Origin of the sequence: Exiguobacterium sp. s138, assembly GCF_018618775.1 — a bacterium.
In the GTDB taxonomy this organism is placed as follows: Bacteria; Bacillota; Bacilli; order Exiguobacteriales; family Exiguobacteriaceae; genus Exiguobacterium_A; species Exiguobacterium_A artemiae.
In genome coordinates this window covers 287,619-402,961 of record NZ_JACSMW010000003.1, presented here as the reverse complement: position 1 = coordinate 402,961, position 115,343 = coordinate 287,619, and the positions used below count along the sequence as shown (strand labels likewise).

Sequence of the window (115,343 nt, the reverse complement as noted above, 5' to 3'; positions counted from 1 at the left end):
TTGGAAACTCTAATAATATATTTGAACAATCAGAAGATGTTACAAAAAAGATTTTATTTTACATGAACAATAAGGATGAAATGAACGCGGAGAAAAAATATAATCTTGAAAGAGTTAAGTCAGTTTATTCATTAAAAAATAATATAATCAAGCATCAAAATTTATACTCATGAAAAAGAATAGCAAAGAATTTGAGGTTGAAAAATGATCATCTTATTCATAATATTCAGTTGGTTTTTAGTTGTTTTTAACTTTTTTGTAAAAAAAGATTTTTTATATCCGGCTTTTTTGCAATCTATATTATGGTCAATTGTAATTACGATATACGGAATATTAGGGGGAGAATACAGAGAGTTACAATTTAAAACACTCTTAATAATATTATTGGGTAACATATCTTTTACAATTACTTCGTTTATAGTTATAAAAATCTTGGATTTTAAAAAAACTTCTGAAGATCTTTCTTTAAAAAGAAACCTTAATTTAAAAGTAATGTTTATTTTAACATTATTTAACTTGATATTTTTTCCTTCTTTTTTAATTAAATTATATAGTGTTTCTAGTTTTAGTAATCTAATAAGTTACAGTGATACTATAGGAGCTGCAAAATTAGATGGTGAATTATCAAGTTATGCAATATTTATGTGGGTGGCAATAGTAAGTTGTTTATTGTCTTTAAATAAAATTTTAAAAACAGAAAAGAAATTTGATAGAAAAAATCATTATTTTAAAGTTATTTTTGCTCTAAACTTGCTCATTTCTATGTCTTACGTTTTGTTATTTAGTGCAAGAAATTTTTTAATTGGTTTTTTGATCAGCCTAATTTTTTTATCAATATTGAATAAAAAAATTAGTTTTATTAAAGCAATTACTTTGAGTAGTGTTTTTTTTACTATTGTATTTATTGGTTACTCATTTATACAAGATTCAAATTACTTAGAATCAATAACATATCAGTCGAAAATAGAAACTATTTATAAAATGTTTCTTTTATACACTATTGGTTCTTTATCAGCCTTTGATTACGTTGTTAACACATCAGTCACCAATTATGAATTTGGTATAAATAGCTTTAGGATTATCTTGCTGAGGTTTAATGATATTGGTTTTAATTTTCCGATATCAAGTTTAGTTAAAGAATTCGTATTTGTACCCTATGCAACAAATGTATACACTTATTTGTTACCATACTATGAAGATTTTGGATGGATTGGAGTCGTAGTATTTAATTTTGTTTTAGGTGGATGTCACAGCATTGTTTACTATAGAGCTAGACAAGGAAGATTTTTTTCTCAAGTATTATATGTGTTGACGTTAGAAGCTTTATTCTATCAATTTTTTACAGATTTTTATTTTACTATTTTAACAAAATGGATTGTATATATCTTTATTTTATTTTCAATCAAATTATTAAGTAGAAGCGGTGAGAAAAATGTTGTTTAAAATATGCGCAGTAATAGTAACGTATAATCCAGATTTAGATGTGCTAAAAAAACTAACTGAAAGCATAGGAAAACAAGTTTCTAAAATAGTAATTGTCGATAATGGTACTAAAGAAGATATAAGAAAAGTAATTAAGAGTACTTCTAATTTGGAAATTTTGTTGATGAATAAAAATTTAGGTATCGCTGAAGCCCAAAATATAGCTGTAAAGAACAATTTTGATAATGAAATAACGCATTTTATCTTTTTTGATCAAGATAGTTTGCCTAATTCAAACCTAGTAAGTACTCTTATCAAGGATTCTAAAGTTTTAATTGAAAAAAACATAAACATAGGAGTTATTGGACCAAAGTTTGTTGATTCGAGGAATAATTTTACTTATTCAAAGTCAGATGTAATTGAAGAAAAAACACTAATAATTTCGTCAGGAAGCTTAATTTCTAAAGAAACATTTCGAAAAGTTGGCTTGATGAATAAAAGTTTCTTCATTTATCATGTTGACACAGAATGGTGTTTTAGAGCATTAAATAGTGGATTCCGAAACTTTATGTCTGGTAATGCATTAATGAAGCATACTATTGGTGAAAATTCTAAAAAAATTTGGTTTTTTAAATGGATTAATATTTCAATACATTCTCCTAAAAGTCATTATTACATTGTTAGAAATTCATTAGTAATGATGTCTTATAAAGAAATTCCATTTAAATGGAAAATTAAATATTTTTTGAAAAATATTTTTTTTGTCGGGTTTTATATTTTTCTGGGGGAAAATGTGAAGGAATATATTTTGGAAATGTATAAAGGATTTAATGATGGATTGAGAATAATTAAACAGGGGGGAGTTTGAACAGTGAATATTGGTGCACTCGTAGTAACTTATAATCCAACAGAAAAAATCTTGAATGGATTGATAGGAAAATTAAAAAATGATTGTGAAGAAATAATTATAATAGATAATAATTCTGAAAGTAAGGAAATAATAAAAGCTATAAGTAAAGACGTAAGAATTAAAGTTATCTTTAATAACGAAAATGTAGGGTTAGCTAAAGCACAAAATCAAGGAATAGAATTTTTAAAAAATAAACCTTTAGTTAAAAAGATAATTGTTTTTGATCAAGATAGTAATCCAGATTTGAATATGGTCAGAAATTTAAATAACGAATTTGAACAAATAAAAAAGATAGATAGTAATATAGCAGCTGTAGGACCTAGATTTATAGATACAAGGTCAAACAATTATTTTCCTTTTATTCAATATGGATTTTTTAGAACAAATAAAATTTTTAAAAATAAAAATCATAAAACAAATCACATCAAGGTAGACTTATTGATATCATCGGGTACTCTCTTGTCAATTGAATCTTTGGATAAAATTGGTTTGATGGATGAATCACTTTTTATTGACTGTATTGATACAGAATGGTGTATGAGAGCTATCAAAAAGGGATTCAATCTCTATGGTGTTTTTAATGCTGAAATGTTTCACACAATAGGAGATAATTTAAAAACTATAAAAATACCAATAATAGGGCAAAAAAATATTTTGATACATTCACCTATTCGAAAATATTATATGTACCGAAATAAAATACACTTAGTGAAGAAAAAACATATTTTCTTTAAATGGAAACTTCAGAGTATATTGAAAATAATCCCTTCTGTTGTTACATATATTGTATTTGTTGTTGATAGAAAGGAAAACAGTAAATACATTTTTAAGGGATTAATACATGGTTTAAAAGGTAAAATGCACAAGTTATGAGTTTAATAAATAATATTTTAAGAATACTTACCTCGAATATAGTTTTATTAATCGGTAATTTGATTGTAGCCTTTCATCTACCAGGTGTATTAGAGAAAAGTGATTATGGAACTTACAGACAAATAGTTTTAATATCAACATTTTTGGGGATGTTTCATTTTGGATATTTAGATGGGATTCTATTAAAATATGGACACAATATTCAAAAAATAAATGAAGAAGACAAAAATAATGTAAAAAATGATCATCTTAATTTTATATTATTACAATTTTCTATATTTTTAATTGGATTAATTATGTATATATATTCAAAGGAACTTATGTTCTTATATGGATCGTTTTTATTAATCCCTATAAATGTATCTTTTTTTCATAAAAACTTATATCAATCAATTGGTAACATGAAACTAATTTCAAGAGCTACGATTATTTATTCTATAACTAACACTTGCTTTATACTGTTCGGAACCTTTAATCAAATTATAGATGTATCATATTATGTTTGGACACTAATTGTTTCGAATTTGATAATGTTATGTGTGTTTGAAGTTATTTTTTATAAAAATTATGGCTTTAAAGTAAAATTTTATTTGGATCTCAAAGAAAATATTAATAAAGGCATCTCAATTCTTACAAGTAACTTATTGTATCTTTTTGTTACTTCGTTAACAGCTATATCTATACAAATTTTTTTCGGTATTCGGGAATTTGCAAATTTTTCAATAGCAACATCTTTGTTAAGCATGATTATGATTTTGGTGAGTGCAATTAGTTTACCGTTTTATAACTTTTTAAAAAATTCTAATCGAAAAGAAGATAAAAAAACAATCAAATCTATATTTTTAATTACAGGAGTTTTTTTTCAAGGAAGTTATTTTTTAATTGAAATACTGATTAACAAGATACTTCCAGAATATAAAGCGTCTATTGATTATTTATTTGTTATGTTAATGCTTCTTCCCTATTTAATGATTATAAATATTTTAATCATCAACTTATACAAAGTAAGTAATAAAGCATTTAAGATGATGAAAACAACATTTTTAATTTTGATATTTTCTATCACTTTACATTCTCTATTAAGCTTGATATTTGAAAATGTTCAATTTTTAGTTGTTGGAAATCTGATAGTGATCATCGTCTGGTATATTTATTCAACTGAAATTGAGTTTAAAGAATTAAAAAACAGCGCTAAAGATATGTTCTTTTTAACTGTATCGGTTATTTTTTATGTAACTTTATTTTACTTGGAATTAGGAAGTTTTTCGAAATTTTTAATTTATTACTTTTTTGTCGGAATACTAATAATTATTTCTTATAAAAAATTATTGGTATATATAATAAAAAAAATAAAAAAAAGGTAAGGTGAAAATTATGAAGGGTATTATTTTAGCAGGAGGAAGTGGAACGAGACTATATCCACTTACTAAATCAATTTCTAAACAATTATTACCAGTATATGATAAACCGATGATTTACTATCCGATGTCCACTTTGATGTTATCTGGAATTAAAGAGATATTAATTATTTCTACTCCAGAAGATACACCACGTTTTGAACAACTACTTGGTGATGGAAAAGAGCTTGGTCTTTCGTTATCTTACAAAGTCCAAGAGTCACCTGACGGCCTTGCCCAAGCCTTTATCATTGGGGAAGAATTTATTGGTAATGACTCAGTAGCTCTTGTTTTAGGTGATAACATTTACTATGGTCATGGGTTTACGGACTTGCTTCAAAAAGCAGCTTCATTGCAAGAAGGATCAACTGTTTTCGGATACCATGTTCACGATCCTGAACGTTTTGGTGTCGTTGAATTTGATGAGAATCAGAACGTGATTTCAATTGAAGAAAAACCTGAAATGGCTAAGAGTAATTACGCTATTACTGGACTTTATTTTTATGATAATCGAGTTGTGGATTTTGCTAAATCGTTAAAACCTTCTTCAAGAGGAGAACTTGAAATTACAGATTTAAATAAGTGTTACCTTGAAGACAATTCATTACGTGTCGAATTACTTGGTCGCGGATTTGCTTGGCTTGATACTGGGACACATGAGTCGTTATTAGAAGCATCAACTTTTATAGAAACAATTGAACGGCGTCAGAAACTAAAAATCGCTTGTCTTGAAGAAATCTCATATCGCATGGGGTACATTTCTAAAGGACAGTTGATTGAATTAGCGCAACCATTACAAAAAAATGCTTATGGTCAGTACCTACTTCATGTTGCGAAAACAGTGAAAGATACTTCTGAGAAGAAAGCAGGTCTTACTTTATGAAAGCAATAAAAAGTAAATTAGAAGGCGTTCTTTTACTAGAACCTAACGTTTTTGGCGATCATCGCGGTTTTTTTATGGAAAGTTACAACCAACAAAGTTTTCATGATTTAGGTATTACGAATGAGTTTATTCAGGATAATCATTCGCTTTCTAAAGAAGCAGGGGTATTACGCGGTATGCATTATCAGTTGGAACCAAAGGCACAAACAAAGCTCGTTCGAGTAGGATCAGGAGCAATCTATGATGTAGTGGTTGATATGCGAATTGGTTCACCGACCTACGGAGAATGGGAAGGATTCATTTTAAGTGAACATAATAAACGTCAGTTGCTTGTTCCAAAAGGCTTTGCGCATGGTTTTTGTACATTGACTGAGGATGTCAATGTTCTTTATAAAGTAGATGAATTGTATTCGGCTGAACATGATCGTGGTATTCAATGGGACGATCCTGAACTCAACATTAATTGGCCAGTATCAAACCCAATTTTATCAGAAAAAGATACAAAACACCCGATGTTGAAAGATGCGGAAAATAACTTTAAATGGAGTGAACAATAATGAATTTAATCGTTACTGGTGGTGCTGGATTTATTGGAAGTAACTTTGTCCGTCATATGCTTAATACATATCCTGACTATACAATCATCAACCTTGATTTATTAACCTATGCAGGAAATAAAGAGAGTTTGGCTGATTTAATGGATAATCCTAAACATGTTTTTGTGGAAGGAAACATCACAGATCGTGATTTGTTAGATCAACTGATTACAGATTATAAAGTAGAGGGCATCATTAACTTTGCTGCTGAGTCGCACGTGGATCGCAGTATCTTGAATCCAGAAGTCTTCGTCGAAACAAATATTCAAGGAACATTGGCACTGTTAGATGCTGCTCGTAAGCACAAGTTGAAGAAATATGTTCAAGTCTCAACAGATGAAGTGTACGGTTCGCTTGGAGCTGAAGGATACTTCACGGAAGATACACCGCTTGCACCAAACAGCCCATACTCAGCCTCTAAAGCTGGTGCAGATATGTTAGTCCGTTCATATTTTGAAACATACGGTATGGATGTCAATATTACGCGCTGTTCAAATAACTATGGACCGTATCATTTCCCGGAAAAATTAATTCCATTAATGATCACGAATGCAATGGATCAAAAGAATCTCCCGATTTATGGAGATGGTGAAAATATTCGTGACTGGCTTCATGTAACCGATCATTGTGCGGCAATTGATTTAGTTTTCCACAAAGGTAAATCCGGTGAAGTTTACAATGTAGGCGGACATAACGAAAGAACAAACAATCAAATCGTTGATTTAATTGTTGACCGCTTAGATGTTTCGAAAGACTTGGTAACATATGTTGAAGATCGTTTAGGGCACGATCGCCGTTATGCGATTGATCCAATCAAGTTAGAGACAGAACTAGGATGGAAACCAAAATATACGTTTGATACAGGTATTGTTGAAACAATTGACTGGTACTTAGCAAACGAAGCTTGGTGGCGTCCACTTAAAGAAAAAGCAGAACTCGTGAAATGAAAAAAACTATTTTAATTACAGGTGCCAATGGACAATTAGGTACGGATTTAGTTCATTTAGTCGACGCCTCATCATATGAAGTTGTAGCTTTTACGAAGCAGGGTTTAGATATTACGGATTATCCAGTTGTTGAAGAAACAATTCAACGAATTAAACCGGACTGGATTCTACATGCAGCTGCTTATACCAATGTTGAAGCAGCCGAAGATGAAGGGAAGGCAATGAATTGGCTTGTTAATGCGACAGGTACAGAAAATGTTGCAAAAGCAGCGAAGCAAGCTGGAGCAAAAATGATTTACGTCAGCACAGACTATGTATTCGATGGCACAAAAACAACCGAGTATGAAGTGACAGATCAAGTTAACCCGTTGAATGAGTACGGCAAAGCTAAGTTGGCTGGAGAACAAGCCGTACAAAATATTTTAAGTGAAGATGGATACGTTATCAGAACTTCGTGGGTGTTTGGAGTTCACGGTAATAACTTTGTTTATACAATGATGAAACTAGCTGAGACGCGCTCTGAATTAAATGTAGTTGCTGATCAATTTGGTCGACCGACATTTTCAGAAGACTTGGCACGGTTTATGTTATACCTTGTTGGAGATTTTAAAATTCCAGGTGGAGTTTATCATTTTTCTAATGACGAATCATGTTCATGGTATGAATTTGCAACGGAAATTTTAGCAGACACAACTACAACAGTTAATGCATGTAACTCGGATGCTTTTCCACAAAAAGCAAAACGACCGGTACAATCTATACTATCGTTATCTAGTTTAAAGAATACTGGTTTTACGATAGCAACTTGGAACGATGCGCTTAATCGATTTAAGAACATATCTAAAACTACACAAAGAAATTGAGTGATATGTAAATGAAAATTACAGTAGCAGGAACGGGATACGTTGGTCTTTCTATGGCAGTTTTGCTCGCCCAGCATAATGAAGTCACATCGATTGATATCATTAAAGAACGTGTCGAACTCGTTAATAATCGGAAATCACCGATTGTTGATGCTGAAATCGAAAACTTTTTACAAAACAAAGAATTGAATCTGCATGCGACAACCGATAATTTTGAAGCATACAAAGATGCTGAGTTCGTCATTATTGCGACTCCGACGGATTACGATCCAACACGAAACTATTTCAATACTCGGACCGTTGAAAGCGTCATCGCAACAGTCCTTGCCATCAATCCGGATGCGACGATGGTCATCAAATCGACAGTACCGGTTGGCTACACACAAGAGCTAAAAGAGAAATTCGATACACCGAATATTATCTTCTCACCGGAGTTCCTCCGCGAAGGTCAAGCTCTTCATGATAACCTGTATCCGTCACGTATCGTCGTCGGTGAACAGTCAGAACGGGCACAACAGTTTGCTGATCTCTTACTTCAAGGAGCCATTAAAAAAGATGTGCCGATTCTTTTGACAGATTCAACAGAAGCAGAAGCCATCAAATTGTTCTCGAATACGTATTTAGCGATGCGTGTCGCGTTCTTTAACGAACTCGATACGTATGCAGAAGTCCGTAATCTTGATACGAAGCAAATCATTGAAGGTGTTGGGCTCGATAGCCGAATCGGAAACCACTACAATAATCCATCTTTTGGATATGGTGGTTATTGTCTTCCGAAAGATACGAAGCAGCTGTTGGCGAACTATGATGAAGTACCGAATAACATCATCGGGGCAATCGTTGAAGCAAACCGGACACGGAAAGACTATATTGCGGATACAATCATCAAACAAAACCCAAAAGTCGTTGGGGTTTATCGTCTAACAATGAAGACTGATTCAGACAATTTCCGGGCATCGTCGATTCAAGGCATCATGAAACGGATCAAGGCAAAAGGAATCGAAGTGACAGTCTTCGAACCTGTATTGACGGAAGATACATTCTACAATTCTCGTGTCATTCGTGATCTTGAAGCGTTTAAGCAAGAATCGGATGTCATTCTTTCGAATCGGATGCATCCTGAGTTGAGCGATGTTGAAGATAAAGTATATACACGTGATTTGTATAGTCGTGACTAATTTAGGAAATATAAACTTAGAATTCTTTTAATGTGACTCAGTAATATTAAAATATTACTGAGTGTTTTATTGTATTTAAAAAAGTTAAAAGGAGAAAGGAGAGTAGAATTGAAAACCAGATACGAAGAACTCGATTCAATCAGAGGTATTGCTTCATTAATTGTTTTAATTCACCATTGTTTACTAGTAATTCCATCAATATATGCATCTCATCTTCACCGCGATAACTCAGATATGTTAATTAATATTATTTCATATTCTCCGGTGCATATTTTGTGGGCGGGACATGAGATGGTTATTTTGTTTTTTGTACTTAGTGGTTTTGTATTGTCATTACCTCAGATTGATGGGAGACCATTTCATTATAAAAATTACTTAATAAAACGGATTTGTAGAATATATATCCCGTACGTATCCATTTTAGTTTTGTCTTTTTTGATATATAAGGTCTACACGATTTTTTCCCTAATGGATGATAACTTTAAAGTTACGAGCATTTGGTTTAACTGGATGTGGTCAGAAGAAGTTAGTTTAAAATTATTTGTTTCTATGTTGCTTATGTCAGGACAAGGAATACATAATTTAAATACCGTTACTTGGAGTTTAATTCATGAAATGAGAATTTCTATAATTTTACCATTTATAATAATTTTTATTAATAGAATAAAATTGAATAAAACAATTTTATTTAGTATATTCTCTTTTCTTATATTCATATTTATTTGGATTTTTTGTGTGTGTTTATACTTATATTTGCCGCCTAGCAGCTTTTCATTATTCATAAACAACATCGGATATACATTTTATTATTCAATCTTTTTTCTCTTTGGAGTATTGTTAGCAAAATATAAGTTGTGTTTATCAAAAGTATTTGAAAAAATGACTATAAAATTTAGAGTATTTGTCGGATTAGTAACACTTTTAGGAATTACAAACGAATGGATTATTCCTAGAATTGGCTCAATGAAATATAGTAAAGAAATTAGTACAAGTTTATTTTTTAATTTTATAGTTGATTTTACTATAGCGTTTAGTGTTTTTTTGTTGTTTATTTTAGTACTAAGTTCAAAATATATAAAAGTTTTTTTAGGAAATCCTTTTTTACTATATCTAGGGAGAATTTCATTTAGTTTATATTTAGTTCATCCAATTGTATTAATGGCTTTTGTTAATATGTTACGTGGTACTGTGAAAATTGAACTTTTAATATTAATCGTAATTTTAAACTCAATCTTTTTTGCTCACTTTTTACAAAAATATTTAGAGATTCCTACAATTAATTTAGGTCTAAAAATAATTAAAATAGTGAATAGGCAAAGAAAAGTTGCTTAGTTTCTTCAAAAAAATAAATATTCAATAGTTTGATTTTTTTAGAAAAATGACTAAATAATTAGTCAGAATAAAACGATTAGCTTAAAAATAAAATGGGGATTTATATAGGACACTCTTTAAAGGAGGTTTGCTTAATGAATCACTTTATATACTTGAATTATTACTTGGGAAATGAAACTAATTACAGTAAATCGACAATCAAAGCTTATCGAAGTGATCTACGGCAGATGAAAAATTCTTGTGTGGGATGGTCGGTCAAGTCTCTTCAAGCATATTTTGATCAATTGATTCAACACTATAAACCAGCAACGGCGATGCGACGATACCATGCGTTGATGGCACTGGGAAATGAACTGGTCCGAGCAAAACGGATCAAAATAAATCCGATGAAACAAGTCCGTCCAATCGTTCATCAGCACGTCCAACAACGTGAGCATCATCCGCTTGAAGAGGCGATTCAAGCGATTCGTCAAATCAATCATCCGACCTACCGTCTCTTCTTCGAGTTAATCAGTCAAACGGGCCTCCGCTTCACGGAGGCCCGTTTGTTGTCGATCGAAGACATTCAATTTACGACGTTCACTTTACTCGTGCGACACGGGAAAGGACGACGCTTGCGGACGGTTCCGCTGGGAGAGAAACTTGCTCATAAGCTCCAAGCATTTTTAGGAGGACGGACGTCAGGACTCGTTTTTCGTTCCACTCGTGGTCAAGCAATCAATGAGCAACAAGCGCGTGATACGTTACGCAAACAGTCACTCGCTACCCGTGGACGACCGTTACATCCGCATGACTTACGTGTTTCCTTTGCCACATATCTCTATCAGACGGGAGATTGCAGGCTACTTGAGATTCAACGGTTACTTGGTCACGGTAGCTCTCGAACGACGGAAGGTTACATCCTCAGCCAGGAAACGAAGCTCCAGCACATCATCAATGCATTGTCGGCATGAGCCGATTGATCGAGGAGCGGGCGACTTCTGACGACGGCAGGATATACTGTTGCGTCGTCTTCGCGTCACTATGGCCGAGCAGGCGCATGACAGTCAGTAAATCAGCTCGATGTTCCCGATAAATCGTCGTCGCGAACGTGACCCGTAAATCGTGTGGTCGGAGTGTCCGTTTTAAGACATTTTGACTGGCAAGCCGGAGTTGTTTCCGGGTCTGATTCGGGTCCAGCAAACCTCCAGCAGTGTTTTGAAATAAGGGACCGTCATTCGGTTGAACATCGAGATAGCGCATCAGGGCAGTAACCAGCTCGTCGTGGAGCGGGACGTAGCGTGTTTTCTGTCCCTTGCCGTGACGGACAAACAGTTGGCGTTCGGTCAGGTCGAGATCGGTTTGGCGTAACTGTCGTGCTTCGTTGAACCGAAGACCTGTATGTAACAGTAGGAAGTAGAACGTATACATCGTTTCGTCTTGCAAGGTCTCGATGACGCGTCGCGCTTCAGTATAACTAAAGGCGGTCCGGTGTTTCGGAATCGGTCGCGATGGTTTCTTGATGCGGGATAACGGGTTCGCGGGGATTGATTTTTCAGCGACTAAGGCGTCAAATAGTGTGGCCAATGCATGAATCCGTCGGGAGACGGTCGTCGGGGCATAGGTTTGTTTTAAGAACGAGATATAGCGATGGAGGGAAGGGATATCAATTGTTTTAGCGTGGGCACAAAAATGCCGGACGTCGGCGCGATAGGCTTTTTTTGTCAGCGGACTGTAACGCGGTGACTGTTCGATGATTGTCAGTAACCGTTCCAAGTAAAACGTCATCATAGGAGAATCTCCTGGACCTTCCGTTTGAGTTCCGACTTGAGAGATCGGAGCCGGGCCGGCGAGTAACCGAGTGTCTCCTCGTTTCCGTGGAGCAGGGATTGGAGGATCGCGAATTCCTTGCGTGAGAGTTCCTGTTTCAGTTGGTCGAGTAAGTAGGTGAACGAGACTTGCTGCTGACGAGGGAGTTCCGGTAATGTCTCGACGGCGACTTCACCGGCGAGTGTCCGGTTGCGGGTTGCTAAGTAATCGAGCATTGCCCCTTTCGCCCGAATCCGGGCGAAAGTGACGGTCATGACCTTGCCTTCTTCGATTGATTTCCATAAACGGAGCAGGGCAGCCTGGCGGCATTCATCCTGTTCATTCGGATGAATCGAGAGACGGGAGAGAAGAGAATTGACGAGGGGCATCCACTGTTTTAACGCTTCATTCATTATAAAAGAATCCAATCTGAGATATGCATATCTATGTATTCCGCGGTAGTTTTAGTATAAGTAGAGTTATCCCCTCTTTTCAAATCACCTTTTTTGAATCATGCCAACGGTTTTCTCATCTTTTAAAATGCCAATTCCCTTCATTTTCTCCATTACACTCATCATTCTTCTTGAAAAACCGCCTGTTTCCGCCACTCGCTTCAGGATAACTCTACTTATCCAAGAAGATGTTCGAAAAGAAAAAAACTTATATTTACTTATATTCAAAAAAATAGAAAATATTCAAAGGTTTTGTTCGGTACACTACATGAAGAAACGAATTTTAGAAGTGGAGTGTATTTCAATTATGAAAAAAATACTAATAGGATTGACTACGGCTTTGACACTGAGTGCAGGAACGGTGAACGTACAAGCAATGGTCGATTTTCCAAGTACGACCTCTTTTGCAAGTACAGGATATCTTAAACTGATTGAAGGACAGAACTTGGCATGGACGAAGACGTCAGCAAATACGATTGCATTGGTTGATTTGGAGAGTGGAGAAAAGCTTCAAAGTATAACGTCCTCAACTTCGGATATCGGAAAACACTATGCAGTTTCCGATGATCAGAAACTGGTGGCCATCATTGAAAATACAAGCATTAAAATTTATGACGAGTTTGCAGAGATGGTCCAACAAATTGATTCCATTCCGAATAAAAACGAAACGTTATCTATTTTTTACTACCTTGAATTTTTACCGAACTCTCATACGTTAATCGGAATGTCGAATAAAGGAGCGGATGGCAAGCTGTTCGGCTATGACTTGGATCAGAAATCGATCACGTTTTCCAGAGGAACCAATCATTTCGGTAGAATTCTTACCTCAAATGATACAATAGCTGTCATCAATTCAAATGACGCCTACTTTTATGGACATGATGGAACATACAAAACGGTCATTCATCCTGAGGACGGAAAGATTGAAGTGTTTGATTTTAACCGTGACGGATTATTGGCCCTTGGGGAAAATGGAAGTCCGCAGTTGAAAGTATATGACGGAAAACAGGACTTCAAAAAACTACATACGTCCAATACATTTATGACGAATGCAAAATCTGATTTCGGCAAAATCGATTTCAAAGACATTGACATTGATGAATCCGGTCAGTTTATCGCGGCGACTTATTATAATTATTCAGAAAAGTTTTCCATGTTCGAACGGTCAGGCCGAACGATTCATACCTCATTGGACAGAAATTCAAAAGTAAACAGAAATTCGACCGTCAAACTAACGAACGGTGCTCAAAAAATTCTGTTGCGTTCAAATAATGGCAACATAAATGTATTTGATGGCCGCAACGTCATAAAACGTCCTGTCGCGATCAATATTTTAAAAGAACATCAGGAAGTGATGACAGGCACGTCGGAAGAACTTTCGATTGAACTGACACAAGCTGACGGGAAAAAAGTAAAGGTGAAAGACGGTGTGACCTGGGCGATTAATGCACCGACCAAAGCCTATCTAAAATCGAATCAACTGGTTGGGAAAAGTGTCGGGACATACACATTAAAAGCAACATATGAAGGGTTCACGACAAGCGTGACCGGAAAGGTCGTCGCTCCGCCAAAATTGTCTTCGTTGAAGGATGTTCCGTGGTTACAACGGCACCGCCAAAGCATTTTGACGAACAAAGCATTTGAAGGAACCGTTGCTCCGGAGTCCTCGTATAAAAAAATCAGCGGGGTAGCAGGAAAAATGTATATCCCCAAAACAAATGAGATGTGGAATGGAAAGTGGAGTGGCAATACGCTGTATGCACGGTCTGCTTCGTATGATGGAAATGGTGCGGATCAAATCGATCTCGTTGTCCTGTTGCCTGCACTAGAAAAACGAACGCTGACGAAGACAGAAATCAAAACCGCTTTTGGAAAAGCGACAAAAACATACAACTATCAAAAACCGTTTACGTATTATTTGGATAAATCAAAGAAAAACTTCGCTAAATATACCATCAGCAATGCATCGGTCTATCATGTGAACGGTCAGTATCTGTACATCGCATTTGATAAAAATGATTATGCACGTATTTTTGCACTCAGCTCATTAAACTAAAAAAACAGGTGGTTTCCTTTAACAGTCCCTTATTTCAAGCGAATAAGGGACTGTTTTTTATAGGAATATATGATGCAACATATTGCTATTGAAGTTCGAAAGGGATGAGTGAAAGGAAATGAGAGAGGAGTACAAATCAATCATAATCCCAATAAGTTAAAAAATTAGAAACATATTGACCTGAAATTAATTTGATGAAATGTTTTGTTTATATGGAAAAGATATACTTTTTAAGGTGGATACTAATAAAAGGGAGAATTGAGCAAATGAAGAAACTTATCTTATTATGCAGTTTTATTTTTGTTTGGTACGGTAGTTTAAATGTAAGTGCCAACAGTGGGCAAGAAGAGTTGGAAGAGGCAGAAGTCATTACCTTAAACGGATCAAAATCAGTAAAAGTAGAGTCGGAGCGTATAGATTACGAGGATGATGCGGCTGATTTTTACCAGTTAGATGTGACTAATGCAGGAAAAGTGACAATCAAACTAGACGAGATGCCTGTTGATGACTTTTCGGATGTGGATATTTCCATCATCGATAAAAACGAAACCGTACACGCTGACTTTGTTTCATTGGATCCCGAGTCCAATACGAACAGCATCCATGCTTATTTAAAAAAAGGTACTTATTTTATGAGATTAAACTTTGGTGATATTTACCCTGGTGATAAATATGAATTGACACTTTCGCTAGACAATGACGGCTTATATGAAGGGGAAGTGAATAACTCAAAGTCTACTGCCAATCTAATCGAATTGAATAACATCTATCAGGCCAGCTTAATGGCAGATGATCTTGCCAGTGAGTTTGTGGAGTATGATGATGAGAGTTTCGACAGAGATTTTTATCGTTTTGAGATTACTAAAGACGGACGGGTTCAATTAGACAGCGCAACTATGCCGGACAATCAGCTTGAATTCAGTCTATGGAATACGTCGGGGAAAAACATTTGGAGTGGAATTCGAACAAAAGGAGCCAACGATGGAAAAATGAGTGCTCAATTTGTTGAATATTTGAAAAAGGGAACGTATATCTTATGTATCCAACATGAGAATGTAGAACTAGATTACGAGGTACCTTATCGTTTTAAAATAACGCATTCTCCAGTCGCTTACTCCGAGATTAATGGAGCCAATTATTCGTTTGGTAAAGGATATGAAGGAACATTACTCGAAGAAAATACTAATACTGATCAAGACACATATACGCTAACAACTAAAGAAAAGCTCTATATTACAACAAAGGTTAAATTAAAAAGTACAGATTCTACTAAAGTAAGTGTAAAAATAAACGGTAGCAGCAGCGGGAAAGTGACGGTTTCCAACAAGTGGACTGAAATTTCAAAAGCTTATGTGGTCGCAGCAAAAGATGCTTATAAGATTCAGCTGTCTAAAGAAATCGGTTATTTGAATCCAGTGATTTCATACAACGTCAGCAGCATCGCCCATCCGTACTGGGGGAAATTCTACTATGCCCCTACCATGCTCGGGAAGATGAAGACGAAACTGACAAAAACGCAGTTTTATTGCGAAAAAGGCGGCAAAATCATCAAATCCGGTACACCTGTAAACAAAAACAAAGAGTATAAAGTCATTAAAAAAGGCAAAACCTTCTTTACGTTATCCGACAATCGATTGGTCAAAGTGAAAGACGTGACGTTTACCGCTGTACCAAACGAAGTGAAAAAGAAATATCAACTGTTGAATCAGATGAAATAAGATCAACATAAACAAACAGGCCAATCCGATCCACGCGGATCAAATTGGCCTGTTTTCGTTTCGATAGAGAACGTCTTACGATGGGGAAGGTTATTTTACCTGTTTTGTACGTTTGGCTTTTGGTGTCTTCGCCGGCTTTTTCGATGATTTTTTGACAGGAGTGGCAGCCGGTTTTTTAGACTGTGCCTGCTTGCGGATCTCTTCAAATGAATCAAACCATTCCGTATGATCAGCGAGTGCTTCGTGCGTATGCCACAAATGACTGAGCGGGAGCGATTTCAAGGCTTGTCTGTAATAAGTGACAGCCCGTGTTTTATCTTCTTCTGCCAGTAGCGCTGTCAAGTACTCAATGGCTCCGAATTCTTCCAGTTCGTAAGTCATCAAGAATACATGCATGTCATACAGCAACTGTTCGTTTTCCTCCTCGCGGAGGGCATCTTGCAGTACGCTGATTAAGTGCTTGCGTTTTTCAAAGAAGCTGTCAAGAAGGGCGATTTCTTTGAGCCATTGTAACACGGCAGTCCGGTCGAATCCGGATGGTGTATTGTGCGATTGATTGGAGAGTAACAGTTGTTGTAAATCCTGTTCAAGAGCCGTCAGGAACTTCTCTTCGATATGCTCGGTCGTTTCCTTGATGACGACCGGATCCGGTGTCACGATGACGGATTCATTACGCAGATTATAGTCTCCCCGATAGGATAACCAGTTAAGTGATCCGAGCAACAACGTCGTCTGGTCGATGACGATTTCCTTGTTGTGCTGATTACCGAACCAGCGGACGAACACGGCCGGCGTACCGTCCGGATGGGTGATGGCTTGCAATTGATCAAGTAAATCTTGATCCGGAGCCCGGTCTTCCCATTCCCGGCGTTTGGCGATTCCCCAGGCAATATATAACGTATTTCCGGCTTCCGCAAATTGGCGGAGGACGGAAAACATCTGTCCGTCGACGACGTTTTCGGAAATCCACGGAGATACCATTAACATCTTCCGTTTGGTTTCCTTAAACGAGTTGAGGAAACTGTTACGGATGTCGATCCCGCGCAGAACGGACAGTTTCGTCTGCTTTTTATTTGACGTTGTCTGTTTTTCGAGCAATGCGAAGTCTTGCTTTAATTGTTGATAGCGTTTCGTTAAATGAGGAGCCAGCTCGATTTCATAGTTATCCCGCCAACTGTCCTCTTCGTGCTGTGTGATTTCAGTTTGGAGGTCTTCATCCCATTTGCTGATAGCCCCGTTCCACACCTGACAGAAGACTTGATCCGTCAACACATCATACAGGTGACATTCCAAGACCTTTGCGTACTGTCGTTCTTTTGGAGTCAGCGGCTCGATGGAAGAAATGATTTTTTCTTTTCCACCCACTTCAAATACTTGTTTCGTCTCGTTTAAGAATTCTCGTAACCCTGTGCTGTCCAGTACTAGATTCTCGAGAGACAATTCAGTTGATTGATAGCGGTAACCGGGGAGCGACCAGTCATCCTTAATCCAGCGATTACCTGTGTCATCCGGTAAAACTTCTCCTTGAAGTGCATTATGATGAAAAGAAAAGTGTTCCGTTCTAGGAGAACTGAGTACGGTTCCTGCAGCCAGTTGTTTTTCCCCTAACGATGTTAAAGACAAGCTCCCGTCGTGCGCTTCTTCCAGTACATGAACGTTCAACATTTGACGTACGACGTCCTGAATAAAGACCTCATCGACATGCAAAAACTCAACAAGATTAAACGTAGTCATGTTTTCCCATCGTTGGACGAGTTTCATAATCATTTTTTTTAGGACATCGAGACGGGTTTTGGTAGCGGAAGTGACTTTCGTTTCATAAGTAATGATGGGCAACTGCCATTCTGTTACCTGTAATAACCGCCAGTGCGGTTTTTTTTCAAGAAGATTCTGGATGGTTGTCTGTTGCAATTCATCTTCCGTTTGTTCTGTTTCTAACGTCCATAACATTTCGCTTCACTTCTTTCTCCTGTCATTTATCCTAGAAATCGTCCGAGGTGATCACGCAGTCCATTTTGCTGCTGAACGGTGCGCATCAGTTCCTTGAACATCGCCGCATGCTTAGATTGTTTCATGAGGGTTGCAGAATTCCCTGTAATGAGCAATAACTCTTTAGCCCGTGAAAGCGCGACGTTGAGCCGGCGATAGTCTTTTAAGAAACCGATTGTCCCCTGGCGATTGTTCCGGACGAAACTAGCGATAATGATATCGCTTTCCATTCCTTGGAACCGGTCGACTGTTCCGATTCGGAATTTTAAGTGTGATGTTTCGATTTCGTCATCGACGAGTGCTTTCAAACGACGGATTTGTTCTCCGTAAAAGCTGATGATACCGACTTCTTTTTTGACATGCTTGTCCATCAGGCCTTCATCTTTTGCTTTTATGACGGCCTGTTCGATATCCAGAATCAATCCTTTGACGATTTTCAATTCTTCCAGATTGAAAATACTGTTATTACCGGCTTCCCTTTGTTCGAAAAACTCTTTTTCATTTGGTAAATCAAACCACATTAAATGTTGACCGCGCTGAACATACCGGCCGTCCAGCAAGTGATCGCGTTCTTCATCGGAATTTTGCAAGCCACACGTCAGACCGGATGCCCCCGGGACGTCATCTTTTTTATAAAAAGGTGTAATCGTCTGCATGATGGACTCATGCATCCGGTACTGGATGCGGAGTGTTTGTTTATTCTCGGACGGCAGCGTTTCAAACAGTCGTTCAAATAAAGACTCTTGCAACGTTTCTTTTGCCTCTTCCTGTTGGGAAAGGGGGAGAGCGGCGACTGCTTCTTCGATGGTTTCTTCACCGATCAGCGGAGGCAACTGCCGGTGATCTCCGACCAAAATGATTTTTTTTCCTTTGAGCATGGGAATTAAAAGTTCCGGCGGTGTTGCTTTTGAGACTTCATCAATAATGACGACATCGAAATCAGGATAGTCGTCGATGAAGTCACGTCGTGCTGACTGCAGACAGGTCGTCCCAATGACGTTGGCATGACGAATGTAGAGCTGACGGATTTCTTCTAAATCCTCATTTTCAGCTGTCTCCAGAAGGCCTTTCCAGACTTCTTTCATTCTGATAAACTCTTCCCGATCATTAATGGATTCGCTTAACGCAGCAATTTGCTCAGTTATTTCTATAATGCGTTGACGAAGCGTTGCAGCCGTAACCCTCCCGATCATTGTTGCCGCGGATTTAATTTCGGCGAGTTTCGTCTTATGCGTTTGAAGAGACGACGCATGCTGTTCTTTTAAATTTTTTATCTTACTGTTCACTTCGTTCATTTTTGCCAAAAGCACCGATTTTTCGTTTTCAGCTGAGATGATTTTTTGTTCAAGAGTGATCAGTTCTTTCTGACAACGCTCTTTCGTATGGGCAACATCGAGCAACAGTTGCTTATTCTTGTCATTTTGAAGTGATTTTCTTTGCAAGTCCTCGATGTTTGAGTTGGCCAGAACTAAAAGTGAATCTTTTTCATGAGAGGCTTTAAGGTTCGATAAAGCTTCTTGTGCGAAAAGAACCTTTTTTTCAGCAGAAGTGGCATCCTGGTTTTTGAACCGGATTACAGTATCAATCATCGCGCGAACATTCTGTTCCTGCTCGGTGCACATCAATTGGTAGTGTTGCTGTTGTTCGCTTTTCTTTTGTTGCGATTTTACCATCCGGTTCAAGGCCTTCAGGTGACTGCTGAGTTCATGATAATAAGTAATGGACTGCTGGATGGATGCAGGATATTTTTTAGTCAGTTTATATTGAACCTGTTCCAACCAATTCGGAGCTTTCCAATCAATCAGGTGAAAACGGATTCTTCTTAAAAAGACTTCATATTGTTGCCGGTTCCATTTGTCAGTAGCCGGCTCAATCAGATCAAAAGAACGATCCGGATACACTTCGAAAGGTTGAAGGGCCGGAAGAAGACGTTCTTGGAACATCCGAATGGTTGAAATCCACTCGTCGATTTGATTGGTCGGAAAACTTTCTTCATTCAGCAGGATGCGCAACTCTCTTATTTTACGTTCGGTCTCATACAATGAACTTGGAATCGAAATCGTGGATTCGTCCATGAATTCTGTCAACCGATTTAAAGACATGGAGGGATCCAGAGACTGCAGAATTGCCTGTTGTTTTTGGATTTCCTTAAGTTCATGTGAGGCATCATCCAATTGTTTCGCCAGCTTTTCGATGCGTGCTTTTGAGTCTCTGACACGCTTCAGTCGATCCATATCCTCAGCCAACGACCGTTCGATCCGGTCGTACTCCGCCAATTGCACCTGTCGCTTTTTTTCATCATTCAATTGATGCAATTGATCGCGCGTCGCTTCTCGCTGTTCAACTAATTGAAGCAACTGATGTTCCGTCACTTGTACTTTCTCCGAAAGAAGATGGAAGGTGCCTTGCTCGGTCTCCAATCTTTCAACGGTTGCGGCTAAGTCCTTTTTTAATGGAGCTTCTTCTTTTTTCATCAACGCCAATTCATCAATTTTTGCAAGCAACGCTTCCTTTTGTTTGACGTCTCGTTCTAAGGCTTCTATCTTATTGGTTTGCAGTTGAGCTTCTTCTTTAAACAGAATCAAATCGTTTTCGACTAATTGATACGTTTGATTTTTCCAGGTCCGGGCAATATTTTCCTCGATGTATTTTTTTCCTTCTTCCTCGATGCTATTCGTGCGTCCTTTGCGGAGAATCCGGATGGACGGATGTTGAAGGAGTTTGCTGAGTGCATTATCAACAGCCAGGTTGGATTGCGAAGCCACGAGCGTTCGTAGCCCGCGGGCGGCATTTTGATAGCAGATTTCTGCAATGACCGTTGTTTTTCCGGTACCGGGCGGACCTTGAATTAAAAACAGATCTTGTGCTTTGAGCGCACCGAGTACAGCATCTTGTTGAAAAGGGTTCAGGTTGTCACGCAATGTATCCTTAAATACAACTTCTTTGGTATGTAAAGAAGAGGGGGTAATCGGTTCTTCATCGAAAATCAGATACTCTAGATTCGGATTTTGTACATTCCCTCTTCGAAGGTCATGGAATCCTTTTCGAAGATTACGGGCTTGCGCCAAGTCTCCGAAATTGTTTAGTTTGATTTGTCCTATGACAGGGACCGCCCATTTGTTCATGCGGAGGAGTTCAACATAATCGTCCTCAAGCTCAATGACGAGCAGATTTTTTGAAGGAACTGCCCGCTTGATGGTCCCGACTTTTTCTTCTTCTGTTTGGCCAGTCTCCGTTACAGACAGTAACGTAGCGTTAAACCGTACGATTCGGCGTTGCTCGATATACTCTTTTAAGTACTGCACAGTCACGTGAAGCTCCCGGAAGTTTTTCGAAGGCTGAGCCGTTATATAATCTAACGTCAGTTCATTATCCAGAGCGTTCTTATTTAATAAATCTAAATAAATTTCCCAGCTTTTCAGGCGTTGTTGTACAATCTTGGATTGTTCACGAGCAACAGGAAGTTTTTGAATCTGGACGAAGATGTCCTCCTTGATAGGCAACTGTTTGGTACGATTTTGATAAAACAGAAGCTGAAGTTCCATTGGCAGACGACGACTGTTTGGTTGGGCAAACGAGCGGTCGACTTCTTGAATGGCGATAAGCAAAAAGCAGTCCGGTTTAATGACCGTTTTCAGCCGCAATGTCTTTTTCGGAAAGACGAGACGAAACGTAGGGTTGGCCTCTAATTCAAAATAAAAGTTAACGGTGGTCTCGCCTCTAGAATCATAATCTTTTTCGAGCTGCATCGAATACTGACGTTGCAGACGGAAGAAGTCCAGGGCAAGGGAACGTGGAGATCCGTAAATGGAAGACATGCTTAAAACAGCCATTAGATCATCAATGGCTTTTGTAGTTAATTCCATATGAATGGAAGTGGGGGATACAACAGATGAATGAATAATAAGAAACACCTCGCTTGAAAAAATAAGAAACGTAAAAGAACTTTATAAGAATAATCATAAATGGTTAAAAATAAAATAAAAACACTTTTATTCCATTTTTTGATTAAAAAATGGAATATTCATAAAAATAAGGATGGACAAAGAAACAGAAAAGCCCTTTACCTGTAAAAAAGTTGCTTTTTTGCAACTCTTTACAGGTGAAGAGAGGTATTAGACGAAGTTAATTCACAATGTTTAATGCCATTACAGCCTCTTGTGATTGTGACATCAATTCATTTGCCGGATCATCTAGTAAAACCGGCAAATCTTCCGAATCTTTTTCCTGCCGGGTTAAATCTTGATTGATTAATCTATGAAGGACGGCCACCAGCTTGATATTCGTATCAACGAGTAACCGTTCTTCATGAGTGTACGAATTAAAATCCGTGTTGTGAGCTACCAAAGTTTCCAGTTTGTACACTTGCTTACGGTAAATTTTATGAATCATATAGAGATGCAACTCCATTTTATGAGCAAGTATTTCAAGTCGTATTAAAAATTTAACGGACTTGTCGATGGAAGCAACAATTTGATCAACTTCATATTGCACTCTAAGTGCTTTGTCTAAATTGGAATTGTCTTTTAATTCTTTAAGCACGGATCCGAATGCTAAAGGTCCTCCTATAAAAGGAATCATCGTCATGGTAAGAAATTTTTTATGCATGTCAGTTTGAAATGTTTCGAATTTTTTAAAGTCATTAAAAGAGTATTCAGGCAGGGTGAAAGGATCTTTTGCTTTCTGTTCAAATTCCGGCAGACCTTTAATTTGTTCGAAGGCATGCGAAAAACGCTGAAAACTTTTAAAGATTTTAACCTCGAGTTTTTCCAGTGTAGCCAATTGTTCTGATGTTTCTTCTTCGGTGGATGAAAGTGAATGTTTAGATCGGTTGTACGTTTTTTCAGCCTCTTCAACGATATGTCGGGCTTGTTTCATTTTTTTTCTTGAACCAATACCTGCTGCTACTGCGATTCCGCCAACGATAAATGGAAGTGGCATGTTAAACGCATCTCCTTTTTTTAGTGTTCATCTGCTCAGATTGTGACGGAACGGCGTGATGCTGTCATTCATATTTACAAGGCAATCAAAGGAAAGCCGTGAAAAGAATCATAATTTAAATTGTAACGTGCTGGTCGGATTGTTCATAAAATCCGTTAATCCGTCGATCGTCCCGTCATAAGACAAATGAATCTTATATTTTTCAACAATTTCTGAAAGAATGCGGTTGATTTCTATGTCTGAATCCGCAGCATTCATTTGATGTGCAATTTCCTGAGTCATCTCAACTTGTTTTGAAAATTGATCTAGATCGATTTTTTCAAGTGTTGTGACATAAAGAAGCAAATCTTCATTTATTTTTTTAAAGTCATCGATTTTAGAATCGAGGGAAGACTTTGCTTGATTCAGCCAATCCATAATTTTTTTTACGTTTTTTGAATTCTCGATATAGTAAATCAAACTGATACTCATCAAACCTGTGACACTTGCGCCCACGAATGTTGTCAATACTTCTCCGACAACCGGAATATTAAGCGCCGGGATTTTTCTCATGGCTTCCATCACAACGGTTCCTAAGATGACGGAAGCACCGGTAGAAATAAGAACAGCGACAGACTTCATGACTTCTCCGGGAGGTAAGTTTTCAGGATTAAGAATCAGGACTTTTAGAGCTTCTACGACAGTCGATAAACTTTCCCTGATGATCTTTACGATATTTTTTGCAGATGTGACGAATATGTTGATTAAGGTTGTTACTAATGATGATAAAATTCCGGCTAATACACCGTCCTTGAACCCTCGAATGATATCTTTGTATTTTTGACAGACTCGTTTGAATGCGCGCTTCATGATGGCTGCCGTTTCATTGAAGAACAACTTCAAATCAAACGATGTTTTCATGCTTTTTACTAGAGCAGGCAGTTCTGCTTTTACTACTAATACGACCTCTGTCAAAATCACGCCGAGTGCCTGTCTTAACCCCATTTTGAAACCGAGTTTGCAACTGGACTTGATGGTGTCATTTAAAAATTTGGTACTCGTGTAATAGTTACGTTCCAATTGTTTATCATAGTGATCACGTGCTGTTTTTTCGGCGTTCTCCATTTTTTTGGCATCAACCGACTCCAGTTGAGTGAGTTTGTTCAATTCTTTTTTCTCACGGTCGTCAAGTACCGACTTGTTGGAAAGCTCCTGAATGCGTTTTTGTCTGTCAGGTCTCGTTTGATCCAATGAATCATTGAATTGTTTTGCGGTTTTGGCTCCTTTTGAACGATTGACGGAACGATTCGTATGCTTCAGATTGGTGGACTGGTTGGCGAGATCAACACCGTCTGAACCGGCTAAAATACGGCCCGCATCTCCTTGGATTTCTTTTGCGGAAACCACATGGTCCAAATCAATTTTTTCATTGCGTTCAAATCTTTTTCCGGTGTAAGCATCATCTAAGATGCCTTGGTCTTTCTGAACAGCTCCTTCTCTGTTGCGGTTGATGTAGTTTTTATGACTGTGATACTTGGCAGAGGTGGATTTATCGTACCCGCGTTGCGCGTCATAATCACGTTGATTGTTTTCGTTGGCGTATCCATCAAATCGAGAATCCCCATTTTGCATCGCCCTGACATTATGAATCGTATCTACATCTCCGCCGTGACGATCTTTTACGAACAGAAGATCCAGTCCGAAGGAAGTGATTAAACTTTTGATAATCACTTCCTGGTATTGATTTAAAAGATCCCGTACAGGAAATTTTTCGGACGTATTGACTGATTGAGTCGTCTTTAAATTTTGAACAAGACCGTATGTCTCTATTGTATTCACTGGAACACCCCATCATAATGTAAAAGTAGTTTTTTTAGAAATATATGTTAATTTTATAAAAGTGATCGGCTTCTTTCTGCAAGTTTTTTGTTGAAATAGTAAATGATTTTCTAGAAATCAGCTGACGTTAAATATTTTTTATAGGGTGACTCTTTAATAAACGAATTATTAAAGGATTTTAATTCGATGTGGAAGGAAAAAGGATGTATATACTGCTTCAGTACAATCTCCGTCAAGTGAAAGGATAATCGAAACTACCGGATTAATATCTATGTAAAATGAGGAAGAACCGGGATGTTACCTGACATACAGCGTAAAAGATCGTACGAGAGACAATGAAATACTTTAAGAATGGAAAGATGGTTTGGATAAACAAATCCGAGCCGCTTTTTTATTGAGTATGGAATCGACCGATATTAAAGATAGGACGGTCAAAAAATGTACAGCAGTGAAACATAAAGTACAAATTACCGGTGGGAAATCAAAACAATCTGTAAGAAAAAAATGAAGTCAGAAAAATATAGTAAATAAAATCCATTTTTAATAAAATGAGAGATAGGAAAGTTAAAAATAGAAGAAATTTACTAATTACAAGAGGAGAAACATAGTCTATGAAAAAATTAATCCATTCCATGATAGTCGTCAGTACGCTGTATGCGGTGGGCGAGTTAAATTATGATACCGTACAAGCCGGTTCCGTCCTTGACAGTGACAGTTCAAACGCTCGTTTGGAAGCAGGAATGACAGTGAAGGATACTACCGCCCCTGAAATCCTCTATGTCTATTCTTTAAAAGAAAATGAAACGTCAGTAAGCGGAGTAACAGAACCGTCCGTAATCATTACGGTGAAAGTAGGGACGGAAACGATTGGAACAACGACAGCGGATGAAAACGGAGAGTTCTCAGTCTCTATTCCTTCACAAAAACTGGGGATGAAACTGTCCGTCACTGCAACAGATCTTGCCGGAAACAGCAGTGAACCGTCAGAAATCATCGTCGAAGACGGCACACCGCCACCGCCGCCGCAAGTCAATGAGCTGAACGAGAGCTCGAGAACAGTAAGCGGAAGAACAGAGCCGTATGCAACGATTTTGGTGATGATACGATCAAGTATAGTGGCTCTCATTCAAGCCGACGGAGAAGGATTTTATGAAGTTGGCATCAACAATCAAGTGGCAAGGACACGAGTGACAGTCGCAGCACAAGATGCTGCCGGGAACCGGAGTCTAGATACGGATGTATTTGTAAAGGATATTATTCCACCGGGACCAGCCTGGGTGTTTGAAGTAACAGATAAGTCGACGGTAATTACCGGAAAAGCTGAAGCATATTGCGAGGTGATGGTGAGAGAGGGAACAAAGTATATCAGCGGATCACGCGTGAATTCAGACAGAAGTTATGAAATCTATATTTCACCCCAAAAAGGCGGAACAAAACTCAATGTTGTCGTCGTGGACAACGATGGAAACATGAGTGAACCGACTGAAATAGTTGTGAAAGATACGACTGCTCCTTCAGCACCACGAGTAAATAAAGTGACGGACCTCTCTGCGACGGTAAGCGGGATTTCAGAAGTAAATTCGAGAATTACCATCAAATCCGGTAAAAAAGTAATCGGTGAAGGCTTAACGGGGAAAAATGGTGCATTCAGCGTAAAAATTAAGAAACAAAAGGCGAATGCAGAGTTATTTGTATATGCCACTGATAAAGCCGGAAACATCAGTCGTTCGGCCAAAATAAAAGTGTTGGACAAAACGCCTCCTGCTGTTCCGAGCGTAACGGCTGTATCGGACCAATCGACCCTTATTAAAGGGAAAGCAGAAACAGATGCAAGAGTTTACCTGAAAATAAACGGGAAATTAAGCGGAGTATCAAAAGCTGAACAAGGTTTGTTTTACTTTAATGTGTCTAAACTGAAAGCAGGAACTCAAATTATCGTCTACGCCATTGATCAATCTGGTAACCGAAGCAACGATAAAAAACTTACGGTTTTGGACCGAACAGCTCCGAAGATGCCAACAGTCAACAAGGTGACCAGTACGAGTGGAGCGGTAAGTGGAAAAACAGAGCGTCATGCTCAAGTGATCATTTACAGCAACTCTAAAAAAATTGGTGAGGGTTTCGCTGATTCGAAAGGATCATTCCGAATTCAGATTAAGAAGCAAAAGCGTGGAACGGCTTTAAAAATTGTCATTCAAGATCAGGCAGGAAACAAGAGTCAGGAGAAGAGACTGACTGTCAACTAAACAACAGAACAAAAAGCATTGGTCGGGAACCGTCACTAGACCCGATTCAATGCTTTTTGTCTTGTTTCAAAAGAAACAGAGACACGGATGATGGGAAGACAAAAGAAAATATAGAGTTGTTTACTATTTAAATTATACACTTCATGTATGTTTTTTTATAAACAAGGGTAGCTTTAACTGTTAGAAAGGTTAACTCAAACTGACATTTACGGAGGCGGGACAATGAAGCAACTGGACGGATTTCCAACATCATATTGGCGTACTTCGATTGAACCTTCGACTTATCCGAAACTCGAGACGAATCGTGAAAGTGAGGTTGTCGTCATCGGGGCCGGGATTGCCGGGCTCGTCACGGCCGTTCAACTGGTGGAACAAGGATACAGCGTGACCGTAATTGAGGCGGACCGGATTGCAAGCGGAACGACCGGCTATACGACAGCAAAAGTCTCATCGCAACACGGTTTGATTTACGACGAACTGATTCAGACATTTGGCGAAGAGAAAGCGAAACTCTATTATGAAGCGAATGAAGAAGCGATTCGTTTCCTGCGGGATCAGACGACGCGTCTTGCGATTGAATGTGAGCTTGAAGAACAGGATGCGTATCTGTACGTGGCGTCGAGTGGACCGAAACACAAGCAACTGATCAAAGAAGCAGATGCCTACAAACGACTTGGTATTAATGGAGGGGACGCGACGGACGAGGTTAAAGCTAAGTTACCGTATCCTGTTGAACAGGCACTCGTTATCCGTCAGCAAGCCCAGTTCCATCCCGTCAAATACTTACTGGGTCTCGCGCAGTACTTCACGCAACAAGGCGGGCAGCTGTACGAACAGACGCGGGCGACGTCTGTCGAATCGAAACGAACACCGACGGTCCTGCTCGAATCGGGTCATCAGATTGAAGCGAAAAAGGTCATTGTCGCAACTCACTTCCCGTTCAATGATTTTAAAGGACTCTACTTCTCGAAACTGGAGGTCCACCGCTCGTATATCGTGTCGGGACTAGTCAGAGACGATTTCCCGGACGGCATGTTCATGAGTGCCGACAAACCGAGCCGGTCGCTCCGTCACGTGCATACGGCGGACGGGAAACGACTTGGACTGTTTGGTGGAGAAAATCATCTGTCGGGACATCAGACGGATACGAAAACCAACTATCAAGCATTGGCTCATTTTGCAGAAAGTGAATTTGATGTCGCCCAAATCGAGCAATTCTGGTCGGCCCAGGACTTGATTTCACTGGATAAAGTGCCGTACATCGGTCAGATGACGAGTGATGATCCAAACATCCTGGTCGCGACCGGATTCGCTAAATGGGGAATGACGAATGGGATTGCAGCAGGGTTGCTTTTATCTGATTTATTGACCGGCACGCCGAACCGGTTCCGGGGACTGTTTGATCCGAACCGGTCGAAGCTCAATAAACAGGATGCGAAACAGTTCGCGAAAAATAATGCGGATGTCGCAATTGAACTGCTGAAAGGAAAGGTCAGTCGTGCCGGTCGAGCAGCAGACGATCTTGAGCTTGATGAAGGTGGACTCGTCCGTCATGCTGGAAAGACAGTCGGCGGGTACCGTGATGAATCCGGTGAGTTGCATCTCGTCAAGACGACCTGTACGCATATGGGATGTGACGTCAAATGGAATAATGGCGAACGGTCGTGGGATTGTCCGTGTCACGGTTCGCGCTTTGATTACCTGGGAAATGTCTTGGAAGGACCGGCGGTGAAACCGTTGAAACAGATAAAAAAATGAGAAAGATACAAAAAGCCTCTTCAAGATGATTTCTGACATCTCTTGAAGGGGCTATTCTTATTTTTAAAGGCAGACTGATGTAATCAGAAAGTAATTCGCCCTTGCGGATCTAGGATAATCTGCAAAAACTCCGGATTGTCCAGTTGGTGTCTGTCACTGACATCTTCTCCGGTTCGATAGTGAACTTTACGATGTTTGTGCTGTCCGGCTCGCATGCATTCGATGAAAGAAACAGGATCCGTGACAGATTGATTTTTTACAATCGAATCAAGCAATTGATCAAGTGACTGAAGACGGTAAACGGAACGAAAAACGTGCTGGTCTTCCATGAAGAGGGCTCTTCGTAAGGTTTCGTTGTTTGCCATCGTCAGACGCGTGTAGTAGACGCCCGGTCCTTCATTGCTTAACAGGGTTACAGTTTCGGCACCGTCGACGAGTAACGAACAGACCAAAAGATGAAGGATCCGTTCACCGCAGTCTTGCGGGACGGAGCGAATTGCCGACTCCATCGCTTCTATCGTGGTCGATTGCTGTATTTGTTGTGAAAGGTCTGTATGCGTGCGAACGATTTCACGAGCCAAAAGACGAAATTGTGCGAAGGCTTGATGACGCGTCACTGCTCCGCGGTGGACAAAATCAAAGCATTCACGAAAGGTGATACAAAATAAATCAATGTGTTCCGACATGATTTGAAAGAACGGCTGATATAAAGTAGTATACCGTTCCGGAGTCATACCGCGATTCCCGGAGCTTTCTTCAAAAATAATGTCCGGAATCAATAAAACGGCATTATGCTGACGAAAGTGATTTATAAAAAAAGTAAAATAATCAGGAGCCTCGCGTGCTGCTTTCGATAACTGTGTCAAGAGCATGTTATCCAAAAGATAGATGGTCTGCCCGTCCTCGATGACAAAATTCAATTTAACGTATGGGCGGATGGCATCATACATCGGAGAATTCAAAGTGTCAGACATTTGATGCCCGTTTTTCCTTCAAACGTGCAAGCACTGTCTTGTACTGGTCGGTAAAACGTTCGTATTCATTACCGGTCAAACGTTCCTGCATCCGAGGACTGGATAGTAACGTCTTAAGATTATTCAGCTTGATGACAAGGCTCGGATGGAAAATCGATGTGTCAAAATCATCCGGCAGATGGTCAAGATAGTCATAATCAATCAAATCGAGTGCCGCAGACGGCGAAATCAGCCCGTCTTGCAGTAACTTGATGACAAGTACTTTGTAGGGAACTTCGAATATGGCAATCAAATGAATGACCTTCTCTTCGATGGGACGATCCGGGTAACTCTTACTGATTTGCGCGAACGATTCTTTTAAGACTCTTGTATCAACGAGCAGTTCAGAAGCAAACAGATTGGCATGGCGTTCCTGTGCATTTAAAACCGAGTCTTCAAAAAAAGTTTCGGTCTGCTTATCCTGGATCCGTTCTTTCTCATATCTATAATGATAGTATTCGTGAACCCAAACGAAGTTTTCATACGTCTTAGGTTGCGCTGTATTGATATGCAAGTAAAACCGCTGATTCCGATAAGTGAGGAGTCCGCCATAATGCGTATCGGGAGTAGGGAACAGGATGACACTCGTTTTCTGCATCAAGTAGTATTTAATGCTGTCGAGGGGTTTGTAACGAAACAGGAGACTTTGTTCCTTCGTATCGTCTACACGACTGGAAACAACGTCTAAAATTTCTTTGTTCTGCTCGATGACGTCGAGCAAATTGTCTCGTGTGATCATGCTTCCACCTCGTCAAACGAATGAAGAACGTCAAGCATGGTGATGATTTCTTCCAACGTTTCAAACGTCTCGTCCATAACAGGGGACGGTCCAAACGCATGATAATTTGCTGCTGCCTGTTGTTTTAAAGTGGCTGTATTTTGTAAATCATGAATAGACATCGGCACTTTAAAGTCCTGTTGATAAAAATAAGTGGGGTCTGAAATTCGGAAAACACGATTTAAGCGGGTGATACCGCCTTTGATGTCTCCTTTACCTTTTAATAGATTATAAAACGTCGGCTTTGACATACCTGCCCGCTCGTAGACCCACTTATGGGTTTTACCGATTGTTTCAAGATATACCTGAAGATTACGGGAGACAATTTCTTCAATAGACGTAATGGTTGATGGATTCATTTGTTTCACCTCAATTATATAGTATAACAAAGTGTTAATTTAAAATTAACTATAATTAAAAAATAAGCATATAAATCACTTTATTGAGACATTTATCGTTTTTGTGTATATAAATAGTTTACCCTTTTTGAACTTACCTACACTTCTTATTGATATATTTTAGAAAAAACTAAGTTAGTTTATGAAATCGAATTTTAAAAATTATACGATAATTAATCCTGTATTCTTTTTCTGTGTGCTATAATTACCTGGTAATAAAAATATTCAAGCGTTTAACTATATCGGTCGGGTCGATCTTCATGTGGATGTTACGAATTCACCGTCACGAACGCCGTTTACAGGTTTCATATCAAGTTCATTTCATTGTAGCGTCGTGAACGCTGTACGAATTCGAGGAGGAAGCAACACATGAGTAAAGAAAAAATCGCCCAGCTTCGCAAGACCGTTTCGCCTTTTGAGAAGGCAGACGTCAAATCAAGCGTCCGGCAAATGATCAATACGATCCTGCCGTTTCTCGTCGCCTGGTTCCTGGCCTATCAGGCCTTACAGATTTCCGTTTGGCTCGCGGTTCCGATTGCGATTGTCGCAGCCGGTTTTGTCGTCCGGATGTTCATCATCTTCCACGACTGTACGCACGGGTCATTCTTCAAAAACAAAAAGGCCAACGCCATCGTCGGAACGATTACAGGCATTCTGACCCTGTTCCCGTACGAAAAGTGGAAACGGGAACACTCGATTCACCACGCATCCAGCGGAAACCTGGATAAACGCGGTGTCGGTGACATTTGGGTAATGACCATTGAAGAATATATCGAGGCGTCAAAATGGACGCGTCTGAAATACCGTCTCTACCGTAATCCGCTCGTCATGTTTGGTCTTGGACCACTCCTGTTGATTTTAGTCGTCAGCCGCTTTAACCGAAAAGATGCCCGGAAGAAAGAACGCATCAATACACATGTCATCAATGCGTCACTGATCGTCTTATACGGCATCCTGATTTACTTCGTCGGATGGCAGGCGTTCCTGATCATCCAGGGAACGACGATGTTCACAGCCGGCGTCCTTGGGATTTGGTTGTTCTACGTCCAGCATACGTTTGAAGACTCGTATTTCGAGGATGAGAGCGAATGGGATTACGTCAAGGCTGCGATCGAAGGCAGCTCATATTACGAATTGCCGAAAGTCTTGCAGTGGGTGACGGGGAACATCGGTTTCCACCACGTCCACCACTTAAGTCCACGCGTACCGAACTATAACCTAGAAAAAGCGCATACGGCGACACCACCGCTTCAAAAAGCGACGACGATTGGATTGTTCTCAAGTCTGAAGTCGCTTCGCTATAAATTGTACGATGCGAAAAATAAAACATTCGTGACGTTCGGTGAAATCAAGCACCTCGTGCGTGAACCGAAAACGATGGCTTCATAAGAGGATATGCCTTGCTTCCGACCGGGAGCAAGGCATGTTTTTTTGTCGTGTCCTCCGTCTTTTGCCGTATGTCCCGTCTTAAAAGGCATGGTAAGATGGCAAGTATTGAAGGAGAGATGAAACATGCGCCGTATACCCGTAGCTTATCTTGCAACAGGAGCCATTTTACTTTTATTATTCGGATTCAGTTCGATGACGTATCAGCAACAATCACTGATTCCGTTTCTGACGAATCATCTTCCACTCGGATGGGTCAATCATTTCTCGTTCATCTCGTTTCATTATGAGGTGCCGATCAGCGTCGCATCCCTTGGACCAGCTGCTTTTCTCGAATTCTTCATCCGCAAAGGGATGCATGCCGGTCTGTTCTTCATTCTCGGGATCAGCGTTGTCCATGTCCTACGTCTGCGCGGATACCGTCCTGTTCCGGCCGCCTTTTTTGCCGCAACGACAGCGGTGACCGTCGGCGTCCTCGATGAATTTCATCAGCAACTGACCGGCGGACGGACACCGCTCGTCGGAGACGTCATCATCGACGGAAGTGGTGCCGTCTTCGGAATCGTCCTCTATACGGCTCTTCGCCTTTTCCTGAAAGCCGACCGGCTCGTCAAGTCGGAATACCAACAATCGAGCTGACCACAAAAATACCCGATCGTCTCAGCAAGCTTGAGGCGATCGGGTATTTCAACGATTAAAACCGTTGGACCCATTCGATTTTGTATTGTGTCCGACCAAATTGTTTGCGGAGCATCGTGTCTGCTTTTTTACGTGCAGCGGTGTGGTCACCGGCTTTAATGATTAGGCGGTCGGTGTCGACGACTTCTTCCTGTTCAAGGACGTGGTACTGAACGGTATATTCTTTGTTAAACATTCCGAGAAATCCCAAGAAATTCACTCCCATATTCTTCATTCTATTAGTTATTATATGGTATTAAAATGTGGAATGCAATTTAAATAAATGACTTTCGTCTCACCTGTGACAAAAAGAAATATGGTTCAAAAGAAGGATAGCGCTAATATTTCAAATGTTATAAAAATTGTTGGTATAACACGACAAAAATCAGAAAAATATAATATTTCTACGTGTAAGTTACATTAGGGGTAGGTCTTTAGACATCCCTTAAAAAGATTCATTTCCATCGCTAAAATATATTCGGGAAGAATGTTTTTATCCATTAACAAGAATTGCCTTGGAACTCTTATGGAATTATCGGTATGATAAGAGCAGTGAGAAAAAAGAGGTGAACCGATGAGTGAAGAAATGAAACAGGAAGTCCATTCGGGCAAATTACGAACAGGAAAACGTGAGCATGTTTTCTTTACGATGTTATTGATCAGTACCGTAGTAACGGTGTGCGGACTCATTGTTGCGTTGTTTACGCTCGGGATAATCGGGATTGTCCTATTGATTGCCGTTCTTGTTCTGCTCGGCATCATCTGGACGTGGCAGCTCGTCCGGGTGATGACGATTCGGACGGACGGGATTCTGCTGAGTGAACAGCAACAGCCGCTCATCTATGAACAGCTTCGACAGGATGCGGAACGATTAGGGTTTTGGAAAGTACCGGACGTCATCGTGACGCACCATAAGACCATCCAACGTCCCCGGACGATCGGTTTGTTTCAAAAATATATGCTCGTCTTACCGGCCGGTTATCCGGTCGATGCGACAACGCGCTTCGAACTGTTGCGTGAACTCGTCCATCTAAAACAAAATCACGAAGAGAAACAGATGCTGCTGTTACTCGGGAGCTGGGTGCCGTTCCTGAGAAGTGCTTACATACGGGCATGCGAGGAAACGGCAGATCGCCATGCGCTGGCTTGTCTTCCGGAAGAGGAACGTGTGCCGGCACTTGTCCGGTCCGTTGTCGGTCCTGTCTCTTGGCAGACACTGAATCTTCCGGTTTACATCGATCAAAAACGGGAATCGATGTCATTTGCCGCAACGCTCAGCGAACTGTTCCGAAACCAGTCATCGGTTTCCCGCCGATTGACGTTTGCCGGACTCGGCGCTCCACGAAACCAGTCGACCCGCATTGCCGGTGCCGTCCTTGTCAGTCTCAGCTGTCTGGCACTGGCCGGTCTGGTCTTCGTCGCGACAGAGTTCAAGTTGCCGCAGTGGATAACGGACAGTGTATCTTCCGTTGAGCAGCAGACGACGGCAAAAGAAGATCTTGGAGAATCAAAGCTGATGGCGGCGATTCAAAAGGGGACGCTCAAGGAAATCGAAGCCTTGATTCCAAAGAGTGACATGGAAGCAGTCGATGCGGACGGGGATACAGCTTTGCATTATCTCGGGTACCGGAAGTCAAGTGAGGGGCTCGAGACGGTCTTTAAAGCATTGCTCGCTGCAGGAAGTGATGTCGACGCCGTCAATGAGTTCGGCGAACGACCGTTCATCACCGCGGTCTACAGCAACAACAAGGAATTAGTGGAGCTGTACTTAAAACGAGGCGAAAAAATCAATCAGCAGGACGATGAGAAATATACACCGCTCCATCACGCCGTAGAGGGTGAAGGAAAAGAGACGGTCGAGCTTTTGCTTGAACAGGGCGCGGATCCGACCATCAAAAATGCCGACGGTTATACGCCGCTGATGATGGCACAGGAGTATGAGCTCGACGATATCATCGTTTTACTGAAACAAAATCAGACGCAGACGTTATGAACACAAAAACAGGAGGGGATCTCATCCACCTCCTGAAGACGCAAAAAAGACCGGCTGTTAAGCCCGGTCTTTTTTTGCGGAATTATTTTGTTTCTGCTTTTGTATCAACGATCCGGCCTTCGATCGAATACTTGACTTCGCCGAGTGATTTCGTGAAGTCGCGGAGGTTTTCCCAGTCCGAAAGACCAAGATCCGTCACGCGGCCATCTTTGTACGCAACTTCGAACGGTGTAAGACCATCGCCGCCCTTAGCTGTAAAGGCATTGGTCGCGATGACATACGTTTTCGTAAGATCGAGGGGCTCAAACGTGTCGCCGTTTTTAACTTCCATTTTCGTGACACGATCGCCTTTCGCGAGTTTGCTGCTGTACTCGAACTTCATACCGGAAACGTGGAGGAATCCGCCGTTTTCGATTGGAGCAACACCGACACTGATTTCAAGCAGGTCTTTGATTTCCTGACCTGTCAATTTCACTGTCGCAAGTGTGTTACCGAACGGAAGTGTCGTTAAGACTTCACCGACTGTGAGTGGTCCGGCATTGATCGCAGCACGGATACCACCACCGTTTTGCATGGCGATGACGGTATCTTTGTTGTATTCTTTCGCTTTTTGGAGCATACCGTCCGTGATCAGGTTACCGAGTGCCGTTTCGCTGTTCCGGACACTGACTTCACCACGCGGATTGACGAGCTCGTTGACGATGTTTGCGCCGACTTCTTCGTTTTTAAGTTCTGTAATCTGATCAGCGTATGGTTTGAGGATCGAAGCAGCCGTAGCATCTTCCGCTGCTTTCGAGACATCGATCAATGATCCTTTATACTCTGTCAATTTCCCTTTGTAATCGAACGTCAGGTTTAGGTTACCGAGGAAATCGCCATATTGGTAAGCTTGGGCGATGATCGTTGGTTCTGCTTTACCCGGTACGACCGTATCGTCCACGACGACTGGTGTTTCGAGTTTCGTATGCGAGTGACCACCGACGATGACGTCAATTCCGTCGACGTTACGTGCGAGCAACTGATCGTTGTCGACAGCCGGGTTGTCATCAAAACCGATGTGCGTCAACGCGACGATTTTGTTGACACCACGGTCCTGGAGTTTCTTGACGGCCGCTTTCGCGCTGTCGATGTAGTTGGCGAAGGCAACAGATCCCGGGCTCGAGATGTCAGCTGTTTCTTCCGTCGTCAAACCGAAGAAACCGATTTTTTGACCTTTGTATTCTTTGATGATTCCTTGATAGATTTTACCTTTTTCAGGACCGGCTGTGATCGTTTTCGATTGCAGACCACCGAGTAATTCGTTTTTGCTGAAATCGACGTTCGCTGTAATGAACGGGAATTTCGCTTTCTTGACGAATTCCTGTAATGCAAGATGGTTGTCCGCATCCCCAAGATCGAACTCGTGGTTACCGAACGTCATCATGTCGTATTTCATATAGTTTATGAGCTCGAGATCGGCTTGTCCTTTGAACTTGTTGAAGTAAAGGGAACCTGAGAAGACATCTCCAGCATCAAGTAATAGGGATGGTGTACCGTCTGCTTTATAGGAAGCGCGGAGTTCTTTAATGACGGTTGCGCGTTTTGGTGTTTTGTCGAGGTTTGCGTGCGTATCATTCGTGTGCATCAAAGCGATCGAGAAATCATCTTTATTGATATCAAGCACATTGATTTTAGCTTTGAGGGTAATCGTTTTGCCGAGACGTGTGTAACTTGCGACAGCGTATTTCACGCCGGCTTCGCTCGTATCGACTTTCGACCAGCGGACCGGTTTGTCATAGACACGGCCTGTCGCATAGAGGACAGCGAGTGTTTTCGGGAGTTCCGGTTTTTCACCGACATAGATCGTCTGTTCCTTGACACTTTCGACGAACTTCACGGCATAATTTTGAATGAGGATTTTAACTTCGATCGGTGATTTCTTCTTGCCATACGTTCCTTTGACCGTCTGATAACGGTTGAAGATATGACGATCATAACTTTTCCACGTGATTTTCTCGCCCTTGTATGTAGCAGGTAACTTGACCGGGGCACCTTTTGTGAAGACGAGTGACTTGAGTTTGACCGTTTTGACTTTGACATGCGTTGCTGCGGATACAGTAGTCTGTGCAACCGGCACGATTGCCGATGTCGTCAGGGCGACAGCGACGGCTGCCGCGTAAAGCGGTTTTGATTTATACATACGTAAAAATCCTCCTTCAAAGTGGGTGTATGAATACAAGGTCGAAATGCGATCGTTGACCTCTTCTTCTACTATAAGTTGTTCCGAGCAGATGATGCGATAAAACTTTTGTAAAATTCGTAAATTCTTAGGTCGGACGACATGACAACTAGCAGGAGACGTCCGTTTCAGTCCGTTTTTCTGGTTAATTTGACCTAAACACATAAAATGATAACGCTTTCATTATAATCTGTCTGAATGAAAAAAGAAACGGAAACATACATCAATTCGTCAAACATTTCCATTAATTGATAATCTATTGGTGGAGTTCAGTGTATGAATTCTGTATGATGGAGAAACGAGGAAAATGCGGGAGGAGAGCAACGAGAAGATGAAAGAGACGATTCAAGGCACGATGGTGCTGGTCATTTTATGTGTGATGAGCATTTTATTGATTTGGGGATTGTCATCCCCGCCGACGACAATTGAATTTCCACTTCTGTCCCATTCGCAACCAGTCAACAGCGACGTCCTTCATACCGCTGCCGACTGGTTTTTTTAGCGGTCAGAAAGCTACAGTTTGGTGTCGGTTTGTCCAATACATTGACATGAATTTTAACGATGGCTAGAATTGATTAAGTGTATGGCACCCGGTGCCTGCCTTTTTAATAGGAAAAGCGTGTTTGAAAAGGGAAGGAGGAATGGACAAACGTGCAGGCGAGCTGCCTGTCCGCGGTCGGTCGTTCGTTTGAATAATCGCGAACGGAGTCCGTTTTTTTATTTTGATGTGGATGCAACGGAACTAAAATACATGTACCTTTACAGATCGGAAGGAAATTAATTATGTGGAAAGAAATGAAAAGTATCATCCGCGAACAAGTGGAGAATTTTCCGCTGATTCGCCGTCTCGCCCGGTATGAGATTAAATCGGCGCACGCGGAGCAACGACTTGGACTTTTATGGGAGCTGCTCAATCCCGGTTTACAGATCTTTATTTATTGGTTCGTCTTTGGTGTCGGTCTGAAAGGGAACAGAAACGTCGAAGGCGATACGCCGTTCATCGTCTGGCTCCTGTGTGGGATCGTCGTCTGGTTCTTCATCAATGATGCCTTGTTGCGTGGATCGAACTCGATCAACAGCCGCCTGGCGATGGTGACGAAAATGCGATTCCCGATGAGTGCGATTCCTTCGTACGTCATCTTGTCCCGGATGTATCAGCACTTCGCGATGCTCCTGATTGTCTTCATCGTCATCATCCTGAACGGTATTCCGATCACCTGGAAGTTGCTTCAACTCCCGTATTATATGGTGGCGACGTACATTTTCGTCTACGCGTTCTCCCTTTGTTTCTCAACACTGATTACGCTCGTCAAAGACATTCAATTATTCCTGCAATCGATGATGCGGATGCTGTTTTATCTGACACCGATTCTGTGGAACATCGAACGGTTCCCGGACGTCCTGCACGGTGTGCTGCGTCTGAACCCGGTCTTTTACCTGGTGGAAGGATATCGTGCGAGCCTGCTCGGCGGTGCCTGGTTCTGGCAGGAATGGCCGACGGGACTTTATTTCTGGAGCGTGACATTGCTCTTGTTCACAGCCGGAACGTTTTTACACATTAAGTTCCGTAAATCATTCACCGAGCTCGTTTAAGGAAGGAAATCGCCATGTCTATGATAAAACTCGACCATGTCACGAAACGGTTTGATATGGTCACGACGACAAAAGAAAAATTTAAGTTACTGTTTAAGAATCAAAGTAAAAACGTCAAGACGTTCACGGCGCTCCGGGATGTCTCACTCGAAATCGGATCCGGTGAAGTCGTTGGTCTTGTCGGAATCAACGGTTCCGGGAAATCGACGTTATCGAACTTGATTTCCGGCATCATTTACGCCAACGAAGGTGACGTCGAAATCAACGGGGAAGTGGCGATCATCGCCGTGTCCCAAGGATTGAAAAACGTCTTGACCGGTCGTGAGAACATTCACCTGAAATGTCTGATGCTCGGGATGGACGATGCGGAAATCGAACGCCGGATGCCGGGAATCATCGATTTCGCGGACATCGGGGATTTCATCGATCAACCGATTAAAAAATATTCAAGCGGGATGAAGTCACGACTCGGCTTTGCGATCGCCGTCAATGTCGATGCCGATATCCTGATCGTCGATGAAGCCTTGTCGGTCGGTGACCAGACGTTTTACAACCGGTGTATCGACAAGATGAACGAGTTCAAGAACGAAGGCAAGACCATCATCTTCGTCAGTCACTCGCTGAACCAGATCCGAAGCTTCTGTGAGCGGGTCATCTGGCTCGAATACGGACAGGTCAAACTCGACGGGACGACGAAGGAAGTCGTACCGGAATACAAGAAGTTCCTGACTGAATACAAGAAGCTGACGAAAGAAGAACAGCACCAGTACCGGCGGGATCGTCTAAAGGAGCAAGGCGCCCAGGCAAAACCGGGCAAGAAAAACACGGATGCGGAAGACACGGTCAAACATCCGGGCTGGATTTTGTCAGGCATCAGCTTACTCGTACTTGCGGCCGGCAGTCTGATGGTCATCGATGAGACACCGTCATTCGCGACATTCACGGAAGCCTTAACCAAATTATTCTGAGTGACAGACCAGGGACACATGTCTCTGGTCTTTTTTTGACTCAAACAGGGAACAAGAGATTAGAAAGAGAATGTTTATCTATAACCGATCCAGTGCGGAGGAGGAATAGACGTGTCGAAAGTCAGAAAAGCCATTATCCCGGCAGCCGGTCTCGGGACCCGGTTTTTACCGGCGACCAAAGCGATGCCAAAAGAAATGTTGCCGATTTTAACGAAACCGACCATCCAGTACATCGTTGAAGAGGCGGTGGCGTCCGGAATCGAACAGATCATCATCGTCTCTGGGCGGAGCAAACGGGCAATCGAAGATCATTTTGACCACGCACCGGAACTCGAGAATATCCTGCGGCAAAAAGGAAAACTTGATCTGTTGAAAGAGGTCGATGCTTCGACGACGATGGCGGAGATACATTATATCCGTCAAAAGGAACCGAAAGGACTGGGACATGCGATTTGGAGTGCCCGGCATTTCATCGGTGACGAACCGTTTGCCGTTCTGCTCGGGGACGATATCATCGTCTCGGAAGAACCAGGTCTGAAACAATTGATGGATCAGTACGAAGAACTCGATGCGTCGGTCGTCGGTGTCCGGCAGGTCCCGAAGGAAGATACGCACCGGTACGGGATCATTGATCCGTTGAACCAGACGGGACGCCGTTACCAGGTCCGGCAGTTTGTCGAAAAACCGGTTCAGGGAACGGCACCGTCGAATATGGCGATCATCGGACGGTATATCCTGACGCCGGCGATTTTTGAATACTTGGCGACGCAGGAGGCGGGGTCAGGCGGGGAGATTCAGCTGACCGATGCAATCGAACGGCTGAATGGACAAGAAGACGTCTACGGATATGAATTGAAAGGGAAACGATTTGATGTCGGGGAGAAGATGGGATATGTCGAGACGACGTTAGCGTTTGCGCTTGAAGACGCAGAGATTCAGGCAGATGTCCGAAACTTACTTCGGCGTTATGTCGAGGGTTGGGAGCAGGAATGAACAATAGGAGTGACGGGATGAAAATCCGCCACTCCTGTTGAAAGAAGAGTGCTGAACGTTATGTTTGTTTCGTGTTCATGTATGTCTTGACATGCGGCGCATGATACGTCCGGAATCGTTCGAGCAACCGTTCCGGATCCGATTCTACAATCAGCATCGCCGCGTGTTCCGGAATCAGGAAACCTTGTGTCTCCATCTGCTGAAACAAGGCAACGAGCGGGTCATAGTAGCCGTCAATGTTTAAGATGCCACACGGCTTTTCGTGAAGACCAAGCTGTGCCCACGTAAAAACTTCAAAAAACTCTTCCATCGTTCCCGGACCACCGGGCAAGATGATGAAGCCGTCCGCAAGCTCGGCCATCTTCGCTTTCCGGTCGTGCATCGATTCGACGAGGTGAAGTTCGGTCAGGTTCGGATGGGCGATCTCTTTTTCCTGCAGGAAATGTGGCAGCACGCCGACTGCCTGTCCGTTGGCTGCGAGAACAGCATCGGCGACGGCACCCATCGTTCCGACACGTGAACCGCCATAGACAAGTCCGATTTGATGCGCTGCGAGCGTCGTCCCGAGTGTTGCTGCGGCTTGCCGGAAAATGGGTGTTGCTCCGTCTTTAGAACCACAAAATATTGCTAGCTTTTTCATCCATAGGTCCCCTTTTTAAAAATCGTCTTCTGTCACCATATCATATCAGTAAGTTTTGAATAAGAGGAGTCTTGTAAGGTTTTGACGAAGAAAAACAAATCAGGAAACGTCAAAGTAAAGGAGGAAGTAATGAGACCTAAAACCATCGTCTGGCTGGTCCTGCTGATTGCGGCAATCAATCTTGCAATCGGTCTTTGGATCCCGGAATCATCTGTCCGAACGACGGTTAGCAGCATTTTGCTCGGGCTGGTCGTCTTACTTGGAGTAGGGTATTTCATTGCACTGCGCCGTTCGTCAAAATAAATTAAACCCGTTTCATTTGCGTGCAGCAGACGGAACGGGTTTTTGTATGCAGCACAATCATAAAGTAGAGGGTGATTGAATATTCTAAAAAATCTATTTTCATACACTTTATCGACACAATGATGGATAAAATGTAAATAATATGCACATTTCGGGACGTATGACCCAAGTCAAAAGATACGGTTAGTGTAAATAATGTGCAAAATACACTAAATATTCGTATTCGAATATCCGAGGGGGGTCTAAGGTTATATGATGTTGTTACAGAGCTAGACAAAAAAATTAGGAGGTTATTCATTATGAACTTAAAAAAGAAGTTTTTAATTTTAGTTGGACTCATAACTATTAGTTTACCGATTTCAGGTATAACTCATTCTGAAACAAATAACAAATTAGCAAAGAATGATTTACCTTATGAGTATTCAATAAAACAGTTAGCAAAAAATGATTTACCCTATGAATATTCGGTGAAGCAGTTGGCGAAGAATGATTTACCTTATGAATATTCAGTGAAACAGTTGGCGAAGAATGACTTGCCATACGAATACATTGTTATCGGTAAAACTAAAGCTTGATTATCTTAAAAAGTGAGCTTTATTCTTTAAAATAATTTGCTTATACTCTTCCATGTTTAAAAGCTCAAAAAATACGTTGGCTTTGAAATAAGATTGTTTGATTGTTTCGTAGTCATAATTCAAATTTTCTAAACAAAATCCTTGTTGATAATAAAGTTGTCCTAATAGTGACATATCTTTAAACTTTAAGCTTTGTTGAATAGCTTCTTCAACAATCTCTAAAGCAGTAAGTGAATCTTGAAGGTGTAAAAGCGTTTTAGAAAAGTTGTAAAGAATCCTGATTCGATCGAGCAATAATTCTTCACTTTCAAAATCTAGAGCGATTAATTCTTCATACACCTTTCTGCTGTGGGTATAACTTTTATTTTCAGAGTATAGATTTGCAATAGCAGACTTAATTCGAATTATCATACTAGGTGAATAAAAAGTGGAAGAATATTTTTCAGAAAGTTGTCTTAAAACGACAATACAAGTTCTATAATCCGTTTTTTTTAATCGATGAGCAGAAATACTGTTATAAAAATTTAACAGAAGTGAAATTTCTTCATCATGATACTGTTTTAACCTTAATTTAGTTTCTTCATAAACAGTTTCAAATTCTCGATTTCTAAATTTAATTAATAATTCTTCATCAAGATGAAAAAATGAATCTCTATAATTAGCATGATCAAAAAAAGAAGAAAACGGTACTTGTAACTTTTTTGATAATGCAAAAAGCAAATCAACCGTCGGAGAATGTGTCCCACTTTCAATTTTACTGATTTCCGCCTGGCTGCAAATTCCGTTCGCCAAATCCTTCTGCGTCAGATTATGCTTCTTGCGAAGGCGGCGAAGGGCCAGACCAATCTGCGGTGACGTGAATTGATCCATCGGGTTCTGTCCTTTCTGTCCAGTGGATTTGAGAAAACGATACCCTTTTCCATTATAAGAGGGAACGGGATCCGATACCAAACTTTTAGTTCAAAAAGTCGTCAACGTGTTGTCTGCCATTTTAAACGAAAGAAAGGGGTAACTCCTATGAATCTCACCTTTAAAGAATCGCGCCGGACGATGACATCTTACGGCTGGTGTTTAAATGCTGCTGCTGTCTCGGTCGCACCCTTGGCAAGTCGGGAAATGGACCGGATCAAACCGCCGGCGAAACGAGAACTCAAAACTTCATGATAACGTCTCTTGTTGACGTGGCTTCATTCCGTCACAGGTTTGAAGCCTTTTTTAATACGGATTACTGAAAGGAGCATGGATATGATCGGACTAACGGTTCTTTCTGAAAGCGAAGGCTGGTTACACCAACTCGACCCGACTGATGCCCTCACGACTTTTTGTGAGCAGCACCGGTTCTCAATGGATCGTTATGATTACGATCAACATACGTTTTTGGATTTACTCGACTATATGGAATTTCAGGAATTCGAACATTATTTGTTTGTCCTGCGAGGACCGGGGAAGCGGACCTTGCGACTGGTCGCGTATTTACAACAGCGGATGTTACATGTTCAGTTTCATCTGATTAATGAGCGGGGCGACGTCTTGTTCGGAGACCCCTATTTCTTGGATAGGACGATTCCGTTAGAAGGGACGACAGAATATACGCAACCGATTGAATTACAAGATGCCTTGATGTCGTTGTTCACCGGTGTCTATCCGGACACCGCGTCGCGTCAGCCGCAACCGTTGCGTCACGTCTACATGGAAACGACGGATTTGCTCGACTCGATTACACCGACTTTGTTTGATCAAATGACAATCAACAGTTTGTTATACATCGATCAGTCGACCCGTCATGACTTACCGGTCATCGAATTGATGAGCCGGACACCGGTCCTGCTGGCGTTTTCCGATACGTTATCCTTTAGTGTCAGAGACCGGTTGGCGACGTTTGAGCGCAGTAATCTGGATGCTGCCATCAAACAGTGGCATGAGACAAGTGTCGTCTCCAATCCGGAACAGCGGATCGGGATTCTTGATTATGCGACGCTCACCGGCATGCCGTCCTCCCATCGTCTGTTCATTCACAGAGACGGAATCTATGCAGATTATGGAAAGCGGCTATTGCTCAGCGAGGCGTTCGACTTAAATATCTGTCAGTTACGTCAAAATCAGTTGGCGACATGGGAAGCGCTCGCTCCGATTACTCAACTCGCCTTATATCCGATTCTGTTTCAACTGGCTTCAGCGTTTCAAGGAACAAGTCAGTTCGTGACGCCTTACAGCGTGTTCGAGCTGCCGCGGACGGAAGGAAAGCTTGGTCCGCTGACGATGATCGGGATTCAAAATAAAGAAGGCTGTTTTGCCTTCGAACTGTTGACAAATCAATTGTTTGAGACGGATGAAGTCTTTCTCGCGATTCTCGAAGCCGATCAAAAGGAACGGTTCGATGTGTTGCCGAAGCGGCTTGGGAATGATTATGAAGCGGCGGTTCAGATGTATAAGGAGTTGATTTATCATGGATGACACACCATTATTCGGTCCATTTGCGCGAAAAGGAAGTTATTCACGTGTTCAAGTTCTCGATCATCTGTTTGCAGATGACCGGTTCACGGCACTGTATCAAGAAACGTCCTCCTTACCGGAAGTCGACGAATTGATGTTATACCGGCGCTACCTTCAAAAAGAAGATCGTGTGCTGGTACATGGGAACTTTTCAGCAAAGTTATTCAATACGTTATGTGCGGAAGGATACGATCTGTATCTCATCGAGTCGGAGTTAAACCGAATTGCCGGTATCTCCGAGCAATACCTGAACCGCGTCTACGGACTCAGCAATGAGGTGGTCGATGTCATGGGAAGCCATGCGTTTCATAAAATCGTCTTGCCGGGTACGACGATTGCCCGGTATTCACGAGGAGAACTGTTATTGTTCTTCCGGAATATCCGTCACTTACTGGCAACGGACGGTCAATTACTGATCAGTATCCATAACGCGGATTATCTAAGACAAAACGTCCAACCGATTGCCTCGCGACGTATGGAGGACTGTACCTTGTTTTACGGTCAAAAGGTCGACCGCGACCGGTTGATTTTTAATACGTATCTGAAATCGGCTTCTGATGAGAAGGTTGGTTATGTAGTGGAACATCTGTATGAAACAGACACGTTGTTTGAGTTTGCTAAACTGTCCCGGTATCGGGGACGGACATTGTACGCCGGGAAAAGCATCAGTATTTTGGAGTTCGATAAAATCGGATGATTTCAGAATCCTTCTTATACCATCAAAAGGGACAGATTTTTTATGATCTGTCCCTTTTTGCTATCATAAAAAAATTAAAGAAGGTAGCTTGTTTGAAGATAATTAATTCCTTAAATTGGATATAAATATTTTTAATACTAGTTTAACTAGGTCTAAAGGTGGGGTAATAAACAAAAGCAGTACTTATCAATCAGTTTGATGATGCCATGCTAAAATCGGAGGATAGGTAAACGTTATGGATGAGAAGGTAGTTAAACTGAAAGCCAGTTGTTTATCCTTTATTGAGACGTTATTTCCGGAAGAGCATTTTGAGTTTGTGGAGCATACCATTCTTCCAGATGCCTTTGGCAAGAGCGGTACACATCTGACGTTTAAATCAGATGAACGCGAGCTCAAACTCAGTTTTGTCAATCAAGCACATAGTCGCTTCGAACGTGTTTTCCTAGCCGAAAAGACGCCGGAGTCCCCGTTCTTCAGTCGGATGATGGAAGCGACATATGAAGACGGTCAATTGTACATTCACCATGTCTTAAAATCTGATTGAAACGGCAAGTAAAAACACGATGAGATGTGCACAGGAAACATCCTGTCCGCTTCTCATCGTGTTTTTAGGTCAAATCTCAATCGATTGTAAGCCTTGTTGAAGTGCTTGATTGATGGTTGTCGCCATGCGATCACGGACTTCTTGCGTCAGGAGACGGCCATTGAAGTAGACTTCCGGCGAAAGTGTCAAGTGGACGAGAATATCTTCCAGGACAAGTTTAAAGTCGAGCGGTTGTGTCGGTTCGAGGGATTGAGCCATAAACTCCTGCAGCGAAGGATGTTGGACATATTGGGGATCAATCAGATCGATCACAGTCGTATTCAAAGCAAGAGCAAGCCGTTCTAATGTTTGAGTATTCGGCATCCGTTGACCACGCTCATAAGCTGAAATCGAAGTGACCGTTTCGCCGCAGCGTTCAGCCAGGTGTTTTTGGGTGTACTGGTGTTGTTTACGCAACTGCATGATTTTTTTTCCGAGCGCACGTTTCACAGGGCTCAACTCCTATTCTTGCATCCTTGCCTAATAGTACTAAATAACCACTTTCATTATATCGCAAACCTTTGAAATGTAAAAAAAAGTGTCTTGAAAAAAATAATTGCATGATTATGTATGTAATGGGTTGAAAATTCAGAATATCGTAGGTTATTTGAAAATCTTAGGAAGGATCAGAAAAGAGAACATGCTATTCTATTAGTTAGTGAGAAGAGGAGGTCCTATATGTTGAGAAAAATACCATGGTCGGGTTATGTGACCTTGTTGATTTTGGTCGTCTTGTTTATAGCGAGTTCGATGCCGTACGAAGAACAGTCCTTAAAACCGGGTTTGTCGCGGTACTTTGATTTAGGTTTCGTCGAGCAGCTCCGGTTCATTTCGTTCGATTATCACGGGGAAGTCAGCGTCGCAGCGCTTGGTGCTTCAGGCTTCGTCGAGTTTTTCATTCGAAAGGCAGCCCATCTGTCGATCTTCATCGTTCTCGGAATCGCTTTAGTGGATTTAACATATCGCTTAATCCGTCCGTATGCCTTGGCAGGTTTGTTTGCGTATACTGTCGCGATTACGGTTGCCGTCTTTGATGAGTTTCATCAAATTTTGACTGGAGGACGGACCGGGCTGATTCAGGATGTCCTGCTGGACGGGACGGGTGCTTTGATCGGGATTCTAGTGTATCGCTTGTTTTGGAAAAAAAGACCAAGTGAACAGTGGATGCGACAGTGAGTCTTCGGTCCTGGTTTTTTTTTACGGAAAAGCAGGGTTTTAATGACAGAAGTCGAAAAAAAGATTAATCTCATTAACAACTAAGAGGAGTGAATCGGATGCAGAAACCTCATCTATTGATTACGAGCGCCGGTCGCCGGGCCAAGCTCGTCGAGTATTTTGTCAAAGAGTTTAAGACGGGACGTGTCAGCACAGCAGATTGTAGTCCATTGGCATCGGCGTTATATATGGCAGACCAGCACTACATCGTACCAAAGATAGATGAGGTCGAGTACATCGATCATTTACTTACGCTTTGTCAGGACGAGGGAGTGACAGCTCTGATGACGCTAATCGATCCGGAACTTAGTTTGCTGGCACAAGCGACGGAACGATTTCAAGCCGTTGGCGTGACGGTAATCGTCTCACCGTATGTCGCCTGTGAGCTGTGTTTCGATAAATACACGATGTATGAGTATTGTCTGAGTCAAGGGATTGCACATGCAAGAACGTATGCGTCGATGACGTCATTTGAAGAAGCACTCTCTCTAGGGGAAGTAAAGCTACCGGTTTTCGTCAAACCACGCAGCGGCAGTGCCAGCATCGAAGTACGACGGGTCGAAACCGTCGAAGAAGTGGAGCAGTTGTTCTCAAAGAACACCGATTTAATCGTCCAGGAACTACTCGTTGGTCAAGAGCTCGGGGTCGATGCATACGTCGACTTAATTTCCGGAAAAGTGACGTCAATCTTCATCAAGGAAAAATTAACGATGCGGGCGGGAGAGACCGATAAAAGCCGTTCTGTTCTCCGGGACGATGTCTTCGAACTGGTCGAACATGTCCTCGACGGATCAGGGCTGGTCGGACCTCTTGATTTTGATTTGTTTGATGTCGCCGGTACATTGTATCTGTCGGAAATCAATCCGCGTTTTGGCGGGGGATATCCCCATGCCTATGAATGTGGTGTCAATTTTCCGGCGCAACTGTATCGGAATCTGATGCATGAGATCAACGTTCCGCAAATCGGACAATACCTCGATGATATCTACATGCTGAAGCATGATACCGTCACCTTGATTTCAGCTGCTGAACTGCAGCGGATTAAACGATGAAAAAAGTAAGATGATATAAAAAGGAATCACTCGTTCTTTCACGCCCTTTCCTCAGGCGAGACACAAGCCAGATTTCCTGCCTAACCGAGGCAGAAAATCGGGTCTTGTTTGTCTCTGACAGCGCAAGCAACCTTGCGCTTTTTCCTGTAGGAGTTGCGTGAGCGAGTGATTCTTTTTTTTACAAGATAAGGATTGGCAGAATTGTAATCTGCCAACCCTTATCTTTATTGAGACCGACTTTCGAGTCAGCTCTTATTAATCTTTTGACAGGAAGACTTGTCTGTCTGATGATTTCTTGAAGTAGTAAGTAAAGAGGCGGACGTTTTTCGTCCGCCCCTCATTGAGCATGTCAATCAAGAAATCGAAACACGCGACCGTTTGAGGCACTGTACGGCAGACGTCCAGCTTCCGAAGAGCGCATTGATGGTCGACGTACTCGGAACCGAACGTCCTTCCGCCCATTTCCGGTAATGGATGATGCTGAGCGATGGCAGTTCACGTTGGGCTTGTCGTAAAGCATCGAGGACATCTTCTTCGACCCATTTCCGGCGGGGTGGAGCGATATCGAGACACGTAAGGGCATCGACCCATGAACCATACTTTCGGGCAATCGTCGCGACCGTCGGATGTCCGTTTTCCTGTGCCCAGATTGAATACGTTTGGGTCGTCAGGCGGGGAAGGACGTCCGATGCTTCGAGGAGCGCATTGATGATCCGTTCTTCCGTCATACAGATCGAACGTGTCATCTCAATGTGAGCTTCCTCAAGGGCCCGTGACCATGACCCGAATCGTAAGTTGATCAACGTCAAGGAAGGTCCGTGTTTCGCCTTGGCCCATTCCCGGTAGCTGTTGCTGTGGAAAGGATGGAGCCGTTCCGAAGCTTCTTTGATGAACGCAAGAATTTCCTGATCGGAGTAGTACGGACGGATGGAAGACAGACCGGCCGCGTGCAAGGCTTCGCGCCAAGAACCGAACACATTGATGATCGTCGTGATTGAAGGAATCTCTTTTCCGGTCGACCAACGGGCATACGTTTTGGCGTCCAACTCAGGATAGGCGATGCTCGCCTCGATTAAGCTGTCGATGACTTGTTGTTCTGTCCATTTCTTCATGATGTCATACCCCTTTCGTGTAGGTGTTCGTCTAGGTGTGGGTACTTTCTTGTGAGGTCGTCTGACGCCGGGTCGCATAAATCAAAAGACTGAGCCAGATGAAATAAAATCCGCTCGGCCGGATCAAAACACTTTCCGTGAACTGAAGCAACAGTAACCAAAGACTAAGCAACAACAAGCTGATCGATAACGGATCGTCGTGACGGTAATCCTGAATGAACCGGATGAGGATCAACAGAAAAGATCCGGCATATAGCAACAGTCCGAAAAATCCCAGTTCATACAGATAGACGATCGGTGTACTGTGAAACGTATACAGTGTACTCGGCCCGAGTTGTTGTTCGAGCCCGATGGCAGCGGAACCGAGCCCGTGTCCGAACCAAAACCGATCGAGTGAAGCGGTCAGGCCCGCTTGCCATAAGTCGCTCCGACCGTTAAGACTGATCAACTTGGCGAATAACGTGTGGTTCAGGGACAATGAGCCGATGAGAATCGCGGCACCGATCAGATAAAGTCCCGTCACCTGATAACGCAACCGGTTGGTCGGGATCAATAAAATCGTCGTCAGCAACGCAAGCAGACAAAACGAGTAGAGACCGGTCTGTGAGGCACTGAGCACGAGCCCGATTAAAATCACGGCGAGAATTATTCCGAAAAGCACGCATGACCGGACATTTCGACGGTTGAAGGCTTGTAAGACAGACATCCAGGCGATGAGACTACCGGGGACGAGCCATGCCGCCAATGTATTCGGATTGTTGGTCAGACTGGCTGACCGGAGAAAGCTGCCTTGTTCACCGACATACAGTTGCGATAGAGATACGGGACCGAGTTTCAACGACTGGATGTTCTCGATCGGCACGTACTGTTTTCCAAATGAGACGATCAGGGCATAAACAGCGAGACAGAAGGCTTGATACAGAAGAATGAGGTTCATCAGCTGAAACCAGCGGATGTAAGGCTGAACTGAAAGTGACAGTACGATGAGGACGAAAAGTCCTGTCGTAAACAGATGAAGTAGGACAAGCGAAGAATCGACCGCTGGACGAAAGAAGAAAATAATAGCATGAAACGTAAGATAAAGTAAAAACGAAGTGACAAGTCGTTGAGTCAAGGCGCGTGGCGGAAAGTACAAGGGACGGGTAACAAGATAAAGACCAGTAAACAGGATCAGATAGATAAGAGCGATCCAGATGTTCCAATGACTCGGCAGGACTTCGTCGGTGAAGGAGAGCGGACGCGTCCATAAATCGATCAGGACCCAGAAGGTCAGGAGGAATAAGCCAATCGATTCAGGTATATTGTCTGATTTTAACATCATTACTAGTATCTATCCACCCTTCATATAGGACTTATTACCGAATTTTCAGACTTTTAATCATCAAATTGGTATTTACCCTTTATTTCTTAAAAATCATGCAGTTTTTGTGGATGATTTTGAAAAAGCGGCGATCATTTTTTTGTGAATCGTCTTTTTTTTGTGAATCAATCTTTTTCGATGAACTAACGATACGCAAACATGATGACTCCTCAAAAAAATATAATCATTTCCACCAAGCTCTAATTGTTTTGGCAGTCGTTTGGAAATAAGGTGTAAGCATAACCAGTGTCCATCCAACCTGTCAGGTAGCGAGAAAGAGGTGAACCATGTGAATTCCATCCATCAAAAAAAGACATTCGGTGACCATCTGATGACATTAAAGAAAGGGTGGTGGGTACTCTGCTTACTGACACTGCTCTTAGCGGGTGCCGGATATGCCGTCAGCACCTATGTGATTCCACCGACGTATGAAGCGACTGCCTATATCCTGGTTGTCCCGCAACAAAATGCGGAAACGACTTCAACGACGACGCTTGTCAGTACCTACCAAGATATTTTAAGAAGCCCGGAAGTCATCGATCAGGTTGCTCAAAAAATGGACGTCACGGATAAGCGGATTTTCGATTTGACGAATCGTCTGACCGTCGCCAGTAATCTCGATTCGCAAGTTATCGCCTTGTCGGTCACAGATCGGTCGGCGGAGCAGGCAGCGATCCAGGCGAATACGATGACGGAAGTCTTCCAGGATTATGTTCCGCAACTGATCAAAACGAGCAGCACCGAAGTATTCTCGACAGCCCGGATTCCGACAGAACCGGTCTCGCCGAACATTCTGATGAATACCGCAATCGGCGGCATCCTCGGACTTCTCTTCGGCTTACTGATCGTCTACTCCCGGGCACTCGGAAAAAAGTCAGTCGCTGAAGAAACGAAAGAAACCTCTTACCCGCAAGCTGTCAGTCATCCCAGTCGTTCTTGATTTGAGAAAGGAGGAGCCGCTCATGCAAGCCCCGCCATTCCAGCAATATCGCCGGCATATGAAGATCGGTCTATTGCGACTGATCGATGCCTCGATCATCATTGCTGCGACGGTCGTGACCTTTTACTTTTTTAATCCGCTGAACCTCACGGCCAACTTTGAACTGATGGATGCTATCGAAATCGCTTTGATTCAATGGGTCGCCTTGACACTCGTCGCCCACTGGATGCGTTTTTACCAAATCATCTGGCGGTATGCCAGCCTGCGTGATTTAGGCGTACTGCTCGTCGTCGTTGTTGCGAGCAGCTTCGTTCTTCTCGGACTCGAGTACGCTCTGTTCGATTTTGCCGTCGAGCGTGCCGTCTTCCTTCAGACCGGTTTAGTCCTGAATGGCATCTTGTTCGTCCGACTGTTGATCCGCGGACGAAGTCTCGAGCTGAAACGGGAAAACCGGACGCTCGGGAAACGGACGTTAATCATCGGTGCCGGTGCCTCGGGGCAGATGATCACAAAAGAGTTGAAACAGAAAAAAGCCCATATTCTGAACGTCGTCGGGTTGCTCGATGACTTGACGGAACTGAAAGGAATGATGATTCACGGTGTCCCCGTCATCGGAACGATTGATCAACTCGAATGTATCATTGAAGAACATAAAATTGAAGCTGTCGTCCTGGCGATTCCGTCACTTGCCTATCCGGACCGGGTTGCTTTACTGAACCGGATCAAACAGACGAAAGTCGAAGCCCATACATTACCGATGCTTGTTGAATTGGCGTCCGGCAAGGTATCCGTCAATCAGATGCGCGAAGTATCGATTGCCGATCTGCTCGGCCGGGAACCGGTTGAACTGGATATCACGGAGATTGAAAAGAGTGTCAGTCAAGCAACGGTGCTCGTCACCGGAGCCGGCGGATCAATCGGCTCCGAGATTTGCCGACAGCTGATTAAGTTCAAACCGGATCATCTGATTTTACTCGGTCACGGCGAAAACAGCATTTATCTGATCCGCCGTGAACTGGAAGCCGTCACAGAAGGAATCACGCTCCATTCCGTCATCGCAGATGTCCAGGATGCGGACCGGATGATGGATGTGATGGAACGGTTTAAACCGGATCTCGTCTACCACGCGGCAGCACACAAACATGTGCCGTTGATGGAAGACAATCCAAGCGAAGCAGTGAAAAACAACATCTACGGGACGCGGAATGTCGCTCTTGCGGCAGAAGCGGCCGGAGTCAACCGATTCGTCATGATTTCAACCGATAAGGCGGTCAATCCGACCAGTGTGATGGGAGCGACGAAACGAATTGCCGAGATGGTCATCCAGCAGATTGCCCGCAACAGTGAGACGACGTTCGCGGTCGTCCGGTTCGGCAACGTGCTCGGGAGCCGGGGTTCCGTCATTCCGCTCTTTAAAGACCAGATTGCGAAAGGCGGTCCAATCACCGTGACGGATCCGGCGATGACCCGGTACTTCATGACGATTCCGGAAGCCAGCCGGCTCGTCATTCAAGCGAGCGTCCTCGCGGAAGGCGGGGAAGTCTTTGTCCTCGACATGGGTGAACCCGTCAACATCACGACGCTCGCCCGGAACCTGATCCACCTGAGCGGTTTTACCGAACAGCAGATTCCGATCGTCTACAGCGGCATCCGAAAAGGTGAAAAGTTATATGAAGAATTACTCGCAACGGAAGAAGTACATGAAGAGCGGGTCTTTGACAAGATTCTCGTCGGGAAAACCCGACCGTTCGGATCAATTGATCCGTATTTACGGAATATCGCCTTGACGCTCGATGATGAACAAGCGTTACGGACGTATCTACTCGAAGCAACGAACCGGACCGACATGATGCCGGAGACGATTCCACCGGCGATTCGGATTGCCCGGGAATGAGGGGGAGACGAGATGAAACCTGTTCGGCAACTGTCACGATTTAATCTGATTTTCATTGCAGATACGGCCTATTCCCTGCATCAGTGGATGATTTTGACGCTGCTGATCAAATGGAGCACACCACTCAACATCGGTTACTTCAATTACGCACTCGCTTTGACGGCACCGATCGTCATGTTTTGTTGGTTAAATGCCAGCACGATCCTGACGGCAGAACGGTCGGGCTTAAAAAACTTCAACCTGTTCATCAAGACCCGCTTTTCCTTATTATCGGTCGGGGTCTTCGTCCTTCTCGGTGTCTATTATTTCTTCGGTGAAGCCGATATCCTCTGGCTGACATTACTCGTGTACCTGAACAAGTATATGGAATCCTTTGCCGATCTCGCGTACGGCTTCCTCCAAGGACACATGGCATTCAAGGAAGTCGCCTTATCGAAGATTTTCCGCAGTCTCGTCAACGTCTCCGGAGCGGCCTTGATTCTTTTTACGACCCACTCGATTCACGGCTTCGTCCTGGCACTCGTCGCCGGTAACCTGATCATGCTGATTGTTTACGATTTACCGACCGTTCGGCGTGTCGGTCACGGATTCGAAAACCAGCAGATGAGTCAACGTTATCAAACCGGACGGCAATTATTCTTCAAAGCCGTCCCGCTCGGATTCGTCGCCTTATTGATTGCGCTTAACGCCAACATTCCCCGCCTGTTCGTCGGACATGCGATCGGAACGGAAGAGCTCGGTTATTATGCGAGCATCGCCTATCTGCTCGTGCTTGGCAGTTTGTTCATCCATTCCCTTGTCGCCGTCCTGCTGCCAAACTTCTCTTCCGACAGCGGAGAACGGCAAAGCTTACCGGAATTACGGAAGCTGACCCGGTCAATGCTGCTCATGACGAATGCAGTCGGCATCCTGTTGATCATCGGTTCGATCTTCTTCGGCAAGTGGGGGTTAACGATTTTCTACAATGCGTCGTTTGTCCAGTACCATACGATTTTCGTCCTGATGATGGTCGCCTCGCTGTTCTTCTATAATTCGACCGTCATTCAAGCGTTGTTGACCGGATTCCAGCAATTCCGGGTTCAAACGATTGCCATCTTCGGCAGTGTCGTCGTCAACATCGTCGCCTGCAGCATTCTGATTCCGATGTACGGTTTGTACGGCGCAACGACCGCTTACGGATTATGTGCCGTCACCCAGATCGGATTATTGATTCCGGCACTTTACCGTTGTCTCTACCCACGAAAAATGGCACTAGCGATTGAACAAAGTAGCTAAAGGAGGAAAAAGCATGCGGCCGATCCTGATTGTCGTCGTTCTCGAAGCCTTGCTCAGCCAATTGGTCCGACCGCTCTTTTTGACTTCCGAAGGTTACGTCGCAACCGTCCTTGCCATCAACTCGGTTTTGCTGATGTTTTATCTTCTCCGGCAAGCCGATACGACCCCGTTGTTCCTGATTTTCGTGACGGCATTCCTGATCCGGCTGACCTTGATGCTGGTCGATCTCGAACTGTTCCGGCTCCCGCCGCACAGCGGGGACGATACGGAAGCGTTTCATCTCGAAGGATTGCTGATATATACCGATCCGACGATGTTCAATGAAGTCGTCCGGGGAAGTTACTCCAAATTTTTAGGTATCTTTTATCTCGCATTTGGTCCGGAACGGATGCTCGCCCAGTACTTCAACGTCATTCTCGGCGTCGTCTCGATCGTCATCCTGTCGAAAACGCTGCTGCTCCTGAAACTGCCGATGCATTACGTGTTGATTGCGACCGGTGTGTTTGCTTTCTTCGCTCAAGGATTACTGCTTTCGCCAATCCTTCTGCGCGATCAGCTCGTCGCACTCGGCATCGTCTACACCTTGTATTATATGGTGCGCTGGACGCTTGATAAGTCGGCGGCGAGTCTGACCTTTGCCTATCTCGGTTACTTCATCAGCACCGTCTTTCACTCGGGACTCGCGATTGGGATTCTGGTCCTGCTCGTCTACTTCTCCTTTTATAATCACGAGACGCAACGGATGGACTTTGAAGCATCGAAAGTCCAGCGGTTGATTGTTCAGGTCGTCATCGTCGGGTTCATCGTCTACAGCTTCCAGGACGTGTTGTTCGCAAAGTTCACCCACGTCTCGGAAAATGGTCAGCTGTTCAGCGGAATGAGTTATGACCGCGGAGGATCGGCTTACTTGAACGGGCTGTCGGTGACCGGACCGTCGGATATGGTCCTGTACGCGCCGCTGCGGATGGTTTACTTCCTGTTCTCGCCGTTTCCGTGGCAGTGGTCCAGTGTCATGAATATCGCGATTTTCTTCGCCGATGCGGCTTTTTATCTCCTGTTAGCCGTCTTGACCCTGATGCATCTGAAGTATTTAAAACAACATTCGCTCGGAAGTGTGCTGCTGTTCATGCTGATTCTCTTCATCGTCAACGCCGTCATCTTCGGTCTCGGGACAGGGAATGTCGGAACAGCGATCCGCCACCGGTATAAACTGTTTCCGATGCTGCTGATTGCTTATACATCAATTCATTACATCCGCTATCAAGTGCTCCACCACTTCGAGGAGGTTGAGAAACGTGCAGAATAAGACGATTTTAATTACCGGGATTGCAGGATTCATTGGATTTCATGCGGCACGTCGCTTTATGGCGGAAGGGTACCGGGTCATCGGGCTGGATGAAGTCAACGATTATTATGATCCGACATTAAAAGAAGCCCGCTTGATGGAACTGGATCCGAAGCGCTATACATTTTACCGGGTGTCACTTGAAGATGCGACAGCAATCAACCGGATTTTCGAGACGGAACAGATTGACCTGGTGCTCCATTTAGCCGCCCAAGCCGGCGTCCGTTACAGCATCGATCGTCCCGATGTCTACATCACATCGAACATCGTCGGATTCTTGTCCATCCTCGAAGCCTGCCGGCATCATCCGGTCGAACAATTGATTTACGCATCTTCAAGTTCCGTCTACGGATCGAATACGAAGATGCCGTTCGCGACGACGGACGCCGTCGACCATCCGCTCAGCCTCTACGCCGCTTCGAAAAAAGCGAATGAGCTGATGGCGCATACGTACAGCAGCCTGTACGGCATCAAGACGACCGGTCTCCGGTTCTTCAGTGTCTATGGACCGTGGGGACGACCGGATATGGCCTTGTTCAAGTTCACGGAAGCAATCGCAAACGGACAGCCGATTGATCTTTACAACTACGGAGAGATGGGGCGGGACTTCACTTACGTCGACGACATCATCGAAAGCATTTACCGGCTGATGCAGACAGAACCCGCCGCCGACCCGGCATTTGATCAGGAAAATCCGTTGCCCGACCGGAGTAATGTTCCATACCGTGTCTTTAACATCGGCAGTCACAGTCCGATCCGGCTGAACGAATTCGTCTCCCTGATTGAAGAGCGGCTTGGTAAAAAAGCGATCAAACATGAAATGCCGCTGCAAGCGGGAGACGTTCCTGAAAGTTTTGCTGATGTTGAATCGTTGTTCGAGACGATTGGTTACCGACCGCAAACGACCATTGAAGCAGGTGTCCATGCATTCATCGACTGGTACGAACAGCATTACCGGCTGAAGGAGGAAGTCCAGGATGGCGCTTAAAGAAGAGATTTACTACAACTCCCCGATATTTATTCAGAATATTTTGACATCGATGTATGGAAAAAAGCTGATGCAGGAACGGTACGGTCCGGGATATGAGAAAAAACTTCAGGAGTTACGGGTCAAAGACCGGACCGTCGATTACCGGATCGAACAGCTCGAACGGTTGAATACGTTTCTCCTGTTTATCCAGGAACACACACCATATTACCGGAAGCTGTTTCAGGAGCACGACATCCGTCTTCCTTTTACGTCACTCGACCAGCTACAGACGATTCCGATCCTTGAAAAAGAAACGTTACGGCAACAAAACGAAGCCTTCATGTCAGAAGTCGATGCGCCGGTACGCGGCCGGACCGGCGGGACGAGTGGGAAATCGCTCCAAGTCGCCTTCATGCGGGAAGACGTCCAGGAACGGATGGCGCATCTTGATTACTTTAAAGAGTTGCACGGGTTTCGTTCCGGGATGCGGCGCGCCAGTTTCACCGGACGAACGTTGACGGCAATCGATCAAAAGAAGCCGATCTTTTGGCGGATGAACCGACCGCTTAATCAACTGTTGTTATCTATTTTTCATATGAAAGAAGAAAATTTTCCGGCTTATCTCGAAGAGTTGAACCGGTTCCGACCGGCAGCACTCGACGGGACACCGACCGCGATGCTCGAGATTGCCTTATATCTGCTGAAACATGATTTGCGGCTCGACTTCTCACTCGTTGCGATTTTTCCGACATCGGAAACGGTGACGCCGGAGATGCGGCGCTTACTTGAAGAAGCATTTCAAGCACCGGTCTTTGATCAATACGGCTCATCGGAAGGGGCACCGATCATTTCGGAATGCCGGGAACGTAAACTCCATCTCCATCACGAAACCGGCATCATCGAACCGTATGGAGACCTGGGAGAAGTCGTCGTCACGTGTTTTACGACCCGCGGCACACCGCTCGTCCGTTACCGGATCGGCGACCGGATGACACTCGGACGGGAAGCCTGCACCTGCGGACTGAACGGACCGGTCATCGAGTCGATTGACGGACGGGGAACGAGTTTCATCGTCAGTGAAAAGCGCGGCAAGGTCTTTGAAGGCGACATCACGACGATTGCCCGGGAACTGCCGAACTCGGTTCTACGCCTGCAGGTCGAACAACATGAGCTGAATCATGTAACACTGCGCTACATTCCCGACGAGCAACGATTCGTACCGAAACATGAAAAAATCCTCTTGCGGGAGATGCAGAAACTCCTTGGATCCTCGATGAAAGTCACGCTCGAGCCGGTCCAGCAGATGAAGCAGGAGCCGAATGGAAAAACGCTGATCGTCAAACAGTCGATGAAATAGGAGGAATCCATCATGAACAAGGCAGTCAAACACATCGTAGATACGACAGCAGCCCAAACACGATCACTCCCCATCGCCAACCGTTCGATTGCCGTCGTCGGTCTCGGATATGTCGGGCTTCCCGTCGCTGTCGCCTTTGGTGAAAAAACGGAAGTCGTCGGCTTTGACATCAAAGAACAGCGGGTTGCCGAACTGAAAGAGGGCATCGATGCGACGCTTGAACTTAGTCCATTCGTTCTTAAGAATGCCGACGTCGAATACGTCACCGACGCAGCGGCACTCGGAGCAAGCGACTTCATCATCATCGCTGTTCCGACACCGATCAATGCGCAAAATCAGCCGGATTTGACGCCGCTCCTCCGTGCGTCGCAACTCGTCGGACGCCAGTTAAACAAAGGGGATATCGTCGTCTACGAGTCGACGGTCTACCCGGGAGCGACGGAGGAAGATTGTATCCCGGTCCTTGAAGAAGCATCCGGTCTGAAGGCCGGGGTCGACTTCTTCGTCGGCTACTCGCCGGAACGGATCAATCCCGGCGATCATGAGCATACGTTCAAGACGATCAAAAAAATCGTTTCGGCCCAAAACGAAGAAACACTCGATATCGTCGCTGAAGTCTATGAAGCGGTCGTCGAAGCCGGCGTCCACCGGGCCTCATCGATCAAAGTCGCGGAAGCCGCAAAAATCATCGAGAATACGCAACGCGACTTGAACATCGCGCTGATGAACGAACTGGCCATCATCTTCGACCGGATGAACATCGATACGCTTGAGGTCCTCGAGGCCGCCGGAACGAAGTGGAACTTCTTACCGTTCCGTCCGGGACTCGTCGGTGGTCATTGCATCGGTGTCGACCCGTTCTACTTGACGATGAAGGCAGAATCACTCGGTTATCATCCGGAAGTCATCCTCGCCGGACGGCGGATCAACGACACGATGGGACGGTTCATCGCCACGTCGCTCGTCAAGAATCTGATTAAACAAAACATGCCGGTTCTTGGTGCACGAGTGACGGTGCTTGGTCTGTCATTCAAGGAAAACGTCAGCGATATCCGGAACTCGAAAGTTGCGAACCTCGTCAAGGAAATCGAAGAGTTCGGAATTGAAGTCCAGGTAACGGATCGTCTCGTCGAAAAAGGGGACGCGAAACGCGAGTACGGCATCGATTTAGTCGATTTAGCAGACTTAAAACCAGCCGATGTCGTCATCTTCGCCGTCTCGCATGAAGAGTACGTCGAAGGCAACTGGCTGCTTGCGCAACACCTGCTCAAAGTCGGTCGCGGCATCGTCATCGATATCAAAGGGATGCTGACGCCGTCAGAAAAACCGGAAGGGGTGCATTTATGGCGACTTTAAAAATCCTTCAGGTCTGCGCCCTCGATACGACGGCCGAGACGATGTTGAAACCGTTGCTGCTAGCCTTGCAAAATGCCGGACACGAAGTCGGGATTGCCTGTGCCGACACCGGGGCGGCATCGAAACTCGCTGCGCAAGGATTTACGATGCATGACATTCCGATCGAACGGAAAATCGACTGGACGAGTAACTGGAAGACGATTCGCTCGATCGTCCAGATTTTAAAAGACGAACAGTATGATGCCGTGCATGTGCACACACCGGTCGCGGCGGCCCTTGGCCGGGTCGCGGCGAAGCGGGCGGGAACGAAACACATCGTCTATACGGCACACGGTTTTTATTTTCACGAAAAGATGGGACGTGTCACGTACCAGCTGACGTATTCCGTTGAGAAATGGCTGGCACGGTTCGCGACGGATTATCTGTTGCTCCAAAGTCAGGAAGACTACGAACTGGCGAACCGGAAACGATTTAAAAATACGACCCGTCTGATGCATCTCGGGAACGGGATCGACTTGACCCGGTTCTATCCCCGACCTCGCCAAACGACCGGACCATTCACGTTTTTATTCATCGGCCGGATTGTTGAAGAGAAAGGAATTCTCGAACTGCTGACCGCTTTCGAGCAGGTCGTCTCGGTCCAACCGGACGTCCGGCTGATGATTGCCGGTGAGATGATGGAAAGCGAACGCGATCAGACGACGAAGCATACGTTCAGGAAACGGATCCGGGAAATCCCGAACATCGATTATCTCGGTTTCGTCGAAGATGTACCGGAACTGTTGCATCAAGTCGATGCGTTCGTGTTACCGTCGCACCGCGAAGGTGTTCCCCGCTCGATCATCGAAGCGATGGCGACGGCGAAACCGGTCATTGCGACAAACATCCGCGGCTGTCGGGAAGAAGTAGTCGACGGCAAAACCGGTTATCTGGTCGAGGTACAGGATGAAACACAACTGGCCCGGCGGATGCTGAATCTGGTCGAACAGCCGGACGTCGCGTCTGAAATGGGACGGGCCGGATTCGAACGGGCGATGAAACACTTTAACGAAGCAGATGTCATCAAGCGGCAACTCAATCTCTTTTCGAATTTATGAGAAGGAGGACGTTATCATGAAACGGACATTCGATTTCACTGTCAGTCTAATCGCCATCCTCGTCCTGTTGCCGGTCTATGCCTTTGTCGCCGTATTCATCTATACGAAGCTCGGACGACCGATCTTCTTTAATCAAGTCCGTCCGGGGTACAAAGGCGAACTGTTCAAGATTTATAAGTTCCGGACGATGTCGAACGAAACCGATGCGGACGGCAAGCTGTTACCGGATGCCGACCGGATTCCAAAATCGGTCGAATGGATCCGGCGCCTGAGTCTTGACGAGATCCCCCAGTTCTTTAACATTCTGCGGGGACAGATGAGTTTTGTCGGACCCCGTCCGCTGCTCGTCAGCTATTTGAATCATTACTCAAAAGAACAGATGACACGGCATGATGTCCTGCCGGGCTTGACCGGATGGGCACAAATCCACGGTCGAAACGCGACGACCTGGCAGGAACGGTTGGAACAGGATCAATGGTATGCAGCGAACCATACGTTCCGACTCGATTTATACATCTTGTGGAAAAGCGTGAAGATTGTCATTTCTTCAGAAGGGAATTCGACCGATCACCAGACGGGGATGGGTGAGTTCAAGGGACTCGACGGGGGTGTCCATCATGATGTCGCTAAGCAATGAACGTCTGATTCATGATCCTTTGGAATGGGATGCGCTCGTCGCCCGGTACGGACTCGATTGTTATTATGAGTACGCTTACTTTAAACTGGCCCAAGAACCGGAAGCCGTGCCGGAGATGTACGTTCATCCTTCGGAGTTCGGGATTCTGATTTATCCGTACTTGAAACGCCGGATCACCGGGACACCGTTTCAAGACTTAACGACGCCATACGGATACGGCGGACCGATCTTCGTCGGACTTTGGTCGAGCGATCAAATCGAGGACATCCGGCAGCACTTTCTCGAGTATTGTCAGGCGGAACGGATTGTCAGCGAAACGATCCGGTTTCATCCGCTCCTCGAAAATGATGAGCTCGGACGAAGCTGGTGTGAAACGACGACCGTCCTGCAACAGACGGTGACGGTCGATTTGACCGAACCGTTCGAGACGATTGAAAGTCAGTTCTCTTCGATGACGCGGCGCAACATTAAAAAAGCCGCCCGGGAAGACGTGACGGTCCGGGTCGCCGGACAAAACGAGTATGCCAAGTTCATCCAACTTTACCGGCTGACGATGGACAAACATCAGGCCGATGCCCGTTATTACTTCACTGACCAGTACTTTCACCAGTTTCAGGACGGGCGGTTGCCGGCCGAGTTACTGGTCGCCGAACGGGAAGGAAAGATCATTGCCGGTTGTATCGTTCTCTACGGTCACCAGTTTGCGCATTATCATCTCGGTGCATCTGATCCGGCGGAACTAAGTGCCCGTCCGAACCATCTGCTGTTCGCTGAAATGATCCGCCGTGCCAAGGCACTCGGAAAAACAGCCCTTCATCTCGGGGGCGGGACGACGCGGAACGCGGATGACAGCCTGCTCGCCTATAAACGTTCCTTCAGCCATCGCCAGACGCCGTTTACGCTTGGAAAATCTGTGCTCCATCCTTTACTGTACCGTCAGTTATCCGAACAGCATCTCACACACAACGTCCTGTCGTCACAGGACTGGTTTCCGGCCTACCGGACACCTGTCCGCCAACTGTCACCAAGGGAGGAGCAGTCATCATGAAACACATCCCGTTATCGATCCCACATCTCAGTGGTCAGGAAATGCGTTATGTCACGGAAGCCTTGGAAACGAACTGGGTTGCGCCGCTCGGTCCGAATGTCGAAGCCTTCGAAGCAGCAATGAAAACATACAGCGGTTCCGCTGCGACACTCGCGACGAGCAGCGGGACAGCCGCCATCCATTTGGCACTGGCGACACTCGGCGTGACGGCCGGAGATGATGTCTTCTGTCAGTCGTTGACTTTCATCGCTTCGACAAATCCGATCCGTTATGTCGGTGCACGGCCGGTTTTGATTGATTCCGAACCGGAGACGTGGAACATGTCACCGGCAGCACTGCGACGGGCGATGATTCAAGCCGCGACCCGGGGACGCCTGCCGAAAGCCGTCATCGTCGTCCATCTGTACGGCGTTGTCGCGAAGATCGAAGAGATTGCCGTCATCTGTGAGGAGTATGATGTACCGCTGGTCGAGGACGCGGCAGAATCACTCGGATCGACGATCAACGGTCGGATGACAGGCACGTTCGGAACATTCGGTATCTATTCGTTTAACGGCAATAAAATCATCACGACGTCGGGCGGGGGTATGTTGGTCTCAAATGACACCCGCTTGATCGAACGGGCCTTTTATCTCGCGACACAAGCCCGTCAGCCCGTCTTACATTATGAGCATACGGAAGTCGGCTTCAATTACCGGATGAGCAATGTCTCTGCCGGAATCGGACGCGGCCAGCTGGAAGTGATTGAAGAGCGGGTCGAAGCACGGCGGACCATTTTCGAACGGTATGTCCGGGCCTTTGAGACGGTCGACGCGTCACATTACCAGCAGGAAATCGAAGGAAGCCGGGCAAACCGCTGGCTGACGGCACTGACATTACCGGGCGGCATGCAGCAACGGGATGCGTTGATTCAGCAGTTGCAGCAAAAAAACATCGAGGCGCGTCCGGCCTGGAAACCGATGCACTTGCAACCTGTTTACCGGGATGTACCTTACATCACGGCGAATGAAGAGGATGTCAGCCGCCGTCTATTCGAGGAAGGGATCTGTTTACCGTCCGCTTCACAAATGAGCTTTACGGATCAAGCATTGGTCATTCGTTTTGTTCGCCAAGGACTCGTTGAAGATGTTCGACGAAATGTTCAGTTATGAATGTGTGGGAGGGAGACATCGTGATGAGCGATTTGGAGGAAGCGATTGAAGCACTCCGTCTCGCTGCGAACGGGAAAAATGAACTGACGGCAAATACCTACTTTCGCTGGCAACTGAATACCCAGTATCCAAGCGTCGCGGAAATCCTGATTTTATTCGGATCATGGCAGATCGCTCTCGAACGGGCCGGTATCGGTAACGTCCGGGTAGCCTTCACCAAGTCGGATATCATCGAGGCCTTACGGGCCGCAAAGGAGGAACTGGAACCCTTCACGAGTGCGACATACCGTGAATGGGCTCAGCAACATCAGGCGCCGAGCTTGACCGATATCGTCCATCAATTCAACTCGTGGCAGCAGGCATTATCGGAAGCAGAGATCTTAAAGGAACGGGTGCAGGAGATGGAGCGCCGGATCATCGAATCGTTACTCGAAGCACAAGAGACGTTATCCGTCCTGACGAGCCAGACTTATACGAAGTGGGCAGCGGGCAAAAACCGGCCGACGGTGGCGACGATTGCGAGACGTTACGGATCGTGGAGCAATGCCCTGGAAATCATCGGGATTGAACAACCACGCAAACGCTGGACAGAAGAAGAGGTTTTACGCATTTTACGGGAAGCGGCAGCTGAAATGGATGGCTTGACGATTGCTCATTATCAGCGATTCAGTGAGGGACGGGAGGCACCGAGCATCGGTGTCATCACAGCCTTGTTCGGCAGTTGGAGCAATGCGGTGATGATCGTCTCCGACGAGCAATCGTAAATCGACTTGATCCGAAAGAAAGGGGGATATCGTGATGAAAAAATGGACGTGGCTAATCATAACAGTGGTTGGTATCGGGTTACTCGTTTTTTTCGGATCAGGTGGGTACATCCAACAGGCGGATCACCAGACGGGCAAGCAGGCGGAGGTGACGGATCCGGCACATGTCGAGGCGACGCCGCCGTCCCAACCGGCAAAAACCTCGAAGAGCAAACCGGCCAATCAGCAAAAGGCATTGTCGTTTTTATTACTCGGTGTCGATCAGCGGGGGAACGAAGCCGGGCGGAGTGATACGATCATCGTCGTCACGGTTAATCCGGCAACCGGAGAAAGCAAGATGCTCAGCATTCCCCGCGACTTGAAGACGGAGATCATCGGCGTCGGTTCGAACGACAAAATCAATCATGCCTATGCTTTCGGAGGTCCGGAAATGGCACGGGATACGGTCGAGCATTTATTGGACCTGAATATCGACTACTTCGCCGAAATCAATCTGAAAGGGTTCACCGATTTAGTCAATGCCGTCGACGGGGTGACGGTTGAAAATGATATTGATTTCTCTTACTACGAGATGCAGTTCCCGAAAGGTCAAGTCTCGTTGAACGGGAAGGAAGCGCTGGCCTACGCCCGGATGCGTCATGACGATCCGCGGGGCGACTTCGGACGGCAAATCCGGCAACGGCAGGTCGTCCAGGCCGTCGTGGATAAACTGACGGATGATTTTTCTTTGACACGCTTTAACGATGTGTTGACGGCACTCGGTCAAAACGTCAAAACCGATATCCCGTTTCCTGTCGTGCGGAAGCTTGCGACCGATTACCGGGACAGTCTGAAACAGGTCAAGACCTTGTCTCTTGAAGGAAGTGGCGGCATCGAATCGGATCACATCTACTACTGGCATCCGACAGCGGCTTCGCTGAAACAGGTCCAGACCGAGTTGAAAAAGGAACTGAAGTGATGGTTCAGCAACTGAGAAAAGCGTAATTCTTGTTAGGCGAGAAAAGGAGCTGACTCAAAAAAGAAACACTCATTCTTTCACGCCCTTTCCTCAGGCGAGACACAAGCCAGTTTTCCTGCCTGAATCAGGCAGAAACCCGGGTCTTATTTGTCTCTGACAGCGCAACATGCGCTTTTTCCTGTAGGAGTCGCGTGAAAAGAGTGTTTCTTTTTTAACGCGAAAAGGGTGGCAGATTCCAATTCTGCCACCCTTCTCTTTGTAGAATCTGACTTTTGAGTCAGCCCCTTGACGTCTGAGTCGGAATAAACGAAGCTTTTTAGTTTTTTGAACGGACGATTGTACGGACAGGGAGAAACTTCACAGCCGCATAGATGAAATATAAGACCGTCATGATGGCGGCTGCACTCCAGATGAGCTGGTAGTTGGCACCTGTCGTCCCGAACCGGAGACCGACGAGGGCAGGCACGATCAGCGTCAACCAGCTGAGGACGATCGCGACACGAGCCGTCAGCGCATCGAGGCTCATATTCAATCCCATCCCGAGGAAAAACAGTCCCCAGAGGATGACCCAGAATAACCACGTCGCACCGCCGATGATGTCACCGGTACTGAAGCTGACGCCGGCATAAAACAGCGCAGAAATGGCGACGAACAATGAGAACCAGCCGACACCGCTGCCGTCGAGACCAAATAAAAACGTGATGCCGACATACAGGTACGTAAAGGCGAATAAATAGATGCTCGCATACCCGAACGTCAGCGCCGGATCCCCGGCTGCCCCGATGACGAGCCAAGTCGCGATGAAGGTCTGCAATAAACCGGTCAACAAACTAAAAAGACCGGCGCTCTTCAAATCGACTTTCCCGAACAGCGACAGACTATTTAAAAAGAGGGCGACGCCTCCGAATAACAAACTTACATTTCCCACGTGAATTCCTCCATTAAGACGTCAGACGTCTGATTGTTACTTCCACCATATGATGAATTCGCTTCCATTGCAAGTGAAATTTTTCAGGTGGAAATAACAAAAAAAGACTCCGGATATTACTTTCAGCAGAAAGCGAATCCGAGAGTCTGGTCTTAACGGTTGAGGACAGAACGTAATGTCGTTTCGGTTTGCGGAAGTGTTCCTTTTAACGTAACGAGACCGTAACGTGTCGATCCTTTTTTGATGAAGAAGACGCGTGTATAGGCAGATTCCGGCGTATAACCGGTCTTGCTCGCATAAACACGTGTGTCGCCTGGAAGTGACGTGTTCGTATGATACCACGTCAACGTCCGGGCATAAGGTCCTTTAACGGTCGTCTGGAACGATTTACGTCCGCTGACCGTCATCAGATAACTGTAATTCGCATACGTATTGGCAAGCTTCTGCATATCCGCTGCCGTCGTATAGTGGCTTGGATGATAGAAGCCGTGCGGATTCATGAAATGACTGGCCGACATACCGATGCGGCTCGCACGGCTGTTCATGAGCGAAACGAACTTCGATTCCGAACCGGCAGTCCGAACGGCAATCGCTTTCGCAGCATCGTTGCCGGAGCGGATCAACATCCCGTTTAACAGTTGGCGCATCGTGACTTTGTCACCTGAACGGAAACCGGCGGTGCTGCTGCCGGAAGGGACGGCTAACATCGAGTACGTCAACGTAAAGGTCTGATCGAGCGTTCCTTTTTGTGCCGCCGCGTCATAAGCGACGATTGCCGTCAGTAACTTCGTCGTACTGGCCGGATAACGGCGGGCAAAACTTTCTTTCGTCAGTTCATAGCCGGACGAACCGAGTTTGAAGTAACGCATCGATGCGACCGGATAGCTGCCGCTTGCCGGAGCCGGCGAACTTGTCGTCAGCTTTTTCGCGACCTGGTTCGAGACATAATAGTAGTTCGTTTTTCCTTTGACCTTATACCAGCCATTCGAATAGGAAACAGCGTTGAACTTTGATTTATATGTAGCATGCCGTTTGATATTTTTAGAAGAGGCCGTACTTGGTGACGTCCGGACATTCGCGCCTGCCGTCGAGTAAACGATAATCTTATATGTCTTGACGGAGCCGGAACCGACTTTTTTCGCGACCTGATTCGACAGGTAACGATAGGCGCCTCCGTCCTTAATCTTGTACCAACCGTTCGAATAAGACACAGCGGTAAACTTAGCTTTGTACGGGGCACGACGGGTAATGGTTGCAGATGAACTTGTGCTTGGCTTCGACCGGATGTTTGCCCCAATCGTCGACGTGACGATGACCTGATAGCTTGCTGCTTGAGCAGGCAGGGCCGGGAGACATAAGGTAAGAAGCAGGACGAGTGTCAAACCAATCCTGAATAATGATTTCATAAAAAACTCATTCCCTCCTTTTGCAAAATATGTTCTTATCATAAAACAAAAAAAGGAAATTATCTTCTTTTTCAAAAAAATAGTTTCCCTACACGAAGCGCATGAAACCGGCTAACATAGGGAATGAGAGCAAAAGACAGGTTCAAGGAGGAAATCAGATGAAAATAGCAGTAATTGGTTTAGGCGATATCGCCCAAAAGGCGTATTTACCGGTCTATGCAGAGCGGACAGACCTGGAAGTGTATCTTGTCTCGACGGATCAGGAGAAGGCAGAAGGGTTGCGGAACGCTTACCGGTTTGCCGGGACGTTTTCTTCACTGGATGATGTCATTCGGGAAGGGATTCAAGTCGCGATGATTCACTCAGCGACGAAAGTCCACGCGGAACAGGCGAAGCAACTGCTTGCAGCCGGCGTCCATCTTTACATTGATAAACCGGTCTCACTCGAAGTCGAGGAAGTCCGGGCCTTAACAGAACAGGCGGAAGAACAAGGACTGCATTTCATCACCGGCTTCAATCGCCGGTTTGCATCAGCACACCGGGCATTACTTGAAGTCGAAGAACCGAATCTGGTCGTCATGCAAAAAAACCGGACATCCTTCATCGAAGATGCCAAGACATTCATCTTGGATGATTTCATCCATGTCGCGGATACCCTGCGTTTCTTGACCGGTCGAGGTGAAATCGAACAGTTGCAAGTCCGGGGTAAGAAAGTCGACGGATTGCTGCATCACGTGACGATTCAATTCGAATCGAACGGCATCACGGCGATCGGTATCATGAACCGGAACAATGGCGTGACGGAAGAACGTGTCGAAGTGATGGGACCAAATGAAAAACGGATTGCGACAGATGTGACGTCGGTGGAACGATTGACGAAAGCCGGTACGTTACGCCTGCCGCTCGATAACTGGGAACCGACCCTGCACCGTCGCGGATTCGTCGAGATGGTCGATGCCTTCATCGAGACCGTCCATGGTCATCCGTCAGCGTCTGTCACGGGAAAAGACAGTTTGGCAACCCATGAGCTGTGTGCGGAAATCGTGAAGCGGTTGGACGCACTATAAGTCAGTTAAGACAGCAAAAAACGACGGTGTCCTCTTCGATCATCGAGAGAACGCGGTCGTTTTTTGTGTGCTAATCGACTTTTTTTAATTGATAGATCCGTTTCCCGCCTGGACCTTCGAAAGTTAAGGTCAGACCCGCGCGGCTGAAGACATAACTGACCAGTCCTTCGGAGAGGGCGAGACGGGCTGATAAATCCGGTTCGAAGCGGACGGTCTCCGTATCACTTCGCGGAGCATCGGGCGTTCCAAAGTCCTGATACTGAACCGTCGCGAGCAACGTATGCGGTTGGCCGAACGAGACGTGGAGCTGACCCGTGGCCGGGAAGGTTGTTTCTTCCTGCCCATCATCGAGGATGCTGCGCTCGATTTGATAAGTGCCCGCTGCCTGTTTCAAACGATCGAGCATCGCTTCAGCACTCAGCTGAATCGACTTCGCACGCAGGCGGATCGGATTATCCTGAGGCAATGGTAACTTTTCAATCGTTCTTGCAGTAGTGATGCTGTCTTCAAAACGGTAACTCGCGAACTGCGTTTCGAGCCGCACCATCAACTGAGCCGCATCATGCATCGGATCTTGACGGGACGATTGATCGACCGCCTGTGTGTATTGTCCGAGGTCCAGCTCGTCCTGGATACGCGACGGTTCCTGCGAACATCCCATCAACAAACTACAGAACAGAAGCAGAATGACAATTCTCATGCGTCCACCTCCGTCCGGACGATGTGGGTGATTTGCAGATGATCCGTATGTAACCGGACATTATAGCGGACATCATATGTGACGAGCTGTTGATTGACAGGCAGTTGATAGGTTTCGACCGTTCTGACCTGATAGGAATCCCCTTTTGAGACGAACCGTTTAAAATCAACGGTTTGGAGGCGCGGCGGAACCGGGCTGTCGGAAGCGGCATGAATCGTCCGTAAGGCATCTACTTCTGACTGGAAGGCATCCAAGGTCGCGAACTGGATCGCGGAGAAAGTTTCCAACGTATCCGTCGCTTTGGAATAGTTGGCCGTTTCCGGAACCGTTTGTGTATATTGGCGGACGAACTTCAGGATATCGTAAGAGGCCGGAGGATTTTCCGACGAATAGGTTTGGTTGTAGGCAGAGGTCTCGTCGGACCAGTCCGACAAGGACAGGGCCTGGACGGGTGCAGCAAGCGTCGTGTGGGTCGAGTCGGTTTGCGTCAAAGCGTACCACGTCCCGATCGCTCCGACTGCAATTGCAAAAACGATAATAAAAGATAAGACGTAACGGCTGGACTTGACGGGTGTGACAGATGATTCCTCATCGAATTGTCGTTTTTTGAGGACAGGATGTTTGCAGTAGGAACATGCTGTCGCTTCTGTTTCCAACGGTGTTCCGCAAAGTGAACAACGTTCCATGAACCATCCCTCCTAATTGAAATGACACATTATTTTTTATAGAGAATAATATTTTTGAAATTCTAATTTAGAATAACATTAATTGGAAATCAAATCAAAAAGCAATTGGCTGAAGCCGATGGTTTTTCGTCAAATCAGAAAAAAAGATTCCTTCCACGCGTGTGGAAGGAATCTTAAAAACATAAGCTCTTAAACAGAATAACTGCCGTCCGACTGCTCGGTCATTTCAAGTGTATCTTTTGCAAAGTAGGTGTCAACGACACGCGAAGCCGCCGACCCGTCTTCCATCGCACAATAGGATTCCCGGAAAGCATCGAGCCGTGACTGGTAGTCGCTCGTCAATTGCGGGATATTGGCCAAGGCTTCAACGAAGGCATCTTCGGTTTCGAGAATCGGTCCCGGCAAGTCCTGATAATAATCAAGATAGAAGCCGCGTAATGTATCGCGGTATAAATCGAGATCGTACGCATAAAAGAACATCGGGCGGTTCATGTTCGCGAAATCAAAGAACACGGACGAATAGTCGGTGATCAATAAATCCGTGATCAAGTACAGTTCCTGAATATCCGGATAACTCGTGACATCGATAAAACGTTCCCGGTGTTCAGCAGGAATACGCGGTTTCTTCGTCACAAGAACGTGCGTCCGGATCAAGAAGACGTATTCGTCACCGAGTGCTTCCGTGACACGGTCGAAATCGAACGGATAGTCGAAGAAGAACTTTCCGTTTCCGAGCGACTGATGATCGCGGAAGGTCGGAGCGTATAAAATGACTTTCTTCTCATCCGACAATTGAAGTTTCGTCCGGATACTCTCGATGGTCTTCGGCTGATTGTTCGAGAAGAACAAATCATTCCGCGGATAACCGGATTCTAAAATCGGTCCATCATACCGGAAGGCACTTTTGAAGATGGTCGAGGCGTAAGCACTTGGAGACAACAGGACGCTCCATTGTTTGATCGAGTTCGTGACCCGGTCGACATACCCTTCGTCCCGTCCGTGAATCTCGTCCAAATCGAACAACATCTTTTTAAGTGGTGTCCCGTGCCACGTCTGAATGTACGTTGTCTCTTTCCGGCGTGTGAAGTAATGCGGGAAGTTTTGGTTGTTGACCCAGAACTTCGCCGTCGCCAAGTAATAGAAGTAAGCAGGAGACAGACGCTTGATGACTTTGGCATTCGGGTCCCCGAGGTAAAGCCGCTTATTGTAGACCCAGACGACTTTGTAATCGAGGTTACGTCGTTTTAACTCTTCATAGATATAACGCGGGCTGTCGGAATACTGTTTACCGAGTCCGCTCTCAAACACAACGAGTTTCGGATCGACCGGCAGTTTTTGCATGAGACGATAGGCAAGCTTCATCGACGGGAAGTAGTAACGATTTTTTCTATACAAACGGTATAGAATATTCGCAGCTTCACTCGTCTCTAAACGTTCTAACCAGCTGGTTTGCTTTTTAAAGTCAGTAATGTTTTGATAAATCGTTTCTGCATAAGATGAATTGACCGGTCTCAAGAAAATATCCGCTCGCTTTTCATACTCAACTTCCATTTGGAACTGACGTTCAGCGGAAAGTTCCAATTGATCCAGTACTTCATCCGGTGTTTTGGAGATTGGACCGGGTAATTCTTTCTCCAAGTCGTAATGGGATCCTTTAGGTCCAATGAAACGCCGACTGTCAAACTGGAAATAGAAAACAGGTCGTTTCAAGAAGCTGAAGTCAAAAGCAACGCTTGAATAATCTGTAATCATCAGCATACTTTCTTTCATTAGATCCTGAACATCACGTTCTCCCTGATTGATGACCGTAATCGGCAAGTCTTCGAAATGACTCGAATATTGTTGCATGTTCGGGTGCAGACAAAAAATAATTTCCATGTCATGGGCCGAAGCGAACTCATGGAGTCTTTCGCTCGATAAAAGGGTCCGATATTGCTCGTAATACTCAGATTCAAAGAATTGGAGCGGTGTCTGTAACCAGGTACGCCATGTAGGAATAATTAAAATTTGACGTTTTACTTCGCAATCCTTTGCGAGCAAGGTATCGAAACGTGCCAGTCCAGTGACTCGAACTTCATGTTCCGGATAACCCATATCTTCTGTAACGACACGCTTTTCGCGTTCTGAACTGACGAAAAACAGATCAGTATGGAACGACGGTGAATTCTTGCCGTAATGATTTTCTAAATTTTTCGTTCCGAGTACACCGTGTTGGAGGAAAACATGTTCTGCGTTCATCTTGTTATCAAAACGTTTTGAACGAACAGGATATAAATAATCTCCATGGTGCGTACCAATGACTTTTTTCGCCATAAGCGTGTGATAGATATGTTCTTTGGATTTAAACGGTAAGGCATGTCCCAGTTGATTTACTTTCTCAAATTCCGGCGAATTTTCGTCAATGACATAATAAACAGGACGATCAGGATAGGTATCGCGCATATATTTGAAGAAGTGATAACCATTATCCTGTGCCTTATAAGGACGTTCTCCGACAATCCACGTATTCTTTTCAGCAAACAACCGGTAAACCGGTGCGAATTTCATCATATGATTCAGATAATCATAGTTTTCATTCGTGAATTCCGTCATTTCGAACGAGAGATTTCGATGTCCGATCGTAAAGTAAGGATTGATGAGCATCGTGTGTCGATCGCTTCGGGCTTTTGTTTCTGAAATCAATTGGCGGGTGATGTAACGAGCACGACCGAGACGGAGCAATGTAGTCTCTGAACGATGATAGTATTCGAGCGAGACGAATGTATCATATACGCCTTCTTTTAAAAGTTGTTGCTGATGGTAAATATCTGTCCAATCAATCAGTGCTCGATAGGTATACCGGTAAAGTCCGAATTTCTCAGCACTTTTGGCATTGTCATACATCCAATCGATCGGGACTGCAACTTGTTCTCCTGTTTCCCGGTGGACCAGTTGCAATGTTCCTTTTTGAATAAAAGCATGGCGGGTAAAGATTTTCCCTTTAATTTCAGTTTGATTCGCAACAGGACGCTCGATGGAATCGATTTGCATCTTCGGTTTAACTTTAGGTTCTTTGTTTAACAGTAATCTTAAATTCCCTTTTAAATCCGTGTAGATATGAGCCGAATTTTGAAATTCTGAATCAATCAACGGCTTTAAAGGAGAAGAAATTCGAGTCTCGAGAAAACGTCCTAAGATAATTTCGCGGGTAAACAGTCCACCGTTAATCGAAGAACGACTCGGTAATCCTTTTGTTTCCCATTTTTTGAGCGTCGTTGGACGAAAATCTTCGAGGTTTTTTGAAAACTTCAACCAAAAAGAAAATCGACCGGTCGGCAAGTCCGTTTCGGATTCTGAATCAGTTTCTGCTAAATCTTCCGAAGCATCTGCCTCCAAGATCGAGATAGCCTCTTTCGTATCTTCTTCAAGAGACAGTTGTTCTTGCTCCGCTAACAGTTTGTTTTCTAATACCTGTTCAACGAGAGCAGGCAAGATATCATGTGTTAGCGAGAAAGAGAACTGGCCATCACCTGTCGGATGGGTATTTTGTAATTGAACTACTTCATTCAATCGATTATCACGAATGATCAGAGACTCAACATTCACTGAAGGATCAGACAAACGTCCACTCAAAATATGTTCTTGAAATGTTGAACTGAGTTGTAGCGTTTGTTTAAACTTAGCGCGACGTGAAATCGTCTTTTTGGGTTTTGGTAAAACTGAACTGCCGAATCGTGCCATTCGTAAAAGTGTCTTGGAAAGACTCACGGGGTAGAACCTCCTCATAAAAAATCGTCTGTTTTCGACGGCGAAAACAAATAGAACGTGTCGTGTGCATGACAATTATCATATCATATTTTCTTTTTTTGGGATGGTCAAATTAAAGACAAGTCAGGGGAGGTAATCAAGATGCATCATTTCATCTGTATCGACAGCTTTAAAGGCTGTATCGGCTCGGAAGATGCAGCGCGTGCCATTGAACGGGGCATCCTGCATGCTGATCCTGACGCGACGATTGACTGGAGTCCGGTCGCAGACGGCGGAGAGGGCACGATTGATACGTTATTCGCCAACGGCTTTAAAAAAATCTGGGCTGCAACAATCGATTTTGCCGGTCGTCCGATTGACGTAGCCTATGCGCAAAAAGACCGGATTGCCGTCATCGAGGCGGCAAGCGTCTGCGGACTTCACTTGAAACGACCGGAAGATGAGGCCTTTTCGGTGCATACACGGGGCGTCGGTCGTCTCGTCCGGCAGGTGTTGACGACGGGTGTATCTGACGCATTTTTGGCTTTGGGCGGTACGGCGACGACCGATGGCGGACTTGGTTTCTTGGCAGAGCTGGGGGCTGACTTAATGACAGAAACCGGGGCACCGATTTCGTGGCAAACAAACCCGTTGATGGAAACGAAACACCTCTGTCTTCCAGCCATGTCCGTTCCCTTACATGTCTTGGCAGACGTCACGGCTCCATATGCCGGTGAACTGGGAGCCGCGTCCGTCTTCGGACCGCAAAAAGGATTGACTGCATCGGAAATTATTTTACTGGATGGACGGTTAAAAGAAATCGGACACCGGCTGCATATCAATCAAATCAAAGGAGCAGGGGCGGCCGGTGGTCTCGGCGGAGCGGCATACGCGCTTGGTGCTTCAATCGAATCGGGGGCAGACTTTATCTTGCCGATGATTAATGCGAGGGAACGGATGGAACGAGCCGATTATGTCTGGACGGGGGAAGGACGGGTCGATCGTCAGACTGCAATGGGGAAGCTCCCGGCAAAGGTCATGGCATTAGCGGATCAGGCGGACGTTCCTTGTATCGTCCTTGCGGGTGAAGTGACGGAAAGGATGGAACAGGCATGGATTTGCGAAGTGATTCATGATCCGGATGAAGAAAAGACGCTTGATCCGTTCGTGACGAAACAACGTTTAACGCGGCGTGCTGAACAAATCGTCCGAAGGTTGCCGGCAGTGCGAGACAGGTGAATTCTTTTAAAATCAGGTGAATAGTTGAAAGGAACAGGTATGAACGGATAGGGCTTAGGGTAAAAGAAACTATATTACTCTATCAATTGGAAGGCAGGTCAACCTCATGATCAATCAGTCGATTCAACTGTCATTTCGACAAGTCCGTGCACTCGTCGAACATACCTTATTATTATTCAAGGAGCTCGATCAACAACTCGCCAACCGGGGATACGAACCGACTTTACCGGATGTCGTCCAGACAGAACACGGCATCAGTATTCATCAGACGAAGGACAGCGCCGAATCGCTTGTCCCGCATTTTTTGACCCGGTCTTACACACGTCAAAATGAAAAAGTGTTGAATCATGCTCTGATTGTGTCCGTTCAATACACGCATCCGCTTCATGAACGATTTGATCCCGTTGTCCTGGTCGGTGACGTCATGTTCAAAAATCCGAAACAGACGACAAAATTATTGCTTGATAAACCGTGGTTGCTGAAGTACGCCGCCTTCGAATCAACGGCTGCCGGATCATTTGAGCCGACCGGCAAACGTTTCCGGACCCAGCCGATTGAAGAAATCGAATGGCTGGATGTCTGGGGACATCCGTTTACGGAAATGCGCGACGTCGAAGATGTAAAAGTGTTGGCGGAAGAAATGATTAAAGGGCACTTGGATCCGGGAACACCATGAGTTACGTTGGATCAGCAAAAAGAAAATAGAAAAAACGGGGGAACGGACGTTAAATCCGCTCCCCCGTTTGTCTGTTTGATGGAAAGATGTGCTTCGTACGAATCGATCTTAAACCGGAACGACAATCCGTTCGATAGCTGCGACAAGATCTGTCGGATTAGTTTTTGGTGCGAATCGTGTGACTTCCCCGTCACGCGTCACTAAAAATTTCGTGAAGTTCCATTCGACGTCCTGCTCGCCCGTCGTGTTCGGGGCAAGTGCTTTCAGTTCTGCGAACAACGGATGTGTCCCTTCCCCGTTGACTTCGATTTTTGAGAAGACAGGGAACGTCACGCCGTAGTTCATTTGGCAAAAACTCTGGATTTCTTCGTCTGTTCCCGGATCCTGTCCGGCGAACTGGTTACAGGGGAAACCGAGGACGACGAGTCCTTGTTTCCGGTAGTCCTGATGAAGTTGTTCCAGTCCTTCAAACTGGGGTGTCAAGCCGCATTTACTCGCTGTATTGACGATCAGCCAAGCTTGTCCCGGATAATCTTTTAACGTCGCTTCCGTACCGTCGATCCGTTGAAATGTCTGCTCCTGTAACATATCTGAATTCCCCCTTATGGTCTTAATCCCAGTGTAGCAAATGCCTCCGGCTTTCGCCTGAATGACGGTTATCAAGATGACAATCCCTTCACAATCCGGTGTCAGTCACCCTGAATCGTGCCGATATTTGATAAAATACAAAAGTCTTTGGAAGGAAAGGAGAGATGCCACATGAGAAAGATGTTGAAACAATCGCGTTTTGTCATGATCGCGACGCTTTGTCTCGTCTTGGTCGCAAGTGTTGTGACACTGCTGACCCTCGGATTCGAACGTGATATTGTGATTCTTGTTTCTGGAGTGGTCGCCCTGTGGGTGACGATGCTAGCTCCTTTGACGGTCCAGGCCAAACTGAATGAGCAATCATAACCGGTGTTGATTCAAAAAAACCGCAGTCCGATTTCTTGCTGAAGGAATGTTCCATTCAGATGAAGGAATCGGTTTCTGCGGTTTTTTTTCTTCTATAGCATAGGCTAAAAAACACTATTTTTATAAAATAAGTCATCAAAAAGTCTGACTATATTTTTTTTAGAAATTCTATTTACAACGTCAAATAATCGGAGTAATATCCATCTCATCAACGAACACTAACATGTTAATGCTTCGATCTCAAAGTACGCCGAGTTCATGATTGAAGCGGGGGACCCAACCGTCACGACACGTGACACGGGGTGAATCTTCTCAGACAAGAGAAGTAGGGCAAAATCCTAGGTATGCCCGAATCCGACAGCTAACCTCGCAGGCGTTTTAGGAGGGAACGACTCTTATTCAGTGCTGCCATTTTTTAAGGCGATGCTGGGGCCGTTACTGCCTCACATCGTCTTTTTGTCGTGTTTAATTGTAAAAATATTGAATAATATGGAGGTAATTTCAACATGGGGGATATCTGGAGCATTCTTTTATTCGTCTTCTTTTTCGGAAGCTCGTTTTTGATGATCGGTCTGATTGAACGGATTCAATGGCGGGCAGGTGACCGGAAATGACATGGTTTTTATTGGCAGTCGGTTGTCTCGTCTTTTTGTATCTGAGCTATTGTTTAATTTATCCGGAAAAATTCTAATCGCATAGGAGAAACAAATCATGTGGACTCAATTTTTACTTCAATTTTGGATTTTACTGGTCATCGCACTCGGAGCAGCCGTTTTGCTTGGGCGGTACATCGGAACGGTCTTTGCACCTGTAGGTATTCGAAAGACTGACTGGATTGGTAAGCTGGAGCGGCGTTTGTTGTTGCTGCTCGGTGTCGATGAACGAAAACAAGACCAGTCGTGGGTCGGGTATTCGAAAAGTCTGTTACTCGTCAACTTGCTGTTTTTTGTCGGAGGATACCTGTTACTGCGTTTTCAAGGGAGTTTGCCGCTGAATCCGAATGGAGCCGTCAATCTGGATTGGTCGACTGCTCTGCATACGACGATCAGCTTCATGACGAATACCGATCAACAGCACTACTCTGGTGAAGCGTTATCGTATCTGTCCCAGACATTTGTCCTCGGTACGATGTTGTTCGTCGCACCGACGATGGCCTTCACGGTCTGTATCGCCGTTATCCGCGGACTGGCGAATCAGCCGCTTGGAAATTTTTATGCGGATTTCGTTCGTTTTATTCTCCGGATCTTAATTCCGGTGTCCTTCCTGTTTGGATTGTTGCTGATTTTACTCGGCGTTCCGCAGACGTTTGGCGGAGCGGTGACCGTGACGACACTCGAAGGAGCAAAGCAACTGATTTACCGTGGACCGGTCGCGGCGTTTGAAGTCATCAAACAGCTTGGGAACAACGGCGCCGGATTCTTCGGAGCGAACGGAGCGCATCCGTTTGAGAACCCGAACCAGTACGTTAACTTCATCCAGATGTTTTTGATGCTGCTGATTCCGATGTCACTTCCGGTCGCTTACGGAAAAATGATCGGTTCAGCGAAGCAGGGCCGTCTGTTCCTCGGCGTGATGACGCTCCTGTTTATCATGATGACGTTCGGCATGGCCGGCAGTCTCCTCGCAAATCCGACCGCACATGGTCAGGAACTCCGGTTTGGTCAAATCGGGACGATCTTATACAGCTCGATTACGACAGCGGCTGAAACCGGTGCTGTCAATGCGATGCATGATTCGCTTCATCCGCTTGCCGGGCTGATTCAGCTAGGCAACATGATGCTGAACGTCGTCTATGGTGGAACGGGAGCCGGTTTCCTGAACGTGTTGTTGTATGCGTTTGTCGCCGTCTTCCTGACCGGATTGCTGATCGGCCGGACACCGACCTTCCTCGGCAAAAAGCTCGAGACGTTTGAAGTCAAGCTGATGGCGATTACCTTACTCGTCCCACCGTTCCTCATTCTCGTCGGAACAGCAGTTTCAATGTACGTGGCACCGGGTGTCGGAGCGATTTCAAATCCTGGCTACCATGGTCTGTCACAAGTCTTGTATGAGTTCACTTCGGCTACCGCCAACAATGGTTCCGGTTTTGAAGGGCTCGGTGACGCGAATGTCTACTGGAATGTCTCGACGTCGTTTGCCTTATTCTTTGGTCGTTACATTCCGTTGATTCTGATGCTTGCGATTGCAGGATCACTGAAAGCAAAACCAGCTGTTCCGCAAGATGAATTTTCGTTTAAAACAGATACCCCACTATTCGGTACAGTTTTCCTCGGGACGGTCGTACTCGTCGGTGCATTGACATTCCTGCCAGTGCTTGTACTTGGACCTATCGCGGATTGGCTGACGATGTGAACAGGAGATAATGAAAGATGATGGAACCAATCAAAGATCAACCTACTGGGCAGGAACCGAACGTTCCGGAAAAAGCGTCAACATCAGCCGTTAATCCGTCAATTGCAAAACAAGCGACACTGGATGCCTTTAAAAAATTAAATCCGGCGCATATGGTCAAACAACCGATCATGTTCGTCGTCTGGATCGGTTGTCTGCTGGCAATCGGTTATACGATTTTCATCGACGAGATGCGTGGTTTTAACTTAGCCGTCAGCATCATCCTGTTCCTGACCGTTCTGTTCGCGAATTTCGCCGAATCAATCGCCGAAGGACGTGGGAAAGCCCAGGCAGATTCTTTAAAAGCCTCAAAAGCGGATGTCATGGCGCGCAAACGGGTCGGGCAGATGATCGAGACTGTCTCCTCGGCGACACTGCGGAAGGGTGACATCGTTTTCGTCCGGACCGGTGAATATGTACCGGGGGACGGCGAAATCATTAAAGGTCTCGCTTCGATTGATGAGTCGGCGATCACCGGAGAATCAGCACCGGTCATCAAGGAAGCCGGGGGTGACTTCTCATCTGTCATCGGCGGCACGTTAGTCGTCAGTGACGAAATTGAAGTCCGGATTACGAGTAACCCGGGTGAATCGTTCCTCGACCAGATGATTGCGCTCGTCGAAGGAGCAAGCCGGCAAAAAACACCAAACGAATTGGCGCTGTCGACGTTACTGACAAGCTTGACACTAATCTTTTTACTCGTCGTCATGACACTACCTGTCTTTACGAATTATTTAGGCTTTGATTTGTCCGGTCCGATTCTGATCGCCTTGCTGGTCTGTCTGATTCCGACGACGATCGGCGGATTGTTATCGGCGATCGGGATTGCCGGGATGGACCGCGTGACCCGCTTTAACGTCATTGCGATGAGCGGGAAAGCGGTCGAAGCAGCGGGAGACATTCAAACGATCATTCTTGATAAGACGGGTACGATTACATTCGGGAACCGGATGGCGTCCGACATTCTGCCGGTCGGTGCTGCGACGACGGAAACTGTCTTTTCCGGTGCGACACTCTCTTCACTCGCAGATGAGACACCGGAAGGCCGTTCGGTTCTGGAACTGGCTGAACTTCGAAACATGCCGATTGAACAAAAACAGTTGGACGGGGCGGAAATCATTCCGTTTCGGGCGGAAACGCGGATGTCGGGTCTTGATTTAGCCGACGGCCGCCGGGTCCGAAAAGGAGCCGGACAAGCGATTCAACAGTGGGTCGCGGACCAAGGGGGAGAGATTCCTAGCAATCTGCAGGAAACAGTCGATCAGATTTCACGGCTCGGCGGGACACCACTCGTCGTCGCCATCGATACGGAAATCTTAGGTGTCATTTATCTGAAGGATACGGTTAAGCCCGGCATGCGGGAACGGTTTGACCGCCTGCGGGAGATGGGAATCAAAACGGTCATGTGTACCGGCGACAATCCATTGACGGCAGCAACGATTGCCCGCGAAGCCGGAGTCGACGATTTCGTCGCCGAATGTACGCCGGAAGATAAAATCTGTGTCATCAAACGTGAGCAGGACGCCGGACACCTGGTTGCGATGACAGGCGACGGAACAAACGATGCACCGGCGCTTGCCCAGGCCGATGTCGGTCTTGCGATGAACAGCGGAACGCAGGCGGCAAAAGAAGCAGCCAACATGATTGATCTCGACTCCAATCCGACGAAAATCATCGAAGTCGTTGAAATCGGTAAACAGTTGCTGATGACACGCGGTGCGTTGACGACGTTCTCGATTGCCAATGATGTCGCGAAATACTTTGCGATCATTCCGGCAATCTTCATGGTCGCGATTCCGCAAATGGAACTGCTGAACATCATGCGTCTCGATTCCCCGACGACGGCCATCCTGTCGGCACTGATCTTTAACGCGATCATCATTCCGATGCTGATTCCGCTGTCGATGAAAGGTGTCTCGTATAAACCGATGACAGCGGATCAACTGCTCGGCCGGAATTTACTCATCTACGGTGTTGGCGGCGTCATCGTCCCGTTCATCGGCATTAAAATCATTGATGTCTTGCTCGCAAGCATCCTATAAGGAGAACAGAATCATGAAACAGGCCATTCGTGTGACGGTCTTCGTCACTGCGTTGTGCGGGATTGTTTTTCCCGCTTTGCTGACCTTGTTCGGTCAATTACTTGTTCCGGACAAAGCAGCCGGTTCACTGGTGCAGGAAAACGGAAAATTCATCGGATCGGAATTGATTGCGCAACCTTTCACGTCAAAACAATATTTCCACGGACGTCCGTCAGCAGTCGATCAATTAGCGGGATCATCTGCTGGGGATAACCTGGCCGCTTCGAACCCGGAGCTTGGCAAGAATATGGCGGAATTCGCGAAACAGAATCAAGTGGACGGCGCTTCGCTTCCGGACGATGCCCGCGTGACGTCCGGTTCTGGCTTCGATCCGCACATCTCGCTCGACTATGCGCGGGCACAGGTCAAACGGATTGCAACCGAACGAAATCTCTCGCGTGATGCTGTTCAGCGATTAATCGATCAGGAAGCAGGGAATAATCAATATGTGAACGTTTTGATGTTGAATCTGAAACTTGATCGGAGTCCATCATGACACGCGGAAAGCTGAAGCTGTATATCGGCTCGGCTCCCGGTGTCGGGAAGACGTATAAGATGCTGGCGGATGCCCATGCGTTGGTCCGGGAAGGCAAGGATGTCGTCATCGGTTTGATCGAGACGCACGGCCGTCGGGATACGGCAGAGATGATCGGGGGGCTCGAACAGGTGCCGTTACTCGAAGTCCACTATAAAGAGAAAGTGTTTCTTGAAGTGAACGTCGAAGCGATCATTGCCCGCAAACCGGACATCGTGTTAATAGACGAACTGGCACATACGAATGCGCCGGGATCGATTCGGAAAAAACGATATCAGGATGTCTCCGTCCTGCTTGAAGCGGGCATCAATGTCTATTCGGCCGTCAACATCCAGCATTTCGAAAGCCTGCTGTTTAAGGTGAAAGAAATGACAGGGGTCGAAGTCCGGGAGCGGATTCCGGATCCCTTCCTCGGGGAGGCGGATGAGATTCTACTCGTGGACGTGACGCCGCAAACCTTGCGTGAGCGATTGGAACACGGAAAAATCTATAAAAAAGAGAAGATTGAACAGAGCTTAAATTCTTTTTTCTCCTTGCAAAACTTAGCGAGCTTACGGGAGTTATCGCTCCGGCAGGTCGCGGATGAAGTCGACGATCAAGTGTATCAAGCACGTCTCTTGATCGAAAAAGATCCGACCTTATTACAGGAACGAATTTTAGTCTGTGTCCAGTTGAATGAAAATGCGCGAAAGTTGATCTATCGTGGATTTCGGATGGCGAGCCGGATGAAAGCCGATCTTTACATTTTGACGATTCTACCCAAACCGGAAAACCAGTTGACGGCATCGCAAAAAGAAGTACTGGCGATGTTACGCGAAAGTGGAGCCCTGTTTGACGCAGAAGTCTTAATTCGGATTCAAGGGGAACGTTCGATTGCGGAAACCATCACGGCAGCCGCAAAACATCATCGCATCACACAAATCGTGCTCGGTCAATCCGCACGGACCCGGTGGCAGGAAATCCGGCGCGGTTCGATCGTCAATCAAATCATGCGCCAAAACCGGGGCATTGATTTGCAAATCGTCGCTGATGATCAAGTCTGACAGGGTGTCTCTTCCGCGTAAATGCAGGAGACGTCTTCCGTCAGATGGTGGCGGTCAAAGCACACAAAAAAAATCCAGACCACGAATCGATGGATTCAATGTCTGGATTTTTTTGTAGTTCTTAACGCGTAAAGACTGGAATATCAAAGACGGCCGTATAGCTGTCCATCTGTTCATACAGCTTGTAGATTTGGGTTGTTTGTTTGACCGCCCAGCCCATATCCGTCGCGTACTGGTGAACACCCGGACGCATCGGACTCCAACGCATTTTGTAGAGCGTGTTTTGGTCGTAAGCATTGTGGATGTATGTCGTACTGATGAATTCCGCACCACCGACGATGGCGGCTTCCGGTGTGAACCATCCTTTGCTGTACGCATACGCAGCACCTGTATTGATGGCATCGTAGTCATACGCACCGATTCCGTACATGTTGTAGACTGTTCGTCCGTTCCAGATGACACCTGTCGCAAGTTTCGACGTCCCGTTCCCTGTCTCGAGTAAAGCATGTGAGATCAGGTACGCTTCGTTGACCGAATACTTCGCGCCGGCATCGATGAAAGCTTGACCGCAACTGCCTGTCGTACATTTACCGAAGATACCTTTTGTCGCGAGGATGTTGTTCAACGTCGCCGCTGAAGCACCTGTTGATTTGGATAAATCAAGGAACTGGTAATAGGCAGACGATTGACGATCAACTTTGAGCGGATCCGCCGCATTCCGGACATCGGCTTCGAGTGCGTTCAACCAGTAAATCGTTGAATACTTTGTCGTCGTTGTGTAGACGCGCGGATACGTCGTGTAGAAGCCGCTGACGTTTTGATAGACCTTGATCATCACGCTTGGTTTGAACTGACCATAAACGTGACTGGCCGTCGTCGCACCGGAGCGGATGTTCAGCGGTGTCGTTGCCGTGACCGTGGCAATCGTTCCGTTGACCGGATCGAGGGCACCGCCGAGGCGAACGTAGTCAGCACTGACGTACATCAGTTTTGAAGCATACAAATCGGTTTGTGGGGGAGGATTCAGTTTCATTTGGGCACTGATGAAGCTGTCAAACGTATACGGTGTTGCGACTGAATTATAGACGTTCAGCTTGGCTGATGTCATGACCATTGTCCCGTTATACGCATAAAGCGTCTTCCCTTCATAAGAAACTTCATACCAGCTGCCGATTTTTCCGGTGACCGGTAAAACCGTATTCACAGGAATGGAAGCGACGAGTTGATATGCATCTCCGACATAAGAGCGGAGCGAAGTCGTTCCGGTTGCCCGGACAAACGATTTTTCGATCGGCTCATAAGCGATCGGTGAAGTCGGCTGACCAAGCTTGATATAACCTGTTTTTCCGTTGACCGTGACTTGATGCCACTGACCATTGGCAGATGTCGTCACAAGCGTTTTCGTCGTGTAGACATTCCCTTTGTTTAAGTTGGCGATGGTTGTGGCCGTATCTTTCGCATCACTTTTGACAGCAACCGGGGCGTCGAGCAGGAAGCGGGCTTCCGCAATCGTCGTCGTCTCCGAAAACTCCGTCAAAGTAGACGCTACTGCATAACCGCTCTTACCGGCATAGGTGATCTTCACCCAGTTGCCGATTCGTCCTGTCACCGTGATGACCGTTTTGTTTGGAATCGTCGTGACGGGAGCGTAAGATGGTCCGGCATAAGACCGGAGCGGTGTTGCCGCTGACGTTTTGTATTTTGTTTCCGGTAGGGCTTCGTAGGCAATCGATGTTCCTTGGTTGACGCGGACGTAACCGGTTTTTCCATCAATCGTCATCCGGTGCCACTGTTCTGCACGACCGTTCGTGATGACTTGTGTCGTATAGTAGACGTCATTTACCGAGAGTGTCGTCAACGTATCGGCTGTCGAGTGGTGCGATTTCTTTACGTCGACTGACTTCGATAAGACGAATCGTGAAGCCGGCAGTGTTTTTTTCGTAATCAATTCAGTCATCGTATCCGCAACAACATAACCGGTTTTCCCGTTAGCCGATACTTTATACCAATCTTGAATTTTTCCGATGACCTGAACATTCGTACCTGTCGCGATGGTTGCGACAGTCGCATAGGAATTTCCTGCATATGTACGCAGTATAGTCGTTTCTGTTGCTTTCATTGCCATGTTCTCTGAACTGTAATCGACAGGTTTCCCTTGATCGACCGGGATGTATCCTGTCTGACCGTCTTTTGTGACACGATGCCATTTAGACGAACCATTCGTGACGAGTTGATTCGTTTGATAAATATCCTTTGTCTTGAACATCGTGACGGTCGCAGCGTTGGCTTTCGGTGCTGCTTTCATCGCGACATCCGTTTCAAGTTGGATATCGGTCGCCGGAATCGGTTGTGTCGTCACATAATCCGTAAAGGTCGTACCGGCTGCGTAACCTGATTTTCCGTCATAAGAGACTTTATACCAGTTGCCGATCTGTCCTTGGATTTTGACGACGGTCCCGTTTGGAATCGTTTTGATGACACCGTACGAAGGACCGGCATACGAGTGCAACGCCGTTGCTGTCGTCGTCTTTAGAGAAAGATCATGGACCGTATAGTACTTGATCGTTTTTCCTTGATTGACTTTGACATAACCGGTTTTGCCGTCTTTTGAGACTTTATGCCACTGCTCGCCAAGTGGATTTGTCACGAGTTGCGTCGTATAGTAGACGTTTCCCGTTTGCAGGCTGGCAAGTGTCGCGACGGATGAAGCCGGTGTGGCTTTGATTTCAACGGAGTTCGACAACAGGAAGCGTGACGAGGCTAACTTGACCTTTGCCGTGTACTCTTTCAAAGCAGCAGTCAAAACGTAACCTGTTTTCCCGTCATACGTGACACGATGGTAGAGACCCGAAACTGCAGTCGATTTAACGATTGCTCCTTTTGGAAGTGTGACGAGCGGACGTTTCGTTCCGTCCGTCGTATCGTACAGGACAAGAGCCGATTTCGTTTGGAACGTCGTTTCCGGAATCGTCGTCACTTCCTGTTTAGAAGAGCCGGCGAATGCACCTTTATGCATATAACCTGACTTGCCTGCATAAGTGACATTGTACCAGTCACCGATTCGTCCGGTTGTTTGCAGGGAAGTCCCTGTTGGAACGACAATCTGCCGCGGATAGGCTGTACCGGCATATTGACGGAGGATGTAACCGTCTGTCGTTTTTAAAGCAGTCTTCGACATTTTCGTGTAGGCAATCGGTGTCGCGTTTAAGGCACGGGCATAAACCGTCTTGCCGTCATATTTGACACGATAAAAGATTTCGCCAACCGAATTCGTGATTTTTTGTGAACTGTAGTACGCATCCTGTTCATTTAAAGTAACGATGACAGGAGCTGTCGCCGACGCTGATGTATAAAGGGGCGTCTTTTTCGAAACGAGGAACCGTTGTCCTTTAATCGTTTCTTTCTGATCAAATGCTGTTAGATATTTTGACGCGACATATCCCGTTTTTCCGCCGTATGCTACTCTTCTGAAATAGCCAGAAGACGACTCATACGTGGATGAAACGATAGTTCCGGTCTTGATCGTCAACAAGCGTTTCCGTGAAGATGTCGTCTTGTCATACAGATAAGTATCGGCAGACAGACGGTAGGTCGTTGCTTTGGTCGTCGCAGCTTCGAGTGAAGGGCTGTAAGAAACAAATATGCCGAGGACCAGGATAAAGCTGACCAGCATCTTCAAGGGTTTCGTGAATAGTGTCGTGTTCAAAGATCGTATCCTCCTAGTTAGAATTCGTCCGAAGACGTTTCGGGCTCTAGGATGTCAATTCTAAGATGTGAAATTAATTTGCCTATACTTACTATCGACAATAAAACATTTATCTACAGTATATTTAGATTTTTTTTGAAAAAAGGGGTTTAGTTTTTTAAAAAACCCTTCTGTTTTAGGAAACAGAAGGGAATTAAGTCATATCATGATTTTTTGAAAAAGTTCCGACAGATTAGTCGTCGGTCGGTCGCATTGAAAATCATGACAAAGATAGGCTGTCGCCTGTCGAGTCGGAGCATCGTACGTGGCAAGGAATGGAGCGATTTCGAGCAAGTCCGTTTTTGAACCGACGAGCAGTGAAAGTTCAGGCAGGCGGCGCTGATGGAGCTGCGTCAGAAACGAGGCGACGTCCGTGTAAGATTCCGTCAACACGATCAACTCCTTTGGTTCCATCAACGTCCGCGTGTAGACACTCAGAAGACTGGCGAAACCGGTCGGTTGAGATTTAATTTCGGAAGCAAGCGTCGAGAAGTTCCGCTGGGCCTGATCCCGGTAGTCGGTCCGGCCTGTCAGCTGGGATAAACGAAGCAGATTCGAGACAGCCGTGCTGTTACCGGCCGGTTTGACGCCGTCATAAACATCTTTCGGCCGCATGAGTAACGTCTCATCCTCAAATGAAGTAAAGAAAAAGCTGCCGTCTTCGTCAGAGAAGTCCCCGATCATCCGTTCCGTCAGCCGGATTGCCTGCTTGAGATAGGGGATGTGCTGTGTCGTTTGATGCAGCTCGAGATAAGCTTCCGTCAAGAAACTGTAGTCATCGAGATAACCGTTTCCTTGAATATGACCTTGACGGTACCGGACGTGTAACCGGTCGTCGTCCATCAAATGGGTCTCAAGGAACGTCAAAGCCTGTCGGGCACGCTCTGTATACCGCTCATCGTTAAAAACACGTCCTGCTTTCGCATAGGCAGAAATCATCAAGGCGTTCCAAGACGTCAAGACCTTATCGTCACGGAACGGACGGGTCCTTTGACTACGGAAGAGCAACAAGGTCCGGCGCTCCTGCTCGAGTTGGATCAGGATATCTTGGACAGCGGTATTTCGATCAGCCGAGAGTTGCTGAATCGATTGACCGGTCCGCCGAAAAACAATCCGCCCTTCGAAGTTTCCTTGAGGCGTGGCTTGATAGAGGAGCGGGAAAACGGCGTCTTGTCCGAGTAAATCCGTCAGTTCATCGAATGTGAACGTATAAAAAAGACCTTCGCGACCTTCGCTGTCCGCATCTTCTGCCGAATAAAAGGCACCGTCCGGAGAGGACAAATCGCGTTCGATGTACGCAAAAATTTCTTCCGCATATTGTTTAAACCGTTCTCTGCCCGATACTTGATACGTTTCGATACATAATGTCGCAAATAAGGCATTGTCATACAACATTTTTTCAAAATGCGGGATTTCCCAGCGTTCATCGACCGTATACCGGTAAAGACCGAATCCAACGTGATCGGTGATTCCGCCATCCCGCATCGCGGTTAAGGTCCGCATGACCATTTGCAAGGCGGTCTCATCTTCTGCGAACCGGTAATAATCGAGCAGGAAAGTCAGCAACGAAGGCGATGGGAACTTAGGAGCTGTGCCAAACCCGCCGTTCTCCACATCATACTGACGCATCGCCTGATCAAATGTCTCGTGGACCAATGCCTCATCCAGTGGATCCTCTGAGTCGAAGGTCGTGACCGCCGTTAACGCCTGAATGATTTCTCGTCCGACTCGTTTGATTTTGTCCGGATCGGTCCGGTAATGTTCACTGAGTTGCAACAGAACCTGCCGGAAGCTCGGGCGGTTGAACTGCGGTGTCTTCGGAAAATAGGTGCCGATGTAAAACGGCGTCTGATCGGGGGACATGAAGACGCTGAGCGGCCAACCGCCCTGTCCGTTCATCAGTTGGGCCGCCGTCATATAAATCTGATCGATATCCGGTCGTTCTTCCCGGTCGACTTTGATCGAGATGAACCGGTCATTCAGCATCCGGGCCGTTTCTTCGTCTTCGAAGCTTTCGTGTGCCAAAACATGGCACCAATGACAGGTCGAATAGCCAATCGACAGGAAAATCGGTTTGTTCGCCGAACGGGCAGCGGCAAACGCTTCTTCCCCCCATGGATACCAATCAACCGGATTGGTGGCGTGTTGGAGTAAATAAGGACTTTTTTCATTGATCAGTCGATTCGTCGCCATCTCTAAAACCTCGTTTCTTCTATAGTAATAGTCAGTCGTCTTTTGGTAACCTTAACGATACCGGTGTTCGGGAGATGAATCAACAAAAGGACCCGTATCCAAAATAGAAGTTTCTTAAAAAAGATTGACTTTATAAAATAAAACGTGGTATATTAAATTTTGTCATGAATCGGGGATGATCACTCATGTGAGAATCCATCACAAAAATACACAATTTAATAATCAGGTCAGGATTTTTAGACCTTACTGACAAATGAGTCAGACATAAGTCATCGCTTTTATTTTGTCCTTCTTCTGTTGAACGAGAAGAAGTTGACCCAGCAAGATAAACCTTCCATTCGATACTTTTCAGCTCATTTCCGAGCGAAATTCTAAAAATCCCAGTAAATACGCAACCCAACGCGTAACTTGATTCTTGCTAAAACGCTTGATTCAGCTGGCGCGGCCAAGGAGCCGTAACAACGAAAGAGAGGTAGGGCTTTCGTCGTTTCAGGTGTTTTGATCACCTGTATCCTCGATTCCCATGACACCTAAAAAAACAGACACGCTGAAAAGGTGTTTTTTTTATGCCTTTTTTTAAAATTAATATACAAATGAATCTTAACATTCTTTACGTAAAGACGAATGATTATTTTTTGTAAGCGTTAACAATTAATTCTTTTACGAATATTAGTGTCTTTTTTTACATAAAATATACACTATTCATGAATTAATCTGATAATATAAAGAAGTGTCAGAAAATTCATAGGGGGTCAACATCATGAAGAACGTCAGTACGTTTGGGAAGTGGGCATTGGTCGGAGCATTAACAGCAGGAATTCTTCCACAAGCAGGCATTACGGTCGGGGCAGAAGGCGAAGGCGTCATCTTGTCCGAGTACATAGAGGGGTCAAGCAACAACAAAGCGATTGAAATTTATAATGGTTCGGGTCAAATCATCAATCTTTCAGATTACACGCTTGTTCAATATACGAATGGTGGACCGACAGAGTCAAAAATTACCCTGTCCGGAACGCTTGAGCCGGGGAAAACATTTGTCATTGCCAATTCAAGTGCAAACGCAGACATTAAAGGAAAAGCCCAACAAACAACAGGTTCACTCAACTTTAACGGAAACGATCCGGTTGCCTTGAAAAAGGGTGATGTCGTCCTTGATATCATCGGTCCGGTCGGCTCCAGTGCTGATTTCGCGAAAGATACGACACTTGTCCGGAACTCAAACGTAACAGCCGGTTCGAAAACATACGAACCGTCACAATGGACAAGCTTCCCGGTCGACACGTTAACAAATCTCGGGACGCACGCTGCTGAAGCCGGAGACATTTTAGTCGCACCGACGGCATCACCGGTCGGAGAAGTCGATCGCGGCGATCAAGTGACGTTAAACGGAGAAGGTACGATCCATTATACCGTTGACGGATCAACACCGACTGCTGAGAGTCCGGTCTACTCGGGTCCGATTACAATTAATGAAGAAATGACGATTCAGGCAGTAGCTGTCAAAGACGGAAAAACGTCTGCTGTTTCGACATTCAAATACTACATCGCACCTCCAATCACGAAAATCAGCAGCATTCAAGGAATCGCGCATACATCACCATACGCGGATCAACTTGTCCGGACGACGGGTGTCGTCACCTATGTCGTCGATGCGAATAACTTCTACATGCAGGATCCAAATCCGGATAACAACAGTAAAACGTCTGAAGGAATTTTAGTGTATGCGAAGAACCACGGCGCAGCCGTCGGACAGACCGTTGCAACGACAGGATACGTCAAGGAATGGTTGCTTGGCGGATACAGCGACAAGTTTGATACGGATCTCGCGGTGACGGAAATCAGTACCGTCAATCTTGTGAAGGGCGCATTGAACTCAGGATTGCCGGCAAGTATCGTTCTCGGGGAAAACGGTGTCTTGATTCCGACGAAAGTCATCGACAACGATTCATTTGCTGAATTTGATCCGGCTGAAGATGCGATTGATCTATACGAAAGTGTGGAGGGGATGCGTGTCGCACTTCCGAATGCCATCGTTACGGGACCACAGGCCAACCGGACGATTCCAGTTCGTACGCAAACAGCAGATAAAATCTATACGAAACGCGGTACACCAATCCTGACAGAAGATAACGCCAATCCGGAGCGACTGTTCGTTGAAATGGGCAGCAGCTCGTACCGTGCGAAATCAGGGGACCGTTTCGAAGGAACAATCGAAGGGGTCATGAGCTATAACTATTCGGCGTATAAAGTACTCGCGAAAGCAGCGGATCTGCCGAAGCTGATTACGAGTGAAGTCGATCGTCAACCGACGAACATTGAAACGGGCGATTCACGTCTGACAGTTGCTTCATACAACGTGGAAAACTTTGCTTCGACGGCAGATGCCGGAAAAGTCGATCGTGTATCGGAAGGGATCGCGACATTCCTGAAAACACCAGATATCGTCGGTTTGACAGAAATGCAGGATAACGATGGTGCGACAGACAGCGGTACGGTCGATGCATCGAAATCGTTTGAGACATTGATTGCCGCAATCGAAGCGAAAACAGGTGTCCGCTATGCGTATACGGATATCGCACCGGAAGATAAAAAAGACGGCGGACAACCGGGCGGAAACATCCGTGTCGGCTTCCTCTACAATCCGGCGCGCGTCTCACTTGCACCAGGCGTAAAAGGAACAGCGACACAAGCCGTTGCCGTCGAAAACGGTAAGCTGACGAACAACCCGGGTCGGATTCAGCCGAACGATCCAAACTTCGACAGCTCACGTAAACCACTCGTCGGAGAATTCATCTTCAAAGGCGAATCGTATCATGTCATCGTCAACCACTTTAACTCTAAAGGCGGCGATGGAGCAGACTTTGGTAAAAATCAGCCGGTCGTTCGTAAGAGTGAAGTACAGCGTCATGCGATTGCCGGAATCGTCCAAAACTTCGTTAATGAACTGGAAACAGAAGTCAAAGATTCAAATGTCGTCGTACTCGGTGACTTGAATGACTTCCAGTTCTCGAAAACACTGGATATCTTAAAAGGCGACAACCTTTGGAATACAGTGGATGATCTTCCGAAATCGGAACGTTATTCTTACGTCTATAACGGAAACGCACAGGTTCTCGACCATGTTCTGATTTCAAAAAACCTGAAGCCGTATACGTCTTCTGATATCGTCAACATCAACTCGGATTATATGGAAGCAGACGGTAGCGCGAGTGACCACGATCCAGCCATCATTTCGATTCAAGGGATGGAAAGTGCTGTCGCCGTTAACGGAAAAGCGGAAATCGGAAAATGGCGTGCCGTTCAAAAAGGGAACCATATCTTCATCGAACGCAAACTAGCCGGGAAATGGGACAAAGCGAGCGAAACACATGCCGATCAACAAGGTGATTTACTTGAACTCCGTGTTTCTCAAGGACGTCCGTATATCCAGGTAAAAACGAAAAAAGGCAAAACGATTTGGCTTGAACTGTCGAATGGTTACAAATTAAAAGAAACAACGAAATACTAAGCGGTTGTATTAAAAAAAGCGGACTTAATTGTCCGCTTTTTTGTGTATTCGGATAAAGAGAGAGAAAAAGGACAGCAGACTAATCGTGAGGGTAAGCAGTAACGCGAGGTTTAACGGGATGACACGGAACATGTACGTAAAATGAATGATGATCAATAACAGGATAATGGCAAGACCGGGAAGAAATTGTTTGCGTAACAGATGACCGACACCCGGAACAAGGAGTTCGAAACCGAACCGTTGACTGATATGGACTTCTTCATGGGCATTAGCGAGACTGAATGAGACAGTCAACAACACTAAAATGAGCCATCCGGAAAACAGATACTGTTGAATCGGTAAAAACGTAATCGATTCATAGATAAAATAAAGTAGAATCATGGCATACTCCTTTGGAAGTAGAGGTTATATAGAATTTCCTTATTTTTTCCTTACGAGTTCTAATGATAGCGAGGGTTTTCAGGAACGGCAACAACATTTAAAGGGAATAAAAATAAAAGAATGTTCACACATTTTAACAACAGGGAAAGAATAGTTTATTTTATGTATGATAATGGTGTGAGAATGCGATAAATAAAGACGTCAGACCTCTTTTGCACAAAAAATCTGAGATGTGTCAAAACTGTGAAGCGGAACAGGGAATCGTGTGATTTCACTTGAAACGACAGCTTAGACTGTTCGAACAGACGCATTTCTTTTAAAATTAGGGTAATGGAAGACATGAGGAGGCGAAAGGTACATGAAAAAGTGGTTAGTACTCGGAGTAGCAGCGGTCGCTTTCTTCAGTTATGAGAATACCCCGATGGAACAAGCAGAAGCGGATTACCCGAAAAGCGGCGGAACGCTGATTGATCGATATACAAGTGAATACCCGGGTTATGACTGGGAAGTCAGGCGGACGGCAACAGAGGAGTTCGTGGCGTTGACGAAAGACGGAAAGGATTACGGAAAGTACCGTTCGAAAAACGGTGTGACGACGCAAGGGGCCGTCTTAAATAAAGACACGGAATCGACCCTTGCGAAAAAAGGCTGGAAAGCCGTCAAGTCGTACCGGAAAGGCAATACGAACTATTTGCTGAATCTCGATCATGCCGCCGTCTATGAAAAGAATGACCGGTACGTGACGTATTTCTTTGATCAGCACGACGGCGATAAAGTCAAAGCGACACTCGCGATCCCAAAAGAAGTCGAAGCGAAGAAAAGCGGATTTTACGGCAAGGCGTCCACTGCCTTGCGAACGACAGATGAGAAGCTGATGTTGCGTCTGATGAACTGGGACCGGGCCGATTATAAGCTCGGAGCGCTGACACCGTACAGTCCCTTAAAACCGGTCACGCGGGCACACAGCGAAAACATGGCGAAGAATAATTTCTTCTCTCATACCGATCCGGAAGGACGTAACCCGTTTGCTCGAATGAAAGAAAACGGGATCCGCTTCTCGGCAGCCGGAGAAAATCTGTCGATGGGCTATCCGAATGTCTTTGCAGCGCACTGGGGCTTGATGAACTCCAAAGGACACCGTGATAACATCATGAACAAGACCTTCGAACAGGCGGATACCGGTGTCGCGTTCCGTGACAATGCACCGTACTTTACGATTAATTTCCGGACGCCCTGAAGTAACATTTAAAACGAAAATATACGTATCACCCCGATTTCGCGAAAGAGAAATTGGGGTTCTTTTGTGTGAATCAATCTGTAGATGGATGACGCACCATCTAGATTTGAATCCTATCTTTAAAAATGAGAGCGGGCTTTTGATTGACGAAGCCTTGTCTTCTCAAAGCGTCATCATTCAATGGAAAACCCCTGAAACCGTTCCACCTCCTTTTTGTAAGGGGAGGCAGCTGTTTCAGGGGTTTTATATCATCTTTAGATGAACTAATAGACAAAAAGAGTTATGTCAGTTTGCCCACTCGGGTTTACTGAAGCCTTTAAAGGACTTTTCGATGACAGCGTTAAAGTCATCCGATTTGACGACAGCCGTTAAGTCTTTCGCCAGTTGTTTATCTGCATTAGAAGTTTTGATGGCGACCAGGTTGCGGTACTGCTCATCCATTTTTTCGAGTGCCAGTGCATCGAGTAAATCAAATTTCGCAGCTAACGCAAAGTTTCCCGGAACGGCAGAGATATCGACACTGTCAATGGCACGCGGCAGTTGAGCGGCCTCGAGGGGTTTGATGACAAGTTTCTTCGGATTCTTTGCGATATCTTTTTCAGAGACCGTCAACGGGTCCGCGTCGGCTTTGAGTTCAATCCAACCTTGTTCAGCCAACAGATTCAGTGCCCGGGCCTGGTTCGTCGGATCGTTTGGTGTCGCGACTTCCGCTCCCGTCTTGACGTCATCAAGCGACTTGTAGGATTTGCTGTATAGTCCCATCGGTGCCGTCGGGACGGTAATCAGTCCTTTAAGATCGAGGTTCTTTTCCTTCGCAAACGTCTTCAGATAAATCGAATGCTGGAACAGGTTGGCATCGATATCACCACTGCCAAGCGCAATGTTCGGTTGAATATAATCCCCGAACTCGACGATTTCAACGTCGTATCCTTTCTTTTCAAGACCGGGCTGGATCGCTTCTTTGACCATATCGCTGTAAGGACCGCTTGTCGCTCCGATCTTGATCGACTTGTTCTCTTCTTTGGCGCTGCCGTCACCGCAACCGGCAAGAATTCCGGCTCCGAGTAGTCCTGTTGCTAAAAAGGCATAACGTTTTTTCATATTCATTCTCTCCCTTACGATTCTCTATGTGTGGTTAACGTTTATCAGCACGACGGGCCAGAACATTGCCGAGCCCCTGAATACTTTGAACAATGATGACGAGGACGACGATCGTCACGATCATGACGACATTATCGTACCGGTAATAGCCGAAGCGGATGGCAAGGTCACCAACGCCACCGCCACCGACGATACCAGCCATTGCGGAAAAACCGATCAGGCTGATCGTCGTCAAGGTCACGGCTTGAATGATCCCGGGAAGAGCTTCCGGTAACAGGGCACTGATGATGATCCGGACCGGCGTAGCCCCGCACGCTTCCGCTGCTTCAATCAATCCCGGGGGAATCTCCCGGAGTGATGTCTCGACCAGCCGGGCGAGAAACGGAATCGCAGCAACACTCAGGCTGACGGAAGCGGCTGTTGGTCCGATTGTATTATCCAGTAACAGTTGGGTCAGCGGAATTAAGGCGACGAGCAGGATGATGAACGGCAACGAACGGACGATATTGACGAAAAAGTCCAAGATGCTGCGAACGACGACGTTTTGGAAAAACAGTCCCCGGTCCGTGATGAACAGTAAAATCCCGAGTGGAATCCCGACGACGAGCGCAAAACCGAGGGAAATCCCGACCATCAACGCCGTCTCCGCTAAAGCTTTCGCAAGATCCGGTAACATGATTTCAACTCGTTCAAGCCACATCCTGGATCACCTCAAGCGTGTGGAGTTGTTCTTCGAGCCATGTCAGAGCCCGGTTCACATGAAGCGTCGGACCTGTCAAGCTGACGATCAGGACTCCGAAGGCAACGTTTTGAATATAATCGACCTTTCCGTGGAGGATGCTGACGGAAATATCAAACTGTTTGATCGCTTCTGACAGCGTGCTCTCACCGGTCTTTTCTCCCGTGAATTGCAGACGGATGATTTTGCCGGGTGTTGTCCGGAGTATCCGTTCCGGCAATTCGATTTGGAGTGCCGTGTCGACGTAATGTTTTGTGACGTCATGGGTCGGCTGACTAAATATGTCGTAGGTGTTCGCAACTTCGACGACTTCACCTTGCGCCATGACGGCAACGCGGTGGCAGATTTGTTTGACGACATCGATTTCATGGGTGATCAGGATGATCGTCAAGCCAAGCCGTTCATTCAAGTCCTTCAGCAAATCCAGGATTTGCAGTGTCGTGACTGGATCGAGAGCGGACGTGGCTTCGTCACATAACAGGACGCTCGGATTATTCGCAAGGGCGCGGGCAATCCCGACCCGTTGTTTTTGTCCGCCACTGAGTTGACTTGGGAAGTTCGTCTCAAATCCTTCAAGTCCGACTAGCGTGACAAGTTCTTTAATTCGGCTTGGGAACTCACTGCGTTTGACGCCGGCTGCTTTTAAGGCAAATCCGATGTTGTCGGAAACGTTCCGCGATTGAATCAATTGGAAATGTTGAAAGATCATTCCGATCTTCAGGCGCAACTCTCTTAGGCTGCCTTTGGATAAATCGGACAGTTTGACACCTGATACTTTGACCGTTCCTTGGGTCGGTGTTTCGAGTCCGTTGATCAAGCGCAGCAACGTACTTTTTCCGGCACCGGATTCACCGATGATGCCAAAAATTTCTCCTTGCTGAATCGTTAAGTTGACGTCACGCAGGGCGAAAATCGGTGTCCGGTCACGTACGAACCGTTTGGTGATGCCTTTGAATTCAATCATCTGCTGTTTCCTCCCTATACAAAAAAATCGCCTTTTTCCAGTTAAGAGCAACCAGAAAAAAGCGACGAAGTGTAAGATTTCGTAACTTATCTCTCAGAATGAAACATTCTGTAGGATGTGGCACCGTTCCTTAAAGGTGGTTGCCGGACGTCGTTGGGCCTAATCCCTCGGTCGCTCTCGATAAGTAGATATGCTGTTGGGACTTACTGTAACGGAAATCATTCCCATTTGTCAAACATTTTTTCGGAATTATTCCGCAACTGTTTGTTGAAACAGATTCAACTGACCGATCCGTTCGGCAGCTTCGACCAATCGTTCGGCGTCGGCAATCAGGCTGATCCGGACGTAGCCTTCACCGTATTCACCAAAGAAATGTCCCGGTGTGACAGCGACGTGTGCTTCGTCGAGCAGATGGTCGGTAAAGCTTTGCGACGTAAAGCCGGACGGGACCGGCAACCAAACGAAGAACGAACCACCCGGGACCGGTCCTTCCCATCCAATCTCCTGTAATTTACCGAATAAGGCATCACGACGCGCTTCATACAGGGCACTGAGTTCGCGGACACACGTCTGATCGCTTGAGAGGGCAACCGTCGCCGCATGCTGGATCGGTGTGAAGGCACTGACGTATAAGTGTTCCTGGTACGTCTCGATACTTGAGATGACGGACGGGTTACCAATCGCGAAGGCAATCCGGAAACCGGACATATTAAAGCGTTTCGATAACGAAAACAGTTCGATTCCGACATTTTTTGCGCCTTCCGTCTGGAGGAAGCTTCGGGTCGGACCGTCAAAGCTGATGCCGCCGTACGCCAGGTCATGGACGACGCAGATGTCGTTCGCGTCAGCGAAGGCGACGGTCTGTTCAAAAGCTTCCGCCGTCGCGGTCGCACCAGTCGGATTACTCGGATAGTTGAGGAACAGCATCCGAGCCCGTTCGACGTCCGTCGTATCGAGCAGCGTGTAGTCGGGTAAAAAGGCATTTTCCGCAAGGAGCGGCAAGGTAATCGGGTAAGCTCCGGCAAGGGCCGCACCGGACAGGTAGTCGGGGTAGCCGGGATCCGGAACGATGACGCCTTCGCCCGGATTGACGATCGTTTGCGGTAACGCGACGATGCCCGCTTTACTTCCGAGCAGAATGGCGACTTCGGAAGCCGGATCAATCGTTACACCAAACTCCGTCTGATAAAAGTCAGCAACGGCCTGTTTGAGGAAATCATGGCCGCGAAACGGCGGATACTGGAGATTCGCCGCGTCATTAATCGCCTCTTTTAAGGCATCTAGAATATGTACAGGTGTCGTCTGATCCGGTGTTCCTTGACCAAGCGTGATGACATCGTGGCCGGCGGCTTTGACGGAACCAATTCGCTGGGCAAGCTCAGCGAAGACCGGAGCGGGTAACCGATCAATCGCGATCGATGGGGCAAAATGTTTCATTTGTCTTCCTCCTTGTTGGGTATTGTCGTCAAGGATAACGAATTTTCAGAAAAAATAAAAGAGTTTTTTAATAACTGCTGATAATTGGTAAAAAGAACCGATAGCTTTCGTGTTTTTGATACACTGAACTAGAAGACGATTGAATCACAAAGGAGCTGATGGGATGAATCGAGCCTGGTGGAAAGAAGCCGTTGTCTATCAAGTGTATTGGCGCAGTTTTAAGGATTCGGATGGAGATGGAATGGGCGATTTACGCGGGGTGATGGAAAAGTTGGATTACATCGCGTCGCTTGGTGTCGATGTCATCTGGTTAAATCCCTGTTATACATCACCGGATGTCGACAATGGCTACGATATTTCCGACTACTATACCATCATGAAAAAGGCGGGAACGATGTCCGACCTGGAAGCATTGATTACAGCAGCGCATGAACGGGGGCTGAAATTGATTCTTGATTTAGTCGTCAATCATACGAGTGATCAACATGCGTGGTTTAAGGAATCCCGCAGCAGTCGGACGAACGAGAAGGCCGATTGGTACATTTGGCAGGACGGAGTCAAAGGAACACCGCCGAACAATTGGCGCTCCTATTTCGCACCGAGTCCCTGGACGTGGGATGAGACGCGCGAACAGTATTATTTCCATTCGTTTGCGTCCGAACAGCCGGACTTGAACTGGGAACAACCGGCTGTACGGGAAGCTGTTTATTCGATGATGCACTGGTGGGCCGACAAGGGAATCGACGGCTTCCGGATGGATGTCATCAATCTGATCAAGAAACGGGCGACGTACGATGATGTCGCGGATCCTTTGGATTTATCGTACTTAGGGAATCAGCCGGGCATTCACGAGTTGTTGCAGGAGATGCACCGGGAAGTGTTGGCGGGGACGGACCTCTTTACCGTCGGTGAAATTCCGTTCGTCGGACCGGAAGACGGATTGCTGTATGTCGGCGAAGAACGAGATGAGTTGCGAACCTTGTTTCACTTTGAAGTCGCGGACGACATGGAGACGATGGATTTACCGCGCTTCAAACAAATCCAGAAGCGCTGGTACGAAGCGCTTTATCCGAGCGGAGTCGCGTCACAGTTTTTGAATAACCATGACCACACCCGTCAGGTGACCCGGTTCGGAAGCGAACGGTATCGTGTCGAAAGTGCCAAGCTACTGGGCTTGATGCTTCATACGTTACCGGGCATCCCGTATATTTATCAAGGGGAAGAAATCGGCATGACCGGCATTCGTTTTTCGGACCCGGAGTCCTATCAGGACGTGGCGTTTCGGAATCAATACGCCGAGCGGATTGCGGCCGGCGAATCGCCCGGAACGGTCCTGTCGTCGATGCAGTTACGGGCACGTGACAACTCACGGACACCGATGCAGTGGAATACGGGCAAAGCAGCCGGATTTACCATAGGGACACCATGGATGGCGGTCAATCCGAACTACCGTGAAATCAATGTCGAAGCGGCGGAACAGGATCCGAATTCCGTGCTGGCATTTTACCGAAAATTAATCGATTTACGAAAGACCCATCCGGTCATGGTTTACGGCATCTATCGTGATTTAGCCATTCAAGATCCGTACCTGTATGTTTATGAGCGAGTCCTTGACGGGGTAACATGGCGGGTGGTGTTAAACGTCCATGATGAACCGGTTACGACGACGTTCGGCTTACCGGAAGAGCAGCTGATTCTGACGAATTATGATACGGCTGACATCAATCGATTAGCACCGTACGAAGCCCGGTTGTACCAATACGAAATGCCGTAAACGGCGGGAACAGTCAACAGAAAAAATCCGGACAGCTTCTACTCTTCATCAAGGAATGAGGAGCAGGAAGGTGTCCGGATTTTTTGTCCGGCTGATGCTTACGCATAACCATTTCGTTTTTTCGAGGATAAGACCTGTTCGAACCGATTGACTGCCTGGCGCATGTCAAAGCTCGGAGCGACGACGAGCGGTCCGTGACCGACTGCCAGGACGTCCGGTGTCAATTCCGTCAACTGATGTGCCGATTGGAGGGCGACTTCCTTATCCCAGGTCGCAAGTGACGGGAAGGGGAACTGCCAACGCGTGTCCCCCGAAACCGCCAGACCACCCTGAGTTTGGAAAGCGTCACCGGCAATCAACGTCCGACTACCTTCATGCCACAGGGAGATGGAACCCGGTGTGTGTCCCGGAGAAGCAATGACACTTAAACTGCCGATCTGTTGACCGCTTTCGAGCAACCGGTCCGGACGGGTTTTGATGTTTTTTGGAATGCCGCCTTTCAGCGGTGTCGTCTCGCCTTCGCGCAACGACTCATCCCCGCTGAGGAGAGCCGCATCCCGGTAACTGATCGAGACTTCGGCAAGCGGGAAAGCACTTGCTAAAAAATCAAGGGATCCGACGTGATCGGCATGTGCATGAGTCAGGATGATGGACTGTAACGGTTTGTCAAACGACTTGATGACGGAATAAATCGCTTTGGCATTCAGTGAAATCCCCGTATCAATCAGGGTGAGGCTGTCCGCTTCTTCAAATAAGTAACAGTTGACCGGGAAGAAGGACGGCGTTGTTTGCAGTTGATGAAGTCGTTCGATCGTCGAAATGTGCATCCGATTACACTCCCTCGTCATAATATACACTTCTGTTTTAGTATCGCCTGTTTTAGTACAGACGTCTACAAAAAAACTCCCTCTCGTGAGGGAGCAAATGTGTTAATACGTCACTTCGAAAACGGCTCCGGCATGTTCGGAATCGTCCCCGTCTGCTGCTGTCGTGACCAGTAGACGGTCTTCGTACAGAATCGGACAAGTCGGGTTCGAAACCGGGAAATCAATCTGGGCGAGTTTTTCACCGGTTTCAAGATTCCAGCGTGTTAAGCATGATCCGGCATAATGGGCGATGAAGACATGACCTTCCGTGTCTTTGGTCATACCATCCGGGAAACCGTCTTCGTCCTCTAAGTCGATGGCCACCCGGCGGTTTGTCAACGGTTGATCAGCAGCATAGTCGAAGGCATAGACTTTTTTCGTCGGCGTATCGATGTGATAGAGTGTCTTACCGTCCTCGGACCAAACGAGTCCGTTCGAGTTCGTTAAGTTTTCGAGGAGGACATCGACGGAACCGTCATGACGCAGACGATAGAGGGAAGCGGTCTCGCCGTCCTCTTCATTGATACTTCCGGCCACATACTGACCCGATGGATCAAGTTTCCCGTCATTCATCCGGTCGGAGTCAGGAAGCGTCAATTGGGTTTCCAGTGAGAGGTGTCCTTCCTTTAAATCAAACGTTCCGAAACCATGTGCCGACGTGACACGAAGGAAATCCGGCGCATCCGTCAAAGCGATCGAGGTGATGGCACTTGGTACTTGGTACGGTTTTAAAGCCTCTGTCGTTAAATCATATGAAAAAAGAAGCTTGCCCGGAATATCGACGAAATAAAATCGTTTTGTTTTAGCGTCATAGACGGGCGACTCCCCGGTCTTACATGCAACATCAATAAAAAGTGAAACTGTCATCTGATTTCCCCCTACATCTACTATGATCTCTAATAATTACCCGTGAATGAACTCGAGGTGCAATTGGAACTTCACATCACTGCCGACCAGAACACCTCCGGCTTCGAGCGCGACGTTCCAGATGAGATTGTAGTCTTCCCGTTTGATCTTCCCGTCGACTTCAAAACCGGAACGTGTATTACCCCAAGGATCAACACCGCTGCCTTCATACTCGACCTTAAACGTTTCTGTCCGCGTAACATCCTTAATCGTCAAATCACCGGTCACTTCATATTCGTCACCGGAGTGTTTTTTAAACGAAGTCACACGGTAAGTAATGTTCGGATACTGCTCGACATCGAAGAAATCAGCTGATTTCAAATGTGTATCGCGGTCCGCACTGCGTGTGTCTATCGTAGCGACCGGAATCGTTACGACAGCAGAAGCGTTTTCCAAATCATGTGCTTCTCCACTGACATCGAAGGTAAAGTCACGAAACTCTCCTTTAACCTTTGAAATCATCATGTGTTTGACTGAGAATGTGATGGAGCTGTGGTCCTGATCGAGTTGATACGTAGCCATATTCGGTTCCTCCTCATGTTCAAGTCACTTTTCGTCATGCCTTTTATTGTTCCTTTTTATCTCGATTCCAAAACATACAGCGGAAACAAAAATAAGTCTTGCACCGCATCCAAGCAGAGCAAGACTATCAACGATTCCAAGGAATCGATTAGCGGCTTTTTACCAGCAAGTTCACGGCTTCCTTAACCAATTCCTCCGTCTGTCCTTCGCCGGATTGTTCGGCTTCTTTGACACACTCGATCAGATTGGAGCTGACGACGACACCAATCGTCCGGTCAATGGCGGAGCGGGCAGCCGACAGTTGCGTGATGACATCACGGCAATCCTGTCCTTCTTCCATCATTCGCAAGATACCGCGAAGTTGTCCTTCGATCCGGCTGACCCGGTTCTTCATTTTACGATCGTAATCCATTCATTTTCCTCCATTCTAAGATGCAATCCGTCTGTTCGATACCTTTATGCTATGCCCATCACGGTATTGCTGTCAATCTAACCGCTTTTTTCAGCTATATTTTTCAGAGGAATAGGGAATATGGATGTGGTGGACAAAAAAATGAAATAAAGTGAAAAAACTAAAACGATTTTGCGTCAGCTTGCGTATACTATATGATAAGGCTGACTGATCACCAAGGAGGAGAAGGATGCATACTCAATCCGATGAATCGCTTTATCATCAGATGCGCAGTGGAGATGAACAAGCTCTCGAAGTACTGTATGACAAGTATGAAAGACTGTTGTTCTCATTCGCTCATCGCTTTACGAACAATGATCGTTTATCAGAAGAAGTCATCCAGGAAGTCTGGATGAAGATTTGGAACGGACGGGTCGATTTTAATACCGATAAAGGAAAGTTCTCCTCTTGGATATTAACGATTACCCGCAATGCAGCGCTCGACTGTCTGAGACGCGAGAAACGCCAACCGACGATTGAAGTCGAGGAGCGAGACGGCGGATATGATGAACCGGTCGAACGGACGGTCATGCAGCGGGAAACGGCGACGGAAGTCCGCGATGCCGTCAATGAACTGAAACCCGATCAACAAGAGTTAATTGAACTCGTTTATTTTAAAGGCCTGACACAACAACAAATTTCAGATCAGCTTAATTTACCGCTTGGAACGGTGAAAACCAGAATAAGGAGTGCTATCCAGGCACTCCGGAAATTACTAGACGGGAGGGGACGTTGATGGAAGAACGTTGTCATGATTTAATCGATTACTTCAACGGAACATTATCAGCTGCCGATCGCGACGCGTTCGAGGCACACTTGGCGACTTGTGATGACTGCAGACAGGCGCTCCAAGAGATGCAAGACTTGATGCTGCCCATCGCGGAATCACTTCCGGAACGACCGATACCAACCGGCATGAAGTCAAGAATTCTCGGTGAAGTCCTTGGATCGACGAAACAAGGACAAAAACCGGTGCAAGCAGCAGTTGAAAAACCGGCTGTAGAGGAGACGCACTTGTCTGACCTCGACGCAGTACGATCGAAGAAAGAGAAAAAACGGTCTGTGCCGCTCGGATGGTTGATGAGTATCGCAGCCGCCTTGATCCTGTCACTTGGTGCCAACGCCTACTTCTTGTCGCAAGACGAGTCTTCTCCGGCGGAAGAGTTTGCGATGGACGAAGTCAAAGGAATGGGCAACTTTGAAAGTACGGCCTCAATTAAGGGGTCAAGCATGATTTTTACAAAAGATGATCAGGAATTCATGCTTGTCCAACTGAAAGATTTACCGCCGCTGAAGAAGGGTGAGTTGTATCAACTTTGGACGATTCAAGGTGATACGCCTCGTGCGAACGGGGTCATCGAACAGGACGGGGAAGCGGCAGCTGTCTTCCCGATCAAAGGAGACGGAACAATTGATGCGGTCGCCATCACAGTCGAACCTGAACCGGATTTAGAAAAACCGACCGGCGAAGTCGTGGCTTCCGTCGCGTTATAACAATCAGTGAATGAGAGATAACAGTAAGGGGATGCGATATCAACAGCATCCCTTTTTTTGTTCGTTTTTCGAGTATATCCGCCTCTTTTAGAAAAAAGCACACGCATTCTAATGAAATTTCTTCAGAAGACTGAAAAAATACCGGTAAGCAGACGATACTAATAGGAATGTCAGTCAAAAAAGAGAGGCACTTATCATGAATGAATGGATCACCTTAACGAAACATTACGAAGAGACATTGGTCATCCTATCGGTCATCGTGGCCATTGTCGGATCCTATGCCTCACTTGAATTAAATCGCCGGTTGGCAAAAGCCGTATCTTTAAAGAAAAGAGCATTGTTCGTCTCTTCCTTGACGATGGGATTATCCATTTGGGGTATGCACTTCGTTGGCATGGGGGCATTTGAGTTGGCGGTACCGGTCAAATACGACTGGGTGCTGATGTTCCTGTCAATCGTCCCCGCCGTGACGGCTGCCTGGATTGCCTTTTATCTCTTATATTATTCGGAGCTGACACGGAAAAAAGTCATCATTGCCGGAACGTTAATGGGGATGGGAATCGCCATGATGCATTATCTTGGTATGGTTGCGATGCAGTTCGATGGGGATGTCCGCTATGATGCGGCGTTATTCACGTTATCGATTGTGATTGCCATCACGGTCGCTTATGTCGCCCTCCTGTTGCTGTATATGACACGGCATGTCGATAAAAAACGAATTTTGATTCCCGTTGCCATCTTAATGGGGTTTGGTATTTCAACGATGCACTATGTCGGAATGCTCGGGACGACGTTTTGTGTTCCCGGTGCTTCGGGAGTAGATGTCACCGCCCGACCTGTCACATCAAATATCTTAAGCGACGTGGCAGTTCCGGTCTTTTTAATCGTTCTGTTGATCGTCGGACTGTATATTCATCTTGAACGGCGGGCCTTACAGATGATGGCGTATACGGATCATTTGACCGGATTGCACAATCGCCGTTGGCTGGATCATCATATGTCAAAAGTCGACGGACAATACAGCCGGACGAAAAAGCGGATGACGATGGCGTTGCTCGATCTGGACGGGTACAAATGGATCAATGATACATTCGGCTTTGATCAGGGAGACATCGTCATTCGGCAATTCTCGGACCGGATCAAAGCGTTACTTCAAGAAGATGAAGCTTGTATCCGTTACAATGGAACCCAATTTTTCCTGATTCAAAACATCCATCCCGATCTGCTCGAAGAGGCCTTCACGGATGTCCTGGAAGCAATCCGGCAACCGATTTTTCTCGACGGACAGGAGATTCATTTGACCACGACAATCGGCATCATCGTGCCAAATATTACGGATACCCTGGAGATGCGGATTGGTCAAATGGAAAGCGCGTTGCGTGCAGGGAAAAATGAAGGACGGGACCGTTTCGTCATCTACGATGAACTGCTCCATTCGGATCGCCGGGAACAACAAATCGTCGGTTCCCTCCGTCGGGCCATGACGGACTTTAAAGAGTTTAATCTCGTCTATCAACCGAAAATTGCGCTGGCAACAGGCAAGGTCGAGCAGGCGGAAGTCCTGATTCGCTGGAATCATCCGAAGTTCGGTTTCATTTCACCGGCAGAGTTCATCCCGCTTGCAGAAAAGTACAGTCTGATTCATCGGCTGACCCAGTGGGTGCTGCAGGAAACCGTCAACCAGATGGAAGTCTGGCGCGAAGAGGATCACTTCATCCGTCAAGTCTCCGTCAACCTGTCAGCGATGCATTTCCGGTCGGAATCGCATAATCTGATGATTAAGGAAATCGTTCATCATTCGTTGAAGAACGGCGGAGAACTGCAACTTCAACTGGAAATTACGGAGACATCCGTCATGGAAAATCTCGAGCGTGCCTTGTTGATGCTCGGAGAATTGAAGCAATTGAGTTTGACGATTGCGCTCGATGACTTCGGAACGGGTCTGTCCTCGCTGACACATTTAAAGCATTTACCGATCGATATCTTGAAGATTGATAAATCATTCATTGATGAAGTACCGCATGACGAGCGGGGAACGGCGATTACCGAGATGATCATTCAGCTGGCGAAGAGTCTTGGGATTGAAGTGGTGGCGGAAGGCGTCGAGACGCTTGAGCAGCATGAATTCCTGAAACGACTCGGATGTGACTATGGGCAGGGTTATTATTACAGCCGTCCGGTCAAGGTCAAGGATCTCGACCAGCAGACGATTGAACGAACTGTCCTGGATGTGGGCTGACAGCACATCCGTTCAATCCAATCCGTGTCTTTTTACGTATACTGGATAAGCACACGAGGAATATGTGTGCGATCATGGGGGACGCAATGGCTTCGTGAACGAATTCCGGGCAGGAATTTGTTCGACTTGTGCAAGATGCAGACAGAATCGCCGTACATTTCGATGGTTGCTCAGCTCTCTACTCAATCCAGTACCTGTCTGTCCATCACACTACAAAGGCAGCTTTCCACAAGGGAAGCTGCCTTTTTTGTCGTCTTACCGGTTGGCTGTCAACTGGCAGCCGGTCTGATCGGTAACGAGGACGTTCGTATTGAAGTATTGACCATCACTTTTTAGAATCAATGATTTTTTCTCGGGATTATAATCAAGCGTCATTTCCTGATCGAGGAAATGGCTCGACCACCGTTTGACGAGGACAGGTCCGACATTCGAATCAATCGTCATATCTTCATCTGTTGCAGCCGTGACAAGACGAATGCTGAAGATACCGGAGTTCCCGCAACCGCATCCTTCCGTATCATAATAAAGATGCAGTTGACCGGGAGTATCCCCGCGTAACTGGTCGATGCGTGCCAGAGCCGTTTCTGTAAATGTGATATGCATGACATTCACTCCTTTGACTTCATTATACGCCGAACCGGGCAGAAAATAACGTTAGTTGCTCACGCGCATTTGCCGGCGCATCCGGATGAGCAGGAAGACATATCCGGCAAGCAGGACGACGACACTTCCTAGAACAACTGTATCAACAAGCCCGTTATCCGACTGGAAGTTGATTGCAATGTAAGCCCAGACGAAGACGAGCGGATAAATCGGATCGCGGTTAAAGAACATGAACAACAAGGCCAGGATTACACCAACACCAAGCATGATCATCGTCCAACCGGCATCGCCGATTCCAAGCCATGAGTTGATGTTTTCGGTATCGATGGTCAAGAAGATATTGGCAATCGTCGCAACCGATACCCAACCGAGGTAAAGCGAGAACGGCAATTTAAAGCGTAAGGCTTTTGTCTCGCGGTCGATTTTTGAGTAAATCACGATCAGTGAAACGAGAAGACCGACGATGACGACGACCGACAGCGGGAATAACTTGTATGAGAACGTAACAATCCAACCGGCATTGAACAGACAACTGATCAAGAACCACGGTCCGATTTTTTTTGCGATATCATGTTCCTTGAATTTCGGAATCGTCTGCATGATCAACCAGACGAGCAAAACAAGATAGATAAGTCCCCAAATTGAGAAAGCATAACCTGCGGGTTTGAAATAGGTCATGATCGTGTCCGAAATCCGTCCTGTCTTTCCACCGTCAAGCGCATTGACAGCGATCGTAAAAACAAAACCAAGCCAGTTGAGCCAAATCCATTTGTTTTTCAATACAAAAACCTCCTTTAATCTCTAAAGGAGGTTTACCCGGATATTTGACTCTTTAGACATCAGCGTCGGCTCGTCGGATTTAAGAACGACATGCCGATGGCCGGATTACCGGTATGTGAACCGAGAACAGGCGTTAAGTTATCGATGCGAACCGTGACATCGAACCGCTTTTCGAGATCCGTTTTCCACTCGAGCGCCAAATCGTAGGCTGTTGCATGGAATAATGAAACATCAGTGACCGTTCCGCTCTCAAGCATTTCAACGAGATGGTCATAAATCTTCCCATGCGCTTTCTTGAACGTTCGAACCGTCTGATACGGTACGATTTTCCCTTCTTCGAAATGAAACAGAGGCCGCAATTGAAGTAAGTTACCGACAAACGCCTTCGTCGAGGAAATGCGTCCGCCTGCCTGCAGCTGATCGAGGTTCGCGACCGTGAACTCGATATGATGATCGAAGCGGCGCTCTAAAATATACTGCTCGATCTCTGTGACTGCCATTCCATCTGCTGCGAGTTGCATCGCTTCCGCAAGCAATTGGCCCGCCGGATAGATGCCACAACGGGAATCGATGGCAATCAACCGGAATCCGGCAATTTCAGCCCCTTGAACAGAAGCGTTATACGTCCCGCTCAGCTCGCTTGAAAGATGGATCGCAAAGCCGATATCATACTGCTCTTTTAACCGTTCATAGTGTTCCGTGAACGTACCGATCGACGGTTGGCTGGTCGTGACCTTATGTTTCGCATCGATCCATTGATAGACGGTCTCGGCCTCGACATCGACGCCGTCCGTAAAACTTTCACCATCCTTCATGACGAGAAGAGGGACGACGGTCAAGTCTTCGTGCTGAGAAATCGAATCGGGCAAAATCGTCGTACTGTCTGTAATCCATGCAATCTTCATGCTGTTTCCTCCTTATTTTAGTACCTGGTATTAATTGTAGTTGTAAGCGTTATCGCTGTCAAATGAACCCTTAAATTTTTGAAACATTTTAGTTGATTAACTGGCTCAATACGCTATAATCGGTACGTGATTAGTAAACTTGAAGTCGTCTTATACTAAACTGTTATTTGGAAAGGAGGGCGCGGATTGCGGACGATCGGAAACAAAATCAAAAATCTGCGTCTTCAAAAAGGCTTGACGCAAGAGGAGCTTGGCGAACGGACGGATTTAAGTAAAGGATACATCTCGCAAATCGAACGTGAGATCAGTTCACCGTCGATTGAGACGCTGTTCAGTCTTCTGGAAGTACTCGGCATCTCGGCGAAGGATTTCTTTGATGAAGACACATTAAATCAAAAGGTCGTTTATTCGCAAAAAGATGTCACGCGTTATGAGGACCCGGAACAAGGGTATCATGTGACATGGCTGATTCCGGAATCGAATGAAAAGGAAATGGAGCCTGTCTTACTGCGATTGGCACCGGGCGGACACTTTAAAGCATACGAACCGTCCGGATCGGAAACGTTCGTCTATGTACTTGAAGGGGCGGTCACGTTGAAGCTTGGCCGGGAATCATTCGTGGCGACGCAAGGCGAGACGCTCTATTATAAAGCTTCAGAAATTCATCAGTTACGAAATGATTCAAAGGCGGAAACGAAAGTACTCGTGACGGCCACGGACTCGTACTTATAAGGAGGAATAAGATTTGGCAGACAACAATACGATCATTCAATTTACAGACGTGACAAAACGTTTTGACGATCAGACGGTTCTTGAACGCGTCAGTTTTGAAATTGAACGTGGAAAATTTTATACGCTGCTCGGACCATCCGGTTGCGGGAAAACGACGGTTTTACGGCTGATTGCCGGGTTCACTGAAGCGACGGAAGGCGATATTCTGTTCAATGGAAAACGGATCAACGATGTTCCCGCCAACAAACGGCAGGTCAACACGGTCTTTCAGGATTATGCGTTGTTCCCGCACCTCAACGTCTTTGAGAACATCGCGTTCGGATTGCGGATCAAAAAGATGAAAGACGCGGAAATCAAGACACGTGTGCTCGATGCGTTAAAGTTCGTCAACTTATCCGGATACGAAAACCGCGAAATCACGGAGATGTCAGGCGGACAGCGCCAGCGTGTCGCTATCGCCCGGGCGATCGTCAACGAACCGGAAGTCATCTTACTGGATGAACCGTTATCGGCACTCGATCTGAAACTGCGGACGGAAATGCAGTATGAGCTGCGTGATTTACAGCGTCGCCTCGGCATCACGTTCATTTTCGTCACGCACGATCAGGAAGAGGCACTGGCGATGTCGGACGAAATCTTTGTCCTCAATCACGGTCTGATTCAGCAGTCGGGTACACCAACGGATATTTATGACGAACCGATCAACCGTTTCGTCGCTGATTTCATCGGGGAATCGAATATCATCCCGGGACGGATGTTGATGGATTACCGGGTCTCGTTCGCAGAAAAAGAATTTGAATGTGTCGACCGCGGTCTCGAATTAAATGAACCGGTCGAAATCGTCATCCGTCCGGAAGACTTGGAAATCACCAGCGTCGCCCAAGGGAAGTTGCGCGTGACCGTCGATTCCCAGCTGTTCCGCGGTGTTCACTATGAGATTGCCTGCATGGATGAAGTCGGAAACGAATGGCTCGTCCACAGTACGAAAAAAGCGACGGTTGGGGAACAGATCGGCTTGACGTTTGATCCGGAAGCGATTCACGTCATGCGTCTGAATGAGACGGAAGAGGAATTCGACAAACGGCTTGAGTCCTACGATGGGGTGCTGTGATGCAGAAGACACGTAACTGGTACCTGATTCCGTATAGTTTCTGGATTGCGTTGTTCGTCATTGCGCCGATCGTCCTCGTCGTCTATTATTCGTTTCTCGATCTCGAAGGACATTTCTCACTCGTCAACTACCAGAAGTTCTTCACCTCGACGTATCTGACGATGACGCTCAGCTCGTTTTGGTATGCCTTTTTGATCACACTGTTTTCACTGGCAATTGGTTATCCGACCGCCTATCTGCTGACGAAAACAAAGCATAAACAATTGTGGCTGCTGTTGATTATCTTGCCGACCTGGATCAACCTGCTCTTAAAAGCCTATGCATTCATCGGTCTGTTCAGCACTTACGGATGGGCGAACCAAACGTTGGAAGCGATCGGAATCGGCCGGAAACAGATCTTGTTCACGGACTTCAGTTTCGTGTTCGTTTCCGTCTACATCTTCATTCCGTTCATGATCCTGCCGATCTTTAACGCGATTGAAAAATTGAATCCGTCACTTGTGTTTGCGGCCCGCGATCTCGGGGCTTCGAATTTCATGACATTCCGTCGTGTCGTCTTTCCATTGACGCTTGACGGAGTGAAATCGGGCTGTCAGCTCGTCTTCATTCCGGCGCTGTCGTTATTCATGATTACACGTCTGATTGCCGGGAACCGGGTCATCACGCTCGGAACAGCGATTGAACAACAGTTTCTTGTCACGCAAAACTGGGGAATGGGCGCGACGATTGCCGTCTTCCTGATTATTGCGATGGCAATCATTCTGGCATTAACGAGTACGAAACGGAAGAAAGGAGCGACGACATGATGAAACGATTAAAATTAGCGAATCTGTACCTGATCGGTGTTTTCATCATCTTGTACGCCCCGATTCTTTATCTGGCCTTCTACTCGTTTAACAGTGCCGACAACATGACGAACTTTGATTCCTTCACGTGGGATTGGTACAAGGAAGTGTTCCAGGATTCCCGACTTTTGATCATCGTCTTAAACACGCTAGTCATTGCGCTTCTGTCCGCAGCGATTTCGACGATCATCGGTGTTCTTGGAGCAATCGGGATCCAGGCGGTCCGCAAGAAACGGATCGAAACGTCGCTGTTGACGCTCAACAGCATCTTGATTGTCAGTCCCGATGTCATCATCGGGGCGTCGTTCCTGATCTTCTTTACGATGCTCGGCATTCAGCTCGGCTTTACGTCGGTCCTGTTGTCACACATCGCGTTCTCCGTCCCGATTGTCGTCATTCTGGTCCTGCCGAAACTGCAGGAAATGAGTCCGACACTCGTTGATGCAGCGCGTGATTTAGGAGCGAGCCGGCTTGATGTTCTGACGAAAGTCATCCTGCCGTACATTACACCCGGTATCTTTGCCGGCTTCTTTACGGCATTGACGTATTCACTCGATGATTTTGCGGTGACATTTTTCGTTACCGGAAATGGATTCACGACATTGTCCGTTGAAATCTATTCGCTTGCGCGGCAGGGGATTTCGATGAAAATCAACGCCTTGTCGACCGTGATTTTCCTGTTTACATTCTTACTCGTCATCGGCTATTACTTCCTGAACCAACGTTCTGCGATGAAGTTGTCCCGACCGGAGGTGAAATAATCGATGAAAAAACTCATTCAATTGTTTGTCGCGATTTTCTTGATTTCCGGTATCATCCTGTTTGCGTTGAACCGGTTGAACGCGACGCAAGGTTATTCGGGCAAAAATGTCCTGAACATCTATAACTGGGGCGATTATATCGATCCGGAACTGATTGATCAGTTCGAAAAGGAATCCGGTATTAAAGTCGTCTATCAGACGTTTGATTCAAACGAAGCGATGCTGACGAAAATCGAACAAGGCGGAACGACGTACGATATCGCTGTGCCGTCCGATTATGCGATCGCAAAGATGATCGAAGAGGATTTAGTGTTGCCGATCGATCAACAAAAGATTCCCAATCTGAAGAACATCGATCCACGGTTCCTCGATTTATCGTTTGATCCAGGCAACAAGTATTCGATTCCTTATTTTTGGGGAACGGTCGGGATCGTCTACAATCAAAAACTGATTGACGGAAAAAAACCGACCAGCTGGAAAGATCTCTGGGATCCGGCATTGAAAAATCAAATCCTTCTCGCAGACGGAGCACGTGAAGTGATGGGGATGAGTCTGAACAGTCTTGGCTATTCCTTGAACGAGACCGATGAAACGAAACTGCAGGAAGCCAAAGCCAACTTGATGGATTTGACACCAAACGTCAAAGCGATCGTCGGGGATGAAATTAAGCTTTTGCTTGCCAATGAAGAAGCAGGAATCGGTGTCGTCTGGTCCGGTGATGCCAATGAGATCATGAGTGAAAATGAGAATTTGAACTATGTGATTCCAAAGGAAGGATCAAATGTCTGGTTCGATAACGTCGTCATTCCGAAAACGGCTAAAAACGTCAAAGGTGCCCATGAATTCATCAATTTCATGCTGGACCCGAAAAATGCCGCTAAAAATGCGGACTATGTCGGATACTCGACGCCAAACAAAGAAGCGTTGAAATTGCTCGATCGGGACGTACGGGAAGACAAACGTTTTTATCCCGATAAAGAGGTCACGGATACACTTGAAGTATATGAAAACTTAGGGAAAGAAATGCTCGCTCATTATAATGAACTATTTTTAGAGTTCAAAATGCATAAGAAATAACAGGAAAAGTTGTTGCCCGATCCGGGTAACAACTTTTTTAAAAATATTTTTTAAAGAAATGTATGTAAAGTGAATATTATTTCGAAAATGGGGGAATGAGATATTTATCAAAGCATTTCAAGGGGGAGCACATCATGAAACAAATTTTTGGTCTTATCTTAACTGCCGCACTTACCATGAGCCTCGTCTCAGGTCCTTCATATAACCAGTCTGCCGAAGCTGCGAAGCCGACGGATATCGATTGGTTGAAACAAGTTAAAACGACAGCGTCAAAAGCCAAATCCGTCGATGGAAAAGTGACATTGGAAAAAACGACGTTAGCCCAGGTACATAGCGCGTACAAAGGGGAAAAAAACTCGACGTGGTGCCAAAGCGGTAAAGGATTGGTCGCTCCGAACAAAGCAGTTCACTACTGCTCGACATTCGGTGTGCCTGACCGCAAAGCGAAAGTCTCAGCTATCGTCTACAATCCAAAAGTGATCGGCCGGACAATTACCGTCAAAGAAGTCAAAAAAGCGTACTCAACGGCAAAACTCGACAAAACATTCAACCTGATGACCGTTTCAACAAAAGAGGTCAACATTTATCTAAATTTAAATTCTGAACGTACACAAGTCATGTCAATTCTAGTAAAATATAACTAACGAACAAAGGATGACCTTTTGGGCCATCCTTTTTATTGAATTTTTTTATAGATTGGCACGAGTTGTTCATAGGTATTTCGAATCAATTTTACTAGATGTTCGTGCGACATCGCACTGACTTCTTCGGCAGAGACATGACGGCCGACCAAAAATTCCGCTTTCTTGACATCACGGAATCGTACCAGTCCTTGTTCCAGACCGGTCTCGTCAATCTGTTGTGCCTCTTTCTTCATATGATCGTAAGAAACAACGAAATCAGACGGAAGAGCGTGCAATAGTTCCTGATGATTCAGGAGTTTTGTCGCGTACTGTGATTTATTCGGAAGTTCGTAAATGTAAGCGAGCCAGATGAACAGATGATCATCAAATAAGCCGACTTGGAAATGCGGATGCTTTTTGTAGCCGCGTTTGTTTGGGGAAAAAGCCATCCATGTGTCCTTCGGGGGATTTACTTTCCGGCGGGCATGCTGTGCAATATGCACATACATATCTTCTGCCAGGTTGACCGTTAAATCGGGTGAGACTTCCTGTCCGATTTGTTTGAAAACGGGTTGAATCCGTTCCCGAATCGCGTGCATCCGTTGTTCCAGTCCTTCAATCTCAAATGTATCAAATGCTTCTTTTGTAAATTGTGTAGTCACTGATTTATCACCTCTATTGCTAGTGTAACAAATCAAAGCGTGAAGAATAGACCTCAATGCTCAAATGAGTGATAATCAGATTGTTTTTTTTCATATATACACAAAATGTGTTAGGAAGGGGAAGTCAACATGCGTCGCTTTCAACAATATCTCCTTCGAAGCTGGATTGTATTTTTTCTTGTCGTCATCGGAATCGATTTACTGGCGAAATCAAGAGATTACAACCTGAGCATCGACTTTTTTACGTT

At 45.8% G+C, this 115,343-nt stretch carries 103 protein-coding genes and 2 riboswitches (2 of these 105 cut by a window edge); of the genes, 66 read left to right on the top strand and 37 right to left on the bottom strand.

Annotated features, from left to right (window positions below):
* From KNP91_RS09225 to KNP91_RS09170, 12 genes are all read left to right on the top strand, one after another.
* Positions 1–173 carry the 3' end of a glycosyltransferase family 4 protein gene (locus KNP91_RS09225; protein ID WP_353048723.1) on the top strand. Its footprint begins 955 nt before the window's first position, so 173 of the gene's 1,128 nt are visible here — the last part of the coding sequence; its start codon lies beyond the left edge, outside the window; its stop codon occupies positions 171–173.
* A gap of 31 nt (positions 174–204) precedes the next feature.
* Complete coding sequence (locus tag KNP91_RS09220) at positions 205–1,443, top strand: O-antigen polymerase (protein WP_214849810.1); 1,239 nt, start codon at positions 205–207, stop codon at positions 1,441–1,443.
* Positions 1,433–2,290 (top strand): glycosyltransferase family 2 protein, encoded by an 858-nt coding sequence (locus KNP91_RS09215; RefSeq protein WP_214849808.1) that lies wholly within the window; start codon positions 1,433–1,435, stop codon positions 2,288–2,290. The genes KNP91_RS09220 and KNP91_RS09215 overlap by 11 nt, the downstream gene beginning before the upstream one ends.
* A gap of 3 nt (positions 2,291–2,293) precedes the next feature.
* A complete protein-coding gene (locus KNP91_RS09210) occupies positions 2,294–3,205 on the top strand; it encodes a glycosyltransferase family 2 protein (protein ID WP_214849807.1) in 912 nt (303 codons plus the stop codon).
* Positions 3,202–4,569 carry a polysaccharide biosynthesis protein gene (locus KNP91_RS09205; RefSeq protein ID WP_214849806.1) on the top strand — a complete coding sequence of 456 codons (1,368 nt, stop codon included), beginning with the start codon at positions 3,202–3,204 and terminating at the stop codon, positions 4,567–4,569. Before KNP91_RS09210 ends, KNP91_RS09205 begins: the two co-directional genes overlap by 4 nt.
* 10 nt (positions 4,570–4,579) lie before the next feature.
* The gene (gene rfbA / locus KNP91_RS09200; RefSeq protein ID WP_214849804.1) at positions 4,580–5,485 is read left to right on the top strand and encodes a glucose-1-phosphate thymidylyltransferase RfbA; all 906 of its coding nucleotides are present in this window, start codon (positions 4,580–4,582) and stop codon (positions 5,483–5,485) included.
* Positions 5,482–6,042 carry a dTDP-4-dehydrorhamnose 3,5-epimerase gene (gene rfbC, locus KNP91_RS09195; RefSeq protein WP_214849802.1) on the top strand — a complete coding sequence of 187 codons (561 nt, stop codon included), beginning with the start codon at positions 5,482–5,484 and terminating at the stop codon, positions 6,040–6,042. Before rfbA ends, rfbC begins: the two co-directional genes overlap by 4 nt.
* The gene (gene rfbB / locus KNP91_RS09190) at positions 6,042–7,028 is read left to right on the top strand and encodes a dTDP-glucose 4,6-dehydratase (protein WP_214849800.1); all 987 of its coding nucleotides are present in this window, start codon (positions 6,042–6,044) and stop codon (positions 7,026–7,028) included. The genes rfbC and rfbB overlap by 1 nt, the downstream gene beginning before the upstream one ends.
* Positions 7,025–7,891: a dTDP-4-dehydrorhamnose reductase gene (rfbD, locus tag KNP91_RS09185; RefSeq protein WP_214849798.1), complete on the top strand. Its 867-nt coding sequence runs from the start codon at positions 7,025–7,027 to the stop codon at positions 7,889–7,891. The genes rfbB and rfbD overlap by 4 nt, the downstream gene beginning before the upstream one ends.
* Positions 7,892–7,902: 11 nt before the next feature.
* Positions 7,903–9,069 carry a nucleotide sugar dehydrogenase gene (locus KNP91_RS09180; RefSeq protein ID WP_214849795.1) on the top strand — a complete coding sequence of 389 codons (1,167 nt, stop codon included), beginning with the start codon at positions 7,903–7,905 and terminating at the stop codon, positions 9,067–9,069.
* A gap of 108 nt (positions 9,070–9,177) precedes the next feature.
* Positions 9,178–10,401 carry an acyltransferase family protein gene (locus KNP91_RS09175; RefSeq protein ID WP_214849793.1) on the top strand — a complete coding sequence of 408 codons (1,224 nt, stop codon included), beginning with the start codon at positions 9,178–9,180 and terminating at the stop codon, positions 10,399–10,401.
* 134 nt (positions 10,402–10,535) lie between these two features.
* Positions 10,536–11,354, top strand: a complete 819-nt coding sequence (locus tag KNP91_RS09170; protein WP_214849790.1) for a tyrosine-type recombinase/integrase — start codon at positions 10,536–10,538, stop codon at positions 11,352–11,354.
* On the opposite strand, the gene KNP91_RS09165 is transcribed toward KNP91_RS09170, so the two are convergent.
* Positions 11,335–12,171 carry a tyrosine-type recombinase/integrase gene (locus tag KNP91_RS09165; RefSeq protein WP_214849788.1) on the bottom strand — a complete coding sequence of 279 codons (837 nt, stop codon included), beginning with the start codon at positions 12,169–12,171 and terminating at the stop codon, positions 11,335–11,337. The two genes, KNP91_RS09170 and KNP91_RS09165, sit on opposite strands and share 20 nt — an antisense overlap.
* The gene (locus KNP91_RS09160) at positions 12,168–12,602 is read right to left on the bottom strand and encodes a sigma factor (RefSeq protein ID WP_214849785.1); all 435 of its coding nucleotides are present in this window, start codon (positions 12,600–12,602) and stop codon (positions 12,168–12,170) included. The genes KNP91_RS09165 and KNP91_RS09160 overlap by 4 nt, the downstream gene beginning before the upstream one ends.
* A gap of 346 nt (positions 12,603–12,948) precedes the next feature.
* Here KNP91_RS09160 and KNP91_RS09155 point away from each other — a divergent pair, with 346 nt between their 5' ends.
* Complete coding sequence (locus KNP91_RS09155; protein WP_214849783.1) at positions 12,949–14,697, top strand: hypothetical protein; 1,749 nt, start codon at positions 12,949–12,951, stop codon at positions 14,695–14,697.
* 266 nt (positions 14,698–14,963) lie between these two features.
* Positions 14,964–16,415, top strand: coding sequence for a hypothetical protein (locus KNP91_RS09150; protein ID WP_214849781.1), 1,452 nt, complete (start codon positions 14,964–14,966; stop codon positions 16,413–16,415).
* 90 nt (positions 16,416–16,505) lie between these two features.
* On the opposite strand, the gene KNP91_RS09145 is transcribed toward KNP91_RS09150, so the two are convergent.
* The 4 genes from KNP91_RS09145 to KNP91_RS09130 all read right to left on the bottom strand — a co-directional run bounded on the left by KNP91_RS09145 (position 16,506) and on the right by KNP91_RS09130 (position 25,163).
* A complete protein-coding gene (locus tag KNP91_RS09145; protein ID WP_214849779.1) occupies positions 16,506–18,365 on the bottom strand; it encodes a phospholipase D-like domain-containing protein in 1,860 nt (619 codons plus the stop codon).
* A gap of 26 nt (positions 18,366–18,391) precedes the next feature.
* Positions 18,392–22,222, bottom strand: a complete 3,831-nt coding sequence (locus KNP91_RS09140; protein ID WP_214849776.1) for an AAA domain-containing protein — start codon at positions 22,220–22,222, stop codon at positions 18,392–18,394.
* Positions 22,223–22,529: 307 nt separating this feature from the next.
* On the bottom strand, positions 22,530–23,345 hold the full coding sequence (locus KNP91_RS09135) for a hypothetical protein (protein ID WP_214849773.1): 816 nt from the start codon (positions 23,343–23,345) through the stop codon (positions 22,530–22,532).
* 108 nt (positions 23,346–23,453) lie between these two features.
* A complete protein-coding gene (locus KNP91_RS09130; RefSeq protein ID WP_214849769.1) occupies positions 23,454–25,163 on the bottom strand; it encodes a hypothetical protein in 1,710 nt (569 codons plus the stop codon).
* A 611-nt stretch (positions 25,164–25,774) separates the two neighbouring features.
* Here KNP91_RS09130 and KNP91_RS09125 point away from each other — a divergent pair.
* Both KNP91_RS09125 and KNP91_RS09120 read left to right on the top strand, forming a co-directional pair.
* Positions 25,775–27,409, top strand: coding sequence for an Ig-like domain-containing protein (locus KNP91_RS09125; RefSeq protein ID WP_214849766.1), 1,635 nt, complete (start codon positions 25,775–25,777; stop codon positions 27,407–27,409).
* A 222-nt stretch (positions 27,410–27,631) separates the two neighbouring features.
* Positions 27,632–29,167 carry an FAD-dependent oxidoreductase gene (locus tag KNP91_RS09120; RefSeq protein ID WP_214849762.1) on the top strand — a complete coding sequence of 512 codons (1,536 nt, stop codon included), beginning with the start codon at positions 27,632–27,634 and terminating at the stop codon, positions 29,165–29,167.
* A gap of 83 nt (positions 29,168–29,250) precedes the next feature.
* Here the strand turns inward: KNP91_RS09120 and KNP91_RS09115 are convergent, their stop codons facing one another.
* Genes KNP91_RS09115 through KNP91_RS09105 form a run of 3 tightly spaced genes read right to left on the bottom strand, consistent with a single transcriptional unit; the run spans position 29,251 to position 31,317 of the window.
* Positions 29,251–30,141, bottom strand: coding sequence for a hypothetical protein (locus tag KNP91_RS09115; protein WP_214849759.1), 891 nt, complete (start codon positions 30,139–30,141; stop codon positions 29,251–29,253).
* On the bottom strand, positions 30,134–30,919 hold the full coding sequence (locus KNP91_RS09110) for an ImmA/IrrE family metallo-endopeptidase (protein ID WP_214849756.1): 786 nt from the start codon (positions 30,917–30,919) through the stop codon (positions 30,134–30,136). Before KNP91_RS09110 ends, KNP91_RS09115 begins: the two co-directional genes overlap by 8 nt.
* Positions 30,916–31,317 (bottom strand): hypothetical protein, encoded by a 402-nt coding sequence (locus KNP91_RS09105; RefSeq protein ID WP_214849752.1) that lies wholly within the window; start codon positions 31,315–31,317, stop codon positions 30,916–30,918. The genes KNP91_RS09110 and KNP91_RS09105 overlap by 4 nt, the downstream gene beginning before the upstream one ends.
* A 408-nt stretch (positions 31,318–31,725) precedes the next feature.
* On the opposite strand from KNP91_RS09105, the gene desA reads away from it, so the two are divergent.
* Positions 31,726–32,745 carry a Delta(5) desaturase DesA gene (gene desA, locus KNP91_RS09100; RefSeq protein WP_012371461.1) on the top strand — a complete coding sequence of 340 codons (1,020 nt, stop codon included), beginning with the start codon at positions 31,726–31,728 and terminating at the stop codon, positions 32,743–32,745.
* 123 nt (positions 32,746–32,868) lie between these two features.
* Positions 32,869–33,381 (top strand): VanZ family protein, encoded by a 513-nt coding sequence (locus KNP91_RS09095; RefSeq protein ID WP_214849749.1) that lies wholly within the window; start codon positions 32,869–32,871, stop codon positions 33,379–33,381.
* A 55-nt stretch (positions 33,382–33,436) separates the two neighbouring features.
* Here KNP91_RS09095 and KNP91_RS09090 read toward each other — a convergent pair whose 3' ends face one another.
* Positions 33,437–33,616: a hypothetical protein gene (locus tag KNP91_RS09090; protein ID WP_012371459.1), complete on the bottom strand. Its 180-nt coding sequence runs from the start codon at positions 33,614–33,616 to the stop codon at positions 33,437–33,439.
* 378 nt (positions 33,617–33,994) lie between these two features.
* Between KNP91_RS09090 and KNP91_RS09085 the strand changes: the two genes are divergently transcribed.
* A complete protein-coding gene (locus KNP91_RS09085; RefSeq protein WP_214849746.1) occupies positions 33,995–35,413 on the top strand; it encodes an ankyrin repeat domain-containing protein in 1,419 nt (472 codons plus the stop codon).
* A gap of 82 nt (positions 35,414–35,495) precedes the next feature.
* Here KNP91_RS09085 and KNP91_RS09080 read toward each other — a convergent pair whose 3' ends face one another.
* Positions 35,496–37,592, bottom strand: a complete 2,097-nt coding sequence (locus KNP91_RS09080) for a 5'-nucleotidase C-terminal domain-containing protein (RefSeq protein ID WP_214849743.1) — start codon at positions 37,590–37,592, stop codon at positions 35,496–35,498.
* Between the two features lie 370 nt (positions 37,593–37,962).
* On the opposite strand from KNP91_RS09080, the gene KNP91_RS09075 reads away from it, so the two are divergent.
* The 4 genes from KNP91_RS09075 (at position 37,963) to galU (ending at position 41,185) form a co-directional block, all read left to right on the top strand.
* Positions 37,963–38,133, top strand: a complete 171-nt coding sequence (locus KNP91_RS09075) for a hypothetical protein (protein ID WP_214849740.1) — start codon at positions 37,963–37,965, stop codon at positions 38,131–38,133.
* A gap of 281 nt (positions 38,134–38,414) precedes the next feature.
* Positions 38,415–39,224, top strand: a complete 810-nt coding sequence (locus tag KNP91_RS09070) for an ABC transporter permease (protein WP_214849737.1) — start codon at positions 38,415–38,417, stop codon at positions 39,222–39,224.
* Between the two features lie 14 nt (positions 39,225–39,238).
* Positions 39,239–40,192: an ABC transporter ATP-binding protein gene (locus KNP91_RS09065; RefSeq protein ID WP_214849735.1), complete on the top strand. Its 954-nt coding sequence runs from the start codon at positions 39,239–39,241 to the stop codon at positions 40,190–40,192.
* A 111-nt stretch (positions 40,193–40,303) separates the two neighbouring features.
* Positions 40,304–41,185 carry a UTP--glucose-1-phosphate uridylyltransferase GalU gene (galU, locus tag KNP91_RS09060; RefSeq protein WP_214849733.1) on the top strand — a complete coding sequence of 294 codons (882 nt, stop codon included), beginning with the start codon at positions 40,304–40,306 and terminating at the stop codon, positions 41,183–41,185.
* 58 nt (positions 41,186–41,243) lie between these two features.
* Here galU and KNP91_RS09055 read toward each other — a convergent pair whose 3' ends face one another.
* Complete coding sequence (locus KNP91_RS09055) at positions 41,244–41,825, bottom strand: LOG family protein (protein ID WP_214849732.1); 582 nt, start codon at positions 41,823–41,825, stop codon at positions 41,244–41,246.
* A gap of 129 nt (positions 41,826–41,954) precedes the next feature.
* Here KNP91_RS09055 and KNP91_RS09050 point away from each other — a divergent pair, with 129 nt between their 5' ends.
* Both KNP91_RS09050 and KNP91_RS09045 read left to right on the top strand, forming a co-directional pair.
* Positions 41,955–42,128, top strand: a complete 174-nt coding sequence (locus tag KNP91_RS09050) for a hypothetical protein (protein ID WP_214849731.1) — start codon at positions 41,955–41,957, stop codon at positions 42,126–42,128.
* A 299-nt stretch (positions 42,129–42,427) separates the two neighbouring features.
* Positions 42,428–42,703, top strand: coding sequence for a hypothetical protein (locus KNP91_RS09045; RefSeq protein ID WP_214849730.1), 276 nt, complete (start codon positions 42,428–42,430; stop codon positions 42,701–42,703).
* On the opposite strand, the gene KNP91_RS09040 is transcribed toward KNP91_RS09045, so the two are convergent.
* Entirely contained in the window at positions 42,704–43,573 is an 870-nt protein-coding gene (locus KNP91_RS09040; RefSeq protein ID WP_214849728.1) for a helix-turn-helix domain-containing protein, read from the bottom strand.
* 147 nt (positions 43,574–43,720) lie between these two features.
* Between KNP91_RS09040 and KNP91_RS09035 the strand changes: the two genes are divergently transcribed.
* The 4 genes from KNP91_RS09035 to KNP91_RS09020 all read left to right on the top strand — a co-directional run bounded on the left by KNP91_RS09035 (position 43,721) and on the right by KNP91_RS09020 (position 46,437).
* Positions 43,721–43,867 carry a hypothetical protein gene (locus KNP91_RS09035; RefSeq protein ID WP_158537512.1) on the top strand — a complete coding sequence of 49 codons (147 nt, stop codon included), beginning with the start codon at positions 43,721–43,723 and terminating at the stop codon, positions 43,865–43,867.
* A gap of 81 nt (positions 43,868–43,948) precedes the next feature.
* Entirely contained in the window at positions 43,949–45,157 is a 1,209-nt protein-coding gene (locus tag KNP91_RS09030; RefSeq protein ID WP_214849727.1) for a hypothetical protein, read from the top strand.
* Entirely contained in the window at positions 45,150–45,893 is a 744-nt protein-coding gene (locus KNP91_RS09025) for a hypothetical protein (RefSeq protein WP_214849726.1), read from the top strand. Before KNP91_RS09030 ends, KNP91_RS09025 begins: the two co-directional genes overlap by 8 nt.
* Before the next feature lie 235 nt (positions 45,894–46,128).
* Positions 46,129–46,437 carry a hypothetical protein gene (locus tag KNP91_RS09020; RefSeq protein WP_214849724.1) on the top strand — a complete coding sequence of 103 codons (309 nt, stop codon included), beginning with the start codon at positions 46,129–46,131 and terminating at the stop codon, positions 46,435–46,437.
* A gap of 69 nt (positions 46,438–46,506) precedes the next feature.
* Here the strand turns inward: KNP91_RS09020 and KNP91_RS09015 are convergent, their stop codons facing one another.
* On the bottom strand, positions 46,507–46,926 hold the full coding sequence (locus KNP91_RS09015) for a helix-turn-helix domain-containing protein (protein WP_012371445.1): 420 nt from the start codon (positions 46,924–46,926) through the stop codon (positions 46,507–46,509).
* Positions 46,927–47,154: 228 nt separating this feature from the next.
* Between KNP91_RS09015 and KNP91_RS09010 the strand changes: the two genes are divergently transcribed.
* Positions 47,155–47,652 carry a VanZ family protein gene (locus KNP91_RS09010; protein ID WP_214849722.1) on the top strand — a complete coding sequence of 166 codons (498 nt, stop codon included), beginning with the start codon at positions 47,155–47,157 and terminating at the stop codon, positions 47,650–47,652.
* A 98-nt stretch (positions 47,653–47,750) separates the two neighbouring features.
* Positions 47,751–48,743, top strand: coding sequence for an ATP-grasp domain-containing protein (locus KNP91_RS09005; protein WP_214849719.1), 993 nt, complete (start codon positions 47,751–47,753; stop codon positions 48,741–48,743).
* 353 nt (positions 48,744–49,096) lie between these two features.
* On the opposite strand, the gene KNP91_RS09000 is transcribed toward KNP91_RS09005, so the two are convergent.
* Together KNP91_RS09000 and KNP91_RS08995 are read right to left on the bottom strand one after the other, a co-directional pair.
* A complete protein-coding gene (locus KNP91_RS09000) occupies positions 49,097–49,855 on the bottom strand; it encodes a hypothetical protein (RefSeq protein WP_214849716.1) in 759 nt (252 codons plus the stop codon).
* A 31-nt stretch (positions 49,856–49,886) separates the two neighbouring features.
* Positions 49,887–51,176 (bottom strand): O-antigen ligase family protein, encoded by a 1,290-nt coding sequence (locus KNP91_RS08995; RefSeq protein ID WP_214849714.1) that lies wholly within the window; start codon positions 51,174–51,176, stop codon positions 49,887–49,889.
* Between the two features lie 328 nt (positions 51,177–51,504).
* Between KNP91_RS08995 and KNP91_RS08990 the strand changes: the two genes are divergently transcribed.
* From KNP91_RS08990 to KNP91_RS08930, 13 genes are read left to right on the top strand one after another with little or no spacing between them, the layout of a single operon-like run.
* Positions 51,505–52,155 carry a YveK family protein gene (locus KNP91_RS08990; RefSeq protein ID WP_012371440.1) on the top strand — a complete coding sequence of 217 codons (651 nt, stop codon included), beginning with the start codon at positions 51,505–51,507 and terminating at the stop codon, positions 52,153–52,155.
* A gap of 22 nt (positions 52,156–52,177) precedes the next feature.
* Positions 52,178–54,049 carry a polysaccharide biosynthesis protein gene (locus tag KNP91_RS08985; protein WP_214849712.1) on the top strand — a complete coding sequence of 624 codons (1,872 nt, stop codon included), beginning with the start codon at positions 52,178–52,180 and terminating at the stop codon, positions 54,047–54,049.
* A gap of 12 nt (positions 54,050–54,061) precedes the next feature.
* Complete coding sequence (locus KNP91_RS08980; RefSeq protein ID WP_214849710.1) at positions 54,062–55,324, top strand: oligosaccharide flippase family protein; 1,263 nt, start codon at positions 54,062–54,064, stop codon at positions 55,322–55,324.
* Positions 55,325–55,337: 13 nt separating this feature from the next.
* On the top strand, positions 55,338–56,630 hold the full coding sequence (locus KNP91_RS08975) for a hypothetical protein (RefSeq protein ID WP_214849708.1): 1,293 nt from the start codon (positions 55,338–55,340) through the stop codon (positions 56,628–56,630).
* A complete protein-coding gene (locus KNP91_RS08970; protein WP_214849706.1) occupies positions 56,620–57,657 on the top strand; it encodes an NAD-dependent epimerase in 1,038 nt (345 codons plus the stop codon). The genes KNP91_RS08975 and KNP91_RS08970 overlap by 11 nt, the downstream gene beginning before the upstream one ends.
* The gene (locus KNP91_RS08965; protein WP_214849705.1) at positions 57,647–58,996 is read left to right on the top strand and encodes a phenylacetate--CoA ligase family protein; all 1,350 of its coding nucleotides are present in this window, start codon (positions 57,647–57,649) and stop codon (positions 58,994–58,996) included. The genes KNP91_RS08970 and KNP91_RS08965 overlap by 11 nt, the downstream gene beginning before the upstream one ends.
* A gap of 12 nt (positions 58,997–59,008) precedes the next feature.
* Positions 59,009–60,352, top strand: a complete 1,344-nt coding sequence (locus tag KNP91_RS08960) for a nucleotide sugar dehydrogenase (RefSeq protein ID WP_251135969.1) — start codon at positions 59,009–59,011, stop codon at positions 60,350–60,352.
* Positions 60,340–61,449 carry a glycosyltransferase family 4 protein gene (locus tag KNP91_RS08955; protein ID WP_214849704.1) on the top strand — a complete coding sequence of 370 codons (1,110 nt, stop codon included), beginning with the start codon at positions 60,340–60,342 and terminating at the stop codon, positions 61,447–61,449. The genes KNP91_RS08960 and KNP91_RS08955 overlap by 13 nt, the downstream gene beginning before the upstream one ends.
* Positions 61,450–61,465: 16 nt before the next feature.
* Positions 61,466–62,086, top strand: coding sequence for a sugar transferase (locus tag KNP91_RS08950; protein ID WP_214849703.1), 621 nt, complete (start codon positions 61,466–61,468; stop codon positions 62,084–62,086).
* The gene (locus KNP91_RS08945; protein ID WP_214849702.1) at positions 62,067–63,134 is read left to right on the top strand and encodes a lipid II:glycine glycyltransferase FemX; all 1,068 of its coding nucleotides are present in this window, start codon (positions 62,067–62,069) and stop codon (positions 63,132–63,134) included. Before KNP91_RS08950 ends, KNP91_RS08945 begins: the two co-directional genes overlap by 20 nt.
* A complete protein-coding gene (locus tag KNP91_RS08940) occupies positions 63,131–64,285 on the top strand; it encodes an aminotransferase class I/II-fold pyridoxal phosphate-dependent enzyme (RefSeq protein WP_214849700.1) in 1,155 nt (384 codons plus the stop codon). The genes KNP91_RS08945 and KNP91_RS08940 overlap by 4 nt, the downstream gene beginning before the upstream one ends.
* A gap of 23 nt (positions 64,286–64,308) precedes the next feature.
* Positions 64,309–65,049: a hypothetical protein gene (locus KNP91_RS08935; RefSeq protein WP_214849979.1), complete on the top strand. Its 741-nt coding sequence runs from the start codon at positions 64,309–64,311 to the stop codon at positions 65,047–65,049.
* A gap of 34 nt (positions 65,050–65,083) precedes the next feature.
* Complete coding sequence (locus tag KNP91_RS08930; protein ID WP_214849699.1) at positions 65,084–66,007, top strand: LCP family glycopolymer transferase; 924 nt, start codon at positions 65,084–65,086, stop codon at positions 66,005–66,007.
* Between the two features lie 316 nt (positions 66,008–66,323).
* Here the strand turns inward: KNP91_RS08930 and KNP91_RS08925 are convergent, their stop codons facing one another.
* Together KNP91_RS08925 and KNP91_RS08920 are read right to left on the bottom strand one after the other, a co-directional pair.
* On the bottom strand, positions 66,324–66,935 hold the full coding sequence (locus KNP91_RS08925) for an AmiS/UreI family transporter (RefSeq protein ID WP_012371427.1): 612 nt from the start codon (positions 66,933–66,935) through the stop codon (positions 66,324–66,326).
* Positions 66,936–67,087: 152 nt separating this feature from the next.
* Positions 67,088–68,341: an SH3 domain-containing protein gene (locus tag KNP91_RS08920; RefSeq protein ID WP_214849698.1), complete on the bottom strand. Its 1,254-nt coding sequence runs from the start codon at positions 68,339–68,341 to the stop codon at positions 67,088–67,090.
* A 158-nt stretch (positions 68,342–68,499) separates the two neighbouring features.
* Here KNP91_RS08920 and KNP91_RS08915 point away from each other — a divergent pair, with 158 nt between their 5' ends.
* Positions 68,500–69,408: a Gfo/Idh/MocA family protein gene (locus tag KNP91_RS08915; protein ID WP_214849697.1), complete on the top strand. Its 909-nt coding sequence runs from the start codon at positions 68,500–68,502 to the stop codon at positions 69,406–69,408.
* Between the two features lie 70 nt (positions 69,409–69,478).
* Here the strand turns inward: KNP91_RS08915 and KNP91_RS08910 are convergent, their stop codons facing one another.
* The 3 genes from KNP91_RS08910 to KNP91_RS08900 form a co-directional block, all read right to left on the bottom strand.
* Positions 69,479–70,108, bottom strand: coding sequence for a hypothetical protein (locus KNP91_RS08910; protein ID WP_214849696.1), 630 nt, complete (start codon positions 70,106–70,108; stop codon positions 69,479–69,481).
* Positions 70,105–70,794, bottom strand: a complete 690-nt coding sequence (locus KNP91_RS08905) for a zinc ribbon domain-containing protein (protein WP_214849695.1) — start codon at positions 70,792–70,794, stop codon at positions 70,105–70,107. Before KNP91_RS08905 ends, KNP91_RS08910 begins: the two co-directional genes overlap by 4 nt.
* Before the next feature lie 189 nt (positions 70,795–70,983).
* On the bottom strand, positions 70,984–74,541 hold the full coding sequence (locus KNP91_RS08900; protein WP_214849692.1) for a CDP-glycerol glycerophosphotransferase family protein: 3,558 nt from the start codon (positions 74,539–74,541) through the stop codon (positions 70,984–70,986).
* A 141-nt stretch (positions 74,542–74,682) separates the two neighbouring features.
* On the opposite strand from KNP91_RS08900, the gene KNP91_RS08895 reads away from it, so the two are divergent.
* Together KNP91_RS08895 and KNP91_RS08890 are read left to right on the top strand one after the other, a co-directional pair.
* Complete coding sequence (locus KNP91_RS08895) at positions 74,683–75,759, top strand: glycerate kinase family protein (RefSeq protein WP_214849689.1); 1,077 nt, start codon at positions 74,683–74,685, stop codon at positions 75,757–75,759.
* A 106-nt stretch (positions 75,760–75,865) separates the two neighbouring features.
* Positions 75,866–76,435 carry a hypothetical protein gene (locus KNP91_RS08890; protein WP_012371420.1) on the top strand — a complete coding sequence of 190 codons (570 nt, stop codon included), beginning with the start codon at positions 75,866–75,868 and terminating at the stop codon, positions 76,433–76,435.
* Positions 76,436–76,543: 108 nt separating this feature from the next.
* On the opposite strand, the gene KNP91_RS08885 is transcribed toward KNP91_RS08890, so the two are convergent.
* Entirely contained in the window at positions 76,544–77,023 is a 480-nt protein-coding gene (locus tag KNP91_RS08885) for a glutathione peroxidase (RefSeq protein ID WP_026827448.1), read from the bottom strand.
* Positions 77,024–77,194: 171 nt separating this feature from the next.
* On the opposite strand from KNP91_RS08885, the gene KNP91_RS08880 reads away from it, so the two are divergent.
* The 6 genes from KNP91_RS08880 to KNP91_RS08855 all read left to right on the top strand — a co-directional run bounded on the left by KNP91_RS08880 (position 77,195) and on the right by KNP91_RS08855 (position 83,439).
* Positions 77,195–77,389 (top strand): hypothetical protein, encoded by a 195-nt coding sequence (locus tag KNP91_RS08880; protein ID WP_012371418.1) that lies wholly within the window; start codon positions 77,195–77,197, stop codon positions 77,387–77,389.
* Between the two features lie 238 nt (positions 77,390–77,627).
* Positions 77,628–77,780, top strand: a riboswitch (cyclic di-AMP (ydaO/yuaA leader).
* 219 nt (positions 77,781–77,999) lie between these two features.
* Entirely contained in the window at positions 78,000–78,080 is an 81-nt protein-coding gene (locus tag KNP91_RS15875) for a potassium-transporting ATPase subunit F (protein WP_214849975.1), read from the top strand.
* Positions 78,081–78,100: 20 nt separating this feature from the next.
* Positions 78,101–79,741, top strand: coding sequence for a potassium-transporting ATPase subunit KdpA (gene kdpA, locus KNP91_RS08870; protein WP_214849688.1), 1,641 nt, complete (start codon positions 78,101–78,103; stop codon positions 79,739–79,741).
* 17 nt (positions 79,742–79,758) lie between these two features.
* Positions 79,759–81,822: a potassium-transporting ATPase subunit KdpB gene (gene kdpB / locus KNP91_RS08865; RefSeq protein WP_214849687.1), complete on the top strand. Its 2,064-nt coding sequence runs from the start codon at positions 79,759–79,761 to the stop codon at positions 81,820–81,822.
* Between the two features lie 13 nt (positions 81,823–81,835).
* A complete protein-coding gene (locus tag KNP91_RS08860; RefSeq protein WP_214849686.1) occupies positions 81,836–82,357 on the top strand; it encodes a potassium-transporting ATPase subunit C in 522 nt (173 codons plus the stop codon).
* Complete coding sequence (locus KNP91_RS08855) at positions 82,354–83,439, top strand: universal stress protein (RefSeq protein WP_214849685.1); 1,086 nt, start codon at positions 82,354–82,356, stop codon at positions 83,437–83,439. Before KNP91_RS08860 ends, KNP91_RS08855 begins: the two co-directional genes overlap by 4 nt.
* A 121-nt stretch (positions 83,440–83,560) precedes the next feature.
* Here KNP91_RS08855 and KNP91_RS08850 read toward each other — a convergent pair whose 3' ends face one another.
* The gene (locus tag KNP91_RS08850) at positions 83,561–87,145 is read right to left on the bottom strand and encodes an SH3 domain-containing protein (RefSeq protein WP_214849684.1); all 3,585 of its coding nucleotides are present in this window, start codon (positions 87,143–87,145) and stop codon (positions 83,561–83,563) included.
* Between the two features lie 198 nt (positions 87,146–87,343).
* Positions 87,344–89,377, bottom strand: a complete 2,034-nt coding sequence (locus tag KNP91_RS08845; RefSeq protein WP_214849681.1) for a thioredoxin domain-containing protein — start codon at positions 89,375–89,377, stop codon at positions 87,344–87,346.
* A gap of 760 nt (positions 89,378–90,137) precedes the next feature.
* Between KNP91_RS08845 and KNP91_RS08840 the strand changes: the two genes are divergently transcribed.
* Entirely contained in the window at positions 90,138–92,885 is a 2,748-nt protein-coding gene (locus KNP91_RS08840; RefSeq protein WP_214849678.1) for a chitobiase/beta-hexosaminidase C-terminal domain-containing protein, read from the top strand.
* A gap of 24 nt (positions 92,886–92,909) precedes the next feature.
* Here KNP91_RS08840 and KNP91_RS08835 read toward each other — a convergent pair whose 3' ends face one another.
* Positions 92,910–93,266, bottom strand: coding sequence for a hypothetical protein (locus KNP91_RS08835; RefSeq protein WP_012371409.1), 357 nt, complete (start codon positions 93,264–93,266; stop codon positions 92,910–92,912).
* Between the two features lie 358 nt (positions 93,267–93,624).
* Between KNP91_RS08835 and KNP91_RS08830 the strand changes: the two genes are divergently transcribed.
* Complete coding sequence (locus KNP91_RS08830; protein WP_214849674.1) at positions 93,625–94,503, top strand: CAP domain-containing protein; 879 nt, start codon at positions 93,625–93,627, stop codon at positions 94,501–94,503.
* A gap of 285 nt (positions 94,504–94,788) precedes the next feature.
* Here KNP91_RS08830 and KNP91_RS08825 read toward each other — a convergent pair whose 3' ends face one another.
* The 4 genes from KNP91_RS08825 to KNP91_RS08810 form a co-directional block, all read right to left on the bottom strand.
* Positions 94,789–95,604 carry a MetQ/NlpA family ABC transporter substrate-binding protein gene (locus tag KNP91_RS08825; protein WP_214849671.1) on the bottom strand — a complete coding sequence of 272 codons (816 nt, stop codon included), beginning with the start codon at positions 95,602–95,604 and terminating at the stop codon, positions 94,789–94,791.
* A gap of 34 nt (positions 95,605–95,638) precedes the next feature.
* Positions 95,639–96,304 (bottom strand): methionine ABC transporter permease, encoded by a 666-nt coding sequence (locus tag KNP91_RS08820; protein WP_214849667.1) that lies wholly within the window; start codon positions 96,302–96,304, stop codon positions 95,639–95,641.
* On the bottom strand, positions 96,294–97,307 hold the full coding sequence (locus KNP91_RS08815; protein WP_214849664.1) for a methionine ABC transporter ATP-binding protein: 1,014 nt from the start codon (positions 97,305–97,307) through the stop codon (positions 96,294–96,296). Before KNP91_RS08815 ends, KNP91_RS08820 begins: the two co-directional genes overlap by 11 nt.
* Positions 97,308–97,390: 83 nt before the next feature.
* Positions 97,391–97,494, bottom strand: a riboswitch (SAM riboswitch).
* 62 nt (positions 97,495–97,556) lie between these two features.
* Positions 97,557–98,744, bottom strand: a complete 1,188-nt coding sequence (locus tag KNP91_RS08810) for an aminotransferase class I/II-fold pyridoxal phosphate-dependent enzyme (protein ID WP_214849661.1) — start codon at positions 98,742–98,744, stop codon at positions 97,557–97,559.
* Positions 98,745–98,907: 163 nt separating this feature from the next.
* Between KNP91_RS08810 and KNP91_RS08805 the strand changes: the two genes are divergently transcribed.
* The gene (locus tag KNP91_RS08805) at positions 98,908–100,518 is read left to right on the top strand and encodes an alpha-glucosidase (RefSeq protein ID WP_214849659.1); all 1,611 of its coding nucleotides are present in this window, start codon (positions 98,908–98,910) and stop codon (positions 100,516–100,518) included.
* Between the two features lie 98 nt (positions 100,519–100,616).
* On the opposite strand, the gene KNP91_RS08800 is transcribed toward KNP91_RS08805, so the two are convergent.
* The 4 genes from KNP91_RS08800 to KNP91_RS08785 form a co-directional block, all read right to left on the bottom strand.
* Positions 100,617–101,345 carry an MBL fold metallo-hydrolase gene (locus tag KNP91_RS08800; RefSeq protein WP_214849657.1) on the bottom strand — a complete coding sequence of 243 codons (729 nt, stop codon included), beginning with the start codon at positions 101,343–101,345 and terminating at the stop codon, positions 100,617–100,619.
* A 102-nt stretch (positions 101,346–101,447) separates the two neighbouring features.
* Positions 101,448–102,251, bottom strand: a complete 804-nt coding sequence (locus KNP91_RS08795; RefSeq protein WP_214767472.1) for an SMP-30/gluconolactonase/LRE family protein — start codon at positions 102,249–102,251, stop codon at positions 101,448–101,450.
* A 36-nt stretch (positions 102,252–102,287) separates the two neighbouring features.
* The gene (locus KNP91_RS08790; protein WP_214849655.1) at positions 102,288–102,812 is read right to left on the bottom strand and encodes a YceI family protein; all 525 of its coding nucleotides are present in this window, start codon (positions 102,810–102,812) and stop codon (positions 102,288–102,290) included.
* Between the two features lie 148 nt (positions 102,813–102,960).
* Complete coding sequence (locus tag KNP91_RS08785) at positions 102,961–103,224, bottom strand: metal-sensitive transcriptional regulator (protein ID WP_012371399.1); 264 nt, start codon at positions 103,222–103,224, stop codon at positions 102,961–102,963.
* A 229-nt stretch (positions 103,225–103,453) separates the two neighbouring features.
* Here KNP91_RS08785 and KNP91_RS08780 point away from each other — a divergent pair, with 229 nt between their 5' ends.
* The 3 genes from KNP91_RS08780 (at position 103,454) to KNP91_RS08770 (ending at position 106,996) form a co-directional block, all read left to right on the top strand.
* Entirely contained in the window at positions 103,454–103,999 is a 546-nt protein-coding gene (locus tag KNP91_RS08780; protein WP_214849653.1) for an RNA polymerase sigma factor, read from the top strand.
* Positions 103,999–104,757 carry an anti-sigma factor gene (locus tag KNP91_RS08775; RefSeq protein ID WP_214849650.1) on the top strand — a complete coding sequence of 253 codons (759 nt, stop codon included), beginning with the start codon at positions 103,999–104,001 and terminating at the stop codon, positions 104,755–104,757. Before KNP91_RS08780 ends, KNP91_RS08775 begins: the two co-directional genes overlap by 1 nt.
* Before the next feature lie 196 nt (positions 104,758–104,953).
* Entirely contained in the window at positions 104,954–106,996 is a 2,043-nt protein-coding gene (locus KNP91_RS08770) for a putative bifunctional diguanylate cyclase/phosphodiesterase (RefSeq protein WP_214849647.1), read from the top strand.
* Between the two features lie 255 nt (positions 106,997–107,251).
* On the opposite strand, the gene KNP91_RS08765 is transcribed toward KNP91_RS08770, so the two are convergent.
* From KNP91_RS08765 to KNP91_RS08755, 3 genes are read right to left on the bottom strand one after another with little or no spacing between them, the layout of a single operon-like run.
* Positions 107,252–107,599, bottom strand: a complete 348-nt coding sequence (locus tag KNP91_RS08765; RefSeq protein WP_214849644.1) for an iron-sulfur cluster biosynthesis family protein — start codon at positions 107,597–107,599, stop codon at positions 107,252–107,254.
* A 51-nt stretch (positions 107,600–107,650) separates the two neighbouring features.
* Entirely contained in the window at positions 107,651–108,379 is a 729-nt protein-coding gene (locus KNP91_RS08760) for a TspO/MBR family protein (RefSeq protein ID WP_214849642.1), read from the bottom strand.
* A 59-nt stretch (positions 108,380–108,438) separates the two neighbouring features.
* Entirely contained in the window at positions 108,439–109,284 is an 846-nt protein-coding gene (locus KNP91_RS08755; RefSeq protein WP_214849640.1) for a DegV family protein, read from the bottom strand.
* Positions 109,285–109,470: 186 nt separating this feature from the next.
* Between KNP91_RS08755 and KNP91_RS08750 the strand changes: the two genes are divergently transcribed.
* The 6 genes from KNP91_RS08750 (at position 109,471) to KNP91_RS08725 (ending at position 114,454) form a co-directional block, all read left to right on the top strand.
* The gene (locus KNP91_RS08750) at positions 109,471–110,016 is read left to right on the top strand and encodes a helix-turn-helix domain-containing protein (RefSeq protein ID WP_012371392.1); all 546 of its coding nucleotides are present in this window, start codon (positions 109,471–109,473) and stop codon (positions 110,014–110,016) included.
* 13 nt (positions 110,017–110,029) lie between these two features.
* The gene (locus tag KNP91_RS08745; protein WP_012371391.1) at positions 110,030–111,127 is read left to right on the top strand and encodes an ABC transporter ATP-binding protein; all 1,098 of its coding nucleotides are present in this window, start codon (positions 110,030–110,032) and stop codon (positions 111,125–111,127) included.
* Positions 111,127–111,933 carry an ABC transporter permease gene (locus tag KNP91_RS08740; RefSeq protein WP_012371390.1) on the top strand — a complete coding sequence of 269 codons (807 nt, stop codon included), beginning with the start codon at positions 111,127–111,129 and terminating at the stop codon, positions 111,931–111,933. Before KNP91_RS08745 ends, KNP91_RS08740 begins: the two co-directional genes overlap by 1 nt.
* A complete protein-coding gene (locus tag KNP91_RS08735) occupies positions 111,930–112,733 on the top strand; it encodes an ABC transporter permease (RefSeq protein WP_012371389.1) in 804 nt (267 codons plus the stop codon). Before KNP91_RS08740 ends, KNP91_RS08735 begins: the two co-directional genes overlap by 4 nt.
* A gap of 3 nt (positions 112,734–112,736) precedes the next feature.
* Positions 112,737–113,810 carry an ABC transporter substrate-binding protein gene (locus KNP91_RS08730; RefSeq protein ID WP_214767490.1) on the top strand — a complete coding sequence of 358 codons (1,074 nt, stop codon included), beginning with the start codon at positions 112,737–112,739 and terminating at the stop codon, positions 113,808–113,810.
* Positions 113,811–113,944: 134 nt separating this feature from the next.
* A complete protein-coding gene (locus KNP91_RS08725) occupies positions 113,945–114,454 on the top strand; it encodes a hypothetical protein (RefSeq protein ID WP_012371387.1) in 510 nt (169 codons plus the stop codon).
* Positions 114,455–114,486: 32 nt separating this feature from the next.
* On the opposite strand, the gene KNP91_RS08720 is transcribed toward KNP91_RS08725, so the two are convergent.
* Complete coding sequence (locus tag KNP91_RS08720) at positions 114,487–115,095, bottom strand: YktB family protein (protein WP_214849636.1); 609 nt, start codon at positions 115,093–115,095, stop codon at positions 114,487–114,489.
* Between the two features lie 129 nt (positions 115,096–115,224).
* Between KNP91_RS08720 and KNP91_RS08715 the strand changes: the two genes are divergently transcribed.
* Positions 115,225–115,343 carry the beginning of a GGDEF domain-containing protein gene (locus KNP91_RS08715; protein WP_214849635.1) on the top strand. It continues 1,579 nt past the right edge of the window, so 119 of the gene's 1,698 nt are visible here — the first part of the coding sequence; it begins with the start codon at positions 115,225–115,227; its stop codon lies beyond the right edge, outside the window.

What these genes read in the sequence shown, in the direction of transcription:
- KNP91_RS09220 (WP_214849810.1), top strand. Translation starts at nt 205, where the DNA reads ATGATCATCTTATTCATAATATTCAGTTGGTTTTTAGTTGTTTTTAAC.
- KNP91_RS09215 (WP_214849808.1), top strand. Translation starts at nt 1,433, where the DNA reads ATGTTGTTTAAAATATGCGCAGTAATAGTAACGTATAATCCAGATTTA.
- KNP91_RS09205 (WP_214849806.1), top strand. Translation starts at nt 3,202, where the DNA reads ATGAGTTTAATAAATAATATTTTAAGAATACTTACCTCGAATATAGTT.
- rfbA (WP_214849804.1), top strand. Translation starts at nt 4,580, where the DNA reads ATGAAGGGTATTATTTTAGCAGGAGGAAGTGGAACGAGACTATATCCA.
- rfbC (WP_214849802.1), top strand. Translation starts at nt 5,482, where the DNA reads ATGAAAGCAATAAAAAGTAAATTAGAAGGCGTTCTTTTACTAGAACCT.
- rfbB (WP_214849800.1), top strand. Translation starts at nt 6,042, where the DNA reads ATGAATTTAATCGTTACTGGTGGTGCTGGATTTATTGGAAGTAACTTT.
- rfbD (WP_214849798.1), top strand. Translation starts at nt 7,025, where the DNA reads ATGAAAAAAACTATTTTAATTACAGGTGCCAATGGACAATTAGGTACG.
- KNP91_RS09180 (WP_214849795.1), top strand. Translation starts at nt 7,903, where the DNA reads ATGAAAATTACAGTAGCAGGAACGGGATACGTTGGTCTTTCTATGGCA.
- KNP91_RS09170 (WP_214849790.1), top strand. Translation starts at nt 10,536, where the DNA reads ATGAATCACTTTATATACTTGAATTATTACTTGGGAAATGAAACTAAT.
- KNP91_RS09165 (WP_214849788.1), bottom strand. Translation starts at nt 12,171, where the DNA reads ATGATGACGTTTTACTTGGAACGGTTACTGACAATCATCGAACAGTCA.
- KNP91_RS09160 (WP_214849785.1), bottom strand. Translation starts at nt 12,602, where the DNA reads ATGAATGAAGCGTTAAAACAGTGGATGCCCCTCGTCAATTCTCTTCTC.
- KNP91_RS09155 (WP_214849783.1), top strand. Translation starts at nt 12,949, where the DNA reads ATGAAAAAAATACTAATAGGATTGACTACGGCTTTGACACTGAGTGCA.
- KNP91_RS09150 (WP_214849781.1), top strand. Translation starts at nt 14,964, where the DNA reads ATGAAGAAACTTATCTTATTATGCAGTTTTATTTTTGTTTGGTACGGT.
- KNP91_RS09145 (WP_214849779.1), bottom strand. Translation starts at nt 18,365, where the DNA reads ATGTTATGGACGTTAGAAACAGAACAAACGGAAGATGAATTGCAACAG.
- KNP91_RS09140 (WP_214849776.1), bottom strand. Translation starts at nt 22,222, where the DNA reads ATGTCTTCCATTTACGGATCTCCACGTTCCCTTGCCCTGGACTTCTTC.
- KNP91_RS09135 (WP_214849773.1), bottom strand. Translation starts at nt 23,345, where the DNA reads ATGCCACTTCCATTTATCGTTGGCGGAATCGCAGTAGCAGCAGGTATT.
- KNP91_RS09125 (WP_214849766.1), top strand. Translation starts at nt 25,775, where the DNA reads ATGAAAAAATTAATCCATTCCATGATAGTCGTCAGTACGCTGTATGCG.
- KNP91_RS09120 (WP_214849762.1), top strand. Translation starts at nt 27,632, where the DNA reads ATGAAGCAACTGGACGGATTTCCAACATCATATTGGCGTACTTCGATT.
- KNP91_RS09115 (WP_214849759.1), bottom strand. Translation starts at nt 30,141, where the DNA reads ATGTCTGACACTTTGAATTCTCCGATGTATGATGCCATCCGCCCATAC.
- KNP91_RS09110 (WP_214849756.1), bottom strand. Translation starts at nt 30,919, where the DNA reads ATGATCACACGAGACAATTTGCTCGACGTCATCGAGCAGAACAAAGAA.
- KNP91_RS09105 (WP_214849752.1), bottom strand. Translation starts at nt 31,317, where the DNA reads ATGAATCCATCAACCATTACGTCTATTGAAGAAATTGTCTCCCGTAAT.
- desA (WP_012371461.1), top strand. Translation starts at nt 31,726, where the DNA reads ATGAGTAAAGAAAAAATCGCCCAGCTTCGCAAGACCGTTTCGCCTTTT.
- KNP91_RS09095 (WP_214849749.1), top strand. Translation starts at nt 32,869, where the DNA reads ATGCGCCGTATACCCGTAGCTTATCTTGCAACAGGAGCCATTTTACTT.
- KNP91_RS09090 (WP_012371459.1), bottom strand. Translation starts at nt 33,616, where the DNA reads ATGTTTAACAAAGAATATACCGTTCAGTACCACGTCCTTGAACAGGAA.
- KNP91_RS09085 (WP_214849746.1), top strand. Translation starts at nt 33,995, where the DNA reads ATGAGTGAAGAAATGAAACAGGAAGTCCATTCGGGCAAATTACGAACA.
- KNP91_RS09080 (WP_214849743.1), bottom strand. Translation starts at nt 37,592, where the DNA reads ATGTATAAATCAAAACCGCTTTACGCGGCAGCCGTCGCTGTCGCCCTG.
- KNP91_RS09075 (WP_214849740.1), top strand. Translation starts at nt 37,963, where the DNA reads ATGAAAGAGACGATTCAAGGCACGATGGTGCTGGTCATTTTATGTGTG.
- KNP91_RS09070 (WP_214849737.1), top strand. Translation starts at nt 38,415, where the DNA reads ATGTGGAAAGAAATGAAAAGTATCATCCGCGAACAAGTGGAGAATTTT.
- KNP91_RS09065 (WP_214849735.1), top strand. Translation starts at nt 39,239, where the DNA reads ATGTCTATGATAAAACTCGACCATGTCACGAAACGGTTTGATATGGTC.
- KNP91_RS09055 (WP_214849732.1), bottom strand. Translation starts at nt 41,825, where the DNA reads ATGAAAAAGCTAGCAATATTTTGTGGTTCTAAAGACGGAGCAACACCC.
- KNP91_RS09050 (WP_214849731.1), top strand. Translation starts at nt 41,955, where the DNA reads ATGAGACCTAAAACCATCGTCTGGCTGGTCCTGCTGATTGCGGCAATC.
- KNP91_RS09045 (WP_214849730.1), top strand. Translation starts at nt 42,428, where the DNA reads ATGAACTTAAAAAAGAAGTTTTTAATTTTAGTTGGACTCATAACTATT.
- KNP91_RS09040 (WP_214849728.1), bottom strand. Translation starts at nt 43,573, where the DNA reads ATGGATCAATTCACGTCACCGCAGATTGGTCTGGCCCTTCGCCGCCTT.
- KNP91_RS09035 (WP_158537512.1), top strand. Translation starts at nt 43,721, where the DNA reads ATGAATCTCACCTTTAAAGAATCGCGCCGGACGATGACATCTTACGGC.
- KNP91_RS09030 (WP_214849727.1), top strand. Translation starts at nt 43,949, where the DNA reads ATGATCGGACTAACGGTTCTTTCTGAAAGCGAAGGCTGGTTACACCAA.
- KNP91_RS09025 (WP_214849726.1), top strand. Translation starts at nt 45,150, where the DNA reads ATGGATGACACACCATTATTCGGTCCATTTGCGCGAAAAGGAAGTTAT.
- KNP91_RS09020 (WP_214849724.1), top strand. Translation starts at nt 46,129, where the DNA reads ATGGATGAGAAGGTAGTTAAACTGAAAGCCAGTTGTTTATCCTTTATT.
- KNP91_RS09010 (WP_214849722.1), top strand. Translation starts at nt 47,155, where the DNA reads ATGTTGAGAAAAATACCATGGTCGGGTTATGTGACCTTGTTGATTTTG.
- KNP91_RS09005 (WP_214849719.1), top strand. Translation starts at nt 47,751, where the DNA reads ATGCAGAAACCTCATCTATTGATTACGAGCGCCGGTCGCCGGGCCAAG.
- KNP91_RS09000 (WP_214849716.1), bottom strand. Translation starts at nt 49,855, where the DNA reads ATGAAGAAATGGACAGAACAACAAGTCATCGACAGCTTAATCGAGGCG.
- KNP91_RS08995 (WP_214849714.1), bottom strand. Translation starts at nt 51,176, where the DNA reads ATGATGTTAAAATCAGACAATATACCTGAATCGATTGGCTTATTCCTC.
- KNP91_RS08985 (WP_214849712.1), top strand. Translation starts at nt 52,178, where the DNA reads ATGCAAGCCCCGCCATTCCAGCAATATCGCCGGCATATGAAGATCGGT.
- KNP91_RS08980 (WP_214849710.1), top strand. Translation starts at nt 54,062, where the DNA reads ATGAAACCTGTTCGGCAACTGTCACGATTTAATCTGATTTTCATTGCA.
- KNP91_RS08975 (WP_214849708.1), top strand. Translation starts at nt 55,338, where the DNA reads ATGCGGCCGATCCTGATTGTCGTCGTTCTCGAAGCCTTGCTCAGCCAA.
- KNP91_RS08965 (WP_214849705.1), top strand. Translation starts at nt 57,647, where the DNA reads ATGGCGCTTAAAGAAGAGATTTACTACAACTCCCCGATATTTATTCAG.
- KNP91_RS08960 (WP_251135969.1), top strand. Translation starts at nt 59,009, where the DNA reads ATGAACAAGGCAGTCAAACACATCGTAGATACGACAGCAGCCCAAACA.
- KNP91_RS08955 (WP_214849704.1), top strand. Translation starts at nt 60,340, where the DNA reads ATGGCGACTTTAAAAATCCTTCAGGTCTGCGCCCTCGATACGACGGCC.
- KNP91_RS08950 (WP_214849703.1), top strand. Translation starts at nt 61,466, where the DNA reads ATGAAACGGACATTCGATTTCACTGTCAGTCTAATCGCCATCCTCGTC.
- KNP91_RS08945 (WP_214849702.1), top strand. Translation starts at nt 62,067, where the DNA reads ATGATGTCGCTAAGCAATGAACGTCTGATTCATGATCCTTTGGAATGG.
- KNP91_RS08940 (WP_214849700.1), top strand. Translation starts at nt 63,131, where the DNA reads ATGAAACACATCCCGTTATCGATCCCACATCTCAGTGGTCAGGAAATG.
- KNP91_RS08935 (WP_214849979.1), top strand. Translation starts at nt 64,309, where the DNA reads ATGAGCGATTTGGAGGAAGCGATTGAAGCACTCCGTCTCGCTGCGAAC.
- KNP91_RS08930 (WP_214849699.1), top strand. Translation starts at nt 65,084, where the DNA reads ATGAAAAAATGGACGTGGCTAATCATAACAGTGGTTGGTATCGGGTTA.
- KNP91_RS08920 (WP_214849698.1), bottom strand. Translation starts at nt 68,341, where the DNA reads ATGAAATCATTATTCAGGATTGGTTTGACACTCGTCCTGCTTCTTACC.
- KNP91_RS08915 (WP_214849697.1), top strand. Translation starts at nt 68,500, where the DNA reads ATGAAAATAGCAGTAATTGGTTTAGGCGATATCGCCCAAAAGGCGTAT.
- KNP91_RS08910 (WP_214849696.1), bottom strand. Translation starts at nt 70,108, where the DNA reads ATGAGAATTGTCATTCTGCTTCTGTTCTGTAGTTTGTTGATGGGATGT.
- KNP91_RS08905 (WP_214849695.1), bottom strand. Translation starts at nt 70,794, where the DNA reads ATGGAACGTTGTTCACTTTGCGGAACACCGTTGGAAACAGAAGCGACA.
- KNP91_RS08895 (WP_214849689.1), top strand. Translation starts at nt 74,683, where the DNA reads ATGCATCATTTCATCTGTATCGACAGCTTTAAAGGCTGTATCGGCTCG.
- KNP91_RS08890 (WP_012371420.1), top strand. Translation starts at nt 75,866, where the DNA reads ATGATCAATCAGTCGATTCAACTGTCATTTCGACAAGTCCGTGCACTC.
- KNP91_RS08885 (WP_026827448.1), bottom strand. Translation starts at nt 77,023, where the DNA reads ATGTTACAGGAGCAGACATTTCAACGGATCGACGGTACGGAAGCGACG.
- KNP91_RS08880 (WP_012371418.1), top strand. Translation starts at nt 77,195, where the DNA reads ATGAGAAAGATGTTGAAACAATCGCGTTTTGTCATGATCGCGACGCTT.
- KNP91_RS15875 (WP_214849975.1), top strand. Translation starts at nt 78,000, where the DNA reads ATGACATGGTTTTTATTGGCAGTCGGTTGTCTCGTCTTTTTGTATCTG.
- kdpA (WP_214849688.1), top strand. Translation starts at nt 78,101, where the DNA reads ATGTGGACTCAATTTTTACTTCAATTTTGGATTTTACTGGTCATCGCA.
- kdpB (WP_214849687.1), top strand. Translation starts at nt 79,759, where the DNA reads ATGATGGAACCAATCAAAGATCAACCTACTGGGCAGGAACCGAACGTT.
- KNP91_RS08860 (WP_214849686.1), top strand. Translation starts at nt 81,836, where the DNA reads ATGAAACAGGCCATTCGTGTGACGGTCTTCGTCACTGCGTTGTGCGGG.
- KNP91_RS08855 (WP_214849685.1), top strand. Translation starts at nt 82,354, where the DNA reads ATGACACGCGGAAAGCTGAAGCTGTATATCGGCTCGGCTCCCGGTGTC.
- KNP91_RS08845 (WP_214849681.1), bottom strand. Translation starts at nt 89,377, where the DNA reads ATGGCGACGAATCGACTGATCAATGAAAAAAGTCCTTATTTACTCCAA.
- KNP91_RS08840 (WP_214849678.1), top strand. Translation starts at nt 90,138, where the DNA reads ATGAAGAACGTCAGTACGTTTGGGAAGTGGGCATTGGTCGGAGCATTA.
- KNP91_RS08835 (WP_012371409.1), bottom strand. Translation starts at nt 93,266, where the DNA reads ATGATTCTACTTTATTTTATCTATGAATCGATTACGTTTTTACCGATT.
- KNP91_RS08830 (WP_214849674.1), top strand. Translation starts at nt 93,625, where the DNA reads ATGAAAAAGTGGTTAGTACTCGGAGTAGCAGCGGTCGCTTTCTTCAGT.
- KNP91_RS08825 (WP_214849671.1), bottom strand. Translation starts at nt 95,604, where the DNA reads ATGAAAAAACGTTATGCCTTTTTAGCAACAGGACTACTCGGAGCCGGA.
- KNP91_RS08820 (WP_214849667.1), bottom strand. Translation starts at nt 96,304, where the DNA reads ATGTGGCTTGAACGAGTTGAAATCATGTTACCGGATCTTGCGAAAGCT.
- KNP91_RS08815 (WP_214849664.1), bottom strand. Translation starts at nt 97,307, where the DNA reads ATGATTGAATTCAAAGGCATCACCAAACGGTTCGTACGTGACCGGACA.
- KNP91_RS08810 (WP_214849661.1), bottom strand. Translation starts at nt 98,744, where the DNA reads ATGAAACATTTTGCCCCATCGATCGCGATTGATCGGTTACCCGCTCCG.
- KNP91_RS08805 (WP_214849659.1), top strand. Translation starts at nt 98,908, where the DNA reads ATGAATCGAGCCTGGTGGAAAGAAGCCGTTGTCTATCAAGTGTATTGG.
- KNP91_RS08800 (WP_214849657.1), bottom strand. Translation starts at nt 101,345, where the DNA reads ATGCACATTTCGACGATCGAACGACTTCATCAACTGCAAACAACGCCG.
- KNP91_RS08795 (WP_214767472.1), bottom strand. Translation starts at nt 102,251, where the DNA reads ATGACAGTTTCACTTTTTATTGATGTTGCATGTAAGACCGGGGAGTCG.
- KNP91_RS08790 (WP_214849655.1), bottom strand. Translation starts at nt 102,812, where the DNA reads ATGGCTACGTATCAACTCGATCAGGACCACAGCTCCATCACATTCTCA.
- KNP91_RS08785 (WP_012371399.1), bottom strand. Translation starts at nt 103,224, where the DNA reads ATGGATTACGATCGTAAAATGAAGAACCGGGTCAGCCGGATCGAAGGA.
- KNP91_RS08780 (WP_214849653.1), top strand. Translation starts at nt 103,454, where the DNA reads ATGCATACTCAATCCGATGAATCGCTTTATCATCAGATGCGCAGTGGA.
- KNP91_RS08775 (WP_214849650.1), top strand. Translation starts at nt 103,999, where the DNA reads ATGGAAGAACGTTGTCATGATTTAATCGATTACTTCAACGGAACATTA.
- KNP91_RS08770 (WP_214849647.1), top strand. Translation starts at nt 104,954, where the DNA reads ATGAATGAATGGATCACCTTAACGAAACATTACGAAGAGACATTGGTC.
- KNP91_RS08765 (WP_214849644.1), bottom strand. Translation starts at nt 107,599, where the DNA reads ATGCATATCACATTTACAGAAACGGCTCTGGCACGCATCGACCAGTTA.
- KNP91_RS08755 (WP_214849640.1), bottom strand. Translation starts at nt 109,284, where the DNA reads ATGAAGATTGCATGGATTACAGACAGTACGACGATTTTGCCCGATTCG.
- KNP91_RS08740 (WP_012371390.1), top strand. Translation starts at nt 111,127, where the DNA reads ATGCAGAAGACACGTAACTGGTACCTGATTCCGTATAGTTTCTGGATT.
- KNP91_RS08735 (WP_012371389.1), top strand. Translation starts at nt 111,930, where the DNA reads ATGATGAAACGATTAAAATTAGCGAATCTGTACCTGATCGGTGTTTTC.
- KNP91_RS08730 (WP_214767490.1), top strand. Translation starts at nt 112,737, where the DNA reads ATGAAAAAACTCATTCAATTGTTTGTCGCGATTTTCTTGATTTCCGGT.
- KNP91_RS08725 (WP_012371387.1), top strand. Translation starts at nt 113,945, where the DNA reads ATGAAACAAATTTTTGGTCTTATCTTAACTGCCGCACTTACCATGAGC.